Origin of the sequence: Variovorax sp. RTB1 (assembly GCF_035018765.1) — a bacterium.
In the GTDB taxonomy this organism is placed as follows: Bacteria; Pseudomonadota; Gammaproteobacteria; order Burkholderiales; family Burkholderiaceae_C; genus Variovorax.
Genome location: NZ_JASJXG010000002.1, coordinates 167,540 through 266,674, shown reverse-complemented (window position 1 = coordinate 266,674; position 99,135 = coordinate 167,540). Strand labels below are relative to the sequence as shown.

Genomic DNA, 99,135 nt, shown 5'->3' with positions numbered 1-99,135 from the left:
CTTTTATTTCATTTAAATAGAAATTATGGAAACATCGATTTCTAGCAAGCGACTACGATTCTGCTTCTGAATCCACTTTTCAAGGCCTTCCCATGTGCGGCATCGTCGGCGCGGCTTCCCATCGAAACATTGTTCCCATCCTGGTCCAGGGACTGCAGCGGTTGGAGTACCGGGGCTACGACTCCTGCGGCGTCGCGGTGCACGCCAACGGCCTGACGCGGACGCGTACGACATCGCGCGTGGCCGACCTGCTGGTGCAGGTGCATGACGACCATGTCGAGGGCCGAACCGGGATCGCGCACACGCGCTGGGCCACGCATGGCGCGCCGGTCGTGCACAACGCCCATCCGCATTTCAGCCATGGTGCGGGCGAAGGCATCGACAGCCCCAAGCCGGCGCGCGTGGCGCTCGTGCACAACGGCATCATCGAAAACCACGATGCATTGCGCACCGCGTTGCAGGCCCGCGGCTATGTCTTTTCGAGCCAGACCGACACCGAGGTGATCGCGCATCTGATCGACAGCCTCTACGACGGCGATCTGTTCGATGCGGTCAAGTCCGCGGTGTTGCAATTGCAGGGCGCCTATGCCATCGCGGTGATCTGCCGCGACGAGCCGCACCGTGTTGTCGGCGCGCGTGCTGGCTCGCCGCTCATCCTCGGCGTCGGCAAAGACGGAACCGAGAACTTCCTGGCGAGCGATGCGATGGCGCTGGCCGGCGTGACCGATCAAATCGTCTATCTCGAAGAAGGCGACGTGGTCGATCTGCAGCCGGGTAGGTACTGGATAGTCGATCGGGCGCACAAGAGCGTCGGTGCGAGCAAGCGGCCGGTGCGCACGGTGCTTGCGCACAGCGGTGCGGTCGAACTCGGCCCGTATCGGCACTACATGCAAAAAGAAATATTCGAGCAGCCGCGCGCCATCGCCGACACGCTCGAAGGTGTCGAAGGCATCGTGCCGGAGCTGTTCGACGGCATCGGCCACGACGGCAAAACCGGTGCCAGCGCGCACCGCGTTTTCAAGGACATCGACAAGGTGTTGATACTGGCATGCGGAACCAGCTACTACAGCGGCTGCACTGCCAAGTACTGGCTCGAAGGCATCGCCAAAATCCCGACCCAGGTCGAGATCGCCAGCGAGTACCGCTATCGCGACTCGGTGCCCGACCCCAAAACGCTGGTCGTCACCATCACGCAGTCCGGCGAAACCGCCGACACGCTGGCCGCACTCAAGCACGCGCGCGCTCTGGGCATGGCGCAGACATTGACGATCTGCAACGTCGGGACCAGCGCCATGGTGCGCGAGTGCAAGCTGGCGTACATCACGCGGGCTGGCATCGAGATCGGCGTGGCGTCGACCAAGGCGTTTACGACCCAACTGGCTGGCCTGTTCTTGTTGACGCTCGCACTGGCAAAGGCCAAGGGTCGCCTCACGTCCGACGACGAAGCGCGCTACCTGAAAGAGATGCGGCATCTGCCCGTGGCACTTCAGTCGGTGCTGGCGCTCGAACCGCAAATCATCGCGTGGTCCGAAGACTTCGCACGCAAGGAAAACGCCTTGTTTCTAGGCCGCGGGCCGCATTACCCGATCGCGCTCGAGGGCGCGCTAAAGCTGAAAGAGGTGACCTACATCCACGCCGAGGCCTATGCCGCAGGCGAACTCAAGCACGGCCCGCTCGCGCTGGTGACGAGCGAGATGCCGGTCGTGACGGTCGCACCTAACGACGCGCTGCTCGAAAAGCTCAAGAGCAACCTGCAGGAAGTGCGCGCGCGCGGCGGTGTCCTCTATGTGCTGGCCGATGCCGACACGCGCATCGAGAACAGCGAGGGCCTGCACGTGATCCGCATGCCGGAGCACTACGGTGCGCTGTCGCCTTTGCTGCACGTCGTGCCGCTTCAGCTTCTGGCGTATCACACCGCCTGCGCGCGCGGGACCGATGTCGACAAGCCGCGCAACCTGGCCAAAAGCGTGACGGTAGAGTGACGGATGACGGATGACGGATGACGGATGACGGTGGGAGGCGGGATCGAGCGCTGAGAACGATCTGCTGCCGGTGTCGAGTCAAGCCGAGACCGAGACCGCGGCAGGGACGGGCATTGGCGCGAGGCGATATCCGGCTCCGTAGATCGTCTGCAAATGCAGTCCATGGGCCTCGAGTGCGAGTCGACGGCGCATGATGAAGATCTGGTTGTCCAGAATGCGGATGTTCATCGTTCTCAAGTTCTGGTTGCTCGCTTCGAGCAACTCGAATCGCGTCACGATGTGCCCGAGATTTCGAAACAAGGCGAGCGCCAGGCTGAAATGGTGCTCTTTCAGTTCGACGATTTGTTCGGGGGGCCCTGCAAAGACCACGACTGCGCTGTCGTGCAAAAACGTCCACTCGCCAAAGGTTTCTGCTGCGCTCCGCGCGTTGGTCGTCGGCGGCCGAAACCGGTTCACCCGTGCCAGCATCTCGATTGGCCTGAACGGCTTGATGACGTAGTCGTTGGCACCCACTGTCAGTGCTTCGGCCACTTCGCGCTCCGACCCGCGCGCGCTCAGCATGATCACGGGTGACATCGACTGCTGAAAGATGCGTAGCCAGCGAACGATGTTCAGGCTGGTCATTCCTTCGGTCGTCGAATCGAGGATAAGAAGGTCGAACTTCTCGCGGCCCAGTGCGCGACGAAGATCGTCGCCGTTGTAGAAGCGGGAACAGATCGTCTCGGCGTGCGGAGACAGCGCCGAGTTTTCCAAAATCGCGACCAGCGACTCCATTTGGACCGGCTCGTCTTCCAGAATCGCTATTCGCATGTTGACCCCGCCACCAACGAAGTAATAATTTCACGCCACCAGCGTCGATTGAAAACGTCCATGCGCTAGCGCACAGACCAGAGTCAAAGTGACCTAACAGTGCTTTAGTAGGTTTGTGCAGTTGCGCACGGTTTTCCGTCCGCGTCGTTGCGTCCACCGAGCCCTATCCGCAAAGTGCCAACAAGGTCACGCGCAGGCGATGGCGGTTGCAATCCGCTGCGCCGATCATGGGAAGCCACTTCCGGAGCTTCCTATGAACAGCCGCACCCATCGAGTCCGCTACGCACGCCCCGCCACGCGCCAGCCGTCGCGTACGGCTCAGATGCTCGCGCGCTGTATTTCTGCGCTCACCGGCGCGCCGGCCAAGGTCGAAAAGCGGGCGCAAGAGCGCTTTGCTGCGCTGGCTCCCGATCAGCGGGTGCGCGAAATGGGTGAGTGGTAGCCGGATCGCTTTTCGCCGCGCAGAGATTCAGTGAGATTTAGTCAGGCGGTTCGTCAACAATCGTAAAGCGACGAAAGGCGAACATGCGTACAGCGTTGATGAAGGACGACTCCATCCAGATGCAGCTGTTCGTAAGAGCGCTGGACAACATCCCCGGAATGGCTTCCAACCATCGGCGACTGGCAGTTACTCCAAGCATTCGGCCTGACCATTTCACCCTTTCACAATGTGGGTCGCGTGGTCTCGCGGGCCTATCTGCTGGACGCAACCATCCAGGGTTTGCAAGACGGGAACAGCCGCCCTTTGGACAGCAAAATCTTGAAAGTGCGCTGAAAGTTGTCGGTGGCCGAAAAAAGGTATTTAGCGGCAGACTTCTGTGCGAAAAGGGGTGTGGGCTTTCGATGACTCACATCGGCTTATCGACTGGCGATGATGTTCCCAAATAGGTCTTGGGCTGCATTGCTACGCATCGCACGGCGCAATGTGATGCCGCAGTTTTTGCTAGCAGTGCTGTCGCCTCTCCTGATCGTTTCGAATGTCGATCCGGTCTCACCGCTTGCGGCGGATGAGATGGTGTACGACTTGGGGATGGCCGCCTTTCCGCCCCCGGCCGAATCTGCCGTCGAGATCATCTCAATCGATGATGAAAGCCTCAAAAAACTGGGGCCTTGGCCTTGGCGGGAATCGATCCACACAAGATTTCTGCAGCAACTTGCTGAGCAGGCACCCAAGGCGGTTGTGCTCAACTTCCGGCTCGGCGTTCCGGTGCAAGCTGGTGACGATGACGTCGCTCTCGCAAATGCGCTGAGGCTTGCACCCGTCTTTTTGCAGGTTCGCGACGGGCAATCGGCGGCCCTTTTGGACCAGAACGCCAGCCTAAGGTTTCGAACGCGAAGATTTGCGCCCATGGCTCAGGGCATCGGACACGCCAACCTTGCGTCGAGGGGTATGAGCGAGTCGGTGCGCTTCATTCGTCTTTTTTCAGGGAAGCCAGACTCCCTGCTGCCTTACGTGGGTGCGCTGGTCGATCCGTCGCCGGAAGTGCGCCAGGCGGTTGCGAACACCACACAGCTGCGCATTGGGGCTCACTTCAGGGGCGGAATAGCGCATTCATCCACTTCCTACTCTCAAGTGCTCAAAGCAACTTTCGCCCCGACCAGTTCAAGGGACGCACCGTGCTCGTGGGGCCGTCGCCTAACTCGGGGATTGGTCTTCCGATGTACGTCGCGGGTGAGATGGGGGTTGTCTTGGTGTCGTCTACCGAGGTGCACGCCAGCTTCATCGACTCGCTTCAGCAGGGTACACAGGTGGCCGTGGCTGCGCCGTTCGCGATTTACGCGTGTCTCGCACTGTTCATCTGGATTTCTTTTTTCTGGTTCGAAAGAATGTCGAAGGTCGCGCCGTTGGTGGGCATCGTGGGCATCGTTTTCGGCGTCGCAATAAGCATGGGAGCGTTACGCTTCGCGCGCGTTTGGATACCGCCGTCGTTCTTCGGAATCGGGATCGCGGCCGCCTATGTGCTGTGGACCTAGCAACACATGAACAAGGTGCTCGGCTTTCTCAAGGCGCACATCGTCTCGTTGAGCCAGGTTCCGGCGGGAACCTTCGACTCCGACGCGACGCCCAAGTTAGGAAGGAGCGGCACGATCGATCGCTATATCGGTGCGCTCGATCAAGCGATCTTCCGGCTCGTACGACTACAAACGTTCACTCAACAGGGCCTGGAACGACTCCCCATCTCCATTCTCATCTGCAGATTAGACGGGACTATTTCCCAGCTGAATGCAGCGGCCATGGCGCTGCTTCCAGAGTCTCTGGTCGGCCTACTGGTCAACGAAAGTCTTCCGTTGCTCGTCAAACGTCTGACGGTCAAGGCGAATATCCGACAACCCGACACGGATGCGCATTGGTCGCAGGCGCTCGGTGGCGAATACAGCACGCCGCAAGGCAAGATCTTTCAAATCGATGCGGCGCGCCTGGGCGACCCGCTGAATCAGGCGCCGGGCGCCTGGATCGTCGTGCTTCGCGAACTCACGCAACAGCGGCAGGCTGAACGCGAGCGCGCTGACTGGCTCAACTTTCTTTGGCACGACCTGCGCAGTCCGCAGATCAATCTCCTGAGCCTGCTGGAACTGTTCGAGATGACGCCGTCGCGCGTGGGCGTGGCAGACCTGGTGTCGGGCGTCCGGCACGAGGCCGAGCGAACGATGACGCTGGCGCAAAATTTCATCAGCAGCAGCACGTCTGAAGCATGCGACTACCGATTTTCCGTGGCTAGCCTTTCTTCCTTGTTGGCCCAAAGCATCGAGAAACTCGCCTCGTCCGCGACGGCTCGCAATGTGAGCGTGCTGCTAAGACCGGCACTGGACCACCACGATCTGATACGTGCGGACGGCGGAATATTGATGCGGGCCTTCGTCAACCTGCTGGAAAATGCGATTCGGCACAGTCCCCCCGGTGCCATTGTTCGTGTCTGTTGCGGCGCCGAGGGATCGGTGGAGGCGGTCTTCACCATTCAGGATGAAGGCACGGGCATTGAACCTGCTGCGCTCGACGCACTATTGGACCGGGAGTCTGAAATCGGGCACGCCGATGTCCGAAACGTGGCGCCGGAGCCTTCGTCTTTCGCTGCAAACCACGGTGGGCAGGCAGTGGACAGTGCCCCGCCACGCGACCCCAATCACGGGTTCGGATTCGTCATGGTCAGGCAGGTGGTGGCCGCACACGACGGCTGGATCTCGGGGTGGAGCATGGACGGGGTTGGCACGACCTTCGCGATCGGTTTGCCGCTAGTCCACGCTTGACGAATTCCGGCATCTTGCAGCAGTGCGGACTGCATTGCGATTCGGCGTTACTCAAAACAAGAGCCTCGAGTGTTTGTACGCTGCTGAACGTAAAGCCACTGAATATCGCGTGAGTGCGGGACCGCACAGAGCGCCGCGACACACCGATCAATACCTGGGAAAATTATGATCTATTGTTAAAAGGTATCGAGATTTCTTAATGAGAGTTGCCTTGCCAGAGCTTGATCAAAATCTATTGCTTGCGGCGCTTCCCGCTCAAGAACGACAGCGGTGGCTGCCTGAAATGGAGTTTGTCGAGCTCCCGCTCGGCCATGTCCTGTACGAGTCGAATGGAATAATGACACACGTCTACTTTCCAACGACGGCGATCGTGTCTCTGCTCTATGTTCTGGAGAATGGTGCTTCGGCCGAGATCGCTGTGGTGGGCAATGAGGGTGTGGTCGGCGTGTCGTTGTTCATGGGCGGTGGTTCTACCCCCAACCGCGCTGTGGTTCAAAGCGCCGGGTTTGGATTCAAGCTCAATGCCCACGCAATGCGGGAGGAATTCGACAGGGCCGGGCCGGTGCTGCATTTGCTGCTGCGCTACACGATGGCGTTGATCGTTCAGATGTCTCAAACGGCAGTTTGCAATCGCCATCATTCACTGGACCAGCAACTTTGTCGCTGGCTGTTGCTTAGTCTCGACCGGCTCACTGGCAACGAGTTGTCCATGACGCAGGAACTTATCGCGAACATGCTGGGCGTTCGCCGCGAAGGCGTCAGCGAGAGCGCGCTGAGGCTGCAGAAAGACGGGCTCATCCGCTATTCGCGCGGCCGCATCACGGTGCTCGACCGCCCCGGGCTCGAGCTTCGCACGTGCGAGTGCTACGCAGTCGTCAAGGCCGAGTACGACAGGCTGCTGCCGCTCCTGAAAGACGGGTCTTTCGGTGCCGACTCGGCTGTCAAAAAATAACGCTCGATCAACCGAACAGATTGGCGGGCAGGCCTTCGGCGTCGACCTCGACAGCGAACAACCCCCCGGCCAGCGGCTCGGCTTTCTGCTGCGCCAGCGTGAGCCCGGTAGCGGCGCTCGTGATGAACAAGGTGCGCATGTCAGCCCCGCCGAAGGCGCAGTCGGTGATGTGTCGCGTCGGCAACGTGACGCGGCACAGCTCGGCGCCGCTCATGGGCTCGTGGCAGCTGACGCAAGCGCCGCCCCAGTGCGCGATCCAGAGTCGGCCCGCTGCATCGGTGGTCATCCCGTCGGGCAGGCCGTCGCCTTTGGCGAAGCGCAGCCATTGGCGCTTGTTCGACACGCTGCCCGTGGCCATATCGAAGTCGTAGGCGTAGATGCGCCCGGTGACGGTGTCGTTGAAATACATAGTCGTGCCATCGGCGGACCAGGTCGGGCCGTTGGTGACGGCAAAGCCCTGGTCGTGACGTGAGCAGTCTCCGCCGGGGTCTTTTTCGTGGAGCTGATAGCGGTACAACGAACCGGTCGGTGCCTCGCAGGCCGCGTCCATCGTGCCGGCCCAGAAGCGACCGCGTGCGTCGCATTTGCCGTCGTTGAATCGATTGCCGGCTAACTCCGGCTCGGGCTGATGCAGGTATGTCGGGGCGGTATCCGGTAGCGCCGGATCGAACAGCGCAAAGCCCCGGCGCAGCGTGATCATGAGACCCGGCGCATCGGATCGCTCGGCCAGTGCGGAGATCTCTTCCGCGAACGTCCAGGTGCTTTGCGCCGCGTCGGCGGGTCGCCAGCGGTGCAGCCGAAAGCCGAGGATGTCGACCCAATACAGCGCCTGTTCACGCGGCGACCACACCGCTCCCTCACCCAGCGTCGCCGCGGCGGGCCAGATGCATTCGGGCTCGCCGAGCAGCGTCGGCGCCACACGGGATAAAAGTGCATTGCTCATAGTCGTTGTCTCCGTTTGCTCGACGCGGCAAATCCTAACAAGGGAAATTCATATCCAAGCAAGTCACTCCGGATCGAGCCGTTTTCCGTAGACCGTCAGGCTCGCTGCCTTCAGCGCGTTCATCATGATCTTCGCAGCCGGCGACAGCAGCCGGTCGGTGCGGGTGATGATGCCGAAGGCGTCCATGTGGCAAGGCATTGCCAGTGGCAGCACGGCGACGATGCCGTGCGATGCGTAATAGCGCGCCACGTCGGTTGCCAGCACCGCGATCATGTCGCTCTGCTGCAGCATGCGCGTGATGAACAGCAGCGCTGCGCTCTCGATCACGTTGATCGGCGGGGGCAAGCCTTCTTCCTGGTACATCAGTTCGAAGCGGTGGCGCAGCACGCTGCCTGCGGGCGGCACGATCCACCCGGCGGACACCACGTCGCGCAGCGTGAGTCCGGCCATGCCGAGCAGCGGATGGCCGGAGCGCACGATGGCGCACACAGGCTCTTCTGTAAGCGCCTCGTAGCGCAGCTTCGATTTGTCGTGCTCCGCAAAAAGACGTGCGACCAGGATGTCGAGCTTGCCGTGCTCCAGCCGGTCGAGCAGCACCGGGCTGGTTTCGATCTCGAGCGCGATGCGCAGATTGGGCTGGTCGCGCTTGACCATTCCTACAGCGGGAGGCAACAGCACCAGGCCGGGCGCGGTAATCGCACCGACGTTCACTTGCCCGAAGCGCCCCGCTTTGAGCGCCATCACCTCGTCGTGCGCCTGATTCAGGCTCGCAAGCGCAACGCGCGCATGGCGGATCATGGTTTCCCCGTACCAGGTCGGCCGCATGCCGCGTGGCAGCCGATCGAACAGCGAAACCTCCAGCACTTCCTCCAGATCTTTCAGCAACTTGGACGCTGCCGGCTGCGTCATGTTGAGCACCTGCGCTGCGCGATGGATGTTGCCTTCCTCGGCCAGAGCGACAAGCAAGAGAAGCTGCCGCGTCTTGAGTCGCGCACGGATGAACCAGTGCGTGTAATTGGTCATGTTTCGTTGTTCTTGTTTGCGTTGATAAGGGTTTACCTGAATGCGGTTTCCGGTATCGATTGCACCCAATTTTTGATTGGAAAGATATTGGTGAGATTCCCATACTCGCCCCACCTTGAAGCGCACAGATCTTTCGCACGTCACTCATACCGCACGGCAGTACATCAACGGCCGTTGGCAGACCGGCGTGACCACCGGGTCGAGCGAGAACCCGTCCGACACCAGCGAGGTGGTCGCCGAATACGCCCGAGCCGACCGCAGCCAGACCGAGGCGGCCATCCGTGCCGCTGCCGATGCGTTTCCGCACTGGCGCCGCACCACGCCGCAGCGCCGTGCCGACGTGCTCGACCAGATCGGCAGCGAGATCCTGGCGCGCAAAGACCAGCTCGGCCTTTTGCTGGCGCGCGAAGAGGGCAAGACGCTGCCCGAAGCCATTGCGGAGGCCGCACGCGCCGGCCACATCTTCAAGTTCTTCGCCGGCGAGGCATTGCGTGTCGGCGGCGAATCGATGGACTCGGTGCGGCCCGATGTGCTGGTCGACGTTACGCGCGAACCGGTGGGTGTCGTCGGCCTGATCGCGCCCTGGAACTTTCCTTTGGCGATCCCCGCATGGAAGATCGCTCCGGCGCTGGCTTACGGCAACACGGTGGTCTTCAAGCCTTCCGAACTGGTGCCGGCCTGCGGCTGGGCACTGGCTGAAATCATCGCGCGGGCCACATTGCCGGCCGGCACCTTCAATCTGGTGATGGGCAGCGGGCGGGAGGTCGGGCAGACGATCGTCGAAAGCCCGCTGGTCGATGCGCTGAGCTTCACCGGCTCGGTGGCCACCGGTGAGCGCGTGTTGCAGGCGGCTTCGGCACGACGCGCCAAGGTGCAGCTGGAAATGGGCGGCAAGAACCCGCTGGTGGTGCTGGCCGACGCCGATCTCGATCGCGCGGTCGACTGTGCCGTGCAGGGCGCGTACTTCTCGGCTGGGCAACGTTGCACTGCGTCGAGCCGATTGATCGTCGAGGCAGCTGTGCACGACGCCTTCGTGGTGCGGCTGCGTCATCGGCTGGCCGCCTTGCACATCGGCCATGCGTTGGAGCGCGGTGTCGACATCGGCCCGGTGGTCAATAGCGAACAGCTCGCTCAAAACCTCGAATGGATGACCATCGCGCGCGACGAAGGCGCCGAACATGTTTATGGCGGTGAGGCGCTGCAGCGCGCGACGACAGGCCACTTCATGAGCCCGGCGTTGTTCCTCGCCAAACCACAATACCGCGTGGCTCGCGAAGAAATCTTCGGCCCCATTGCCTGCGTGCTGCAGGCCGACGACTACGAGCATGCGCTGCACCTTGCCAACGACACGCCCTTCGGGTTATGCGCCGGCATCTGCACGACGTCCCTCAAGTACGCGATGCATTTCAGGCGTCATGCCGAGGTCGGAATGACGATGGTCAACCTGCCCACGGCGGGGATCGACTTTCATGTTCCTTTCGGCGGACGTAAGGGTTCCAGCTATGGACCGCGCGAGCAGGGCCGCTACGCTGCCGAGTTCTACACGTCGATCAAGACGGGCTACATGATGGCGTGAGTAAGAAAGACTACAAAGCAGCCCGCAACCGACCACGAAAACCGGCAAGAGCCGCGTTCACAAGAGTTTTCGCAGAGCGTTTTTTCACCAAAATCACAGGAGACAAACCATGGCAATCAATCGTCGCACTCTCACCACCGCACTCGGTGCCGCATCGCTCATCGGCATGCTGCCGGTCACCGCGCTGGCACAGAAGAAACTCGTGCTCGGCTTCGCTCAGGTAGGCGCCGAGAGCGAGTGGCGTACCGCCAACACGGAGTCGATCAAGTCATCGGCCAAGGAAGCGGGCATCGACCTGAAGTTCTCCGACGCCCAGCAAAAGCAAGAGAACCAGATCAAGGCCATTCGCTCGTACATCGCACAGAAGGTCGACGTCATTGCCTTTTCTCCAGTGGTCGAAACCGGTTGGGACACTGTGCTGATGGAAGCCAAGGCTGCCAAGATTCCGGTGGTGCTGACCGACCGCTCGGTCAACTCGAAGGACGACTCGCTGTACGTCACCTTCATGGGCTCCGACTTCGTCGAAGAAGGACGCAAGGCCGGACGCTGGCTGACCGAAAAAATGAAGGACGAGAAGGGCGACGTGAACATCGTCGAGCTGCAGGGCACTGTGGGTTCGGCCCCGGCCATCGACCGCAAGAAGGGCTTCGAGGAAATCATCAAGGCCGATCCCAAGTTCAAGATCATTCGCTCGCAGACCGGCGATTTCACGCGCGCCAAGGGCAAGGAAGTCATGGAGGCATTCCTCAAGGCCGACGGCAAGAAGATCAACGTGCTGTACGCGCACAACGACGACATGGCGATCGGCGCGATCCAGGCGATCGAAGAAGCCGGCATGAAGCCGGCCAAGGACATCGTGATCATCTCGATTGACGCAGTGAAGGGCGCCTTCGAAGCCATGATGGCCGGCAAGCTGAATGTGTCGGTCGAGTGCAGTCCGCTGCTGGGCCCGCAGCTCATGAGCGCGGTGAAAGACATCAAGGCCGGCAAGACGCTGCCCAAGCGCATCGTGACGGTCGAGAGCATCTTCCCGATGGAAGTTGCGGCCGCCGAATTCCCGAAACGCAAGTACTGAAAGCCAGCACAACATGAAACGCATCTTCCTTAAAACACTGCTCGCTTCGGCCGTTGTCGCCACGATCGGCATCGCGCCGCTGGCCTATGCGCAGGACAAAGGTCCCATCGCCATCTCGATGCCGACCAAGTCGTCGGCACGCTGGATCGCCGATGGCGCCAACATGGTCAAGTACTTCAAGGAGAAGGGCTACAAGACCGATCTGCAATACGCCGACGACGACATCCCCAACCAGCTCGCGCAGATCGAGAACATGGTGACCAAGGGCGCGAAGGTGCTGGTGATCGCGGCCATCGACGGCACCACGCTGTCCGACGTGCTGCAAAAGGCGGCTGACAAGGGCGTGAAGATCATCGCGTACGACCGGCTGATCAAGGGTTCTAAGAACGTCGACTACTACGCCACCTTCGACAACTTCCAGGTCGGCGTGCTGCAGGCGCAATCGATCGAGAAGTCGCTCGACCTGAAGGACGGCAAAGGGCCCTTCAATGTCGAGTTGTTCGGCGGTTCGCCCGACGACAACAACGCCTTCTTTTTCTACAACGGCGCGATGTCGGTGCTGAAGCCCTACATGGACAGCGGCAAGCTGGTCGTGCGGAGCAAGCAGATGGGCATGGACAAGGTCGGCACGCTGCGTTGGGACGGCGCGGTGGCGCAAGCGCGCATGGACAACCTGCTGTCGGCCTACTACACAAAGGACCGTGTCGATGCGGTGCTGTCGCCATACGACGGTTTGTCGATCGGCATCCTGTCGTCGCTGAAGGGCGTCGGCTACGGTTCACCCAAGCAGCCGATGCCGATCGTCACGGGGCAAGACGCAGAGGTGCCGTCGGTCAAGTCGATGATTCGCAAGGAGCAGACATCGACCGTGTTCAAGGACACGCGCGAACTTGCCAAGGTCACTGTCGCCATGGCCGACGCCATGCTCTCGGGCAAGACGCCGGAAGTGAACGACACCAAGACCTACAACAACGGCGTGAAGGTCGTGCCTTCGTATTTGCTGAAGCCGGTGAGCGTCGATCTGTCGAACTGGAAACCGGTGTTGATCGACAGCGGCTACTACACTGAGAGCCAGGTCAAGTGAGCGTGCGAGCAAGGACGCGACCTGGAGCGCAACAGGTTTGACCAACTCCATTCTGGAGATGCGCGGCATCACGAAAACGTTTCCGGGCGTGAATGCGCTCGACAACGTCAACCTCGCGGTGCGCGCAGGCGAGATCCATGCCGTGGTCGGAGAGAACGGGGCCGGCAAGTCGACGCTCATGAAGGTGCTGAGCGGCGTCTACCCGGCCGATTCGTACACCGGCGAAATCCGTTTCGAAGGCGAGCTGCGTCGCTTCAAGGGCATCGCCGACAGCGAGAAGCTCGGCATCATCATCATTCACCAGGAGCTGGCGCTGGTGCCGTTGCTGTCGATCGCCGAGAACATTTTTCTCGGTAACGAAACCGCGCACGGCGGCGTCATCGACTGGTTCGAAGCCTATGCGCGGACGCAGGCGCTGCTCGCGAAGGTCGGGCTCAAGGAGCCACCGACGGCGCTGATCACCAACCTGGGCGTCGGCAAGCAGCAACTGGTCGAGATCGCCAAGGCGCTGTCGAAAGAGGTCAAGCTGCTGATCCTCGACGAGCCGACCGCCAGCCTCAATGAGAGCGACAGCGACGCATTGCTGGCGCTGCTGCTCGAACTCAAGGCGCAGGGCATCGCGTCGATTTTGATCTCGCACAAGCTCAACGAAATCGCCAAGGTCGCGGACTCGATCACCGTGTTGCGCGACGGCGCTACGGTCGAGACGATGGACTGCCGTACCGAACCGATCAGCGAAGACCGCATCATCCGCGGCATGGTCGGACGCGACATGGCGCACCGCTACCCGCAGCGCAATCCGAAGATCGGCGAGACGATCTTCGAAGTCCGCGACTGGCATGTGAACCATGCGCAGCACGCCGACCGCGAAGTCATCAAAGGCGTCGACCTGCATGTGAAGCGTGGCGAGATCGTCGGTATCGCAGGACTCATGGGCTCGGGTCGCACCGAGTTCACGATGAGCGTGTTCGGTCGCTCCTATGGGCAACGCATTCGCGGCACGGCGTTCATGCATGGCAAGCCGGTCGACCTCGGCACGATCCGCAAGGCGATCGACTGCGGTATCGCCTATGTCACCGAAGACCGCAAGGGACTCGGTCTGGTGCTCGAAGAAGACATCCAGAAGAACGTGAGCCTCGCCAACCTTGCGGCGGTGTCGAGTGCGATGGTGATCGACGACGGGCTGGAGTTCGAAGTCGCGAACAACTACCGCAACGCGCTGAACATCCGCTGCTCGGGCGTCGACCAGCAGGTGGTCAACCTGTCGGGCGGGAACCAGCAAAAAGTGGTGCTGAGCAAATGGCTCTTTGCGAAGCCCGAACTGCTCATCCTCGACGAGCCCACGCGTGGCATCGACGTGGGCGCCAAGTACGAGATTTACACCATCGTCGACCAGCTCGCGAGCGAAGGAAAAGGCATCTTGATGATCTCCTCGGAAATGCCCGAACTCCTCGGCATGTGCGACCGCATCTATGTCATGAACGAAGGTCGCTTCGTGGCCGAGTACACAGCCGCCGAGGCGTCGCAGGAGCGGATCATGCGCGCCATTGTCAACGCCGGGAGTTCCGTTCATGCAGAGTGAAGTGAATACCGTGGAGTCCGCGGTGACTGCCGCGCCCCACGCGCGGCTGCACGTGGGCTTCATCAAGAACAACCTGCGCGAATACGGCATGCTGATCTCGCTGGTCGCGATCATGGTGCTGTTCCAGGTGCTGACCGATGGCACGCTGATGCGGCCGCTCAACATCACCAACCTGCTTCTGCAGAACAGCTACATCGTCATCATGGCGTTGGGCATGTTGCTGGTGATCGTGGCGGGCCACATCGATTTGTCGGTCGGCTCGGTGTGCGGCTTTATCGGCGCGCTGGCGGCCGTGCTGATGGTCGAGTACCACTGGCACTTCGTGCCGACGACCATCGTGTGCCTGGTCGCCGGTGGCGCGATCGGCGCGGCGCAGGGCTGGTTCGTCGCGTTCTTTCGCATCCCGTCGTTCATCGTCACACTGGCGGGCATGCTGGTCTTCAAAGGGCTCTCGCTGGCGCTGCTCGAAGGCCAATCGGTCGGGCCCTTTCCGGTCGAGTTCCAGCGGCTGAGTTCAGGCTTTATTCCCGACGTGTTCGGCGGTGAAGAGTTGCGCACGACATCTGTCGTGCTCGGCGCCATCGCCGCGGCCGCGTTGCTGTTCTTCAAGCTGCGCGGCCGTGCCAAGCTGGCGAAGTACGGAATGGACCAGGAGCCCTACGCCTTCTTCCTCGTCAAGAACGTTTTCTTTGCCGGCGTCATTCTGTTTTTGAGCTACCTGCTGGCGTCGTACCGGGGCCTGCCGAACGTGCTGATCGTGATGGCGGTGCTGATCGTCGCCTACGACTTCGTCACCAACCGCACCACCATCGGCCGGCGCATCTACGCACTGGGCGGCAACGAGAAGGCGGCGCGGCTGTCGGGCATCAAGACGCAGCGGCTGGCGTTTCTCACCTTCGTCAACATGGGCGTGCTGGCCGCGCTGGCCGGGCTGGTGTTCGCGGCGCGGCTCAATACCGCGACGCCCAAGGCTGGACTGGGCTTCGAGCTCGACGTGATCGCCGCGTGCTTCATCGGCGGCGCGTCGGCCTCGGGCGGCGTCGGCAAGGTCATGGGGGCGGTCATCGGTGCCTTCGTCATGGGCGTGATGAACAACGGGATGTCGATTCTCGGTGTCGGCATCGACTACCAGCAGGTGATCAAGGGCCTGGTGCTGCTGGCGGCCGTGTTCATCGACGTCTACAACAAGAACAAGTGAGCCGCAACCCGTGAGTACGACCGCGCCGGTGCTGGAGCTCTCCGGCATCCACAAGGAATTTGCAGGCATCAGCGTGTTGCGCGATGTGCAACTGAAGCTCTATCCCGGCGAGATCCACGCGCTGATGGGCCAGAACGGCGCAGGCAAATCGACGCTCATCAAAGTGCTGACGGGCGTACTCGCGTCCAGCGGCGGCGAGATGCGGCTGGACGGCGAAACCATTCGGCCGGGCTCTCCGCTGGAGGCACAGCAGCTCGGCATCAGCACGGTCTACCAGGAGGTCAACCTTTGCCCGAACCTGTCGGTGGCCGAGAACGTGTTCGCCGGGCGCTATCCGCGTTGCGGTATGGCGCAAGGGTGGCGCATCGACTGGGCCGCGGTGAACCGGGAGGCGCAGCAACTGTTGGCGCGCATCGGGCTCGACATCGACGTCACGCGGCTGCTGTCGAGCTATCCGGTGGCGGTGCAACAGCTCGTCGCGATCGTCCGTGCGCTCGGCGTGTCGGCCAAGGTGCTGATCCTCGACGAGCCGACATCGAGCCTCGACGACGACGAAGTGAATAAGCTGTTCGACGTGTTGCGGCGTCTGCGCGACGAAGGGCTTGCGATTCTTTTTGTCACCCACTTTCTGAACCAGGTGTATGCCGTGTCGGACCGCATCACCGTGCTGCGCAACGGCGGCTGGGTCGGCGAATGGCGCGCGGCCGACCTCGGCCCGCAGGCGCTCATTGCCGCAATGCTCGGCCGCGAACTGGCAGCGCAATCGGCGCGGCCGACGGCGCTGCCGGCCTTCGATGAATCGGCGACAGCGCTGCTGCAGGCCGAGGGCCTGGGACAAGCCGGTCAGTTGCAGGCGACCGACTTGCGCGTGCGGGCCGGCGAGGTGGTGGGCGTGGCCGGGCTGCTCGGTGCCGGCCGGACCGAGCTCGCGCGCCTGCTGTTCGGGCTGGAGACGCCCGACCGTGGCGTGCTGAAGATCGACGGTCGCAGCGTCACGTTTTCAAACCCGGCCGATGCCATTCGCGAAGGACTGGCGCTGTGCCCCGAAGAGCGCAAGACCGACGGCATCGTCGCCGAGCTTTCGCTGCGCGAGAACATCGCGCTCGCGTTGCAGGCGCGACTCGGTGTCCGGCGCTTTCTCTCTCTGGCCGAGCAGACCGCGTTGGCGGAACGCTTCGTCACCTCGCTGGGCATCAAGGCCGCGAGCGTCGAGACGCCCATCGGCTTGCTGTCGGGCGGCAACCAGCAGAAGGCGATGATCGCGCGCTGGCTTGCGACCGAGCCGCGCCTCCTGATCCTCGACGAGCCGACGCGAGGCGTCGACGTCGCCGCCAAGCAGGAGATCATGGAACAGATGCTGCAACTCGCCAAAGCAGGAATGGCTGTGATCTTCATCTCCTCCGAAATGAGCGAGGTGGTGCGCGTGGCGCATCGCATCGTGGTGCTGCGCGACCGCCGCAAGGTCGGTGAGCTGCCGGGCGGCAGCACCGAAGACGAGGTCTACGAAATGATCGCGGCCGAGCATGTCTGACGCACTCCCTTCGGCCGGCAACTTCGCCGTCGTCATGCGGCATCGGCTCGCGTGGCCGGTGATCACGCTGCTTCTCCTGCTCGCGCTCAACACCGCATTCAATGCCAGCTTTCTGCACATCGAAGTGCGTGGAGGCCATCTTTACGGCAGCCTGATCGACATCCTCAACCGCGCGGCGCCGCTGATGCTGGTGTCGCTCGGCATGACGCTGGTGATCGCGACGCGTGGCATCGACATTTCAGTGGGTGCCGTGGTGGCGATCGCCGCGGCGGTGGCGGGCTGGATGATCGGTGGCTCGGTTGCGGGTAACGTTTCGCGCTTTCCGATGTCGCTCGCCATCGTCGCGGCCGTTGCGTTGGCGCTGGTGTGCGGCATATGGAACGGCTTGCTGGTCGCCAAGGTCGGCATGCAGCCGATCATCGCGACACTGATTCTGATGGTGGCGGGGCGCGGCATTGCGCAGCTCATCACCGGTGGGCAGATCATCACCATCTACTACACACCGTATTTCTTTCTGGGCAGTGGCTATCTGCTCGGCCTGCCCTTCTCGCTTTTCATCGCGGCGGCGGTGTTCGTGTTGCTGTACCTGGCGATCACGCGGACGGCGCTCGGGCTCTTCATTCAGGCGGTCGGCATCAACCCCACGGCGGCGCGCGTGGCCGGCATCCAGTCGCGCCGGCTCGTCGTCGGCGCCTATGCGTTCTGCGGCTTGTGCGCGGGCATCGCGGGTCTCCTGATCAGCTCCAACGTCAAGAGCGCCGATGGCAACAACGCCGGGCAGTTGCTGGAGCTCGACGCGATCCTCGCGGTCACGCTCGGCGGCACCGCGCTCACAGGCGGGCGCTTCAGCCTGGTCGGCAGCGTGATCGGCGCGTTGATTATCCAGACGCTGACGTACGCCATCTATTCGCTCGGCGTGCCACCTGAGATCAACCTGGTGGTGAAGGCGGTCGTGGTGTTCTTGGTGATGCTGATGCAGTCACCGGAATTTCGTGGGCAGGTGCGGGCTCTGGCGGTACGCGCGCCGCGCGGGGAGGTACGCGCATGAGTGCTGTCATCGCGCCGCCGGGGAATTCGCCCTCACCCCGACCGACTCCTGCCAGCGGGCGAGGGGGCAAGAAATTGAACCCTAAATACTGGCCCCTCGCTGCGACCGTCTCATTGTTCGTCTTGATGGCGACGCTTGGCTCGGTGCTCTACGACGGCTTCTTCTCGGCGCAGGTCTTCTTCAATCTGCTGATCGACAACGCGTTTTTGATCATCGTCGCGGTCGGCATGACCTTCGTGATCCTGTCGGGCGGCATCGACTTGTCGGTCGGCTCGGTCATCGCGCTCACCACGATGGTGTCGGCCACGCTGGTCGAAAAGCACGGCTGGAGTCCGTGGGTCGTCATCCCGCTGGTGCTGCTCATGGGCACCGCGTTCGGCGCGTTCATGGGCGTCTTGATCGAGCGCTTCAGGCTGCAGCCTTTCATCGTCACGCTGGCTGGGATGTTTCTCGCGCGCGGCCTGTGCTATCTCATCAGCATCGACTCGATCAGCATCACCAATCCGTTCTACGAGGCCGTGTCGCAGGCACGCATCCCGGTATGGGGCGATGCGTCGCTGTCGATCAGCGCGGTGATTGCCATCGTGGTGGTGCTGGTCGCGATATTCGTCGCCCATTGCACGCCGTTCGGTCGCGCCGTATACGCCATTGGTGGCAGCGAGCACTCCGCCATGTTGATGGGCTTACCAGTGCGCTCCACCCTGGTCGGCGTGTACACGCTGTCGGGCTTTTGCTCGGCGCTGGCGGGCGTGGTGTTCACCTTTTACATGTTGTCGGGCTACGGCCTGCATGCGGTCGGCCTGGAGCTGGACGCCATCGCTGCCGTCGTCATCGGTGGCGCGCTGCTCACGGGCGGCGTGGGCTACGTGGCGGGTACGCTCTTCGGCGTGCTGATGCTCGGCATCATCCAGACGCTGATCTCGTTCGACGGAACGTTGAGCTCGTGGTGGACGCGCATCGTCGTTGGTGCGCTGCTGTTTGCCTTCTGCCTGCTGCAGCGCTTCTTCAGCTCGCGCACCCCGCGCCGCTGATCACTGCATCATCAGATCAGCGGATCGGCGTGACCGTTTCTCGGATCACACCGCCGCCCAGCACGCTGCCTTCGATCTCGGTTTGTCCCGTACCGCGCACGCGCGCTTCGCAGGCACTGCGTTCCATGGGCGGTTGCAGGCTGCAGCGTGCCAGCGCGTTTTGTAAATAGTCAGGTGCGCCTGTCAGCTGGCCTTGGGCCGCAGCCTGGCGCGCTGCACCAGCCTCGCGGATGCACGCGGCGCGGTCTTGCTGGATATGACCGCACACAGCGAGTTCTTCCCGGTAAGTGCTGACGCTGCCCGCAGCGTAGCCATCCGACTGATGTCTCGGCCCGGCGGCCGAAGCGACCCCGGCAAAGGCAATGCCCCCGGCGGCGAGCAGGACCGCCAGTGTCGACCGAATAGTTGAGTTTTTCATGGTGATGGCTCCTTCAGAAAACTAAGGGGGTTACCAAGGATCACTTGGCGGGAATGGTCGTCACGGTTTCGCGGATGACGCCGCCGCCCATCACGCTGCCGCTGGTGGAGGTCGAGGTGTCGCCGGCGCCGCCCTGAATGCGCGCCATGCAGTCAGCCTGGTCGGCTGCGGGCTGAAGCTTGCAACGCTCCATCGTGTTCGCGCTGTTGCCGGCAGGGCCGGCGGTCGTGAGCCCGGCACGACCGGCTTCCTGGCGCGCCGCACCGGCTTCGCGCAGGCAGGCGGCTTTGTCCTGCTGAACGCCATCGCATGTGGCCTTCTCGCTCTCCATGCGAGCCGCGGTACCGGGTGCCGCAGCCTGCTGCGCCCAGGCGGCGGGCGCGACGCCCAACGTGACGACTGCGAAGAGTGCGCCGGCGGCCAGATGGTGCGCGAACGGAAGTGCGAGAGATTTGTTGTTCATGAAAGAGGTCCTTATAGTCTCCTTGAACTGTTATGCCGGGAGCGCCCCCTGGATGTGGGACTGCACAGCCTTTACAGGCGCTCCACGAGCCCGCGCGCTGCAGGATTCTTCCTACAAATCTCTCGAATGGAACAGCACGAGCCATCGCTCGCAGCCATGCAGGCCCGATCGGTGGCGCGCGATGTCGGCGGCACTTATCCGGCAGCGATCCGCATCGCAAGGTGTGCCAGCGCCTCTTCGACCTGGTCCACCAAAATCAACGACAAATCGCCCGGCTGCAAACGCGCCAGCGCCGTGTCGATGGCGATGAATTCGCCGCGGATCTCGTCGATAAGTTGCGTCCGCGATGCGCCCTGCAGACCTTGCCGCAGCAGTGCCATGACCTCGCCATCGGCCCGTCCACGCTGCGCCGCGTCCTGGTACAGGATCACTTCATCGAACGCTTGCCCGAGGATGGCGGTCTGGTCGCGGATGTCGCTGTCGCGCCGGTCGCCGGCACCGCTGATGACCACTGAGCGCTTGTTGGCCGGCATGGTGTCGACGGCGGACACCAGTGCGCGCATGGCGTCGGTGTTGTGGCCGTAGTCGGCGATGACGGTGGCACCGCGATAGTCCATCACGTTGAAGCGTCCGGGCACGCCGGCCGCGTCGTTCATGAAGCTCGCGACGCCGCTGCGGATGGTGCCCCAGTCGAGGCCTACGGCCCAGCCTGCGGCCACTGCCGCCATCACGTTGTCGACCTGAAAGCTGATCGTGCCGCCACGGGTGATCGGCACGTCGCGCAGTGGAATGCGCTCGCGCCACGAGCCTTCGGCTGCGATCAGGGTGTCCTGGTCGACGTAGACGGTGCGCTTGCCTTGCGCGCGGTGCGTTGCCATCACCGGGTGCTGCCGGTCGGCGGCAAAGAAGATCACGCTGCCGGGGCAGCCTGCGGCCATGGCGGCGACGTTCGGGTCGGCGGCATTGAGCACCGCATACCCGTCGTAAGCCACGTTGCGGACGATCACGCGCTTGAGCACGGCGAGGTCTTCGACCGTGGTGATGTAGTTGAGGCCCAGGTGATCCCCGCTGCCGATGTTGGTCACCACTGCGACCTGGCAGCGGTCGAAGCCGAGGCCTTCTCGCAGCACGCCACCGCGCGCGACCTCGAACACAGCCGCATCGACCTCGGGGTGCATCAGAACGTTGCGCGCGCTTTTCGGGCCGCTGCAATCGCCGCTGTCGATCTGCCGGCCATCGACCCACACGCCGTCGGTGTTGGTCATGCCGGTGCGCAGTCCGCTCGATGCGAGCAGATGGTTGATGAGGCGCGCCGTCGTCGTCTTGCCGTTGGTGCCGGTGACTGCGACCACCGGGATGCGGCCGGTGTCGCCGGGTGCATAGAGGGTGTCCATGATGGCCTCGCCGACCGCGCGGCCGCGGCCGAACGAGGGGGAGATGTGCATGCGCAGGCCGGGCGCGGCGTTGACTTCGACGACGCCGCCGTGTTGTTCTTCGAGCGGCCGCAGCACGCTCTCGCAGACCATGTCGACGCCGCAGATGTCGAGGCCGACCATTTGCGCCGCATCGACCGCGCGCGCTGCGATTTCGGGGTGCACGGTGTCGGTCACGTCGGTGGCGGTGCCGCCCGTGGAGAGATTCGCGTTGTTACGGAGCACGACCCGCTGACCTCGTTTCGGCACGCTTTCGGGCGTCAGGCCCTGCGATTCGAGACGCCCGATGGCGATGGCGTCGAGCTGGATCTTGGTGAGCGAGGTCGAATGGCCTTCGCCACGGCGCGGGTCGAGGTTGACGGTGTCGACCAGCTGCCGCACGGTGCAGGTGCCGTCGCCGATCACCTGCGGCGGATCGCGTCGCGCCGCAGCGATGAGCTTGTCGCCGACGACCAGCAGGCGGAAGTCGAAGCCGGGCAAGAACTTCTCGACCATGACCTCGCCGTAGACAGCGGCCGAGTCGTAGGCGGCTGTGAGTTGCTCGCGCGTGGTGATGTTGACCGTCACGCCCTTGCCCTGGTTGCCGTCTTGTGGCTTCACCACCACCGGCAGGCCGATGTCCATCGATGCGGCCCAGCCGTCGTCGGCGCTCGTCACCGGCCGACCCAGCGGCACGGGCACGCCAGCAGCGTTGAGCAATTGCTTGGTGAGTTCCTTGTCTTGCGCAATCGACTCGGCCACGCCGCTCGTGCTGTCGATCTCTGCCGCCTGGATGCGTCGCTGCTTGGCGCCCCAGCCGAACTGCACCAGACTGCCGCGCGTGAGGCGTCGATACGGAATGCCGCGCGCGACGGCTGCATCGACGATCGAGCCGGTGCTCGGGCCGAGGCGTTCGGATTCGTCTTCTTCGCGCAATTCAGCGATGGCCGCATCTGCGTCGAAGGCGGTGTCGTGCAACGCCGCGTTGATAAGTTGCTCGGCCAGTTCAATGGCGCGTCGGCCGACCGACTCTTCGCCGTACTGCACCGTCACTTGATAAATGCCCGCTTCCGCCGTCGGCTGGGTGTGACCGAAGTTGACCGCACAGCCGGCCTGCGCCTGCAGTGCCAACGCGGCGTTTTCAAGCACGTGTGCAAGGGCCAGCGGCTGGCCGAGCACGATCGGATGCAGTTCGCCGATGGTCGGAAACAGCGAGCGAAGGCGCGCGTCGAAACCGGAGAGCCGTTCCACGGCGTTCTCGTCGCCGGTGCACGAAACGATCGCCTCGATGGCGGTGTGTCGGCTCCAGAGGTTGGGGCCGCGCAGGGCGCGAATGCGTGTGACTTCCATGCCGGCTCTTCAGGAAAATTGTTGAAAGGACGACGAGGCGTGCGGTGCCGAAGGAGACGGCGCCGTCTGAGAAAGTTGCAGCGATGCGAGCGCCGCCTGCAGGTCGGCTTCGAAGGCTTCGACACCGGCACCGATCAGGTTCAGTGGTATGCCGAGCGCCCAGCCGGCCGCGACCGCCGCCAGCAAGCTGTCGATGCTCACACCCGCATGGGTCGCGCTCCAGATCGTGAGGCGCCCGAGGCCCGGCAAGAACGATTCACTGCTGCCGTTGGCCAGCACCACGCGGTCTTGCCGCACCAGCACGGCTTTGCCGCCGCTGGCCTGGTGCGCCGTCAGTGTCGCTGCGTGCGCGTCGGTCGAATACAGAATGACCACGCCATCGCACAACGGCGCGAGCCCGGCAACGCGGTCATCGGCGGCGTTCAGCACGGCGGTGCCTTCGGGCAGCACCACGTCGACTTGCGTGCGCAGCACCTTCACCAGCTGGTCGCTCTCCGTGATGTCGAACTCGGCGAGCGCGGCAGCGCCTTCCAGGTCGGTCACGATGCCGACTTCGCAGCGGTCGTAGGCCAGGCCGTCGCGCAGGATGGTCTCGGCACCGTTCTCGATGACGACGGCCTGCACCGCACGGTTGACCAGCAGGCGATGGCCTGCGCCCCAATTGGCGCTGTTGCGCGCATCGACGCGGCGGCGTTCCAGAAAGAGGCCGTCGCCGCACGCGAGCCCGGTGTACCGGCCGCCGAGGCCGATGAGCCAGGCCACCAAGCGCGCCAGCACGGCGGTGTCCTGCGAGCCGGCGATGCCGACGATCGGAATCCGGCCTGAGGCTTCATCCGGGAACAGGTGATCGCAAATCGCACGGCCGACCGGTCGTGGCGAACCGACCGCAGGCTTCAGGTGCATCAGCAAGCCCGGGCCTGCATTGACTTCGACAATGGCGCCGCCTTGCGCTGCCAGCGGCCGGCCGATGTCTTGCGCCACCAGGTCGATGCCGGCGATGTCGAGCCCGACGACGCGGGCCGCGAGCACGGCTGCGTGAGCGACTTCAGGGTGGACCTGATCGGTGCAGTCGACACCGAGGTTGCCGTTGCGCTGGATCGTGACCACGCGTCCGGCCTCGGGCACCGAGGTGCCATCGAGCTTCTGGCGTTGCAGCTCCAGCTGCAGCTTGGCGTCGGTCGGCAAGTCAATCAGGTCGAGTGGAAATTCTTCTTCGGCGCCGCGGCGCGGGTCGCTGTTGAGTTGCTTTTCAATGAGGTCGGCGACAGCGGTGTTGCCGTCGCCCGTCACGGTGATGATCTCGCCACGTGCCGCCGCCACGACCTGGCCACCGACCACCAGCAGGCGGTGTTCGCTGCCACGGATGAAGCGCTCGACCATCACGTCGCTGCCCTCGGGCTCGGCGACGGCGTAAGCGCCCATGACTTCTTCGCGCGTGTTGAGTTCGAGCGAGACGCCGCGGCCGTGGTTGGCGTCGGACGGCTTGACGACCACCGGCAGGCCCATGCTCTCGGCAACGTCCCAGGCTTCTTCGGCACTATCGACCACTTCGCCTTCAGGCACCGGCACGCCGCAGCTCGCGAGAAGCGACTTGGTGAGTTCCTTGTCGCTGGCAATCGATTCGCCGATGGCGCTGGTGTAGTCGGTTTCGGCAGTCCAGATGCGGCGCTGGCTGGCGCCGTAGCCGAGCTGTACCAAGTTGCCGCTGTTCAGGCGCATGTGCGGAATGCCGCGGTCGGTGGCGGCGCCGACGATGCACGCGGTGCTCGGGCCGAGGTAGCAGTCTTCGACCTGGCCCTTGACCACGTCGACCGCGCGCTGCACGTCGACCGCACCGAAAGATTCGTCGTTGATCGCGCTCATCAGCAGGCGATGGGCTTCTGCCAAGGCGGCGCGCGCAACTTGCTCGTCGCGTGCCCGGAACACCATGCGGTACACGCCGTGCTCGGAAGTGCTGCGGGTCTGGCCGAACCCGGTCGGCATGCCGGCGAGGTTGAGCAGTTCGATGACGACGTGTTCGAGCACATGGCCCGACCACGTGCCTTCGTTCAGCCGTGAAATAAATCCGCCCCGTTCACCGACGCCGCAGTGGTGCTCGATGAGTGCCGGCAGCAGGGTCGTCAGCCGCCCGGTGAAGCCGTCGATGGTGTTCGACGGAAAATCTTCCAGCCGGCCGAGATCGAGCCAAACTTCCAGCACCGGCCGATAAGTCCAGATGTTGGGGCCGCGCAAATAGTTGATGCGCAGGAGTCGGATGTCGTCGAAACGGGTCATGGGAACGTTCGATTGCTTTTCGAAATGATTTGGCAGGGCACCGCGGCGCGCTCAGGCGTGCTCATGGCGATCGGTCAAAATCGGCGCCCATTGCGCGCCACGGCGGGTCCCACGGGGCTCGGCGGGCCTGCAGCAGGCGAGAGTCAAATAAACACAATGCAACATCACGATCCAGTGGGTACCCGGCAGGGAGAAATAGAGGCGGTCTCAGACGCGCTGAAAAGCCGACTCACCTCCGCGGAAAACGTTCTGGCGACGCTCGCGGTTGACCTCGACAACGAACTTCGGTTCTCGTCCGGGCTCGTCGCGCTGACAGATCATCGCCTGCTGGCGCGAGACGCCGCCGGAGCGTGGCGCGAGTGGCCACTTTCGGAACCCGGAATCGCGCTGCATCTGATCGACCATGCGGGCATCGGCACGCTCGAGTTGCAGGGTGCGCAGGGCCAGCTGGCACGCTGGCATTACACGCTCGAGCAGCAGGCTTCGGCGCTCAGGCTGTTGAAGCTTTTCGGGCAGCGGATGGCTGTTGCTGTTGACCCGAATGCAGGCGCTGTTGCAATCGCCGGGCTGGCCGACGTCGATGAACTTCCCGAGGCAGTCGAGGCGCAGCCGCCGCCGTCGACATGGGGGCTGCTGCGGCTGGGCCGCTTCGCCAAGCCCTATCGCAAACAATTGATCACCGGCTTCCTGCTCACGCTGGCGTCGACCGCTGCCACGCTGGTGCCACCCTATCTGACCATCCCGTTGATGGACGACATCCTGATTCCGTTCCAGAACGGGCAGCAGATAGCCATCGCAAAGGTTGTTCTTTTTCTTGGGGCACTCTTGCTTTCGGCATTGGCTGGATGGGCGTTGGGTTGGGCGCGCACCTACCTGCTGGCACTCGTGTCGGAGCGCATCGGCGCCGACTTGCGCACGACCACGTATGAGCATCTGCTGACATTGCCGCTCGACTACTTCGGTGGCAAACGCACTGGCGACCTGATGTCGCGCATCGGCTCCGAGACCGACCGCATCAATGTTTTTCTTTCGTTGCACGCGCTCGACTTCGTGACCGACGTGCTGATGATCGCCATGACCGCGGTGATCCTGTTTTCGATCAATCCGTTGCTGGCGCTCGTCACGCTGGTACCGCTGCCCTTCATCGCCTGGATGATCCATGTGGTGCGCGATCGTCTGCGCACCGGCTTCGAGAAAATCGACCGCGTGTGGAGCGAAGTGACCAACGTGCTGGCCGACACCATTCCAGGCATTCGCGTGGTCAAGGCCTTCGCGCAGGAAAAGCGCGAGGCCGATCGCTTCCATGCCGCCAATGCGTACAACCTGCAAGTGAACGACAAGCTGAACAAGACGTGGTCGCTCTTCACGCCCAGCGTGTCGCTGCTCACCGAGATCGGCCTGCTCGTGGTCTGGGGCTTCGGCATCTGGCAGGTGGCGCGCGGGCGCATCACGGTCGGTGTGCTGACCGCCTTCATCGCCTATATCGGCCGCTTCTACACGCGGCTCGATTCGATGAGCCGCATCGTCTCGGTCACGCAAAAAGCGGCGGCCGGTGCCAAGCGCATCTTCGACATCCTCGACCATGTGAGCAACGTGCCGGAGCCGGTGAACCCGGTCAAGGTAAAGCGCATTATCGGACGTATCGAGATGAAGGACGTGGGCTTTCGATACGGCTCGCGTGCGGTGATTCGTAACCTCGACCTGGTGATCGAGCCCGGCGAAATGATCGGCCTTGTCGGCCACAGCGGTTCGGGCAAGAGCACGCTGGTCAACCTGATCTGCCGCTTCTACGACGTGACCGACGGCGCCATCCTGGTCGACGGCACCGACATCCGGCGCTTCGCAGTCACCGACTACCGGAGACATGTCGGGCTGGTGCTGCAGGAGCCGTTTCTGTTTTTCGGCACCATCGCGCAGAACATCGCCTACGGCAAGCCCGACGCCACGCGTGAAGAGGTCGTGGCTGCAGCACGCGCGGCCCACGCGCACGACTTCATCCTGCGGCTCGCGCACGGCTACGACTCGCTGGTCGGCGAGCGCGGACAAGGCCTGTCGGGCGGTGAGCGACAGCGCATCAGCATCGCCCGCGCGCTCTTGATCGACCCGCGCATCCTGATCCTCGACGAGGCCACATCGGCGGTCGACACCGAGACGGAGAAAGAGATTCAGCGGGCACTGGACAACCTGGTGAAAGGACGTACGACCATCGCCATCGCGCATCGGTTGTCTACGTTGCGCAAGGCCGACCGGCTGGTCGTGATGGACCGCGGCGAGGTCGTCGAGGTCGGGCCGCACGACGCGTTGATGGAAAAGCAGGGCGCCTATTGGCGGCTCTACCAGGCGCAATTGCGGCAGGCGGACGAAGAGGCGAGCGATGGCGCGGTGAGCGAGCGCGCTGCGGTGCAAGTGGCGCTCGGCACGCACGCGGCACATTCGGCGGGGCTGCAATGAACACGACGACAACGCGAATGAAGATGGACATCGAACGCGACACCTTTGGGCGACTCGTGCTGATCGACGTTGACGGCGTGCGCCACATCGGCATCGTGCCGGTACGCGCCTTTCCGCTCAGTGCGCCGGACGCCGGCGTGTCCCTGGTGGGTAGCGACGGCAAGGAAGTGCTGTGGCTCGACCGGCTGGATGATGTGCCTCCAGAGGCGCTCGCTTTGCTGGCGCAAGACTTGGCGGTGCGCGACTTCGCGCCGACGCTGCAGCAACTGCATGCGGTGTCGAGCTTCGGTGTGCCGAGCACATGGACCGTCAGCACCGACCGCGGCGAGACCAGTTTCGTGCTTAAAGCCGAAGAAGACATTCGCCGGCTCGACGGCGGCGCATTGCTGATCGCCAGCGCGCATGGCGTGCAGTTCCGCATTCCCGATGCGAAGGCGCTGGACCGTACTTCGCGCAAGTTGCTCGAGCGCTTTCTTTAGTTCGCTGTAGTCAGAGACCAGATCAATCTGCGGAGTAAAACCGCGCAGATCGACATTTGCCAAGTAGATACTAGTTGTAATGTAAGTCTTTTGTTGTAACATCGCGCCAACACAAAGCACTGAATTGCAATCCGGATAGAGCGGGGCGCAGTAGGCAGTTCGTTGGCGAAACATCGTTTCGCGCTGCCTTGCTTTCAATCCGGAGGTTTCGATGTCCAACTTCTCCGCCACGTTTCGTTCGCGCGGATCGTACAAAGGGTCATAGGCGTGAATCTCAGCACCTTCGCCATTATTTTTGCGGGTGTGCTGCTGAATTCGGCAGCCCAGCTGATGCTCAAGGCAGGCGCCCGAGCGATCGGTTCAGTGTCCATGGCAAGCATCGGATCGATGGTCGATGCCGCGTGGAGCGCTGCCTTGCAGCCTTGGATACTGGTGGGTCTGACCTGCTATTTCATCAGTGCAGGACTGTGGGTCGTTGCATTGACGCGAGTCGATGTCACAGTCGCATACCCCATGCTCTCGATGGGATACGTCATCGCAGCGGTCCTTGCATGGCATTTTTTCGGTGAGGCATTAACTACGCAACGCTTGCTCGGGATCGCAATCATCCTGGTCGGCGTCGTTGTTCTCGGCAGGGGTTGAGATGGCATCGAGCCTCACTCTCGCGGTCTCGCCCCAGCCGCTCTACGTCGATCTCGACGGTACATTGATCGCCACCGATCTGCTGCACGAATCATTGCTGCAGTTGGTGCGCTCAGCACCGGGTTCGTTGCTCAGCCTCCCATGGTGGCTCGTGCACGGGAAATCCGCTTTCAAGCGAAAAGTCGCACTGCACGTTGACATCGATGTCGTCACGCTGCCATATCGCCCCGCTGTTCTGGAATTGATTCGTAACGCACGTGTGGCCGGACGCCGGGTGGTGCTCGCCACTGCCAGCGACGCCGAATTCGCACGCAAGGTCGCAGACCATTTGGGTCTGTTCGATGCCGTTCTGGCTTCGGACGGCCTTATCAACATGCGCGGCGCGGCCAAGCTGAAGGCCATTCAAGATGATGCCGAAGGTGAGCCGTTTTGCTACGCAGGTGACAGCACCGCGGATCTGGACGTGTGGAGCGGAGCCGCCGCCGCGGTTGTCGTGAGCCGCTCGCGTTCTTTGGTACAGCATGCTGCCCGGTTGACAAAGGTCGATGCAGTCATCGAACCTCCGACAGCCTCCTTGCGGCGCTACCTCTATGGAATGCGGCTGCATCAATGGCTTAAAAACGTGCTGGTGTTTCTGCCGCTGATGCCAGTGCTGCACGCCCTCAGCAGCGCGCTGCTGCTCAACGGCGTCTTTGCCTTTTTTGCTTTTGGGCTGGCTGCATCTGCGGTCTATATCGTCAATGATTTGCTCGATCTACAGTCTGATCGACTGCACCATCGCAAACGGTTACGACCGTTTGCGGCCGGCGAGATCTCGGTGCTCCGCGGACTGGCGCTGGCGACTGGGCTTGCCTTGGCGTCGCTTGCGTTTTCGTTGCTCTTTCTCCCGAAAGTTTTTCTGTGGGTGCTGCTCTTCTATGTCGCACTGACCACCGCTTATTCCCTGTTTTTGAAGCGTCGTGCGGTGGTCGATGTCTTTTCGCTGGCCGGCCTCTACACAGTCCGGGTCGCGGCGGGAACTGCGGCAACCGGGCAGCCACTGTCGTTCTGGATTTTGTCGTTCTCGCTTTTCATATTCCTGAGTCTTGCATTGGCCAAGCGCTACGTCGAACTGACGACCGGTTCGCCGGATGCACTGGAGCGAATGACGCGCGATCGCGGCTATCAACCTGGCGACGTTACTTTCGTGCTCAGCGCAGGCGTCGCCGCAGGGCAAATGTCGGCGCTGTTGCTCAGCTTGTATTTGCAGGACTCGCAGATGTCGGAGAGATACGTCAACCCTGTTTACCTATGGGCATTGATCCCGGTTTTCTTGTTTTGGGTCATGCGCATCTGGCTTAAGGCGATTCGTGGCGCGTTGCACGACGACCCGGTGGTTTTTGCGGCGCGTGACTGGGTCAGCCGACTTGCCGTCGGCATGGCTGCAGTTGTCCTATACCTGGCCGGTTGAGCTTCAAACACAATTTCCTTTTGCAAAGATTCGAATAAGCAATGAACAATATCAATACGGCGCACAGGCGCAGTTCTGCAACGGGCGGGGAAAGCGTCCTGATCGTGCTGGCAGTGGTACTTTTGTTGACGATGCTTCATTTGCACTACCCGTTCAATGAAGACCAGGCGCTTTTCATGTACGCGGCGCGCGAGATGGCCGATGGCGCACAGATGTACCGCGAGTTCTGGGATATGAAGCAGCCTGGGATCTATTGGTGGTACTTGGCGGTCGGATCGATCTTCAGCTTCGATGCAGTCGGCCTGCGCTGGATGGATGTTCTCTGGTCTCTCTGTGTTGCCGGCGTTCTGTGGGCGGCTGTGCGACAGCGAGGCGCACTCGCAGCCGTCCTTGCGCCGTGCTTCGGTTTCGCGAGTTTCTACGGTCGGGCTTCCATCAACCAGTTTTCACAGGTCGAATGGATTGTGGGCGGCCCCATCGCGGTCGTGCTGTGGTGCGTCGGTGTCGAATCGAAGCCAGGCAAAGAACGCGCGACGGCAGGGCGCTACGCGATTGCCGGCGCGATGCTTGCAATCGTTGCGTTGTTCAAAACCATGCTGGTTATTCTGCCCATGGCCGTGATCGTGACGGCAATCGCCCACGCCAAGTGGAAAGACAGGATAGATGGAGGTAGTTTGATCAGGTGGCGAGTGGCACCGATGGTCGCGGGTTGCCTCCTTACGTTGTTGCCGGTGGTGATCTGGATGCAACTCAATGGCACCTTGACCGAGGCGCTCTGGACGGCCTTCGTGTATCCCGGGATCGCAGTGCGAGAGTACGAGCACAACACCATACTCAGGCTCCTGGGTTCGACGCGCTGGTTCCTTATCGGCACGGTTGCGTTGGTTCCCTGGGCCGCATGGGCTGCCTTCAACGGGTTGCGGCATCGGTCGCGCCTGGAGTTGCTCTGTACCGCGTGGTGTGCAGGGGCGATGATTGTCATCCCCATGCAGGTGCTTTCATTCTGGGACTATCACTTCGACCTGCTTTTCCTGCCACTCGGCGTACTCGCAGCACTGGGCTTCGTCGATGCACTGTACCGTCTTGGTTCCACGAAGAATCTGCGCTATCGACAAGCCGCCATTGCGCTGATGATCATCAGCGTACTGACTAACTTCGGATGGCCATTGGGCCGAAAAGTAGTGAAGGTGTTTGCTGCGATGCCCTTTACTGCGGCCAGTCAGAGCGCGTTGGACAATTCGCTCGATGCTCGGTTGTCAGAGTACAAAGAGTCCGTGGAGGCTGTGAGAGGCATTGCCGGCGAGCAGGACCGTATCGTTGTATGGGGTGATGCGAGGATGCATTTCATGCTGCAACGTCGGCCGGTGATTGAAATCAATGGCTCAACGTTTTATCTTGCTCGCCAGTTGGAACAGGTAGTCAGCGAGATTCGCGAGAAAAAGCCGAAGCTCATTTATCTGAGCAAAGAGAGAGACCGTATGACCTATCACGGGGGCGGCATATTACCGATAACGATCAAGGAGATGTACGAGCCGGCATACGACAACCGTTTTGGCACATGGTATCGACTCCGAAGTGGCGCCATTGTCAAAACAACTTCCTGAAGCAGACTAGTCGAAAGCCTGCACTGAGCCGGGTATGCCTATGGAAGACAGAATTTCGCTACCTCGTCGTGTGTGATCGGTGCCAGTGCCAACTGGAAAGCTTTCCAGGATTTCTTGTTCATCAAGGCAAAACGGTTCGACAGTCAGTCGAAACGGCACAACCTGCGTGACTGCGAAAATCAGGCCAGCCGGCCACGAGGCGTGGCGCACAGTCGACGTGCCATGCACGGCGCCGATCGTCCACCATACCTTTCACGAACATGCCGCTCCACACCACCGCACTCGTTCTCTTTTCCGGCGGCCAGGACTCGACGACTTGCCTCGCCGACGCGCTTTCGAAGTACCAGCGGGTCGAGACACTCGGTTTCGATTACGGCCAGCGCCACCGCATCGAGCTCGATATGCGCGGCAGCATTCTGGCGAAACTGCGCGAGTGCTTTCCGCGCTGGGCATCGCGGCTCGGCGAAGACCATTTGCTGACGATCGACGCGCTGGCTCAACTCGGAGGCTCGTCGCTCACCGAAGAGGTCGCTTTCGCGATGCAGGCCGACGGCTTGCCGAACACGTTCGTGCCCGGCCGCAACCTGCTGTTCCTCACGCTCGCCGGTGCGCTGGCCTACCGGCGCGGACTCCAAGTGATCGTCACCGGAGTTTGCGAAACCGACTTTTCCGGCTACCCCGATTGCCGCGACGACACCATGAAGGCGATGCAACTGGCCCTGTCGCTCGGCCTGGAGCGGCGCCTGGTCATCGAGACGCCGTTGATGTGGATCAACAAGGCCGAGACTTGGCAAATGGCCGAGCGCCTCGGCGGCTTGCCGCTGGTCGAACTCATCGTCGAAGAGACGCACACCTGCTACCTCGGCGAGCGCACGCATCGGCACGCCTGGGGTTACGGCTGCGGCACCTGCCCGGCGTGCGTGCTTCGAAAGAACGGGTGGGAGCGCTACGTCGTCCGCGACTGAGCAGTCGACGAACTCACGCGGCAGCGCCGGCTAGGCTTCCTGCATCGGTGCTCAATCGGTAGCGCGCTTTGCCTTCCGATCCAGTGCCCTCAGCTTGCGGCACCAGCGTCCAGCGCTGCTTGTGGTGATCGCCAACCGAAGGTCGATGCGCGATCGAGACCATGGCGCCACCCGCTGCCTGCACCGTGGCCGCTAGCCGCTTGTACAACACGGCCTCTGCCTCGGCATCGAGCGCGCTGGTGGCCTCATCGGCGAACAGCCATGCCGGTTTCTTGAGCAGCACGCGCGCGATGGCGAGGCGTTGTTGCTCGCCGCCGGAGAGCTTCTGGCTCCAGGCGTCGCTGTCGTCCAGCCGCTTTGCGAGCTCGGGCAGCAGCGCGTCATTCAACGCCTGGCGCAATGCGTCGTCGTCGTAGTCCGAGGCGAGGTTCGGGTAGGTCAGCGCATCGCGCAAACTGCCATCCGGCACATACGGCCGCTGCGGAATGAACATCGTGTTGGTTGGCACGTGCACGGTGCCGACGGCAAAGGGCCAGATGCCGGCGAAGGCGCGGAACAGCGTCGACTTTCCGCTGCCCGACGGGCCCTGCAGCAGCACGCTCTCGCCGGGCTGCACGGTCAGCGCGGTGTGATGCAACAGCTTGGTGCCGTCGGGCAATGCCACGTCGAGGTTGTCGGTGTGCAGGCGCGAGCCGGGCTGCCGCGCGACCGGCGCCTGCGTTTCTGCGTGCGCGCGCATGGCGTCGTCGAAGGTGGAGAGCCGGTCGGCGGTGGCGCGCCAAACTGCGACCCGATCGTAGTTGTCGACGAACCACGAGAGCGAGTCCTGCACCGTGCTGAAAGTGCGAGAAATTTGCATCAGCTCGCCGAACTGGATCGCGCCGCTGAAGAACCGCGGCGCCGCCAGAAAGAACGGAAACACCACGGACAACTGGCCGAACGATGCGGTGAACGCCACCAGGTTCTTCTGTTGCTTGATGAGCGAGAGGTAGTTGCGCAGCACACTGGAGAAGCGCGTGTCGAGCTGGCCGTGCTCGACCTTTTCACCACGATCGAGCGCGATGGCTTCGCTGTTCTCGCGCACCCGGATCAGGTGATGCCGGAAGTCGGCTTCGAAGCGCTGCTGACGGAAGTTGAGGCCGATGAGCGGCCGCCCGATGTAATGCGTGATGGTCGTGCCGACGGCGCAGTAGATCGCCGCGACCCAGACCATGTAACCCGGCACCGAGAAGCTCTGCCCGCCCAGCGTGAACGCCAGCGGACCCGACAGGCCCCACAGAATGCCGATGAAGGTGACCAGCGTCACGACCGAGTTCAGGATGCCCATCGACAGCGTCACTGTGTAGTCGGTGAAGAGCTGCATGTCTTCCTGGATACGCTGGTCCGGGTTGTCGGGGTTGTCGGGGTTGGCAGTTTGCGCGCCATCGACCGTGTTCCTAGCCGAATATCGCGCGAGCTCGAGCCGGTAGAAGGTGTGGTTGGCGAGCCAGCGCGTCATGTAGCTGCGCGTCATCCAAGCGCGCCACCGCACCTGCAGGAGTTGGGTCAAATAGAACTTGAGGACAGCGACCAGGATGCCGGCCATCGCGATGTAGGTGAATCGCAGCAGCTGCGTCCAGAACACCGGCTGGTTCTTGGCCTGCAGCGCGTCGTAGAACACGCGGCTCCAGTCGTTGATGAGCACCGTCACGTAGACAGTGCCGAGGTTCAGCGCGACGACACCGATCAACAGGCCCCAGGCCTTCCACTTTTCTTCGGAGCGAAAGTAAGGCGCCGACAGCCGCCCTATGCGCCGCAGCGTCTGCAGGAAAGACCGAGAAGGCTCCGCGAGCGACGTTGCGGGAAGAGTGGAAGAAGCAGAAGACATCGAACCGCCATCATCGTGAAGCGCGTCGGTACGCGCGGTGCGGGCATCCTAGCGCCGTGTCTCGCGCCAAAGTTAAGCGGCCCTGAAGCGCAGTGCTTCAGTCGGGCTTGTCTTCAGCCTTCGGCTTTGGCAGAACGGGCGTCGAGCCCGGCGCCAGCAAGCCGGTGCGCGCGTAAGTCATCAGCTTGTCGCGCGTGTCGATGATGTCGAGGTTGCGCATGGTCAACTGACCGATGCGGTCGCGCGGCGAGAAAGCGCCCTCTACCTTTTCCATGCTCAGGCGCTCGGGCTTGTAGGTGAGGTTCGGCGAATCGGTGTTCAGCAGGGAGTAGTCGTTGCCGCGGCGCAGTTCCAGTGTCACTTCACCTGTGATGGCGCTGGCGATCCAGCGCTGCGCCGTCTCGCGCAGCATGATCGCCTGCGGGTCGAACCAGCGGCCCTGGTAGAGCAGGCGGCCGAGTTTCAGGCCGTTCATGCGGTACTGCTCGATGGTGTCCTCGTTGTGGATGCCCGTCACCAGTCGCTCGTACGCAATGTAGAGCAAGGCCAGGCCGGGTGCCTCGTAGATGCCGCGGCTCTTGGCTTCGATGATGCGGTTTTCGATCTGGTCGCTCATGCCCAAACCGTGGCGGCCGCCGATGCGATTCGCTTCGAGCAGCAACGACACCGGGTCGGCATAGCTCACGCCGTTGAGCGCCACCGGCATGCCTTGTTCGAAGCGCACCGTGACCTCCTCGGTCTTGACCTCGACGGTCTCTTTCCAGAAGGCCACGCCCATGATCGGATTGACGATCTTCATGCCGCTCGACAGGTGCTCCAGGTCTTTGGCCTCGTGCGTCGCACCCAGCATGTTGGAGTCGGTCGAGTAGGCTTTTTCAGCCGACATCTTGTAGCCGAAACCGTGCTGGGTCATGAAGGCCGACATCTCGGCACGGCCGCCCAGTTCGTCGATGAACAATTGGTCGAGCCACGGCTTGTAGATCTTGAGCGACGGGTTGGTGAGCAGGCCGTAGCGGTAGAAACGCTCGATGTCGTTGCCCTTGTAGGTGCTGCCGTCGCCCCAGATGTTGACGTCGTCTTCCCTCATGGCCGCGACCAGCATCGTGCCGGTGACCGCACGGCCGATCGGCGTCGTGTTGAAGTAGGTGACGCCAGCGGTCGAAATGTGGAAGGCACCGGCCTGCAGCGCGGCGATGCCTTCGTTGACCAGCTGCGTGCGGCAGTCGACGAGCCGCGCCTGGATCGCGCCGTACTCCATCGCCTTGCGCGGGATCTCTTCGTAGTCCGGCTCGTCGGGCTGGCCCAGGTTGGCCGTGTACGCATAGGGCAGCGCACCCTTTTGCTTCATCCAGAGCAAGGCAGCGCTGGTGTCGAGTCCGCCGGAGAAGGCGATGCCGACTTTTTGGCCGGCGGGGATGTCTTGGAGGATGGTGGACATGGGCAACGTGGGGCAGAAGGTGGGCTCAGGGTGCCGTAGCACGCGGAAAGAGGAAAACCGAACGCGTTATTTTCGGCGGTTTTTCAGTGCGGATTGCTGATGCCGCTCGACACATGGCCAGACGGCACATGGCGTGCCGCCGCATCGACGTGGCCGGTCTGGTCGTCGAAAAAGAAATCAGGTTCGAACTCGCGCAGGAACTCGCCCTTGGGCAGGCCACCGAGGAACATCGCTTCGTCGACGCGGATGTTCCATTTCATGAGCGTGCGAATGGCGCGCTCGTGCGCCGGCGCGCTGCGCGCCGTCACCAGCGCAGTGCGAATGCGCATGTCGACATTGCCGGCGTGTTGCAACCGGTGCAGCGCGGCCAGCAATGGTTTGAACGGGCCTTCGGGCAGCGGCAGTTCAGCCTTGCTGGATTCGTGCGCCTGGAACGCATCGAGCCCCTGGCTCTGGAACACCCGTTCGGCCTCGTCGCTGAACAGCACCGCGTCGCCGTCGAAAGCGATGCGCACTTCGTCCGGGTAGGCGTCGCTCGCCTTGACCGATTCGACCAGCACGCGCGCCGCAGGAAAGCCGGCGTTGAGCGCTTCACGCACGTCTTCTGCGTTGACCGACAAGAACAGGTGGGCACGCAGCGGCCGCAGATAGCCGAACGGCGGCCGCCCCTGAGTGAACACGCCGCGCTGCAGCTTGATGTCGGCCGCCACGCTCGACTTGAAAATCCGCATGCCCGACACCGGATCGTTGCGCGACAGGATCACGACTTCGACGCGCTGCACGCCGTCGTCGTTGAAGCGCAGCAGCTTGCGCACCAGCGAGTACGCGATGCCGGGTTGGGCCGGCACGTCGAGCCGCTCGAACTGCAGCTTCATGTAGCCCTCGGGATCGCCCGAATCGAACAGCCGGTTTTCTTCCTCGAGATTGAAGAGTGCGCGGGAAGAAATGGCGACGACGAGCTTGTCGTCCAGGGTGACGGCCATGGGTTGTCGCTTGCTACTTGACGAACTGGTTGAGCTGAATGATCGGCATCAGCACCGCCAGCACGATGAGCATGACGACGCCGCCCATCGCCACGATCAGCAGTGGCTCCAGGATGGTCGCCAGATGCATCGCGCGCCGTTGGACCTCGGCGCCGAGCTGGTTGGCGGCGCGCTGCAGCATCAGCGGCAGCGTGCCGGTTTGCTCGCCGAGCCGCGCGAACATCGAGACGATGCCGGGAAAGCGTTTCTTTTGCGCCAGCGCCGAAGCCAGCGGCGCGCCTTCGCGCACCAGCACCAGGGCATCGAGCGCATCGGCGCGCATGGCGGTGTTACTCAGCGTTTCGGAAGCGGCCTGCAGCGCTTTCAGGATCGGCACGCCGGCCGTCGTGAGCATGGCCAGCGTGCTGGCAAAGCGCGCCGCGTTGTACTGACGCGCGAGCTTGCCGATCAATGGAAGGTTGAGCCACGCGGCATCGAACTTTTCGCGGAAGGCCGCGCGGGCCAAAGCGAGCCGTGCGCTGAACACGATGAAGGCGATCGCCACCAGCATGGCCCATCCATAGTTCCGAACGAACGCGCTCAGGCCCAGCATTGCGACGGTCAAAAACGGTAGTGCGCGCTTGGTGCCCGCGAACACGTTTGCGACTTGCGGCACCACGTAGCTGACCAGAAAGATCACGATGGCGATCGCTACGAGCGTGACGATGGCCGGGTACAGCGCCGCGCCGACCAGCTTTTGCCGCAACGCCATGCTTTGTTCAAGGTCGTCGGCAAGTCGCTCCAGCACCATGCCCAGGTTGCCGCTCTGCTCGCCGGCGCTGATCACCGCGGTGTAGATCGGCGAGAACTCGTGAGGATGCTGCGACAGGGCGCGTCCGAAGGGCGAGCCGCCGTTGACTTCGGCCCGCAGCGAGGCCAGCAGATTGCGCTGTCGTTCGCTTTCGGCCTCGTCAGTCAGCGCGGTGAGGGCGCGTTCCAGCGGCAGGCCGGAAGAGATCAATCCTGCAAGTTGCCGCGTCCAGATGGCCAGGGCGGTGGAATTGAAGATGCGCCCGCCTGCCAATGCGCGGCGCCAGCCGCTGGACGATGGTGCATCGGCCCCGCCACTGCCGACGGATGTGACGGTCAGCGGGATGAGCGATTGCGCGCGGAGCAGGCCGCGGGCGCTGCGGGCGGTGTCGGCTTCGAGCACGCCTTTGCGGGCCAGGCCTTGCTGGTCTATGGCTTCGAAGGAATAGGCAGGCATGAGCGGATAGGTGGCGAGAGTTCGCTAGTTCGCATTGTCAGTGTTTGCAGGCGGCATGCGTCGTGCCCGGCGAGACGTCCTCAGTCTCGCGTCACCCGCAACAGTTCTGCCCGCGACGTCACCCCGGCCTGCACCAGTCGCTCCCCGTCCTCGCGCATCGACCTCAAGCCGCCGCGCTCGGCAGCGACGAAGAGCTGGCTCTCGGGCGCGCGGCTGTGGATCAGCGACTGCACCGTTTCGTCGGCGACCAGCAGTTCGAAGATACCGGTGCGGCCCTGGTAGCCGGTTTGGCCGCAAGCTTCGCAGCCGGCGCCGGTGCACACGGTGCAGACCTTTCGCACCAGTCGTTGCGCCAGCACGCCGAGCAACGACGAGCTGAGCAGGAACGGTTCGACGCCCATGTCGGTCAGCCGCGTCACCGCACTCACCGAATCGTTGGTGTGCAAAGTCGCCAGCACCAGGTGTCCTGTCAGCGACGCCTGGATCGCGATCTGCGCAGTCTCGAAATCGCGAATCTCGCCGATCATGATCACGTCGGGGTCCTGCCGGAGGATCGCGCGCAAGGCCTTGGCAAAAGTCAGTTCGATCTTGGCGTTGACCTGCGTTTGCCCGATGCCTGTCAGCTCGTACTCGATGGGGTCTTCGACCGTCATGATGTTGCTGCGGCCGGCGTCGAGTCGGCCGAGTGCGGCGTACAGCGTCGTGGTCTTGCCGGAGCCGGTCGGTCCCGTCACCAGGATGATCCCGTGCGGCTGGCCGATGAGCTGCTCGAAGCGCGCCAGCGTGCCGCCCTGCATGCCGACAGCCTCTAGCGTGAGCTTGCTTTCGGTCTTGTCGAGCAGCCGCAGCACAGCGCGTTCGCCGTGCGCCGAGGGCAGCGTCGACACGCGCACGTCGACTGCACGGGTGCCGATGCGCAGGCTGATGCGGCCATCTTGAGGCAGGCGCTTTTCGGCGATGTCGAGGTCCGCCATGATTTTCAGGCGCGAGATCAGCGCCGCATGCAGCGCGCGATTGGGCTGCACCACTTCGCGCAGCGTGCCATCGATGCGAAAGCGGACCGACGAGGTGCGCTCGTACGGCTCGATGTGGATGTCGCTGGCGCCGTCGCGCGCGGCCTGTGTCAACAGCGCGTTAAGCATGCGAATGATGGGCGCGTCGCCCGCGCTTTCGAGCAAGTCTTCGACCGCCGGGAGCTCCTGCATCATTCTCGACAGGTCGGCGTCGCCCTGCACTTCGCTCACCACTGCGGCGGCGTTCGATTCGCCTTGCGCATAGGCAGCGCTGATGCGTTGCGCCAGCTGGCCGGCCGGCAACGCTTCGAAGGTCTTGACGGCGTACTTGCGCATCACCTCGCCGACCGCACTGCGCGGTGGCGCCTGCGGCATCCACAACGTGTAGGCACCGTCGTCGGCCTCTTCGAGCAGCAGTTGCTGGCCGCGAGCGAACGCGTAGGGCAGGGGGTAGCGCATCAGGAGGCCAATTTATCTCAGGGCAATTCGCGTGTGCTCGTCGGATCCGCGGTCGGCGGCAAGGCACCGCGCAAGGGGCTGGGCGCGACCGGCTTGAAGCTCTCGTTCACCAGCGGTGGAGGTATTAGGCGGGTGCCTTCTATGCGGGTGTTGCCCAGCTTCGACGGTGGCAGTTCGGGAAGCAAAGGCGCCTCGCTTACGCCGCGCAGTGCCAAGTTGCTTTCGGGCTGAACGGCGATTTGCTGCGCCCGGATCGCGTCGTAGCGATCGTAGGCAAAGGCTTCGCTGGCAGCGCCGTCGCGAATCACGACCGGACGCAGAAAGATCATCAGGTTGGTCTTGTTGCGCGAGCGGGTTTCGCTCTTGAAAAGGTTGCCGATGATCGGAATGTCGCCGGCCAGCGGTACCTTTTCGTTCGATCGCGAGTAGTCGTCCTGCAGCAGGCCGCCCAACATGACGATGCTGCCATCTTCGACCAGCACATTCGATTCGATCGAACGCTTGTTGGTGGTCGGGCCATTGATGTCGGTGCGCGTAGCCGGATCGACGTTCGACACTTCCTGGAAGATCGCCAGCTTGACGGTGCCGTTCTCGTTGATCTGCGGCCGCACGCGCAATGTCAGGCCAACGTCCTTGCGCTCGACCGTGGTGAACGGGTTGATGGTCGACGTATTGCCATTAGTACTAGCGTACTGGCCGGTCACGAAGGGCACGTTTTGGCCGATCACGATCTTGGCTTCCTCGTTGTCGAGTGTCAGCAGGTTGGGCGTGGACAGCGTGTTGCCTTCGCCGTTGCTTTCAAGAAAGCGCGCCAGAAAGCCGAGCACGTACTTTCCATTGATCTTGTGGCCGATGCCGAAGTTGATGCCGGTAGAAGGCCGCGTTGCCGCGTTCTTGGTGGCGATGCCTACGGCCAGGTCGATGATGTTCTGACCGCCCAGGCTCGAGTTGGTGCCGAGCACCCCGACGTTTTCTCCGCTGCCGCCCAGCGCGCTCTGCCATTGCACGCCAAACTCCGCCGCCTTGGTGGCGCTCACTTCGATGATCAGGCTTTCGATCATGACCTGTGCACGGCGACTGTCGAGCTTGTCGACGACCGCACGAATCTGTCGGTATTGCGGCTCGGCCGCTGTGATGATCAGCGAATTGGTCGACGGATCGGCCTGGATCTGGCCGCCGGTCGACGGCTGGTTGGTGTTGTTGAGCGGTGTGTTGGCGGCCGACGTGCCGGCCTGGGTAGGTTGCACCTGCGACACCGGTTGAATACCCGTCGCGTTGGGAAACGACGCACCCGCAGCACTGCCACCGCGCGCTTCGGTCGACAGCGCAGCCCGTAGCGTGGCGGCTAACTTCACCGCGTCTGAGTTCTTGAGGTAGATGACGTAGATGTTGCCAGCTGCACCGTTGCCGCTGTCGATGGGCGCGCGGTCGAGCTTGTCGACCAGCGTGCGAACGAGCTGCGCGCGCGCCGGATTCGCGGCCCGCACGATGATGGCATTGCTGCGCGGTTCGGCCAGCAGCGTGGTGCGAAACGACGCGTCGACCGTGCCGGGCGCCGTGCCTTGCGAGCCGGTGCCTTCGAGCAGTCGCGTGACCAGGGGCACCAGGTCGGTGGCGACCGAATGCTTGAGCGGAATGATGTCGACATCTCCGGCGTTCGGCACGTCGAGTGCGGCCACGATGCGCGCCAGGCGGCGCATGTTCTCGGCATAGTCGGTGATGACCAGCGAGTTGTTGCCGGGGTTCACATTGATCGTGTTGTTGGGCGCGATGAGCGGGCGCAGCACCGGCAGCAGGTTGGCCGCCGACTCGTAGTTGAGCTTGAAGACCTGCGTGACGATCTGGTTGCCAGAGAGCGTCGAGGTGGCGCTGGTCGACGTTGTCACCGCGCTGCTTTGCAGTTTGGCGTCGGCTTCGGGAACGATCTTGTAGAGGCCGTCGGCCTGCACGATCGCAAAGCCCTGCAGCCGCAATGCGGCAGCGAACTGGTTGAAGGCGGCGGCCGGCGAGATCGGCCGATCGGTTTGCAGATTGATGGTGCCCTTGACGCGCGGGTCGACCACCACGTCGCGGCCGGTGACGACGGCCAGCGTGCGCGCTACGGACTCGATTTCGGCGTTGTTGAAGTTGAGCGTGATCGGCTCGCCGCGGCGCGGGCCCGCAACGTCTTGCGCGAACGCTGATGGAATGCAAGCCGCCATCAAAATCTGCGCCGCGAGTGCGACCAGACCGATGCGAACGCCATGCGAAGACAAGTGCTTCATGGTCAACCTAAAGTAATGAGCGAACGAGCGCCGGTGCGCCGTCCGATGATGTTCAAAAGATTCGAAAGCGCGTCTTCGCGGCCGGCGGCGGCACTGGCCTCGCCGTCGAAGCGAAACGCCTTGCCGTTCCAGCGGCCGCTGCCGCTCAATTGCAGACTGCCTTCGCGCGTGGTGAGCAGCAACGTCGGTGCCGGACCGCCGTCGAGCAGCAACTGGTAGCTGCCCATCGGCCGCAGTGTCGAGAGGCTGGATGAAATGTCGGTGGCTGCCAGCGTGGCGCGGCCAGCCATCGCGAGTCGAGGGCCGTCCCAGCGCATCGACCAGGCGCGGGTCGACAGGTCGAGCACGCCTTCGGGCTTGAGCGTGTTCCAGGGCGCGCCGAAGCCGCTCAGAAGCGCCGCGGGCCAGCGCGACTGGCCGTCTTGCCAGTCGACCTGCACGCCGTTGGCATGCGGCGCGGCAATGAAGCGCAACGACTGCGCGGCGCAACAAGGAATGTCGAGCGCACCGGCGATGGCGTTCCAACGCGGCCGCAGCGTCCACGCCAGCGTGCCTGGCAGCGAGATCGACTCCGCCCCGCCGCCACCGCTGGAAAACACCACGCCGGCCGTGCCGTTCCACACCGTGCCGCGTGGGTTGACCAGCTCGAGGTGCCCGTTGCTCCACTGCGCGAGGCTGGCGGCCAGCCAGCGGGCCGGTGCGAACAGCGCGAGAGCCATCGCAATGCCCAGCACCGAACCCAGAAGCGCCCAGCGCCAGCCGATGACGGCGGTCTCTGGCGCAAGGGTGGAGCGGGGGCGGGTGGCCATGGTGTTGGACGATGCGATCAAAGACGCAATCAGCGTGCCGGAAGGCTCATGACCAGGGTGCCGTCCCAGCGGACTCTGGCTGCTTCTGCAGCCGCGGCTGCAGAAGCAGCAGCGTTGGACGACCCGGTCTGGCCGAAAGCGCCCGGCGTGGCGCCACCGCCGCCGGGTGCGCGTGTCAGATGTGCTTCTCGCGGCACGGCACGTGCGTTGCTGCGAGCCTGGCCAAACCATTGCGCCAGACCTTCGGCGGGCGCAGCGCGCACCTGCACGGTAACGCCTTCGTTGGAACCGCCAGTCTGCAGTTGTGCGTTAGCACCGAGGCTTTGGCGGACCGAAGTTTCGAGCGCACGCAACGCGTCGTCCCGGTTGGAACGGGGCTGCGACTGGAGCGCTCGCGCTTGCGTTTGCAAGGTCGTCATTTGCTGCAGTTGAGCGTCGAGCTGTGCGTGTTCCGCGGGCGCAGAGGCTAGCGTTCGCAGTGCCGGCGCCAGCGCCACCCACCAAAGCAGCGCCAGCGCAACGACCGTCGCCGCGATGATCACCAGCCGTTGCTCGCGCGGCGGAAGGTCTGGCCACCAGGCTTGCCAGCGTTCGTTGAGGGAATCGAACCACGTCATCGGGTCGCCTCCGCTTGCACCAGCAGCAAGTCGCCTTCGAGCCGGGCGCTGTAGCCTCGTGCCGAGAGCGTGGTGGCCAGGCTGTTTTCGTCGCTCGGCTGCAAGCCCAGGCCGCGCAGCCGGAGTTGTCCGGCGCTGTAGTCGATCGCCGTGGGCACGCGACCCGGCGGCAGGCTGGCTGCCAGTGCTCCCAGCATCGGTTCGAGGTCGGCGCCGGCCACACCGCCGGTTGCCTGCTGCAGTGCGGAGACTTCGCGCGCCATTTGCAGCGGCGCATCGACCACCAGTTGCACCGAGGGAAAGGTTTGAGTCAGCACCGTGCGTACCGCGCTGCGCTTGGCATCCAGTGCGCTGCGTTCTTTCCAGGCCCAGGCGTTGAGGCCGAAGAGCTGCGCCATCACAAGCACGACGGCGCCCCAGCGGGCGGCTCGCCAGCGCGGTGCACGCAGAAGCGCCTGCGTGATCGATGCCAGTTTTTTGCTGGCGCGCGCGCGGCCGGTCGAGGCGAGGTCGAACTGCGCCAAGTCCCACGGCGAGTTGCTGGCCTGCATCCAGCGCTCGGCGGGCTTGACGATCGGCACGCGGCGATTGAAAAGGCCATCGGCCAACTCCGCGACGCCGGGTTCGGCCAGCAACGCGGCGCCCTCCGGCAAGGGCCCGATCAACGCGAGGCTGGCGCTGTCGAGCGGCAGCACCGACACCCCCGCCGTATCGCAGACGGTGAGTTGCGCCGCGCCGGGTTCGCCGGTCGCAACCAGCATGGCTGCTGCGCCGACCGGCTGCGGGGTGAATTCAGGAATGATGCGGGCGATGCGCCGGTTGGCGGCTTCGAGCGCCTGCACCCAGCTGCGCAGCCAGATGCGGTTGCAGGCGGCGACCCATACCGAGCCGCCCGCGCGCGCGCCGGGCTCCAGCGCGAAGTGGAGAAGCTCGGGCTCGTCGAGCAGCCGGTCTTCGAGCAGGCCGTTGAGCACCGAGCGCAGCCGCACTGCGCCGCTCAGGCTGCCCGGTGGCAGGGTGAGCTGGTGCCACGACAACATCGAGGCCGGCACGCACAGCGTCACTTCATCGCTGGACGGCAGCAGCGCGGGGAGTGCGCTGCCCTGCGCACGCAGCCGCCGCCCGTCGTTCGACCACGCCGCCCACGCCAGTTCAGCGCTGGCCGCGGCGGGTGATAGGGGAGCAACAACCAGTAACTGAGGCATGAATCGGCGTTTGAATCAGGGCGTCTATTGTAGGAGTTGACTGATGGATATCGCTACGAATTTGATAGCGCCGCGGGCAACCATGACGGGCGGTCCAGCTTTTTTTAACTGAGAAAGGTGACAGTGGCCGCAGTGTTCATGGTTTGCCGGCCACAGCCGTGGCGCCGGCGCCACGTTCGCGCCATACCAGCTTCACTTCGACGCCGTCTCGCTGGAGCAAGGAATGCTCTTCGACATAGGTGCGGTCGATTCGCAGACGGCCTTCGACTTCGAAAAACCGGGTGCCGACGCTGTGCTGGATGTCGTTGAATTCCGAGGAGCCCTGCTGCACCAGGGCAGCCGCGTCGCTCACGCTTTTGAATGGGTTCCGCGTACGCTGCGCGACCAGCCGCTTGGCGCCGGCCAAGTCGAGTGTGGGCACGCTGGCGAACAGCGCCTCGGCGGTGGCGGTATTGAGGTTGAGCGGCGTACCGACCGGCAGGATCGTCACATAGGGCGAAATCGCAGTCACGGTCGATGGCGACAGGCCAAGCCATACGAGCTGGCCTGTGCGTTGCGGTAACAGCGGGCCGTTGGGATCGCTGGTGCCGGTTGCACCTGTGGTGCTCGCGGTGCCACCGCTTGCTGCGGTCGTTCCGGCGCTCCCCGAACTGCCTGCGACGTTGGCCGTCGCAATGGCTGCCGTCGCGGCCGCCGCGCCTTGCGTCGTATTGGCACTGGCAGCCGTCGCTGAGACCGTGGCGGGCGCCGCACGCTGCAGGTTGGCAGCGAGCACGCCCACCTCCTGCGCCGGCAGTCCGAGCAGTTCGAACAGCTTAGAAAATGTCGCCACCGACGCCGGGACCGGCTTGCCGCCCGACACCAGGTTCATCACGTTGAGCTTCGATTGCGCATCGATGATTCGGCCCGACAAAAAGGCGTCGGGCAGCCCTTCGAGCGCATCGCTTGCAATGTTCTTGTCGTCTGCCAGAAAGCTCGAAAGCCGCGCTTCCTCCAGCGGCACCGCCCACGGTTCGGCGAGCGAGTCGGGGCCACCGGCACGCGCGTCTTCTCGCAGGATGAGGCGCGACCAGTCGAGCGCGCCGATCAGTACCCACGCCGCCTGCACCCGGCTGCGTTCGGCGGCTTCGACTTCGGTGGCGCGCCATTGCTGCCAAAGTGCGGCGGCAGCGAAAGTTGCGACCAGCGTCACGGTGAGCATCGCCGCCAGCAGCGCGGCCCCGCGTTGGCGAACCAGCGAGAACGACGCGTGGCGCAAGGCCAAAGTCGAACGGGTTCTCATGACTTGGGCACGTTCGCGGTCGGACGAACCCAGTCGCGCACCAGCTGGCCCGCCAGTGCCGGGCCGGGCGGCAAGTCGAGCACCAGCCGGACGCCGTCGGGCACCGGGTTCTCGGTGCCCAGCGCTTCGCTGGTCACGGCCGCGGTCCACAGGTTGTCGCGAAAGTAAGCGATCTGCCAGTTCTGCAATGGCATCAGCGCCACATCGGCACCACGGGCATCGCTGCCGCCGCCTTGCGCCCAACTGGCCGCGCGATCCCACGCCAACTGCCACTCCGTGCGCGTCACGAAGGGGGCGGATTGCCAACGGCGCCAGCGCTGGACGCCATCGGTGTCGCTGCGCACCGTCCATGCGACCACGTACACCACGGGCTGTGCCTGATCGGGGCCGCGCCGCGTCAGCCGCAGGGTGCGGCCGTCCCAGTCGATCGGATGCGTTTGCGACAGCGCGATCGTTGCATCGAGATCGGCGCTCCATTGCGACAGCGTGGTCTGCAGTGTGAGCACGGCGTCACCGCGCGCGCGGTTTTGTTCGTGCGCGCGGCTCATGCCGTCGAGGCCGCGCCAGCTCATGATTGCGAGCAACGCCATCACCGCGATGGCGACCATCAGCTCGATGAGCGTGAAGCCTGCGGCGGAAGGTTTGCGCATCAGTACCTCCCGACCACGGTGGACACCCGAAGCACCGTGGCCTCGGTCGCGTCGCGCACCTGCACGTCGACGCGCCTGAAGTTGGGGTTGAGCGTTTGCGTGGTCGAAACCGTCATGCCGAAGCTGGTGTTGGCCTGGGTGCACACGGAGCCGGCCTCCCCGACGGGCGGCATCACGCGGGCGAGCCGTGCCTTGACGAGTTCGTTCTCTACGCAAAGCTGAGCCAGCAACACGTCGGATTGCCGTTGCGCATTGCGAGTCAAGGCCATGGTGGCTTGCGTGCCCGCAGCCAGTGCGATGGCGACGATGGCGAGTGCGACCAGCACTTCGATCAGGGTAAAGCCGCGAGAGCTTCCGTTCGATCGACATGACCTCATGGCGCGCTCACCGAGAAAGGGCGTAGCCCGTCGGTCGCGATGCGCAGCGTGCGCGCCGGTGGACCATCGGCCGTCAACAAAAGCTGTTGCGCCGCAATGATCGGATCAGGCCCCAGCAGCAATGCGACCGCGGCGGTGCCGTCGGTCGCGACCGGTTGCGCGTGCATGCCGGTGCTCATCCAGCTGGTCGGCAAGGCGCCCGGCGGCAACCCGTCGAACACGAATGCTTCCGGGCCATTGGGTGTCGGCCGGAAGCGCACTGCGGTGCCACTGGAACGTGACTGCGCGCGCGCCGATTCGAGCAAGGCCGCAAGCCGCTCGGCTTCGCGGTCGAGCGTGGCCTGGCCCGAATCGCGAAGCGCCAGACCGACACCGGCGGTCGCCAGCGCGATGATCGCGATGACGACGATGAGTTCGAGCAAGGTGAAGCCGGTCGCGCGCAGACCGGATCGCTGGCAGCCGATTTGGCCGCCAGCGCCGCCGGAGCCGCTGTGCAGGTTGCGGCTGTAGCGGCCGCAGCGGCTATTGCCAACTGCCGATGTCGGCATTCTTGCCTTCGCCACCGGGCTGGCCATCGGCGCCGAGCGAGAGCACATCGATTTCGCCCTTGATGCCCGGATTCATGTACTGGTAGGAGCGGCCCCATGGGTCGTTGGGCAGCTTCTCGACATACGGCTTCCAGTTGGGCGCGGCAGGCCCCGCCGTGGGCCTCACCAGCAGCGCCTGCAGCCCTTGTTCGGCCGTCGGGTAGCGCTGGTTGTCCAGGCGATACAGCTTGAGCGCCTGCATCAGGTTATTGACATCGGTCTTGGCCGCCGTGACGCGCGCATCGTCGGCCCGTTCGATCACGTTCGGCACGATCAGCGCCGCCAGCACGCCGATGATGACCAGCACCACCATCAACTCGATCAGCGTGAATGCACGCTGCAAGAACTGCTGCCGACGGCGCTGCAGATGTCGCACGAAGGAACGGGGTGAGCGGGTCAAAAAGGTCATGAGCAATGATAATGCGGCCCCATGGCACTTCCCTACGCTCCCGCCCGTTGGCCCTCCGCGACCGCTACTGTGGTGTTGTGGGGCGCCGCTGCCGCAAGCATCGTTTTCTGGGGCCTGCGACTCACGGCGCCGGCCGATGCAGCGCCGCCGCCAGCGGTCGGTGGGCCGGCCATTGTCGCGGTCGATTCGACGACCTTGTCGCGCTTTTTCGGCGGCGTGTCGACCGACCCGGTGGTTACCGCAACACCCGATGCGGCCAGCCGTTTCGCTCTGCTCGGTGTCGTGGCCGACACCGATGGTCAGGGCGTGGCGCTGATTGCGGTCGATGGCAAGCCGCCTCGGCCGTTCCGCGTCGGTGGCAGCGTGGGTGGCCGCTCAGCCGGGGGTTATGTGCTGCAGTCAGTCGGCCCGCGCGCGGCAACGTTAGGCGCAGCCGGTACCGCTGCGCCGGCCTTCACGCTGCAGATGCCGACGCGCCCGCTCGCCGTGCTGTTGCCGCCGCAAGTGCTCTCGTTGCCAGACGCGAACTGAGCGCGTCCGCGTCCGCTTTCAAGCCTTCAGGAACAACCGATAGACCGGGTTGGTGGTTTCGTCGACATACGGATAGCCGAGCGTCTCGAGAAATTCGTTGAAGGCGCCGTGGTCTGCCGCTGGCACCTGCAGCCCGACCAGGATGCGCCCGTAGTCGGCGCCCTGGTTGCGGTAGTGAAACAGGCTGATGTTCCAGTTCGGCCGCATCAGGCTCAAGAACTTCAACAGAGCGCCCGGCCGCTCCGGGAACACGAAGCGCAGCAGTCGTTCTTCATGCGCGAGCCCTGTCCGGCCGCCGACCATGTGGCGAATGTGCTCCTTGGCCAACTCGTCGTGCGTGAGATCGATCGTGCCGAACCCGTGCGCGACGAAGGTGTCGGCAATCGTCTTCGATTCGCCACGCGTCGAGGTCGTGAGGCCGACGAACACATGCGCCTCGCTGGCGTCGCTGATGCGGTAGTTGAACTCGGTGACGTTGCGTGATGCTCCCGGCACCTCGCCCACCAGTTCGCAGAAACGGCGAAAGCTGCCGCGCTCTTCAGGAATGGTGACGGCAAAAAGTGCTTCGCGTTCTTCGCCGACTTCGGCCCGTTCCGCGACGAAGCGCAACCGGTCGAAGTTCATGTTGGCGCCACACAGGATCACCGCGTAGGTTTCGCCGCGCGTGCCGTGCATCTCCACATATTGTTTGACGGCAGCCACGGCCAATGCGCCAGCTGGCTCGACGATGCTGCGCGTGTCGATGAACACATCCTTGATGCCGGCGCACACGGCGTCGGTGTCGACTGTCATGAACTCGTCGACCAAGTCAGCAGCGATGCGAAAAGTCTCTTCACCGACCAGCTTGACGGCCGTGCCATCGGAGAACAACCCCACGTCGACAAGCGTCACGCGTCGTTTGGCTGCGACCGATTGCATCATCGCGTCGGAGTCGCTCATTTGCACGCCGATGACCTTGATCTCGGGCCGAACGGCCTTGATGTAGTTGGCCACGCCGGAGATCAAGCCGCCGCCGCCGATGGCGACGAACACCGCATCGAGTCGACCCTGATGTTGGCGCAGGATTTCCATGGCGATGGTGCCCTGGCCGGCAATGACATCGGGGTCATCGAACGGATGGACGAAAGTCAGGCCCTGTGACGTTTGCAGTTCGAGCGCATGCGCATAGGCGTCAGAGTAGCTGTCGCCGTACAGATGCACTTCACCGCCCAGCGCGCGCACTGCGTTCACCTTGAGTTCGGGCGTGGTAACCGGCATCACCACCACCGCGCGTGCGCCGAGTTTTTGCGCCCCCAGCGCCACGCCTTGCGCATGGTTGCCGGCCGAAGCGCAGATCACGCCGCTTGCCAATTGCTCGGCGCTCAAGTGCGCCATCTTGTTGTACGCGCCGCGCAGCTTGAAGCTGAACACGGGTTGCTGGTCCTCGCGCTTGAGCAAAACCGTGTTGCCGAGACGAGCGCTCAACGCCCTGGCCGGTTCCAGCGCGGATTCGACCGCCACGTCGTAGACGCGTGCCGTCAGGATCTTCTTCAGGTAGTCGGCGGGAGTGAGCGAGGTGGGCATGGGGCCGCGATCATAGTGCGCCCAAGAAAAAAGCCCCGGGTCTTGCGACTCGGGGCTAAATCCACCAATTGGAAGGGTGGAGGAGACAACCGGTGCGTCCTTGCGGAAGCGATGAAATAAAGTATATCGACAGTTTGTTGCATTGCAACAAGCGACCGACGCTTTTCGCATACACAAACCAACTTGCAGTGTGATTTTTTTGCCTGCGACCCCGACCTTATGGAGCTACGACGATGGAATGCACAGTGAGCTGGACTGGAAATGCCGGCGCGCAATCGGCAATGGGCTTTGTCGCAGAAACCGGCAGCGGCCACGTTTTGACAATGGACGGCGCAGTGGACGAGACGAAACCTGAAAACGGTGGGCGCAATCAGGCGCCGCGTCCGATGGAAACGCTTCTGGCTGGCACCGGTGGTTGTACTGCGTATGACGTGGTACTGATCTTGAAGCGTGGGCGCCACAAGGTCGAGCGTTGCAGCGTCAAGCTGACCAGCACGCGGGCTGAGAAGGATCCCAAAGTGTTCACAACGATTCATATGCACTTCACCGTCGCCGGCAAAGGCATCCCAGCCTCTGCGGTCGAGCGTGCCATCGCGCTAAGCCACGACACTTATTGCTCTGCGACCATCATGCTTGGCAAGACGGCTGAGATCACGACCAGTTTCGACCTGATCGAGACCTGATCGGCCCAGACCTTCTCATATGCGATGCGCGACTGTCGTCATCACCCGTGATACGAGCTTCATCATTCCCTTGGCAGGCGCGGGCAGTTCCTTGGCGCCGGCGCTCCATGCCTCTGCTGCGTGGCGCGCTTCGTCCATCTTCATTTGCACGATCACTGCGCGCGATTCGCGATCAGCTGCCGGTAGACGGTCCAGGTGGCCGTTGAGATGGGCCTCGACCTGCTTTTCCGTCTCTGCAACGAAGCCCAGACTCCAGCGATCGCCAAGGCGGCCCGCCAACAGGCCCAGCCCGAAAGCGCCCGCATACCAGAGCGGATTGAGCAGCGACGGCCGCGCGCCCAATGCTTCCAGCCGTTCGTGCGTCCAGGCCAGGTGGTCGGTTTCCTCGCGAGCGGCGTGCAGGAAGTGATCGCGCAGGCTTTTGTCCTTGGTGACGGCGGCCTGTGCCGTATAAAGCGCCTGAGCGCAGACCTCGCCGACATGGTTCACTCGCATCAGCGCGCCGGCTTCGCGCCGCTCGATGTCGGTTAGTGCGACTGGAGCAGCATCTCTCGCTGCCGCCGACGGGATGGGTCGCGTCGCGTACGGCGTGGCAAAAAGGGTCCGAAGTGCTGCGTCAGCTGCAATTAAAAGAGGGTCAAGGGTCGAACTCATCACCTTATTTGAACCGAAGAGCAATCACCTCGCCGTTGTGCACTTTCTATTTCACATCACGGCATCGAGGAGGCTTTCAGTCCTTTGTTGCACCCGTGCAACGAAACGCGCGGGCCAGCTGACTTTTCGGGCGAATTGTTTTGCCCTGTCGCGGCTGCTCTGGTGCAATAGCAACAACTTCCCAAAAGGAGGTTGGCCCGGGGTCCGGTGGGAGCACAAAAGTGCACAAGCACAGTGAACCCTCCGCACCGGAGCCCTATGTTTAACCTTGGAGAAACTTGCAATGAAAAAATCTCTAGTTGCTTTGGCTGCCCTGGCTGTTGCCGGTATTGCCTCGGCTCAGTCGTCCGTCACGCTGTTCGGTGTGGTCGACGCTTCGGTCAGCCATTACTCGTCCAAAGCCGAGTTGGCCAACCCGTTCGCAGTGGCGCCTTTCGTCACTCCTACCGGCATCAAGCAAAGCCAGACCGTTCTGGGCAACTCCGGCTACAACTCCAGCCGGATCGGCTTCCGTGGTACGGAAGACCTCGGCGGCGGCTTGGCTGCCAGCTTCTGGCTCGAATCGAGCATGTCCAATGACGACGGTGCCAAGGCTCTGAGCAACTTCAACCGTCGTTCGACGGTGAGCTTGTCCGGTGGTTTCGGTGAAGTTCGCCTGGGTCGTGACTACACCGCCACGTTCTGGAATGACACCGTTTTTGATCCGTTCGGCACCAACGGCGTCGGTACTAGCGCAATCTTCGGCTCGAACCTCCGTTTGGCTGTGTTGCGTGGCCCAGGTGCTGCTTCAGGTGGCTCCGTCGGCGATACGTACGTTCGTACCAGCAACTCTATCGGCTACTTCCTGCCGCCAAACCTGGGTGGTTTCTACGGCCAAGTGCAGTACGCACTGCCGGAAACCGTCAAGAACAGCGGTCTCGATCAGTCGCAAAAGGGTCGCTATGTCGGCGGTCGTTTCGGCTACGCCAATGGACCTCTGGACGTGGCAGTTGCCTACGGCCAAAGCACGGCTGCCGACACCCCTTCGGTCGTGACTGGCCTCGTGGTCGGTAACAGCCAACAGCGCAAGATCGACACCCTTAACCTTGGCGCTTCGTATGACTTCGGTCCTGCAAAGTTGTTCGCTGAACTGTCGCAAGCTAAGGACAAGAACAAGCTGGGCACCTCCGCTGCGCTCGCAGGTCTTCCTTACTTCGTGACCACGAGCCAGACCGACAAGTACAACGGTGCCTTGGTGGGTGTGACTGTTCCTGTCGGTGCAGGCCTGATTCGCGCTTCGTACTCGCGTGTCAAGTTCAGCAACGGCGCAACGCCTGTCGTCAACGTTCAAAACTTCTTCAGCACGTCGAACTTCGACTCTACGGCTAACCAGCTGGCGCTTGGCTACGTGCACAACCTTTCGAAGCGCACCGCACTGTACGCTACGATCGCAAAGCTGAAGATCACAGACGGCCAAAACAGCCAAGTCCTCGGCGGCCAGTCCATTACTCAAAGCAATGGCACGAACCCAACCGGTGGCGTGGGCAATTCGCCTGCTGGCTACACCCAGCGCAGCTCGTTGGGCTACGACTTCGGCGTTCGCCACTCGTTCTAATTTGACACTGGCCTTGCCAGTTCAAGTTTGAAAACGATAAAAGCCACTCGACGCAAGTCGAGTGGCTTTTTTTGTGTCTCTAGCCATAGGCCGGCACAGCCCTTGCACGTCATTCCGCAAGGCGCTTTGCCTTTCTCTCCTTCACCCTCGTTGATGCCTTACTGATGCTCGTTTTTGTTCTGCGCCGTTTGTTCCAGGCTGTCATCGTCATGGTGGTCGTGGCTTTCGTGGCCTTCCTGCTGTTCCAGTACGTGGGTGACCCGGTCGTGTTCTTGCTCGGGCAAGACGCCAAGCCCGAGCAGATCCAGCAATTGCGCATCGACCTGGGTTTCGACAAACCCTTCGCGGTGCAGTTCTGGCACTTCCTGATCAACGCGGCGCAAGGTGAATTCGGCCTCAGCCTGCGGCAGGGCGCTAAGGTGTCGCGGCTGATCGCTGAGCGCTTGCCCGCCACGCTGGAACTTTCACTGGTCGCTGCGGTGATGGCACTCGCCATTGGTCTGCCGATGGGCGTCTATGCGGCACTGCGTCGCGGCTCGTGGGGTAGCCAGACGCTGATGGCGCTGTCGCTCTTGGGCGTCTCGTTGCCGACCTTCCTGATCGGTATTTTGTTGATCCTCGTTTTCTCGGTCTGGCTCGGCTGGTTGCCGAGCTTCGGCCGCGGTGAGGTCACGCAGCTCGGCTGGTGGTCGACCGGTCTTTTCTCGCGTGATGGCTGGAGTCATCTGATATTGCCGGCGATCACGCTGGCGGTGTTCCAGCTCACGCTCATCATGCGGCTGGTGCGTGCCGAGATGCTCGAGGTGCTGCGCACCGACTACATCAAGTTCGCGCGGGCACGAGGCCTGTCCGACCGCGCGATTCACTTCGGTCATGCGCTGCGCAACACTATGGTGCCTGTCATCACCATCACGGGTCTGCAACTGGGCTCGCTGATTGCCTTCGCGATCATCACCGAGACGGTATTCCAGTGGCCCGGCATGGGCTTGCTGTTCATCCAGGCCGTGACCTATGCCGACATTCCGGTGATGGCGGCGTACCTTTGCCTCATCGCACTCATCTTCGTCACGATCAACCTGATCGTCGACCTCATGTACTTCGCAGTCGATCCGAGGCTGCGCATCTCGACTCTTGGGGGACATTGATGTCACGCCTGCAAGTTTCCGGGCGTGCCTTCGCCCACATCGCGAACTTCTATCCGGAGATCGCCGCCTTCCGACGCGACCTCCACGTGCATCCGGAACTCGGCTTCGAAGAGGTATACACCGGCGCCCGCGTCCATGAGGCGCTCAAGGCTTGTGGTGTCGACGAGGTGCACACCGGCATCGGCAAGACCGGACTGGTCGCAGTAATCCGCGGTCGCTCGACTGCCAGCAAACGCATGATCGGTCTGCGTGCCGACATGGACGCGCTGCCCATGAAGGAAGACAACGATTTCACCTGGCGTTCGGCCAAGTCGGGCCTGATGCATGGTTGCGGCCACGATGGCCACACCGCAATGCTCGTCGGTGCCGCCCGCTACCTTGCCGAGACGCGCAACTTCGACGGCACCGCCGTACTCATCTTTCAACCCGGCGAAGAAGGCTACGCCGGTGCGCGCGTGATGATCGAGGACGGTTTGTTCGACCGCTTCCCGGTGCAGTCGGTCTATGCCATGCACAACTGGCCGGCCATGCCTGTCGGCACCATCGGCATCAACAGCGGCGCGATGATGGCGGCCGCCGACCGCATCACCATCGAGGTGACAGGCAAGGGTGGTCATGGTGCGCATGCCTACCTCACGGTCGATCCGGTACTGGTATCGGCCCACATCATCACGGCGGTGCAGAGCATCGTCTCGCGCAACGTAAGGCCGATCGACTCTGCGGTCATCAGCATTTGCGCGATGCAGGCAGGCGACATGGGTGCGATGAGCGTGGTGCCTGGCAAGGCTGTGATGGTGGGCACCGTGCGCACCTTCAGCGCGCAGGTTCAGGCCATGATCGAGCAACGGCTTGGCGAGCTGTGTCGTGCGGTGGCAGCAGGCTTTGGCGCCACGGCGACCGTCACCTTCGAGCGCATTTACCCCGCCACCGTCAACACGGTGGCAGAAGCCTTGTTTGCCGGCGACGTGGCGCAGGGCCTCGTCGGCGCGCGCAATGTCGAGCGCCACATGGAGCCCAGCATGGGCGCCGAAGACTTCTCTTTCATGTTGCAGAAAAAGCCCGGTGCGTATCTGCGCATCGGCCAGGACGCCAAGGGTGGCGCATTTCTGCACAACAGCCGCTACGACTTCAACGACGAGATATTGCCGCTCGGCGCCGCGCTTCATGCCGGCTTGGTCGAGCAGGGCATGCCCCTTGCAGAGGTGTCCCATACCAAGGCACCTATCAAGGAAAGCGTGAACTCCGATGTGCACCAAAAAGCTGCATCATCGTCAGCTCACTGACTTGACCTCGTTCATCTCTTTCATCCGTTTCCCAAACCCGAGGAGTTTTCCCCCCATGAGTTTCAAGCGAAATATGCTCGCAGCGGCAGCGCTGTTCACGCTGACCGCCACCAGTTTGCTGGCCAACGCGCAGACCATTCGCATCGCGAACCAGGGCGATGCACTGTCGCTCGATCCGCACTCGCTGAACGAGTCGCTGCAGCTAAGTACCGATGCCAATGTGTACGACACCCTGGTCGGCCGCAACAAAGATCTGACGGTGGCGCCGCTGCTCGCGACGAGCTGGAAGCAGACGTCGCCCACGGTCTGGCGCTTCGAACTGCGCAAGGGCGTCAAATTTCATGACGGCACACCGTTCACGGCCGACGACGTGCTGTTCAGCTTCGCGCGGGCGTCCGGCGAGGGCTCGGACATGAAGTCGAACACCACCGACATCAAGGAAGTGCGCAAGGATGGCGACTTTGCCGTCGAGATTGAAACCAAGGGCCCGTTCCCGATCCTCCCGGACGTCATCACCCAACTCATGATCATGAGCAAGAAGTGGTGCGAGGACAACAAGGCGACAACGCCTGTGGACCGCCGCAAGGGCATCGAGAACACCGCCTCGTTCAAGGCCAACGGCACCGGCCCGTACCGCGTGCGCGAACGCCAGCCGAACGTGCGCACGGTGTTCACCCGGAATCCGACCTACTGGGGAAAGATCGAAGGCAATGTGCAGGAGGTCATCTTCACGCCCATCTCGAATCCCGCCACACGGGTCGCCGCGTTGATTTCGGGTGAAATCGACGTGATGGAGCCGGTGCCAGTACAGGACGTGGCGCGCATCAACGCCAGCCCCAACGCCCGCGTCATTGCCGGCCCCGAGCTGCGCACGATTTTTCTCGGCATGGACCAGAAGCGCGACGAGTTGCTCTACTCGAGCGTCAAGGGCAAGAACCCGTTCAAGGACAAGCGCGTTCGCCAGGCTTTCTATCAAGCCATCGACATCAACGGCATCCAGCGCACGGTGATGCGCGGCGCTTCGCGCCCCACCGCGTTGATGGTCGGTCCCGGCATCAACGGCTGGACCGCCGAGCAAGACAAGCGCTTGCCTTACGACATCGAAGCCGCCAAGAAGCTGTTGGCGGACGCCGGCTATCCCAACGGCTTCGAAGTGACGATGAACTGTCCGAACGACCGCTATGTGAATGACGGACAGATCTGCCAGAGCGTGGCCGCCAACCTGGCGCGCATCGGCGTCAAGGTCAACCTCGCGACCGAAACCAAGGGAACCTACTTCCCGAAGATCCTGCGCCGCGACACCAGCTTCTATTTGCTGGGCTGGACCCCGACCACGTACGACTCGCACAACGCGCTGACCGCGCTGATGGCTTGCCCGGACGACAAGACCGGCGCGGGCCAGTTCAACCTGGGTGCGTACTGCAACGCGAAGGTCGACGAGCTGACCAAGAAGATCCAGTCGGAGACCGACAAGCCAAAGCGCGACGCCATGATCAAGGAAGCCTTTGCGCTACATACCGACGACGTCGGCCATCTGCCGCTGCACCAGCAAGCGCTGGCGTGGGGTGTCAGCAAGAAGGTCGAACTCACGCAGATGGCCGACAACTACATGCCCTTCAAGTGGATGAGCATCAAGCCGTAAACGTCGATTTCCGCATCGCTTAGACAGAAGACAAAAGCAGACATAGGTCGCGCCGGCCGCAGTGGCGGGCGCGATCTTTGCAGCACCTTGCATCGAATACTTGCATTGAATGTTGCCACTCTCCCCACAATGAAAAAAACCTTCGCACGCTGGTACGACAGCGATGTCGGCTACAGCTTCCGCCATTCGCCCGTTGCCATAGCAGCGGCTTTCGTCGCCTTTGTCTGCATTTTTTGCGCGACCTTCGCAGGCTGGATCGCGCCGCACAATCCCTACGACCTCGCCACGCTTCGCAGCGAAGACGCCTTCTTGCCGCCAGCGTGGGTCGAGGCCGGATCTCGCCGTTTCATTCTTGGCACCGACGACCAGGGCCGCGACATCCTGTCGACGCTCATGTACGGTGCCCGCATCTCGCTGGTGGTCGGCATCGCGTCGGTGTTGCTGTCGATGGTGGTGGGTGTCGCACTCGGGCTGCTCGCGGGCTTCCGCGGTGGCTGGATCGATACCTTTCTCATGCGGCTGTGCGATGTGATGCTCTCGTTCCCGACCATCCTCGTAGCGCTGCTCATCGCCGGGGTCGGCCGAGCACTCTTTCCCAACGCACAGAACACGGTCGCTTTCGGCGTGCTCATCCTTGCGATCTCGCTCACCAAGTGGGTCGACTACGCGCGCACCGTGCGCGGCTCCACCATGGTGGAGCGCAACAAGGAATACGTGCAGGCCGCGCGCGTAACCGGCGTCACGCCCCTGCGCATCATGCGCAAGCACGTGCTGCCCAACGTGATGGGTCCGGTCTTCGTGCTGGCGACCATCCAGGTCGCGACGGCCATCATCACCGAGGCCACGCTATCGTTTCTCGGGGTCGGCGTGCCGCCGACTTCACCGTCGCTCGGCACGCTCATCAGCATCGGCAACCAGTTCCTGTTTTCGGGCGAGTGGTGGCTTTCGGTGTTTCCCGGCGCTGCGCTGGTGCTCATCGTGCTGAGCGTCAACCTGCTGGGCGACTGGCTGCGCGATGCGCTGAATCCGAGGCTGCAATGAGAAGCGACACGGTAAAGCTGCTCGACGTCCAGCATCTGGTCGTCGAATTCCCCGGTCGGCGCGGCACGCTGCGCGCGCTGGACGACATCTCGTTCGACATCGCACCCGGAGAAATCCTCGGCGTGGTCGGTGAATCGGGTGCGGGCAAGTCGCTCACCGGCGCATCCATCATCGGCCTGCTCGAACCGCCGGGCCGTGTTGCCAGCGGCCAGATCATGCTCGAAGGCGAACGCATCGATCATCTCAACCACCAGCAGATGCGGCATATCCGGGGCAAGCGCATCGGCGCGATTTTTCAGGATCCGCTGACTTCGCTCAACCCGCTGTACACGGTCGGCCGACAGATCACGGAGACCATTCGCGCGCACTTGCCCGTGAACGAAAGCGAAGCGCGGCGCCGTGCCATTGCGCTGCTCGAAGACACCGGCATTCCGGCCGCGGCGCAGCGCATCGATCACTATCCGCATCAGTTTTCCGGCGGCATGCGGCAACGCGTCGTCATCGCCTTGGCCCTGGCAGCCGAGCCGACCCTGATCGTCGCCGACGAGCCGACCACTGCACTCGACGTGTCGATCCAGGCACAGATCATCCAGCTCCTGAAGCGCTTGTGCCGCGAGCGCGGTGCGGCGGTGATGCTCATCACGCACGACATGGGCGTGATCGCCGAAACATGCGATCGCGTGGCGGTGATGTACGCCGGCCGCATCGTGGAGATCGGCCCGGTGCACGAAGTGATTCACACGCCGGCGCATCCGTACACCGCAGGGCTGATGGCGTCGATCCCGGACATGGCGATCGAGCGCGAGCGCCTGAACCAGATCGACGGCGCAATGCCGCGGCTCAACGCAATTCCGAAAGGTTGCGCCTATCACCCACGCTGCCCGCGTGCCTTCGATCGTTGCACGCAGGAGCGGCCTGAACTGATTCCCGCTGGTGCCACCAGTGCGGCTTGCTGGCTGCACGACGCGCACGGTCACGATGTGCCCCACGGCAAAGAGGCGAAGGTATGAGCGCAGTGCTGCCTTTCACAACCACACCGGCGATCGCGCCGCCACCGCTCGTGCAGGTCGACGACCTCGCACGCACCTTCGACGTCTCTGCGCCCTGGCTCAATCGCGTGATCGAGCGTCAGCCGCGACTGTTGCTGCACGCCGTCGATGGCGTGAGCTTCACGATTCCGCGCGGACAGACGATGGCGCTGGTCGGCGAATCGGGCTGCGGCAAGAGCACCGTGGCGCGGCTGATGGTCGGCCTCTATGGTCCGAGCCGCGGCAGCGTGCGCTTCGATGGGCAAGACGTGCACGCCACCTTTGCGTCGCCGAAAGGGCGTGCGCTGCGGCAACGCATCCAGATGATTTTTCAGGACCCGTACGCCAGCCTGAACCCGCGATGGACGGTCGAGGCGATCGTCGGCGAGCCGCTGCGCGAACACGGCCTCGTGACCGAAAAAGCAGTGCTGAAAGAACGCGTCGGCGAGTTGCTGCGATCGGTCGGGCTGAACCCGCTCGATGGCGTCAAGTACCCGCATCAATTTTCAGGCGGCCAGCGACAGCGCATCTCGATCGCGCGTGCGCTCGCGACTGCGCCCGAGTTCCTGGTGTGCGACGAGCCGACGTCGGCACTCGACGTGAGCGTTCAGGCGCAGGTGCTCAACATCATGAAAGACCTGCAGCGCGAGCGCGGTCTGACCTATCTCTTCATTTCGCACAACCTCGCGGTGGTGCAGCATGTGAGCGATCAGGTGGGCGTGATGTACCTCGGTCGGCTGGTGGAGGTGTCGCCCAAGCGCACGCTGTTCGCGACGCCGCGCCACCCCTACACGCGCATGCTGCTGGACGCCATTCCGCAGATGCACGCGACCGGGCGCGACCGCACGCCGGTGCAGGGTGAGGTGCCCAATCCGCTTGCGCCGCCCTCAGGCTGTGCCTTCAATCCACGCTGCCCGTTTGCTAACGAACGCTGCCGCGTCGAGCGCCCAAAGCTGTTGGCCATCGACAGCGTGCAGGTCGCCTGCCACGCAGTTGAAGAAGGTCGCCTCTAGCGAGCACATTGCCTTTGCTCTATAAACCGGGACGCCTGCGAACTGAAGAACAACGCAACAACATCACGGAGAACAGAGCATGTGGCTACTGCTTTTGCTGCCCTTCATCGGGCTCTTGTGGATCCCCTTCTACAACGCTGAACTGCCGGCTTTGTTCGGCTTTCCCTTCTTCTATTGGTATCAGCTGGTGTGGGTGCCCATCACCGCGCTGCTAATCTGGATCGTCTACCGACACGATCTGGCCAGGGGAGAAAAGTGATGGACGGCCAGATCAACTGGACGGCCCTCTGGGTCTTCGTTTTCTTCTTCGTGCTGGTTACGGCGATGGGCTTCGCAGCTTCGCGCTGGCAAGCGCCCGACAAGAAAAAAGGCGCGCACCTCGACGAGTGGGGCCTGGGCGGCCGCAACTTCGGAACGTGGATCACCTGGTTCCTCGTGGGCGGAGATTTCTACACCGCCTACACCGTGATCGCGGTGCCGGCGCTGGTCTACGCGGTCGGAGCTTATGGCTTCTTCGCGCTGCCGTACACCATCCTCGTTTATCCAATCGTCTTCGTCGTGATGCCCAAGCTCTGGCATGCGGCGCATCGCGCGGGCCATGTGACCGCTGCCGACGTGGTGTACGGGCGCTACGGCTCACGCTCGCTCGAACTGGCCGTGGCCATCACCGGCGTGGTCGCGACCATGCCTTACATCGCGCTGCAACTGGTCGGCATGGAAGTCGTCATCAAGGCGCTCGGCCTTACGGGCGAGCTGCCACTGGCCGCGGCCTTCGTCATCCTCGCGCTCTATACCTACTCGGCTGGACTGCGCGCCCCAGCGCTCATTGCGTTCGTCAAGGACCTGATGATCTATATCGTCGTGCTGGTCGCGGTGGTGCTGGTGCCGATGAAGCTCGGGGGCTATGCCAGCGTGTTTCACGAAGCAGGCGCGGCGTTCGCGGCCAAGGGTGGTGCCACAGGGCTCATCCTCAAGCCGTCGCAAATGTTGCCGTACGCGAGCCTGGCGCTCGGCTCGGCGCTGGCAGCTTTCATGTACCCGCACACGCTCACCGGCATCTTCGCTGCGAAGAGCGCCGACACGATCCGCAAGAACGCGGTGTTCTTGCCGGCCTACACGGTGCTGCTGGGCCTGATCGCGCTGCTCGGCTACATGGCTTATGCGGCCAAGCTCACCGTTAAGACCAACAACGACGTGGTGCCGGCGCTCTTCAACGCGCTCTTTCCATCGTGGTTCGCCGGCTTCGCTTTTGCGGCCATCGCCATCGGCGCGCTGGTGCCGGCGGCGGTCATGTCGATCGGTGCTGCCAATCTGTTCACGCGCAATTTCTGGAAGCCGTACGTGAACCCCAGCGTATCGCCTGCGGGTGAAGCCAAGGTCGCGAAGATCGTCTCGCTCGTCGTCAAGCTCGGCGCGCTGGTGTTCATCCTGTTCCTGCCGACGCAGTTCGCGCTCGACTTGCAGCTGCTTGGTGGGCTGTGGATCCTGCAGACCTTTCCGGCGGTGGTGTTCGGCCTGTTCTTCAACTGGTTCCGCGCGCCGGCGCTGTTGGCCGGATGGCTGGTCGGGTTAGTGGGTGGCAGCTGGCTGGCGTTCTCGGACGGCATCAAGCCGGTCCATGCCTTCCACTTCGGCGACACGAGCTTCACGCTCTACACCGGCCTGACTGCGCTGATCGTCAACATCATCGTGGCGACGATCGTGCAGATGGTGATCCCAGGCAAGGCACTGCGCGAGGCGCGGGTCTAGAACAGTCGGCGCCGCGGCTCAACAGAGCCGGGCGCTGCGCCAGGTTTCGTTCGGCAGCTTGCCGAAGCGCTCGCGGTACGAAGCCGAAAAGCGACTCAGGTGCGAGAAGCCGCAGCCAAGCGCGACGTCGGTCACGCTGTCTGCGCTGCGCCTCGCGAGCTGTGCGTGCGCCGCATCGAGCCGCAGATTGCGCAAGGCTTCCATCGGCGAAGCCTCGCGGTGCCGACGAAACATCAGGCTCAGCGTGCGCCGGCTCACACCGGCGGCATGGGCGATGTCGTCGAGCGACTGGCTTTCCGCGAGCCGGCTTTGCATGAACTCTTCGGCGCGACGCAGCGGCGGCAAGTCGATTCGCTGTGTCGAGCGCCGTGCACCGTCGTGTTGTCGCCGCGCCGAGTTCGGGTGATGGCACAAGAGATAGCGAATGAGGTTGTCTTCGTAGTGCAGCAACCACTGCGGGTCGTAGGTCCCGCCGCCCATGACAGCCGCGGCTGCGGGCAGCAAGGCGACCAGTCCCGCCACGAGCCGCCGCCACTGCATGCCGATGGCATCGTCGAGCCTGAACGGGGTCTCGAATTCGATGTTGCTGTCGTCGATCCGATCTCGACCGTCATCTGCTGCAAAGGCCTGGCGCGCGACCTCGTTCAGGTGCTTGCGCTCGATCTTCAGCATGAGCTGTTCGCAGCCGGCGTGCCACTTCACCTTGACAGGCCGATGCGCCGAAATCACCGCGCCCTGGCCGGCATGGATCTGCACCAGCTCGCTGCCCATGCGGACCTCGGCGCGTCCGCGCAATGGCATCTGCACGAGCACGAAGTCGTCGAGCGAGTCGGGTTCGATGTCGACTTCGCAGCCGTAACGCAGGATGCACAACGACATCGGCCCCAAACCGGCGCGGTAGAAAGCCGAGTCGACCGCGCCGCGGCCCCAGTGGCTGCGATGCGACTTCAGCTCGGCGCTGACGAGCGCATGCGTTTCATCGGCATGACGCGATCGAAAAACCTCATGCCGATACAAAGGCGACAGCTGCTGGCTGGACAAAGCGTTCATGGGCACTCCCTGGCCCGTAAGCGTAGACCTCAATGGTCATAGCAACAAGCGTGCCCTTGGCGTGTTCCTGAGGCCTACAGCTTGGCGGTGCAGAGCGGTGCGCCCGTGTCCACGTAGTTGGTCATGACGGTTCCGATCAGCTTGTTGGTGATGCGGCCAGTGGCGTCTTTGCTAATGACGCGAAGGTAGTAGTTCTGGATCGGGAAGTTGTTGGCGCCGTATTTGAAGTCACCGCGGATCGACTTGTACTTGGCGGCCTTGATCGCCTTGAGCATGGCGGGCTTGTCGTCTACCTTGCCGCCGACATCGCGCACCGCAGCGTCCATTGCCATCAGCACGTCGTAGGCTTGCGCAGCGTAGAGCGAAGGATTGCGGCCACCGTTTTGCGCGCGGTAGTCGGCGACGAAGCGGCGGTTGGCATCGTTGTCGAGGTCGTGCGCCCAATGCGAAGTGTTGAAGATGCCCAGCATCGGCTCACCGACGCCGCCGATCATGTCTTCGTCGGCGGCAAAGGCTGTCGACACCAACGTGACATCTTTCGACAAACCGGCCGCGACGAACTGTTTGACGAAAGCGATGCCCATCGCGCCGGGCAAGAAGTAGTAGAGCGAATCGGCCTTGGCGGCGCGAATCTGCGCGAGCTCCGGCGCGTAGTCGATCTGGCCGAGCTTGGTGAAGATCTCGTCGGCCACAGTCCCCTTGTAGGCGCGCTTGAAACCGTTGGCCGCATCCTTGCCGCCCGGGTAGTTGGGCGCGATCACGATGGTCTTCTTGAAGCCCTTGTCGGAGGCGAACTTGCCGGCCGACTCGTGGTACGCGTCGTTCTGGTACGAGGTGCCGAAGAAGTACGCATTGCACTGCGCGCCGGAGTAGGCGCTCGGACCCGTGTTGTTCGACAGGTACGGCACCTTGGCCGCGAACAGCACCGGGCCGACGGCGAGAGCGACTTGCGAACCGATCGGGCCGGTGAAGAGGTCGATCTTGTCGCGTTGCACCAGGCGGTCGACCGCCTGCCGCGCCGAGTCGGGGTTGCCGCCGGTGTCGGCTTCGACATAGGTGACCGGCACGCCCCCCAGCTTGCCGCCGAGCTGCTTCATGGCGACCGCGAAGCCGGTCTTGGAATCGGCGCCGAGCGCAGCGAAGGGCCCTGACAAGTCGAGCGCGAGGCCGATCTTGACGCCCTGTGCGCCGGTCGCTGTAGACAGCGTCGCAGCCAAGGCGAAAGTCAGGCAGGCAAGGCTGCGGGGAAACTGTGACAGAGCGGGCATGAAGATCCTCGAAGTAACTTGATGTACTCGCGAGTCTGGTGGCCGCCGGCCGCGCGGGCTATCCATTTCGGGCAATGCGGGGCATTCTCGAAGCGGACAGACGCGGTGCAAAACCATTCCCAGAATGGAGCTGTGTTCGTAGCTAGAAAGCGAGCCTCCCATGCAGAACCAAACCGACATTGCAGTCGAACGACAAGTCCAACAAGAAGTGCGCTTCTATCCAACGGCGCATGCCCAGAAAAACGCGGCGCCCCACACGCTCGTGCAGGCCGACCGCGTCCACAAAAGCGTCTACACCGACCCCGAAATTTTCGAGCTCGAGATGGACCGCGTTTTCGGCCAGGCCTGGCTCTACGTCGGTCACGAGAGCCAGGTGCCGAACACTGGCGACTACTTCACCACGCGACTCGGGCGCGAGCCGGTCGTCATGCTGCGGCACTCCGACGGCGCGGTCCATGTGCTCTACAACCGCTGCCCGCACAAGGGCGCGAAGATCGTGCCGGACGGCAGCGGCAGTGCCGGAAAGTTCCTGCGTTGCCTGTACCACGGCTGGACTTTCAAGTGCGACGGCAGCCTGCTGGCGGTGCCTTTGCGCAGCGGCTACGAAGACACTGCGATGGACTTGAAAGACCGCGAGAACGGCGTGCGCAAGGTGGCGCGCGTGGCGACGTATCGCGGCTTCGTCTTTGCCAGCCTGGTGGCCGACGGGCCCGATCTGCCCGAATTTCTTGGCGGCGTGGCGATTTCTCTCGACAACTTCTGCGACCGGGCACCCGATGGCGAAGTCGAGGTGGCCGGCGGCGTGCAGCGCGTCATCCAGCGCAACAACTGGAAGATCTTTTTCGAGAACCTGCACGACACCATCCATGCGGTCGCCACGCACGAATCGTCGTGGCGCGCCGCCAAGGAAGAGTTCGAGTCGATGCCCGAGGGCACGCAAAAGCCTTTCGAGATCGTCATCGTCGACGGCAACGGCGAGCCGCTGGAGTTCTGGGAGAAGCTGGAGCTCAAGGGCTACGACGGCGGCCACGGCTACATGGAAGGCATCTTCACGCCGCCCAAAGATCCGGTGAGCCTGGCGTATGTCGCATCGCTCGAAGCCCGCCAGGGCGCGGCGCGTGCCGCCGAGATTCTGCGGGTGAACCGGCACAACACCATCGTCTATCCGAGCTGTTCGCCGCACACCTCGTTCCAGCAGATTCGCGTGATCCGGCCGCTGTCGGTCGACCGCACGCTGGTCGAGATCTTCACCTTCAGGTTGAAGGGCGCGCCGGATGCCACTTTCCGACGCGCGCTCAAGTACACCAACGTCATCAACTCGCCGTCGTCGACCGTGATGCCCGATGACCTGGAGGCTTACAACCGCGTGCAGGAAGGCCTGGGCTCCGACGGTGGCGACTGGGTCAGCCTGCACCGCGCGGCAGGACGCGAAGAGGCGTTGCCCGGTGGCCGTGCATCCAACGGCAACAGCGAGATGCCGATGCGCAACATGTTCCGCGCGTGGGCCGGCTACATGGCAACCGAGCCGACAAAGCACGGTCTGCTGAAAGATGCCGCATGAACTTCACAGACTGGCAAGAGCAGCAGCACATCACGCAGTTCCTGCACCACGAGGCGCGGCTGCTCGACGAGCACCGCTGGGCCGAATGGATGGACCTCTTCACGCCCGACGGCTTGTACTGGATGCCGCTGGTGCGCGGACAGACCGACCACCTCGACCACGCCTCGCTCTTTTGCGACGACGCCTTGCTGCGCTCGATGCGCGTACGCCGGTTGTCGCAGGTGCGCGCCTATTCACAGCAGCCCGCCACGCGCACCTCGCACGTCATCGGCAACATCGCGCTCGAATTGCGCGCGGCGGATGACTGCATCGTCTACTCGACCTTTCATTTGCTCGAATGGCGCAAGGACGCGCAACGCGCTTTCGGCGGCAGCGTGCTGCACACCCTGCAACGCGAGGGCGACAGCTTTCGCATTCGCATGAAGCGCGTCGATCTGCTCAATTGCGAGGCGCCGCACGAAGCGCTCGAGGTGTTCATGTGAAGGCCGCCTTGCTCGCCATGCACTACCAGAACGACGTGCTCCATCCGGATGGCAAGGTGCGCGTCGGTGTCGCGGCGGACGACCCCAAGCGCACGCTGCTGATCGATGCGGCGGCGCGCCTGATCGCCGGTGCCCGCGCCAACGGCGTGCCAGTGATCTCGGTTCGTATCGCGTTCTCGCCCGGTTATGCCAACTGCCTCACCAACTGCGCGCTGTTTCGCAACGTCGCAAAAAGCGGCGCGGTGCAGGAAGGCCAATGGGGCGCCGACTTCTTCGCGACGCTGGCGCCGCTGTCCGGCGAAGCCATCGTCACGCACCAGCGCGACAACCCGTTCTGGGCCACGGGTCTGGAAGCCGTGGTGCAGCGCACAGGGGCCACGCGGCTCTACATGGCGGGCATCGCGACCAACTACGTGGTCGAGCACGGCGCACGCCATGCGAGTGATCTGGGTTACGACGTGGCGGTGGTCGGCGATGCGTGCAGCACCGCCAAGCCGCATCTGCACGCTGCGAGTCTTGAGACGCTCTCGTTGCTGGCAGACATCGTGACGGTCGATGAGGCAGTGGCACAAATGGCAACGCACCGCGAGGCGGTGCAATGACGCATGACGGCCAGCTCGAAGGCAGATTGGCGATCGTCACCGGCGCGTCGGCCGGCATCGGTGCCGCCATCGCACGCGCCTTCGTCGATGCAGGCGCCTATGTGCTGGCGGCGGATATCGACGAAGCCCGCGGCCGCGCGTTGCATGCGGCGCTGGGCCCGCGTTGCCGCTTCGTGCATGGCGACATCGGCTCCGACGCGGTACTCGATGCGTTGATTCAATCGGCGCTCGACTTCGCCGGCCGCATCGACTTCGTCGTCAACAACGCCGTGTTCTACGGCGACCGTGGCGCCGAGGCGAGTCGCGCCGAATGGCTCCATGCGCTCGACATCAATCTCGTATCTGGCGCGTTGCTGGTCCACAAGGCTAGCGCTGAGCTGGCGAAGCAAGGCGGTGCGGTCATCAACATGGGCAGCGTCGGCGGCAAGTTCGGCACGGCCGGTCGTGCTCTCTATCCGGCAGCCAAGGCGGCCATCCTGCAGCTCACCCGCAACCAGGCCGCGACGCTGGCGCCACAGCGCGTGCGCGTCAACTCGGTGTCGCCGGGCTGGACGTGGTCGGACGCGCTGTCGCGCATGGCCGGTGGCGACAGGGCGCGGGCCGACGCCATGGCCGCGCCCCTGCACCCGCTCGGCCGTGCCGGCGACGCCGACGATGTGGCGCAGGTGGTGCTTTTCCTTTGTTCGGATGCAGCGCGCTTCGTCACCGGTGCCGACATACCGGTAGACGGCGGTTTTTCGATGCTCGGCCCGGACCAGGGCCGTTCGGCACGCGACTGGTTCGAACGCGGTACCTGAGTCGACCAGCCCGAAAACGCTTACTGCTCTTCGCCCCAGGCAAAGCCGTCGCGGGCGATCATCGCGCTCGATGCGCTCGGCCCCCAAGTGCCCGCGGCGTATGGGCGCGGTGCGCCGTCGGCACCCCAACTGTCGATCAGCGGTTCGACCCAGCGCCACGCCTCTTCCTGCTCGTCGCTGCGCACGAAAAGATTCAGCCGGCCGGCGATCACGTCGAGCAGCAGGCGCTCATACGCGCCCACGCGTTCTGCGCCGAATCGCTTGTCGAAGTCGAGGTCGAGCTGCACCGGCGCCAGCGGCACCATGTCGCTGCGCACGCCGCCCTTGATGGTGACGCGCTGGTCTTGCGCCTGGGCGAGCAGATGCAGTTCGAGTCCGTCTTTCGGTTGCAGGTTGATGACCAGCTTGTTCGCGACACCGACCGGCGTGCGAAAGATCGCATGCGGAGCTGGCCGAAAGTTCATCTCGATGCGAGCGTCTCGCGAGCCCAGCCGCTTGCCGGTGCGAATGTAGATCGGCACGCCGGCCCAGCGCCAGTTCTCGATCTCGGTGCGCAGCGCCACGAAGGTCTCGGTGCGGCTGTCGGGCGGCACGCCGGCTTCTTCCTTGTAGCCCGGCACGCGTTCACCGTAGGCCGTGCCCGCGGTGTACTGCCCGCGAATCGCATGCAGGCCCAGCGTCTCGGGCGTCCAGCGCTTCAGCGAGCGCAACACCTTCAGCTTTTCGTCGCGAATGGCATCGGCGTGCGCGTTGATCGGTGGCTCCATGCCGATGGCGCACACCAGCTGCAGCGCATGGTTCTGCACCATGTCGCGCAAGGCGCCGGTCTGGTCGTAGAAGGCCCCGCGCTTCTCGACGCCCAGGTCCTCCGCGATCGTGATCTGGATGTTGGCGATGTGCTCGCGGCGCCAGATCGGCTCGAACAGCGAGTTGCCGAAGCGCAGCGCGAACAGGTTTTGCACCGACGGCTTGCCGAGGTAGTGATCGATGCGGAACACCTGGTTCTCGTGCAGCACCTTGCGCACGGCCGCGTTGATCGCCTGGTTCGATGCGAGGTCGTGGCCCAGCGGCTTCTCGAGCACCACGCGGGTTTGCGGACCGTTGAGGCCGGCCGCGGCGATCTGCTCGACCACCTGCGTGAAGAGCGAAGGCGCGGTAGCGACGTACATCACCACGGTTTCGGCGTTGCGCGTTTTGAGCAGGTCGGCGAGCTGTGCGTAGTCGGACGGCTTGGACAGGTCCATGCGCTGGAACGTCAGCATCTCGGAAAACTTTTTGAACTCCTCTTCGCTCGGCCGCTTGGCGCCTTCGACGGCTTTGAAGCGCGAGCGGATCAGTTCGCGATAAGTGTCTTCTGTGAGGTCTTCACGCGAGACGCCGATGATGCGGCCCTCGGCCGGAAGGCTGCCATGTCGGAATGCCTGGAACAGCGCCGGCATCAGCTTGCGCCATGCCAGGTCGCCGGTGCCGCCGAACAAAACGAGATCGAAACTCATGGGGGTGACTTGTGTGGGTGGTGGAGAAGGGTGGCACGGGTGACCATGCATCACTTTAATGGTAGTTGTACCGATGCTGAAAACGCGCTGACTTTGATAGGCTGACCCGTGGCCCGGGGGGGCCATTTTGTTTGCAGTGCAGGATCAACGTCGGGCGTAAGGTCACATGAAAAAACTTCTTGGTACGGTGGTATTGCTCGTTGCGTCTGGTGCGGCGTCGGCCCAGCAAGTCAACGTGATCTGCTCGGTGCAGGCCGATTGGTGCAACATGATCGCCACGGTCTACGCAAAGACCACTGGCGTCAGGATCAACCTGGCGCTCAAGGGCTCGGGCGAGGCACTGGCCCAACTCGTCGCGGAAAAGGACAACCCGAAGACGGATGTCTGGTTCGGCGGCACCGGCGACCCGCACCTGCAGGCGGCTGAATCGAGCCTCACGCTCGAATACAAATCGCCGTCGTTGCCGCAGCTTTATCCGTGGGCGCAGCAGCAGGCGCAACAGTCGGGCTACAAGACCGTCGGCATCTACTCCGGACCGCTCGGCTTCGGCTACAACACCGAGCTGCTGAAGAAGAAAAAGCTGGCTGCACCGACCAGCTGGGCCGACTTGCTCAAGCCCGAATACAAGGGTGACATCCAGGTCGCCAACCCGGCATCGAGCGGCACGGCCTACACGATGATCGCCACGCTGGTGCAACTTATGGGCGAAGACAAGGCCTTCGACTATCTCAAGGCGCTGCACAAGAACGTCAGCCAGTACACCCGCTCGGGCACCGGGCCGATCAAGGCGGTGGCACGCGGTGAAACGGCGGTGTCGATCAGCTTCGTGCACGACGCGCCGCAAGAAAAGATGCAGGGCTTTCCGGTCGAGACCGCCACGCCGAGCGAAGGCACCGGCGCCGAGATCGGCTCGATGAGCATCGTCAAGGGTGCACGCAATCTGGAGCAGGCCAAGAAGTTCTACGAGTGGGCGCTGACGCCGCAGGCGCAGACCTTCGGCGCTACCGCCAAGCAGTACCAGTTGCCATCGAACAGGGCGACGCCGGTCGATGCCAACGTGCCCGACTTCAAGAAGATCAAGCTCATCAATTACGACTACAAGAAGTACGGTGAGAGCGCGGAGCGTCGCCGCTTGATCGCGCGTTGGGAAAAAGACGTCAACTCGCTTCCGCATTGAGTGACGGCTCGAGTGCGCACCCAGTCAAGCGTGATGAAGCGTGATGTGAAGGGCAAGCGCAACGCCGCGATCTGGCTCTGTCTCGCGGCGGGATTTTGCGGCTACGTGGTCCTGCCGTGGTACGCCATTCAGGACACCAGCTGGTACGAAGCATTGCCCCGAATCTTCAGCGGCGACGAGGCTGCCAATGGCGTGTTGCAGGCAGCAACGCACGGGCGGGTCTGGCTGTTCACGGGCGTCGTCGGGCTCGCGCTGTGCACCATCGGTGCGCTGCTGCCAGCCGGCCGTGCGCAGGGCCGCTGGCTGCTCGTCGGCGGGCTCGTCGGCGCGGTCGGCATTTCGCTCGCCGGCTTCCTGATCGGTGCCCGGGGCTGGAGCGCGGGCTGGCTCAACAGCGCTTTCGGCGAGCTCGCGGTCAATCAGTTCGGCATCGGTGCCGGCGGCTTCGTGGCGTTGCTCGCGCTCATACTGCTGTGCGCCTTCGGGCTGGCGCGGCTCGGCTTCTTCAAGGGCGATCTGTTCGTCTCGGGAGCGGTCATCGGCTGCGGCGTGCTGATGGCGCTCTTCATCGCCTACCCGGTGAGCAAGGCGCTGGCCGGCGCCTTCTTCGACGAAGACGGCCATGCGTCGCTGTCGGCCTTCGTCGGCCGTGTCTTCATGGAGCGTATCTGGGGCCTGAGTTGTCTGGCCGGCGGGCTGCGCTGCGGCGTCGCATGGAACACACTGGCGCTGGCGCTGGTCACCGCCGTTGGCACCACCTTTCTAGGCACGTCGATGGCGCTGATGGCCGAGCGCGGGCACAGGCGCTGGCAAAACCCGTTGCGCGTGCTCGCGGTGTTGCCGATCATCACGCCGCCGTTCGTCGTCGGGCTCGGGCTCATCCTGTTATTCGGTCGCGCCGGGGTCGTCAACCAGTTGCTGGAAAGCGGGTTCGGGATCGAGCCGTCACGCTGGTTCTACGGGCTCAAGGGCCTGATCATCGCGCAGCTCTTTGCCTTCACGCCCATCGCTTTCATGATCATGCGCGGCGTGGTGCAGGGCATCGCGCCGAGCCTCGAAGAAGCCGCGCAAATGTTGCGCGCCGACCGGCGTCGCACCTTCTTCACCATCACGCTGCCGTTACTGAAGCCGGGGCTTGCCAATGCGTTTTTGGTCGGCTTCATCGAGAGCATGGCCGACTTCGGCAATCCGGTGGTGGTGGGTGGCGATTTCTCGGTGCTGGCGACCGATGTGTTCTTCGCCATCGTCGGCGCGCAGAACGATCCGGGGCGGGCGGCTTCTCTGGCCTGGATCCTCACCTTCTTCGCGCTCGGCGTTTTCGCGCTGCAGCGCGGCCTGCTCGGCAAACAAAACTTCACCACGGTCAGCGGCAAGGGCGATGCCGGTATCGCGATGCCGCTGCCCGATGGGGTGCGGCGCACGATCTACGCCATCGCCTTTCCTTGGATCGTGTTCACGTTGGTGGTCTATCTGTTCGCTTTTGCCGGGGGCTTCGTGCAGACCTGGGGCCGAGACTACAGCCCGACGCTCGCCCACTTCAAGACGGCGTTCTCGCTCGAGTGGGCGCAGTTCGGACTGGTGTGGGCTGGGACCGCGTGGAACTCGCTCTTCACCACGCTCAAGCTGGCCGGCATTTCGGCACCGATCACCGCATCGCTCGGCTTGCTGATCGCCTGGCTCCTGGCGCGCAACGAGTTCAAGGGGCAGGGGTTGTTCGAGTTCGCGGCATTGCTGGCATTTGCGATACCGGGCACGGTGCTGGGTGTGAGCTACATCCTGGCTTTCAACGTGCCGCCGCTGGAGCTCACCGGCACCGGACTCATCATCGTGCTGTGCTTCATGTTTCGCAATTTGCCGGTCGGCGTGCGCGCCGGCACCGCGGCTTTCAAGCAGCTCGACCGCTCGCTGGACGAGGCCTCGCTGATGCTGCGCGCGTCGACTTCGCAAACGCTCTTCAAGATCGTGCTGCCGCTGTTGAAGCCCGCGCTGGTGGCTGCGCTGGTCTACAGCTTCGTGCGGGCGATGACGACGGTGAGCGCCGTGATTTTTCTCGTCACGGCCGAGAACGAACTGGCGACGACCTACATCATCGGCCGCGTCGGCAATGGCGACTACGGCGTTGCGCTCGCGTACTGCACGGTGCTGATCGTGCTGATGTCGGCGGTCATCGCGCTGATCCAGTGGGCGGTCGGCGAGCGCAGGCTGGGGCGGCGCGGCGCCGATGGGGCAAGCACGGGGGCGGACACGAAGACCGTGGCCGCATCCGCGTTGCCGGCACACTAAACACGAGGTAGTCATGACGACCCACGGCATCGAATTTCGCAACGTCTCCAAGCGCTACGGCAGCGGCGCCAACGCGCCACTCGTGGTCAAAGGGATCAGCTTCGAAGTGCCGCAAGGCACGCTGACCACCATCCTGGGTCCGTCGGGCTGCGGCAAGACGACCACGCTGCGCATGATCGCGGGGCTCGAATCGCCGACCTCGGGCTCGATCTTCATGGGTGGCCGCGACGTCACGACGCTCGGGCCGGCCGAGCGCAACGTCAGCATGATGTTCCAGAGCTACGCGCTCTTTCCGCACATGGACGTGATCCAGAACGTCGCCTACGGTTTGCGCATGAGCGGCGTCAAGAAAGACGAGGCGACGTCGCGTGCGCGCGAGGCCTTGCGCGGTGTCGGACTTGTCGGCTTCGACACGCGTTTGCCCAGCGAGTTGTCCGGCGGACAGCAGCAACGCGTGGCGCTGGCGCGCGCGCTGGTGCTGGAGCCCGCGGTGCTGTTGTTCGACGAGCCGTTGTCGAACCTCGACGCCCGCCTGCGCCGCGAGATGCGCGAAGAGATCCGCACGCTGCAGCAACGGCTGAAGCTGACGGTCGCCTATGTCACGCACGACCAGAGCGAGGCGCTGGCGGTGAGCGACCAGATCATCGTGATGGACGAAGGCGTCATTGCGCAACGCGGCACGCCCGAGCAGCTCTACGGCAAGCCTGAAAGCGAATTCGTCGCCGGCTTCATGGGCGAGGCGATGGTGTTCCCGGCCATGGCGCAGCCCGATGGCGTGGTCACGCTCGGCCCGCTCACGCTGGGGTCGCGCTACAGCAGCGTGGCGCCGGGTGTCGTCAGGGTGGCCGTGCGGCCGGAGGCTTGGCTCCTCGGCTCGGCCGTCGGCATCGAGGCGACGCTGCGCAAGGCGACCTACCTCGGCAGCTTCTACGAGTACGTCTTCGACACGGCGCTCGGTGCGGTGTTCGTGGTGTCTTACGACCTCGCGCGTCCGTTGGGTGCCGGCGTGAAGACAACGTTGTCGCTCGGCAACCATGGCGTTTCGGTGGTGCCTGCGGCGGCTTGAGCGCGCCGGGTGGCTCCTGCGGTCCAATGGCGGCATGAACATCGTTTTCGATCTGGGCGCCGTGCTGTTGACATGGGAACCCGTGGCGCTGGTGCAGACGCACCTCGGCGCCCATGCACCGACCGCCGAGGCCGCGCACGCGCTGGCACGCGACATGTTTCATCATGAAGACTGGCTGGGTTTCGACCGTGGCACCCATCCGCTGGACGTCGCGATCGGACTGATGGCGACGCGCCTGGGCCTGCCGGCCGACAAGCTCGACGCGTTGCTGGCCCCGATGGGCGAGCGGCTGGCGCCGATCGCGGTCACGGTCGAACTGCTTGACGGGCTTCGCCAGCGCCGTGATGCCGGCGAAGACCTAAAGCTCTATTACCTGTCGAACATGCCGGTGCCGTATGCGCGCGCGCTGGAGCGGCGAATGTCGTTCCTGCAGTGGTTCGACGGCGGCATTTTTTCAGGTGATGTGAAGCTGCTCAAGCCGCAGCGCGAGATCTACGCATTGCTGGCAGATCGTTTTGCGCTGAAACCCCAGGTGACCGTGTTCATCGACGATTCCATGGCGAATGTGGACGCAGCGCGTGTCTTCGGCTGGCACGCCGTGCATTGCGAGTCGCCGACTGCGCTGCCTGAACAGCTGGCCCGTCAGATGACTGCGTTGTCGGGGACCACTGGGGACCGCCGCTACGACGGCAATCGTCGGATCTGAGGCGACCGTCAGGGAGTCGTGGTGTTGAATGCGCGCTTCTGTGGCAACGTCGACCGACTGCCCGACGGCGGCGTGAAAGCAGCCGACCCCACCGGCTCGCCAGTCCGCACCACCTTGTCGACATCGAACCCCAGAGTCCGTGCGAATTCGAGTTCGGCGGCAAGCGTAGCCTCCTCGACCCGGGGCGCGCGTGACAGCACCCAGAGGTAGTCGCGATCCGGCGTGCCGACCAGCGCGACCTGGTAATCGCGGTCGAGCTTCAGGATCCAGTAGTCGCCCCAAACTGCCGGCAGCCAACTTAGCCAGGCAGGTGCGAAGCGCACTTTCAACCTGCCTGCGCCGGGCTGGCCGATCACTGGAACGACGTGTGCAGAGCCCACCGCTTCGTCGAAACTACCGTCGGCCAGCATGCAGCGGTTGCGCACCTCGAATGTGCCGTCGGCCAGCTGCGTGTAGTCGGCCGACACCGGGCCGGTGCACTTCTTTTCGAACCGGTTGGGCAGCCTGGCCTGTTCGTGCCAGACGCCCGAGTAGCGCTTGAGGTCGACAGGTGCCACGACTTGCAGCGGCGCCCGCATCAACGGCGCGCCGTCTGCCGGGCCGCCCATGGCTTGAGCGCGTGCAGTTCGTGCGCTGGTCAACGCGATCAGCGTCAGGAACCCGCCCACGCAGAAGGCTGCCGCAAGGGTTCCGATGGACACATTGCGGGAATGGTCTTCGGATCCCAAACGGGTTCGAGAAGCTGACGACGGGAGCGGCTCGCGGCTGCGACGAAAGGACATTGAATCCTCCTGATGTAACGAGTTCGAGATACTGGACCGCACACGCTCGAGTCGGTGTCGGTGACGAACCACGGGGACTGTCGGCATCGGCGCTATTTGCCGGTGACTTTGAATCCGGCAGGCTGCATCAAAACATGCAGGTCGCTCATCCCGGTACAAGCATTCGTCAACATCGCGCAGGATAATGTTTCGATGAACCAACTCGACGCTCTTCGCCAATGGACCACCGTGGTCGCCGACACCGGTGACTTTCGGCAATTCGTGCAGTACAAACCGCAGGACGCGACGACCAATCCGTCGCTCATCCTGAAGGCCGTGCAAAAGCCGGACTACCGACCGCTGCTCGACGAAGCGGTTTCCAAATTCAAGGGCAAGCCGATCGACGAGGTGATCGACCGGCTGCTGGTGCGCTTCGGCACCGAGATCCTGTCGATCATTCCGGGCCGCGTGTCGACCGAGGTCGATGCACGACTCAGTTTCGATACCGCTGCGACGGTGGCACGGGCCGACCGCATCGTGGCGCTGTATCGCGCAGAAGGCATCGACGTCGAAAAGCGCGTGCTCATCAAGGTCGCGTCGACGTGGGAAGGCATCGAGGCCGCCCGGCAGCTCCAGCTGAAGGGCATCAACTGCAACCTCACGCTGTTGTTTTCGTACGCGCAAGCGGTGGCCTGCGGCGCGGCCAAGGTCAAGCTGATCTCGCCCTTCGTCGGGCGCATCTACGACTGGTACAAAAAGACAGGTGGCGCCAAGTGGGAGGAGGCCGCCAACGCGGGCGCCAACGACCCGGGCGTGAAGTCGGTCCAGCAGATTTTCGATTACTACAAGAGCCAGGGCATCAAGACCGAAGTCATGGGCGCGAGCTTTCGCAACGTTGGCCAGATCGCCGCGCTGGCCGGCTGCGACCTGTTGACCATCAGCCCCGAACTGCTGGGCGAACTGGCGGCGAGCGAAGCGCCGTTGCCGCATGCACTCGATGCGTCGGCTGCGGCCAAGCTCGATATCCAGCCGGCTTCCTACGACGAGCCAGGGTTCCGCTTTGCGATGAACGAGGATGCGATGGCCACCGAGAAACTGGCCGAGGGTATTCGTGCCTTCGCCGCCGATGCGATCAAGCTTGAAAAGTTGATGGAGGCCAATTGAGCGCCGCGGGCGTGCCCCTGGCATCTGGCTACTTGCGGGCCGACAACGCGCCGACCTGGGCCGCGTTGCAGGCGCACTTCGAAGCGTCCGGCAAGTCGCTCGATTTGCGCGAAGCTTTTGCATCGGACTCGCAGCGCGTCGCCTCGCTGAGCCAGTCGGCGCCTCATGTCTTCGCCGACATGTCAAAGAACCTGACCGACGTGGCAACTGAAAAGTTGTTGCTGGCCCTGGCACGCGAATGCGGTCTCGAAGCGCACCGAGACGCGATGTTCGCCGGTGACCACATCAACACCACCGAGGACCGCGCCGTGCTGCACACGCTGCTGCGCGCGCCGGCCACCAAAGGCATGACCGGCAAGCTGGCCGAGGTGCACGCTACGCTCGATGCGATGCTGGCATACGCCGAAAAGGTACGCGCCGATCACACGATCACCGACGTGGTCAACATCGGCATCGGTGGCTCCGACCTCGGTCCGCAGATGGCGGTGCTGGCAATGGCCGAGTACGTTGCGCCGGGCAAGCGTTTTCACTTCGTCTCAAACGTCGACGGCCATGAACTGGCCGGCGTGCTCAAGGGTCTGGCCCCGGAACACACGCTGTTCCTGATCGCGTCGAAGACCTTCACCACCGCCGAGACGATGACCAACGCACAGTCGGCCAAGCGCTGGTTCGAGCAGGCCGGCGGCGTCGACATCGCGCAGCATTTCGCGGCGCTCACGACCAATGTCGAAGCGGCCAAAGCCTTCGGCATCGACACGACTTTCGGCTTTTGGGATTGGGTCGGCGGGCGCTACTCGTTGTGGTCCGCCATCGGGTTGCCGATCGCGCTGGCCATCGGTGCCGACGGCTTTCATGCGCTGCTGGCCGGCGCACACGCGATGGACGAGCACTTTCGCACCGCGCCGCTGGCGCAGAACTTGCCGGTGCGGCTCGGGCTGCTCGATGTCTGGTATCGCAACTTCCATCGCTTCACGACGCGCAGCATCGCGCCGTATCACAGCGCGTTGAAGCGCTTGCCGGCGTACCTGCAGCAGCTCGAGATGGAGAGCAACGGCAAGCAGGTCGACCTCGACGGCAAGCTGCTGCCTTTCGGTACGTCGCCGGTGTTGTGGGGCGAGCCGGGCACCAACGGGCAGCACGCGTACTTTCAAATGTTGCACCAAGGCACCGACGTGACGCCGCTCGAGTTCATCGGCGTGCGCGATGCATCGCACGATCTCGATGGGCATCACCCGAAGCTGCTGGCCAACTGCATCGCGCAGGCGCAGGCGCTGATGGTCGGCAAGCAGGACGCTGGCGGCCACAAGAACTTTCCGGGCAATCGGCCCAGCACTTTCTTCGTGTTCGAGAAGCTCACGCCGGAAACGCTTGGCGCGTTCCTGGCGATGTACGAGCATCGCGTGTTCACCAGCGGTGCGCTGTGGGGCATCAACAGCTTCGACCAGTGGGGCGTGGAACTCGGCAAGGTACTGGCGCGGGACATCGAGCCGCGGCTGGCTTCGGGGGACACGTCCGGGCTCGACGCTTCGACGGCCGGTTTGCTGGAGCGCCTGCGTCCGCCAGCTTAAGTGGCTTGCACGGCCACTCCGCCTTTATGATCCTTTTGGGGTTTTCCCATGGGACTACAAAGAGGAGTTAGCCGAATGAATATCCAGGAATCTGTTCGCACGTGCTTCACCAAGTTCGCCGATTTCACGGGTCGTGCTTCGCGATCCGAGTATTGGTGGTTCGTACTCGTGTATCTGATCGCCTTGTTTGTCGGCGCGCTGATTCACCGCTTCGTGCAGGGCTTGGTGGTGCTGGTGTTCATCGTCCCGATCATTGCAGTCGGCGCGCGCCGCCTCCACGACATCGGCAAGACCGGCTGGCTGATGCTGCTCGGGCTGATTCCGCTCGTCAATTTCGTCCTCCTGTATTTCACGGTGCAGCCGTCGCAGCCTGAGACCAACCAGTGGGGCGCTCCGCCCACCACGGTACCGGTCGTTTAGGCGCTCGAAACTTGCATCCTCCAAAGGCCGCCTTGCGCGGCCTTTTTCACGTCGCCAGGGTCAAACTACATCCTGTATTGCTCGAATCAGGGAATCCACTAGCCAATCAATGCATGAAAGTACCGGATGTGGCGATCGAAGTACCAAAGCCGCAATCCGCAATCTACAGAATCCTTCCCACAGCGATCGGTGGTCGCTGATCACAACAGGAGACTATTCATGAAGCGTTTTGCCAAAGCGGGCCTCGTCCTCGCACTCACCGCTGCCGGGTTCGCCCATGCCGCCACGGAATTGGTCATTGCCACCGTGAACAACGGCCACATGATCGAAATGCAGAAGCTCACGCCGTTCTTCGAGAAGGCAAACCCCGACATCAAGCTCAAGTGGGTGACGCTCGAAGAAGGCACCCTGCGCCAGCGCGTGACCACCGACATCGCCACCAAGGGCGGCCAGTTCGACGTGATGACCATCGGCCTCTATGAAACACCGATCTGGTCGAAGAAGGGCTGGCTCAAGCCCATCGCCACCGACGCGGCATACGACGTCGACGACCTGCTGCCCGCGATTCGCAGCGGCCTCTCGACCGACGGCAAGCTGTACGCCGCACCGTTCTACGGCGAGAGCTCGATGCTGATGTACCGCAAGGACCTGGCAGACAAGCTCGGCATCAAGATCTCCGACAACCCAACGTGGACCGAAGTCAGGGCGTTCGCCGACAAGGCCAACGACCCGAAGGCGGGTGTGTACGGCATGTGCCTGCGCGGCAAGCCGGGTTGGGGCGACAACATGGCCTTCCTGACCACGCTGGTGAACACCAACGGTGGCCAGTGGTTCGACATGAAGTGGAAGCCGCAGATCGACACCAAGCCCTGGCATGACGCCGTCACTTTCTACGTCGACATGATGAAGAAGGACGGCCCTCCTGGCGCGTCGGCCAACAGCTTCAACGAGAACCTGGCGCTGTTCAACGAAGGCAAGTGCGCTGCATGGGTCGACGCGACCATCGCGGCATCCTTCATCAGCGACCCGAAGCAGTCGAAGGTGGCCGACAAGGTCGCCTTCGCGCAGGCACCGACCGCCACGACGCCCAAGGGCGCCAACTGGCTCTGGTCGTGGAACCTCGCCATCCCCGCCAGCTCGAGCAAGGATGAAGCTGCGCAGAAGTTCATCAAGTGGGCAACGTCGAAGGACTACATCAACCTGGTCGCCAAGGAAACGGGCTGGGCTTCGGTGCCGACCGGCACGCGCAAGTCGACCTATGCCAACCCTGAATTCCAGAAGGTGGCCAAGTTCGCAGAAGCCGAGAAGAAGGCCATCGACACCGCCAACCTGACCGACAGCACGCTGCCGAAGTCACCGTACGTCGGTGTGCAGTACGCGGCGATTCCGGAGTTCCAGGCGATCGGCGTGGCTGTGGGCCAGCAGATGAGCGCGGCACTGTCGGGCAAGGTCACTGTCGACCAGGCGTTGAAGACATCGCAGACCGCGGCCGAGCGTGAGATGAAAAAGGGCGGCTACTACAAGTAGTCCGTTTTCATCCCCTCTCCTCGCGGGGAGAGGGCCAGGGTGAGGGGGCATCGGCGCATCCACATTAACAGTGGTCTATGTCGCTCTCCCTCACCCCAACCCTCTCCCGCAACGGGAGAGGGGGCAATCGCCAGCGAGGAATACAAAAATGAAAAGAATACTGCCGCGCGCCCTCATGGCGCCCGCCGTGCTCACGCTCTTCCTCTGGATGATCGTGCCGCTGTTGATGACGTTGTACTTCTCGTTCGTCAACTACAACCTCATGCAGCCGGGCGAGCGCACCTTCGCCGGCATCGAGAACTTTCACTACTTCGTGACCGACCCCGACTTCTGGCCGGCGGTGTGGAACACGCTGATGCTGATCGGCAGCGTGATCATCATCACGGTGGTGGGCGGGGTGCTGCTGGCCATGCTGGTCAACGAGCCGTTTCCCGGCCGCGGCATCGTGCGCGTGCTGCTCATCTCGCCGTTCTTCGTCATGCCCGCGGTCAACGCGCTGCTGTGGAAGCACATGATGATGAACCCGATCTACGGGGTCCTGGCCGATCTGTGGCGCTTCTTCGGTGCGACGCCGGTCGACTGGCTGACGGACGTGCCGCTGTTCTCGATCATCATCATGGTGGCATGGCAATGGCTGCCTTTTGCCTGCCTGATTTTCATCACATCGCTGCAGTCGCTCGACCGTGAACAGATGGAAGCCGCGCGCATGGACGGCGCGACCGGGCCGCAGCGATTCTTCTATCTGACCATCCCGCATCTCGGCCGCCCGATGGCGGTGGTGATCATGATCGAGATGATCTTTTTGCTCGGCATCTTTGCCGAAATCGCCATCACCACCAATGGCGGCCCGGGCAATGCGAGCACGAACATGACTTACATGATCTTCAAGCAGTCGCTGATGAATTTCGACGTGGGTGTGGCCTCCGCCGGTGCGCTGTTCGCGGTGGTGTTCGCCAACATCGTGGCCGTGTTTTTGATTCGCATCATCGGCAAGAACCTGGACTGAGAGGCAAGCATGCAAGCCACCAAACCCCCCAGCAATTTTCTGCCATTGACGTTGCGTACCGTCGGTGCGTGGGCCGTCACGCTGATCCTGTTCTTTCCGCTCGGTTGGCTGTTTCTCACGGCCTTCAAGACGGAATTGCAGGCGATCCATGTGCCGCCGCTGTTCGTCTTCGAGCCGACGATGGACAACTTCTCCGAAGTGCAGCGTCGCAGCGACTACCTGCTGTATGCGCGCAATTCGCTCATCACCAGCCTCGGTTCGACCCTGCTCGGCCTGTTGATCGCGGCGCCGGCCGCGTATTCGATGGCGTTCTTCCGCACCAAGCGCACGCGCGACATCCTCATGTGGATGCTGTCGACCAAGATGATGCCGGCGGTTGGCGCGCTGATGCCGATCTATGTGCTGGCGCAAGCCTCCGGTTTGCTGGATTCGCTGACCGCGCTGACCGTCGTGTTCACGCTGTCCAACCTGCCGATCATGGTCTGGATGCTCTACACGAACTATAAGGACATCCCGCCCGAGATCCTCGAAGCCGCCCGCATGGACGGCGCCGGCATCTGGAAAGAATTCCGCTACGTGGTGCTGCCGCTGTCGGTCGGTGGGCTTGCATCAACGGGCCTGCTGTGCCTGGTGCTGAGCTGGAACGAGGCCTTCTGGGCCCTCAACCTGGTGTCGGCCAAGGCCGGCACGCTGGCCACGCTGATCTCGCAGTACTCCAGCCCCGAAGGCCTGTTCTGGGCCAAGCTGTCTGCCGCCTCGTTGATGGCCATCGCGCCGATCGTGGTGTTTGGCTGGTTCAGCCAGAAACAACTCGTCCAAGGCCTGACCTTTGGCGCGGTGAAGTAATCAAGGAGACAAATCAATGGCCTACCTCGAACTCAAGAACATCAAGAAAAGCTTCGACGATGCGCACATCATCAAGGGCGTCGATCTCGAAATCGCCAAGGGCGAATTCATCGTTTTCGTCGGGCCCTCGGGCTGCGGCAAGTCGACGCTGCTGCGGCTCATCGCAGGGCTCGAACCCATCACCAGCGGCAGCCTGATGCTCGATGGCAAGGACATCACCTACACCGCGTCGGGCAAGCGCGATCTGGCGATGGTGTTCCAGAGCTACGCGCTCTATCCGCACATGAGCGTGTACGACAACATGTCGTTCGCGCTCAAGCTGGCGGGTGTGTCGAAAGACGTGATCAAGAGCAAGGTCGAGCACGCGGCGAACACGCTCAACCTTACCCAGTACCTGCAACGTACGCCCAAGGACCTGTCGGGCGGGCAGCGTCAGCGTGTCGCCATCGGGCGCGCGATCGTGCGGGCACCCAAGGTCTTTTTGTTCGACGAGCCGCTGTCCAATCTCGATGCAGCGCTGCGCGGCAACACGCGTGTCGAGATCCACAAGCTGCACGTGGCGCTCGGCGCGACCACGATCTACGTCACGCACGACCAGGTCGAGGCGATGACGCTGGCCGACCGCGTGGTGGTGCTGCGCGACGGGCTGATCGAACAGGTCGGCTCGCCGCTCGACCTGTACGACCGGCCGGCCAACCAGTTCGTCGCGCAGTTCATCGGCATGCCGTCGATGAACATGGTGGCGGCCGCCGCGATCCCGAGCTTCTCGTCGCAGACCGGTGGACGTTTGCCGCAGGACGGTTTCCTCGGCGTGCGCCCCGAAGGCTTGCGTGTGCATCCGGGCCGTGGCGCGGCACCGGGCGGCGTGTCCGGCCGCGTCGACCTGATCGAAGCGCTCGGTGCCGACACGTTGATTCACGTCGACGTGGGTGGCGTACCGCTGATCGCTCGCCAGAACGAACGCACGCCGCTGCGCGTGGGCGACGAGGTCGGCGTCGAGCTCGATCCGTCGGTGCTGCATCTGTTCAACAAAGAAGGCCGAACGGTTGCCGCATGAGGCACCAAACGCAAAGGACATCGTGACCACCAGTGAACCCGATCGGGTAATTCTTCATCTCGGGCTCGGCTCGTTTCATCGGGCGCATCAGGCTGTGTACCTGCAACGCCTCATAGAGGTCGGCGACACGCAATGGTCGATCACCGGCGCCAACCTGCGCGGCGACTTGGCCCCGGTGCTCGATGCACTGCAGGCGCAGGGCGGCAGCTACACGCTGGAGACGGTGTCGCCCGCGGGCGAGTATCGCTACGAGCGCATCGAATCGATTCGCAAGGTGTTGCCGTGGGAGCCGACGCTCGCTGCGGTGATCGCCTGCGGCGCTGCACCGGCCACGCGCATCGTCTCTTTCACGGTGACCGAGGCGGGCTACTACCTGGACCCGAAGGACAAGCTCGACCTGTCGTTCACCGACTTGTCGGGCGATGTCGAGCGGGCACGCAAGGGCGAAGCGGGGCAAACCATCTACGGCGCGCTCTGCGCCATCCTGCGGGCGCGCAAGGCCGCCAATGCAGGGCCTGTCACGCTGCTCAACTGCGACAACCTTCGCCACAACGGCGAGCGCTTTCGGGCTGGCCTGCTGGAATTCATCGGCATGACCGGCGACGACGCGTTGCTGCAATGGGTGCGAACGAACACGACTTCGCCCAACGCGATGGTCGACCGCATCACGCCGCGCCCGCCGCCAGAGTTGCGCGACCGGGTGAAAGCGGCGACCGGCTGGGACGACGCCGTGCCTGTCACCGGAGAGAGCTTTATCCAGTGGGTGGTCGAAGACGACTTCATTGCGGAGCGGCCCGACTGGGGTCGCGTCGGCGTGCAACTGGTCGATTCGGTGGCGCCTTATGAAGAGGCCAAGATCCGCATCCTCAACGCGACGCACAGTTGCATCGCCTGGGCCGGCACGCTCATCGGGCTCGACTTCATCCACGAAGGCACGCACGACGCGGCGATCCGCAAGATGGCATTCGACTACGTGACCGACGACGTGATTCCGTGCCTAAGTTCGCCGACGTCACCGGGGCCGATCGATCTGCCGGCGTACCGCGATGTGGTGCTCGACCGCTTCGGCAACCCTGCCATCCGCGACACCAACCAGCGCGTCGCGATGGACGGCTTCTCAAAGATACCCGGCTTCATCGCGCCGACGGTGCGTGAGCGGCTGGCGGCGAGCGAATCAATCGACAGCGTGGCCATGTTGCCGGCGCTGTTCCTCGCTTTCTTGCAGCGTTGGCATCGCGGCGTGCTGCCGTACGAGTACCACGACCAGAGCATGGATGTGGCGGCGGCGCATGCTTTGTGCGACGCGGTCGACCCGGTCGAGACGATGTGTGCCGATGTAGCGCTGTGGGGCTCGGCGGCGAGCGACGCGCGGCTGGTGGATGCGGTGCGCGGTGCCAGCGAAAAAGTGACGCGCTTCGTCGAAGGCGCACCGGCATGACCGCAGTCACAGGCGCCATCGACGCCATCGCTTCGACGGCTGCTACGACCGCCGCGAGGAGCGGCAGCTTCGTGGGTCGGCATATCGTTTTAACGGGCGCAGGCGGCGGCATCGGCCTCGCCGTGGCACAAGCATTCGCGGCCGAAGGCGCTCTCTGCAGCGTGGTCGACCGATCGCCGACCGCCTCCGACGAGGCCGCCGCGTTGCAACAGTCGCATCCCGCACAGATTCACTATGTCGGCGCCGACGTGACCGATTCGCGCGCCATCGCCGACATGCTGGCCTCCGCCACGCAGTGCTTCGGCCCGGTGCACACGCTCTTCAACAACGCGGCGCTGTTCGACCTGGCACCGCTGCTCGACAGCGACGAGGCCTCGTTCGACCGCCTGTTCGCAGTCAACGTCAAAGGCATGTTCTTCGTCATGCAGGCCGTGCTGCGGCAGATGGTCGAAGGCGCTACGCCGGGCGCGTCGATCATCAACCTGGCGTCGCAGGCCGGCCGCCGTGGCGAGGCGCTGGTGTCGCACTACTGCGCCACCAAGGCGGCCGTCATCAGCTACACGCAGAGCGCCGCACTGGCGATGGCGCCGCACGGCATTCGCGTCAACGCGATTTCGCCGGGTGTGGTCGACACGCCGATGTGGGCGCATGTCGACAGCCTGTTCGCCAAGGCCGAAGGCTTGCCGCTCGGTGAAAAGAAGCGACGCGTCGGGCTCGAAGTGCCGCTCGGCCGCATGGGCAAGCCGGGCGATATCGCCGGCGCTGCGCTGTTCCTGGCGGGCGAGGCGGCGAGCTACATCACGGCGCAAACCTTGAATGTCGACGGTGGTAACGTCATGAGCTGAACGGTTTTTCCGTTCTGCTCCAGCCTTCGCTCGTCACTGCTTCATGCCCGCTTTCCCGACTGCTCGATGACCGCCGCACGCCAACGCCACTTGCCTCGCCACCGCGAGCCGGAGATGGAGCGCGACTTCGCGCGCTCACCGGCGCTCGGCTACGAGGCGCCTGACGAAAGCGGGTTGGTGCGCTGCCTTGCGCACGGCTTTCCGAGCCCGCTGGTGCGATGGCATTTTCATGAAGAGTACGAGCTGCATCTGATCACCGAGACGTCGGGCAAGGCCTTCGTGGGCGACTGGATCGGACCATTCCAGCCCGGCCATCTGGTGCTGTGCGGGCCCAAGCTGCCGCACAACTGGATCTCGCTCGATGCGCCGGAAGGTGGTGCGGCCGGGCGCGATCGCGTCATCCAGTTTCGGCACGAGCCGATCGAACGTGCGGCGGTTGAAATTCCTGAATTGCGCGAGGTCATGCACCTGCTTGACCGCGCGCGCAACGGCATCGAATTTTTCGGCATGTCGGAGCGTGCGCGGTTGCATTGGGATCACATCAAGGCGTCGCGCGGTGTGCGGCGCTTCGGCGTGTTTTGCGACTTCATGGCCGACCTGTCGCAGTGCACCGACTACCGCTTGCTGTCGAGCGTTCAGATGCAGGGCGTCGAGGGCGATGCCGAGGTCGACCAGATCAACGGCATCGTCAACCGGATCACCGCCAACCTGGCCGAGCCGATTGCGATGTCGGATGTGGCGGCTGAACTGGGCATGAGCGAGAGCAAGTTCAGCCGGTTTTTCCGGCGCTCGACCGGCAACAGCTTCACCGATTTCGTGAACCGCGTGCGCATCAACAGCGCGTGCCACCTGCTGATGCAGACCGACCACTACGTGACCGACATCTGCTACCAGGTCGGCTTCAACAATGTGGCCAACTTCAACCGGCGCTTTCTGGAAATCAAGGGCATGACGCCCAGCGAATTCCGGCGGCAGGCCGATCACCGCTTCGGCGGATCGACGGTGCCGTTGAATGCTCTGGCACCACCGAGTCTTCAGGCGCCCACGCCGACCAGCACCGGCGTCGCGCGGTAGCGGTCCGGAAACACCTTCCTCAGGTTCTCGATTTTCGGTAGGTCGTTGAAGACGATGTACGGCTGATTCGGATTGCGCGTCAGGTAGTCCTGGTGATAGCCCTCCGCCGGAAAGAAGGCTTTTTGCGTTTCGATGGTCGTGGCGATCGGACCGCCGAAGGTCTTGGCCGCGTCGAGTTGGGCGATATAGGCCTTGGCGACGCGCGCCTGCTCGGGCGATTGCGCGAACACGGTCGAGCGGTATTGCGTGCCCCGGTCCGGCCCCTGGCGATTGAGTTCGGTCGGGTTGTGCGCGACCGAAAAGTAGATCTGCAGGATGCGGCCGTAGCTGATTTGCTTGGGGTCGTAGGTGATGCGAACGGCTTCGGCATGGCCGGTGCTGCCCGAGCCGACCGACTCGTACCTGGCCGTCTTCTCGTCCCCGCCGGCATAGCCCGACACTGCGCTCGTCACGCCCTTGACGTGCTGAAACACGCCCTGCACACCCCAGAAGCAGCCACCGGCGACAACGGCCGTTTCGGTGCCGGTAGCAGACGCTGCGGCGGCACTCGCAGCACTCGCAGTACTCGCCGCATCGTCGGTCGGTGCTGGAATGACGACCGCATTCTCGGCAGCGAACGAAGGCACTGCCTTCCAGAGTGCTGCGCCACCGAGCAATGCCACCGCGGAAAGCAGCGTGCGGCGTGCCAGCACCGAGCGTGTTGCCGATGCGGATGTGGCGGCGGAGACGGCGGAGACGGTTGCTCTGGCCTGATGGTTCGATTGTTTGTTGTTCATACGGGTTTCGCGTCCTTTCGTGCTTCTTCCAGCAATTGCTGAATAACCTGTTCCGACTTTTCGTATTCGCCTTCGCCGAAGTGGTGAAAGCGAATGCGGCCTTTGGCATCGACGAAGTAATGCGCCGGCCAATAATTGTTGTTGAAGGCGCGCCAGATGGCAAAGCTGTTGTCGATCGCAACCGGGAAAGTCACGTCGAGCTCGCTCACCGCACGCTTCACATTGTTGATGTTTTTCTCGAATGCGAACTCGGGTGCATGCACGCCGACCACAACGAGCCCTTGGTCTTTGTACTTGCGATTCCATTCGCGCACATAGGGCAGGGCGTTGCGGCAGTTGATGCAGCCGAAAGTCCAGAAGTCGACCAGCACCACCTTGCCGCGCAATTGCTCGGCCGTGAGCGGTGGCGAGTTGAGCCATTCGACGGCGCCTGAGAAGCTCGGTAACGCGCCTTCGTCAGGCAGCGAGAGCGGGGCGAACCGCGGCACGGCGGGCGCCTGCACCTTGATGAAGGCAGCGCGGTCGTTTGCAGTGGGGGGACGGGCAGCATCCGATGTCTGGTCGAGCGCCGCGTGCGGCCGCAGGCGCTCCAGCAAGCCACGCTCGATCGACGCACCGCCGCTGCCCGACGAGAGCTGCGCGAGCACGCCGGTGTCGAGGCCGAGCGACACCGCTGCAACGCCGGCCAGCACCGCGACGCCCAGGCCTTTGCGCAACCATTCGCCAGCGCCGATCGTCCGCTTGAGGAAGGCGAACACGCGGCCACCGAGCAGCAATGCGGCGGCAAGCGACGTCATGGCGCCGGCTGCGTAAGCCAGCAACAAAAGCGAGGTGTGAACGGTGGGCCCTTGCAGCGCTGCACCGGTGAGGATGAGCCCGAGCACCGGTCCGGCGCAGGGCGCCCACAGGAGGCCGGTTGCCACGCCGAGCAGCAGCGAGGGCACGACGGGGCTGCGTACGCCGCCGTCAGAAGCGACGCGCTGGTTTTGGCTGCGCGTCGCCGAATTCAATAGTCCGGAGCCGAGCGCGACCAGCGGCCGCGTGACGCGCTCCGCAAGGCGAGGCGCGATCAGCATCACACCCATGACCCCGAGCAGCACGATGGCCGCCATGCGTCCGTATTCATTGGCCTCGACGGCCCAAGCGCCGGCTACCGCACCGAGCGACGCGACGCCTGCGAAAGTCAGTGCCATGCCGACGAGCAGCGGCAACCCGCTCTTGACGAAAGGCTGGTCGACCCGCGCGAAGACGAAGGGCACCACGGGCAGGATGCAGGGCGCCAGGATGGTCAGCGCTCCGCCCAGATAGGACAGGATGAAATAGATCATGGGATCCTCAGGTTGGCGAAGCGCTGTCGGGAAAGGCTGGAACGCTTACTTCTTCATCTCATCCTTGCCCATCGAGTCTTTCTTCATGCCGTCTTTGGCCATGCCGTCCTTCGCCATCGAATCCTTCTTCATGCCGTCCTTTGACATCGAGTCCTTCGTCATGCCGTCCTTGGCCATGGAGTCTTTGCTCATCGAGCCCTTGGCCATGCCGTCGTCCTTTTTCATTTCGTCGGCGGCAAAGGCCGAGACGGAACCGATGGCCATGCAGGTGGCGATGAGTGCTGCGGAGAATTTGTTCATTTAAGTTGTCCTTCGAGTGAGTGGTTTGAAAAATAGAGAAGATAAAAATGGCGCGGTTCGAAATGAACTCGGCCTTGCGTTTCAGTAGCGCTGAGCCCTTCCGGGGGCTCAACTGCCGCCGAACCAGTTGTAGCCCTGGTCTTCCCAATAGCCGCCAGGGTAGGTGTTGGTAACGAAAATCGCCTTGATGTGTTTTGGGTTTTTGTAGCCCAGCTTGGTGGGCATCCGCAGCTTCATCGGGAAGCCGTATTTGGGGGGCAGTCGTTGGCCGTCGTAGGTCAACGTGAGCAGCGTCTGCGGATGCAGCGCGGTCGGCATGTCGATGCTGGTGTAGTAGTCGTCGGCGCACTTGAAGCCGACGTACTTGGCGCTCGTGTCGGCGCCGATGCGCTTGAGGAAATCGGCGAAGTGCACGCCGCCCCACTTGCCGATCGCGCTCCAGCCTTCGACGCAGATGTGCCGCGTGATCTGGTCTTGCTGCTGCATGGCGCGCAACTCGGGCAGCGTCCACTGGCGCTTGTCGGCGACCATGCCGGTGACCTCGAGCTTGTAGCTGGCCTCGTCGACTTCGCGGATCTCGTCTTCGCCGTAGTAGGCGTTGAAGGGAAACGGCCGCGTGATCATCGAGTCCGGATAGGTCGGCGCCAGTTGCGTCGGGTCGAAGATGAGGCCTTGCACCCTGTCGTTGAAGCGCGAGATGGTGGTGAGCGCAGCGTCGACGCCGGCGTTGTCGGTGATGCTGCAGCCTGTGAGCAGCGACAGGCCACCGAGCGTGAGCGTGCGTTGCAAAAAGGCGCGGCGCGCAGGCTGCTCGATGCGGCGGCCAATGAGCTTGCGGGCTTCGGCGAGGGCAGCGTCGGCATCGACGTTGTGCAGGGCTGGGCGTTTGAGAATGTTCATGCGGCTTCTCCGTTGTTGGCGGCTTCGCTTGTTGTCTTGCCTGCCGAGTTACCGGCATCTCCGCCGGCCCCGGCACGGCCGCTCAGCATCGTGAGCAAGGTCTTCGGCACCAGCGCGACCATCACCAGATGCACCGCGATAAAGCCCACCAGCAACGCCATCGCGACGAAGTGAATGCGGCGGGCCAAGTCATAGCCGCCCAGCAGATCGCGCAACACCGCGAATTGCACCGACTTCCAGAGCACCAGGCCCGACAGCACCAGCACGGTGATGTCGAGCATCACGAAGAGGTAGGCGAAACGCTGCACGCTGTTGTAGTGGCGCGGGTCGGCGTGCGACAGCTTGCCGTGCAGCGCGGCAAGCCCATCGCGCACGATGCCTCCGACTGAGAGTGGAAAGAACTTGCGGAACAGCCGACGGCTCACGATGTTGAGCGAGAGGTAGACGAGGCCGTTGGCGGCCAGCAACCACATCGCCGCGAAGTGCCACTGCAAAGCGCCGCCGAGCCAACCGCCGAGCGTGATCGCGCCGGGAATCTCGAACGGAAAGAACGGCGCCGCGTTGTAGATGCGCCAGCCGCTGGTCACCAGCATCAGCACGGCCAGCGCATTGAGCCAATGCGTGATGCGCATCCAGACCGGATGAATCGGCTTGAACTTCGGGGTGACTGAATCGCTTTGCATGGCTGGCATTCTTGGCCGTACCCGGTGGCCGATTCATCACGAAGAGTTCAATGAATCGTGATAACTCCCGCGGCCATATCGCGGGACAATCCGGCGACATGGAAACTGCCAAACGCGTGCTGATCGTCGAGGACGATGCCCACATCGCCGAGCTGCTGCGCATGCATCTGCACGACGAGGGCTATGCCGTGACGCACGCCGCCGACGGCCATGCCGGCATCCGCGAACTGGAGCGCGGCAGCTGGGACGCATTGATCCTCGATCTGATGCTGCCCGGCGTCGACGGCCTCGAGATCTGCCGCCGCGCCCGCGCCATGACGCGCTACACGCCGATCATCATCACCAGTGCGCGGTCCAGCGAAGTGCATCGCATCCTCGGCTTGGAGCTGGGCGCCGACGACTACCTCGCCAAGCCTTTCTCGGTGCTGGAGCTGGTGGCGCGGGTGCGGGCGCTGTTGCGGCGCACCGAGGCGCTGGCGCGCAATGCACGCATGGAGTCGGGCCGGCTCGATCTCGGCAACCTCGGCATCGACCCGGTGGCGCGCGAGGTGCAGGTCGACGGCAAGCCGATCGAGCTCACGCCACGCGAGTTCGATCTGCTCTATTTCTTCGCGCGCCACCCCGGTCGCGTGTTCTCGCGGCTCGATCTGCTGAACCAGGTGTGGGGCTACCAGCACGATGGCTACGAGCACACCGTCAACACGCACATCAACCGGCTGCGCATGAAGGTCGAGGCCGACCCCGCGGCGCCGCGGCGCATCCTGACCGTGTGGGGCCGCGGCTACAAGCTGGCGGCGGATGTCGAGGAGGCCGCCGCATGACGCGCTCGACGCCCTCCGGGTGGTCGATGCCGTCGAGCCTGTCGACGCGTCTGTCGATCGTCTTTGCGGTGCTGCTGCTGGCGTGCTTCGGCGTGTCGGCCTGGCTGCAGATGGCGGGCAGCGAACGACACGAGCAGGAAGTGACGCAGCGCCTGTCGATCGGCCTGGCCGCGCACATCGCCGGCAATGCCGAGCTGATGAAGCGCGACGGCCTCAACCCGTCGGCCGTGCACGAGCTGTTCGACCAGCTGATGGCGGTCAACCCGAGCGTCGAGGTCTATTTGCTGGACGCCGAGGGGCGCATCGTCGGACAAGCCGCGCCGCCGGGGCATCTGAAGCACGACCGCGTCAACCTCGGCCCGGTAAAGCGCTTGCTGGCGGGCGCCGCATTGCCGATTCTGGGCGACGACCCACGGGGCGGACTGGAAGGACAGGGTGTGTCTGGGGCACAAGGCGTGCAACCCTCGCGGGGCGGCCGCAAAGTCTTCAGCGCGGCACCGTTGAAGGTCGATGGCCGCGATGCAGGCTATGTGTACGTCGTGCTGTCCGGCGAAGACCGCGAAGCCCTGGTCGCGAACCTGGGCGCCGGCAACGTGCTGCGAACGACGCTGTGGTCGATGGCATGGGTCGCTTTGCTCGGCCTCATCGCGGGGCTGGTCGCCTTCCGGCTCATCACGCGGCCGTTGCGCCAGCTGACCGGCGCCGTGCAACGCTTCGAGCGCGATGGCGTCGCAGCCATCGATCCGGCAACGCCGGCCTTCGCACAGGTCGCACGCGGCGACGACGAGATCGCCACGCTCGGCAAAGCCTTTCAGAAGATGACGCTGCGCATCGCCGAGCAATGGCGCGAACTCACCGCGCTGGACCAGCAGCGCCGCGAACTCTTCGCCAACATCTCGCATGACCTCCGCACGCCCCTGACCTCGCTGCACGGCTATCTCGAAACCCTGCTGATGAAGGCCGATACGCTGGCGCTGGCCGACCGGCGCCGCTATCTCGAGATCGCGCTCGGCCAAAGCCGCAAGGTCGGCCGCCTGGCGCAGGAATTGTTCGAACTGGCGCGGCTCGAGTCCGGCGTGGTCAAGCCCGACAAGGAGAGCTTCGCGCTGGCCGATCTGGTGCAGGACGTGTTCCAGAAGTTCGAGCTCGCCGCGGAAGCACGCCGTCAGCGCCTGGTGCCGCAGATTGCGTCCGGCCTGCCGGTGGTCACGGCCGATCTGGGAATGATCGAACGCGTGCTGACCAACCTGCTCGACAACGCGATCCGCCACACGCCAGAGGGCGGCGAGATCGTCGTGCAATTGCGGCCCGCCGAAGCGGGGGAGGATGGTGTGGCCGGCGTACAGGTCGAGATCAGCGACACCGGCCCCGGTATCCCCAAAGAGCTGCAGCCCGTCCTTTTCACCCGCCCTGCCTTCTCGTCGTCCGGCGGCCGCAGTGGCGGCCTCGGCCTGATGATCGTCCGCCGCATCCTGCAACTGCACGGCAGCGAAATCCGCCTGCTCCCCCAACCCGGCAAAGGCGCAGTCTTCGCCTTTCAGCTCAGCTAAAAAACGAACGAAAAAAGGCCCGCACGAAGCGGGCCTTTTAGTTGGTGAGGTGCCGCAGCGGACACGAAGTGCCGCCAGCCTCCGGGGGGATCACATGCCCATGCCGCCCATGCCGCCCATGCCGCCCATGTCAGGCATGCCGCCGGCGCCGGCTTCGTCCTTCGGTGCATCGGCGACCATGGCTTCGGTCGTCAACAGCAGCGAAGAAACCGACGCTGCGTTTTGCAGTGCAGTGCGGGTGACCTTCGTCGGGTCCAGGATGCCCAGCTCGAGCATGTCGCCGTACGTGTCGTTTTGTGCGTTGAAGCCGAAGTTGCCCTTGCCGGCCAACACAGCATTCACGACCACGCTGGCTTCGCCGCCGGCGTTGTTGACGATTTCGCGCAGGGGCGCTTCGACGGCCTTCAACACCAGCTTGATGCCGGCGTCCTGGTCGGCGTTGTCGCCCTTGATCTTGTCGCCGACAGCTTGCTTGGCGCGCAGCAGAGCCACGCCGCCGCCAGCCACGATGCCTTCTTCGACTGCAGCGCGGGTGGCGTGCAGTGCGTCTTCGACGCGAGCCTTCTTTTCCTTCATTTCGACTTCGGTGGCAGCGCCGACCTTGATCACTGCAACACCGCCGGCCAGCTTGGCCACGCGCTCTTGCAACTTTTCACGGTCGTAGTCGCTGGTCGCTTCTTCGATCTGAACGCGAACTTGCTTCACGCGAGCTTCGATGTCTGCAGCAGCGCCGGCACCGTCGATCAGGATGGTGTTTTCCTTGCCGACTTCGATGCGGGCAGCCGAGCCGAGGTCGGCCAGGGTCACCTTTTCGAGCGTCAGGCCGACTTCTTCAGCGATGACCTTGCCACCCGTCAGGATGGCGATGTCTTCGAGCATGGCCTTGCGGCGATCGCCGAAGCCAGGTGCCTTGACAGCCACGACTTTCAGGATGCCGCGGATCGTGTTCACGACCAGAGTAGCCAGGGCTTCGCCTTCGACTTCTTCGGCAATGATCAACAGCGGACGGCCCGACTTCGCGACTTGTTCCAGCGTAGGGAGCAGGTCACGGATGTTGCTGATCTTCTTGTCGTAGAGCAGAACGAACGGGTTTTCCAGAATCGCGGATTGCTTTTCAGGGTTGTTGATGAAGTAAGGCGACAGGTAGCCGCGGTCGAACTGCATGCCCTCGACGACGTCGAGTTCGCTGTCCAGGCTCTTGCCGTCTTCGACGGTGATGACGCCTTCTTTGCCGACCTTGTCCATCGCGTCAGCGATGAGCTTGCCGATGGTTTCGTCGCTGTTGGCCGAGATCGAGCCGACTTGTGCGATTTCTTTGGACGTGGTGGTGGGCTTCGATGCCTTTTTCAGCTCGGCGACCAGGGCCGTGACAGCCTTGTCGATGCCGCGCTTCAGGTCCATCGGGTTCATGCCGGCCGCGACCAGCTTGAAGCCTTCGCGAACGATGGCTTGAGCCAGAACCGTAGCGGTCGTGGTGCCGTCACCCGCGTTGTCCGAAGTCTTGGAAGCCACTTCCTTCACGAGCTGGGCGCCCATGTTCTGGAGCTTGTCCTTGAGTTCGATTTCCTTGGCGACGGACACGCCGTCCTTGGTCACCGTGGGGGCGCCGAACGAACGCTCGAGCACGACATTGCGGCCCTTGGGGCCCAGGGTCACTTTGACTGCGTTGGCCAGGATGTTGACACCCTCGACCATGCGCGCGCGGGCTTCACCGCCGAAGACTACGTCTTTTGCTGCCATGTTTATTTACTCCGATGAGATGGGGTTGATTACTTCTCGACGACTGCGAACAGGTCGTCTTCCTTCATGACAAGCAGCTCGTCGCCATCGACCTTGACGGTCTGGCCGCTGTACTTGCCGAACAGAACGCGGTCGCCGACCTTGACGCTCATGGCGAGCAGTTCGCCCTTGTCGGTCTTCTTGCCCGGGCCAACGGCCAGCACTTCACCCTGATCGGGCTTTTCGGCAGCGTTGTCGGGGATCACGATGCCCGAGGCAGTCTTGGTTTCGCTTTCAATGCGCTTGACGATCACACGATCGGCCAAAGGACGAAGTTTCATAGCATCTCCTGAATAGAAACGGGTTTGGTTTGAGGGTGCCGGACCGAACGGCTGGCTGCCCAATCGACTGGAGGTGAGCGCTGTTAGCACTCGTCCTCAGCGAGTGCTAATGATAAGGGCATTCGTTCAGGTTTCAAGGGCGGATGTAAGCCGATGTAGGCGGCTTCTGGCGTGGGCTCGCGCTGTTGACCACGCCATATTTGTGCGTCGCCTGCACGAAAGTCGTGCGTCATCGAACAATAGACAGGAGACGACAAATGGACTTCGAAGGCATTTATTGCTTCGACACGGCCTCGGTGCGCTTTGCGTTCTATCCGGACGGCGACGACGGCGCCCGTATCCTCGGGCTGGTTTCAGAACAGACTTTACGGGACGTTTGCGGTGCTCGTGATGGCAGCAGCGAAAGCTTGCTAGCAACTTGCCGCAGTCACTTCAGCCTGATCCGGGACAAGGCGATCGAACTGTATTTCGCCGATCCCTCACGTGCAGTGGTGCTGACGACGGGCGACTTCGCTCTCCCGGCAATCCCGGCAATGCAGGCGTCGATGGTTTCATCACAAGCAGCCGGCGCTGCAGCCGGGGCCTGAACAAACAGCGCGCGCCGCATACGCGCTTCTCTCTGACACGCGAAGGCGCCCGGTGCCCTTCGCGGCGCTCGCCTTTGACCCAACAATGGCCTTGAACTTGCGGTCGTTGTCGTCGAGTCTCGGCCATCGATCATCGATTGAACGCAGCGAAAGTGTCCCTCGTGATTCCAGAAATCCGATCTCTCCATACCCAACCCGTCGATTCCCAATCCTCTGGTACCCAGTCTCGCCAGGCTCAGGACGCTTATCTCTTTCGCGAGGGCACCCATGCTCGGCTCTACGATCTGTTGGGCTGCCATGTGAATCCTCAAGGCGGCGCGTCGTTCGCGGTCTGGGCGCCCAACGCTGAGTCCGTCTCGGTTATCGGCGACTGGAACTACTGGTCCGGCGATGCCGATCCGCTGCAACTGCGCGACGACGGCACCGGCATCTGGCAAGGCTCGGTAGCAGACGCGCAGCCGGGCCAGACATACAAGTACCGCATTCGCTCGCGTGTCAACGGCTATGTCGTCGACAAGGCCGATCCGGTCGCGTTCTATGCAGAGCACGCGCCCGCTACCGCATCACGCATCTGGTCGATGGACTACGAATGGAACGACGACGCGTGGATGACATCGCGCGGCGCTCGCAATGCGCTTGACGCGCCGATGTCGACGTATGAGTTGCACCTGGGCTCATGGCGCCGCCACGATGGCGAGTTCCTCGGCTACCGCGAAATCGCGCGTCAGCTCGCTGAATACATGTTGAAGATGGGCTTCACCCATGTGGAATTGATGCCGGTCACCGAGCACCCGTTCTATGGTTCATGGGGCTACCAGACCACCGGCTACTTCGCGCCGACCTCGCGCTTCGGTACGCCGCAAGACTTCATGTACCTGGTCGACCATCTGCACCAGAACAACATCGGTGTGCTGCTCGACTGGGTGCCTTCGCACTTTCCGACCGACGAGCACGGGCTGCAGTATTTCGACGGCACGCATCTGTTCGAACATGCGGATCCGCGCCAGGGCTTTCACCCGGAGTGGAGTTCGAGCATCTTCAACTACGGGCGCAACGAGGTCCGCAGCTTTCTGACGTCGTCCGGCCTGTTTTGGCTCGACAAGTACCACCTTGATGGATTGCGCGTGGACGCGGTCGCGTCGATGCTCTACCTCGACTATGCGCGGAAAGACGGGGAGTGGATTCCCAACAAGTTTGGTGGTCGCGAGAACCTCGAGGCCATCGAGTTCTTGCAAACCCTGAACCGCGCGGTGTACCGCGAATTCCCCGATACGGTGACCATCGCGGAGGAGTCGACTGCCTGGCCCAACGTCTCGCGCCCCACCGACATGGACGGCCTCGGCTTCGGCATGAAGTGGAACATGGGCTGGATGCACGACGACCTAGCCTACATGAAGGAAGACCCGGTCTACCGCAAGTACCACCACGGCCAGATGACGTTTTCGCTGGTGTATGCCTTCAATGAAAACTTCGTGCTGCCGCTCTCGCACGACGAGGTGGTCTATGGCAAGGGCTCGCTCATCAACAAGATGCCGGGCGACCCTTGGCAGCAGTTCGCCAATCTGCGCGCGCTGTTCGGGTTCATGTGGGGACACCCTGGCAAGAAGCTGCTTTTCATGGGCGGTGAATTCGGCCAGCGCCGCGAATGGACGCACGACGGTGAGCTCGAATGGTGGTCGACGTCGCTAGAGGGCCACTCAGGCCTGCAACATTTCGTGGCCGAGCTCAACCGGGTGTACCGTGGCACGCCTGCGCTGTACCAACTCGACTTCAGCGCCAACGGTTTCGAGTGGATCGCGGCCGACGATGCGGATGCCAGCGTGTTCGCCTTCTTGCGCAAGGCGCACGATGGCACCGCTCCGGTGCTGGTGGTGAGCAACATGACGCCACTGCCCCGGACCAACTATCTGCTCGGCGTGCCGTTGGGTGGGGAGTGGCGCGAAGTGATCAACAGCGATGCCGGCGAATTCGGCGGCGCAGGATGGGGCAACCTGGGTGGTGTGGAGTCGTCGCCGGTGCGCTCTCATGGCCGGCCGCATTCTGTTTGCCTGACCTTGCCACCCCTTTCGACCCTTATTTTCCAATACGTGCCCCATGCAAAAAAAGCCAGCACCGCCCACTGAGGTCGCCGCAGTTTCCGAGACCGCCAAAGCGGCGCAGTCGACACCCGCAGCCCATCTTTCCTTGCCTTCAGACAGCGGCGGCGAGGGCCGCGTCCGTGCGGTCATCGATGCTGTGTTGCCCGCCGTCGATGCCGGCCGCTTCGCCATCAAGTGCGTTGCGGGCGACCTGGTGAAGATCACCGCGCATTGCTTCACCGACGGGCACGACGTGGTGCGCGCGATGCTGCGCTGGAGCGCGGATGCCGGTGATGGTGCGCGTGATTGGCACGAGGTACCGATGAAGGCGCTGGTGAACGATGTGTGGGAGGCCAGCTTCGCGCCGCCGTCGATAGGGCGCTTCGTCTACACGGTGGCGGCATGGGTCGACCCGTTCGAATCGTGGCATCACGAGATGACGCGTCGCATCGAGCCCGAAGACATCCGCATCGCGTCGCAGGTCGGCGCCATGGACATCATCGCCGCAGCGGCGCGGGCGCAGGTTGCGGACCGCGACACGCTCTTGCGCTGGGCCAAGGCGCTGCAGACCGCGGCGCTCGACGCTGACCACGACGCCAACGCACTCAAGGCCCTGGCGCTCGACGAAACGCTGGGCGAGTTGGCCGGCCGCTATCCGGACCGTCGCTTCGAGACGCGCTACGCCACCGAGCTGCCGCTCTTCGCGGATCGCAAACGCGCCCGCTTCAGCAGCTGGTACGAGCTGTTTCCGCGCTCTGCCTCGCCGGAGCCCGGTCGCCACGGTACCTTCAAGGATGTCGAGGCGCGGTTGCCAGCCATCGCCGAGATGGGTTTCGACGTCTTGTACTTTCCGCCGATCCATCCGATCGGGCGCACGCAACGCAAGGGCAAGAACAACGCTCTCGTCGCGGGTAAAGACGATGTCGGCAGCCCGTGGGCCATCGGTGCCGCGGAAGGCGGTCACAAGTCGATCCTGGCGGAACTGGGCACGCCGGACGAATTCAGGCAACTGGTGCATAAGGCGGCAGGCCTCGGCCTGGACATCGCGCTCGACATCGCCTTTCAATGCGCCCCCGACCATCCGTACGTGAAGTCGCATCCGGCCTGGTTTCGCTGGCGTCCGGACGGCACGGTGCAGTACGCCGAGAACCCACCCAAGAAGTACCAGGACATCTACCCGTTCAACTTCGAGAGCGACGACTGGCGCGCGATGTGGGTCGAGTTGAAGAGCGTATTCGATCACTGGATCGGCGAGGGCGTGAAGATCTTTCGCGTCGACAACCCGCACACCAAGGCGTTTCCGTTTTGGGAGTGGGCCATCGGCGAGGTCAAGAAGGAACATCCTGAAGTACTGTTCCTTGCCGAGGCTTTCACGCGGCCCAAGGTCATGCATCGACTGGCCAAGCTGGGCTTCTCGCAGTCATACACCTACTTCACCTGGCGCAACAGCAAGCAGGAGCTGACCGAGTACTTCATCGAACTGTCGACGGGCCCGGGCAGCGATTATTTCCGCCCCAACGTGTGGCCCAACACGCCCGACATCCTGCACGAGCAATTGCAGGGCGGCGAGGCGTCGCTCTACATGATGCGGCTGGTGCTGGCGGCCACCTTGTCTGCCAACTACGGCATCTACGGACCGGCCTACGAACTGCGCGACCACTTGCCCCGCAATTCTGGAAGCGAGGAATACCTCGACTCCGAGAAGTACCAGTTGCGTACCTGGAACCACGACGATGCGCAGAGCCTCGCGCCCTTCATCGCGCGGGTGAACCGCATCCGGCATGACAACCCAGCCCTTCAAGCCGACCGCAGTCTGCGCTTCTTGCCGGTCGAAAACGATCAGCTCATCGCCTATGCCAAAGAGTCCGAAGACGGGAGCAATGTGATCGTGACCGTGGTCAACCTCGACCGTTACAACGTGCAGTCGGGCTGGATCGGTCTGGACGCGGCGTCGATTGGCGTGGAGCCCGGCGAGTCGTTCCAGATGCACGACCTGCTGAGCAACCAGCGCTTCATCTGGCAGGGTGAATTTCACTTCGTCCAGCTCGACCCGCACGCAGTTCCCGCACATATTTTCGTGGTCCGTCGGCGCAGTCGCACCGAGCGTGATTTCGACTATTTTCTCTAGACTCCAAAA

86 protein-coding genes and 2 pseudogenes are annotated in these 99,135 nt (G+C 63.4%); 54 read left to right on the top strand and 34 right to left on the bottom strand.

Going from position 1 to position 99,135, the window contains the following annotated elements:
* The first annotated feature begins 92 nt into the window (after positions 1–92).
* Positions 93–1,982, top strand: coding sequence for a glutamine--fructose-6-phosphate transaminase (isomerizing) (glmS, locus tag QN397_RS02660; RefSeq protein ID WP_323499991.1), 1,890 nt, complete (start codon positions 93–95; stop codon positions 1,980–1,982).
* Between the two features lie 78 nt (positions 1,983–2,060).
* On the opposite strand, the gene QN397_RS02655 is transcribed toward glmS, so the two are convergent.
* On the bottom strand, positions 2,061–2,792 hold the full coding sequence (locus tag QN397_RS02655) for a response regulator transcription factor (RefSeq protein ID WP_323499990.1): 732 nt from the start codon (positions 2,790–2,792) through the stop codon (positions 2,061–2,063).
* Between the two features lie 253 nt (positions 2,793–3,045).
* Here QN397_RS02655 and QN397_RS02650 point away from each other — a divergent pair, with 253 nt between their 5' ends.
* The 5 genes and pseudogenes from QN397_RS02650 (at position 3,046) to QN397_RS02635 (ending at position 6,990) form a co-directional block, all read left to right on the top strand.
* Positions 3,046–3,234, top strand: a complete 189-nt coding sequence (locus QN397_RS02650) for a hypothetical protein (protein WP_323499989.1) — start codon at positions 3,046–3,048, stop codon at positions 3,232–3,234.
* Between the two features lie 429 nt (positions 3,235–3,663).
* Positions 3,664–4,371, top strand: a pseudogene (locus tag QN397_RS26730) (CHASE2 domain-containing protein); the annotation flags it as partial.
* Between the two features lie 80 nt (positions 4,372–4,451).
* A complete protein-coding gene (locus QN397_RS02645) occupies positions 4,452–4,766 on the top strand; it encodes a hypothetical protein (protein ID WP_323499988.1) in 315 nt (104 codons plus the stop codon).
* Between the two features lie 6 nt (positions 4,767–4,772).
* Entirely contained in the window at positions 4,773–6,038 is a 1,266-nt protein-coding gene (locus tag QN397_RS02640) for an ATP-binding protein (RefSeq protein WP_323499987.1), read from the top strand.
* A 199-nt stretch (positions 6,039–6,237) separates the two neighbouring features.
* Positions 6,238–6,990, top strand: a complete 753-nt coding sequence (locus tag QN397_RS02635; protein WP_323499986.1) for a Crp/Fnr family transcriptional regulator — start codon at positions 6,238–6,240, stop codon at positions 6,988–6,990.
* Positions 6,991–6,997: 7 nt separating this feature from the next.
* Here QN397_RS02635 and QN397_RS02630 read toward each other — a convergent pair whose 3' ends face one another.
* Together QN397_RS02630 and QN397_RS02625 are read right to left on the bottom strand one after the other, a co-directional pair.
* The gene (locus QN397_RS02630; protein WP_323499985.1) at positions 6,998–7,933 is read right to left on the bottom strand and encodes an SMP-30/gluconolactonase/LRE family protein; all 936 of its coding nucleotides are present in this window, start codon (positions 7,931–7,933) and stop codon (positions 6,998–7,000) included.
* 63 nt (positions 7,934–7,996) lie between these two features.
* Entirely contained in the window at positions 7,997–8,956 is a 960-nt protein-coding gene (locus QN397_RS02625) for a LysR family transcriptional regulator (protein WP_323499984.1), read from the bottom strand.
* Between the two features lie 115 nt (positions 8,957–9,071).
* Here QN397_RS02625 and QN397_RS02620 point away from each other — a divergent pair, with 115 nt between their 5' ends.
* The 8 genes from QN397_RS02620 to yjfF all read left to right on the top strand — a co-directional run bounded on the left by QN397_RS02620 (position 9,072) and on the right by yjfF (position 19,081).
* Positions 9,072–10,532 carry an aldehyde dehydrogenase family protein gene (locus tag QN397_RS02620; RefSeq protein ID WP_323499983.1) on the top strand — a complete coding sequence of 487 codons (1,461 nt, stop codon included), beginning with the start codon at positions 9,072–9,074 and terminating at the stop codon, positions 10,530–10,532.
* A gap of 109 nt (positions 10,533–10,641) precedes the next feature.
* On the top strand, positions 10,642–11,607 hold the full coding sequence (locus QN397_RS02615; RefSeq protein WP_323499982.1) for an ABC transporter substrate-binding protein: 966 nt from the start codon (positions 10,642–10,644) through the stop codon (positions 11,605–11,607).
* A gap of 13 nt (positions 11,608–11,620) precedes the next feature.
* Entirely contained in the window at positions 11,621–12,691 is a 1,071-nt protein-coding gene (gene chvE / locus QN397_RS02610) for a multiple monosaccharide ABC transporter substrate-binding protein (protein WP_323499981.1), read from the top strand.
* Between the two features lie 58 nt (positions 12,692–12,749).
* Positions 12,750–14,273, top strand: coding sequence for a multiple monosaccharide ABC transporter ATP-binding protein (gene mmsA, locus QN397_RS02605; RefSeq protein ID WP_323499993.1), 1,524 nt, complete (start codon positions 12,750–12,752; stop codon positions 14,271–14,273).
* Entirely contained in the window at positions 14,263–15,471 is a 1,209-nt protein-coding gene (mmsB, locus tag QN397_RS02600; RefSeq protein WP_323499980.1) for a multiple monosaccharide ABC transporter permease, read from the top strand. Before mmsA ends, mmsB begins: the two co-directional genes overlap by 11 nt.
* 10 nt (positions 15,472–15,481) lie before the next feature.
* Positions 15,482–17,002: a sugar ABC transporter ATP-binding protein gene (locus QN397_RS02595; protein ID WP_323499979.1), complete on the top strand. Its 1,521-nt coding sequence runs from the start codon at positions 15,482–15,484 to the stop codon at positions 17,000–17,002.
* A complete protein-coding gene (locus QN397_RS02590; RefSeq protein WP_323499978.1) occupies positions 16,995–18,050 on the top strand; it encodes an ABC transporter permease in 1,056 nt (351 codons plus the stop codon). Before QN397_RS02595 ends, QN397_RS02590 begins: the two co-directional genes overlap by 8 nt.
* A complete protein-coding gene (gene yjfF / locus QN397_RS02585; RefSeq protein ID WP_323499977.1) occupies positions 18,047–19,081 on the top strand; it encodes a galactofuranose ABC transporter, permease protein YjfF in 1,035 nt (344 codons plus the stop codon). The genes QN397_RS02590 and yjfF overlap by 4 nt, the downstream gene beginning before the upstream one ends.
* Before the next feature lie 16 nt (positions 19,082–19,097).
* Here the strand turns inward: yjfF and QN397_RS02580 are convergent, their stop codons facing one another.
* The 4 genes from QN397_RS02580 to cphA (QN397_RS02565) form a co-directional block, all read right to left on the bottom strand.
* The gene (locus QN397_RS02580; RefSeq protein WP_323499976.1) at positions 19,098–19,499 is read right to left on the bottom strand and encodes a hypothetical protein; all 402 of its coding nucleotides are present in this window, start codon (positions 19,497–19,499) and stop codon (positions 19,098–19,100) included.
* A 40-nt stretch (positions 19,500–19,539) separates the two neighbouring features.
* On the bottom strand, positions 19,540–19,962 hold the full coding sequence (locus tag QN397_RS02575; RefSeq protein ID WP_323499975.1) for a hypothetical protein: 423 nt from the start codon (positions 19,960–19,962) through the stop codon (positions 19,540–19,542).
* Positions 19,963–20,156: 194 nt separating this feature from the next.
* Positions 20,157–22,724 carry a cyanophycin synthetase gene (cphA, locus tag QN397_RS02570; RefSeq protein ID WP_323499974.1) on the bottom strand — a complete coding sequence of 856 codons (2,568 nt, stop codon included), beginning with the start codon at positions 22,722–22,724 and terminating at the stop codon, positions 20,157–20,159.
* 9 nt (positions 22,725–22,733) lie between these two features.
* Positions 22,734–24,998 (bottom strand): cyanophycin synthetase, encoded by a 2,265-nt coding sequence (cphA, locus tag QN397_RS02565; protein WP_323499973.1) that lies wholly within the window; start codon positions 24,996–24,998, stop codon positions 22,734–22,736.
* 156 nt (positions 24,999–25,154) lie between these two features.
* On the opposite strand from cphA (QN397_RS02565), the gene QN397_RS02560 reads away from it, so the two are divergent.
* From QN397_RS02560 to queC, 6 genes are all read left to right on the top strand, one after another.
* Positions 25,155–27,449 carry an ABC transporter ATP-binding protein gene (locus tag QN397_RS02560; RefSeq protein WP_323499972.1) on the top strand — a complete coding sequence of 765 codons (2,295 nt, stop codon included), beginning with the start codon at positions 25,155–25,157 and terminating at the stop codon, positions 27,447–27,449.
* Positions 27,446–27,928 carry a DUF1854 domain-containing protein gene (locus QN397_RS02555; protein WP_323499971.1) on the top strand — a complete coding sequence of 161 codons (483 nt, stop codon included), beginning with the start codon at positions 27,446–27,448 and terminating at the stop codon, positions 27,926–27,928. The genes QN397_RS02560 and QN397_RS02555 overlap by 4 nt, the downstream gene beginning before the upstream one ends.
* Before the next feature lie 267 nt (positions 27,929–28,195).
* Entirely contained in the window at positions 28,196–28,570 is a 375-nt protein-coding gene (locus QN397_RS02550) for an SMR family transporter (RefSeq protein WP_323499970.1), read from the top strand.
* Position 28,571: 1 nt separating this feature from the next.
* Complete coding sequence (locus QN397_RS02545; RefSeq protein WP_323499969.1) at positions 28,572–30,020, top strand: UbiA family prenyltransferase; 1,449 nt, start codon at positions 28,572–28,574, stop codon at positions 30,018–30,020.
* A gap of 41 nt (positions 30,021–30,061) precedes the next feature.
* A complete protein-coding gene (locus QN397_RS02540) occupies positions 30,062–31,624 on the top strand; it encodes a hypothetical protein (RefSeq protein WP_323499968.1) in 1,563 nt (520 codons plus the stop codon).
* 260 nt (positions 31,625–31,884) lie between these two features.
* Complete coding sequence (queC, locus tag QN397_RS02535; RefSeq protein WP_323499967.1) at positions 31,885–32,589, top strand: 7-cyano-7-deazaguanine synthase QueC; 705 nt, start codon at positions 31,885–31,887, stop codon at positions 32,587–32,589.
* 13 nt (positions 32,590–32,602) lie between these two features.
* Here queC and QN397_RS02530 read toward each other — a convergent pair whose 3' ends face one another.
* The 14 genes from QN397_RS02530 to gspG form a co-directional block, all read right to left on the bottom strand.
* Positions 32,603–34,456: an ABC transporter ATP-binding protein/permease gene (locus tag QN397_RS02530; protein WP_323499966.1), complete on the bottom strand. Its 1,854-nt coding sequence runs from the start codon at positions 34,454–34,456 to the stop codon at positions 32,603–32,605.
* A 97-nt stretch (positions 34,457–34,553) separates the two neighbouring features.
* The gene (argG, locus tag QN397_RS02525; RefSeq protein ID WP_323499965.1) at positions 34,554–35,894 is read right to left on the bottom strand and encodes an argininosuccinate synthase; all 1,341 of its coding nucleotides are present in this window, start codon (positions 35,892–35,894) and stop codon (positions 34,554–34,556) included.
* 83 nt (positions 35,895–35,977) lie between these two features.
* A complete protein-coding gene (locus QN397_RS02520) occupies positions 35,978–36,877 on the bottom strand; it encodes a 5'-nucleotidase (RefSeq protein WP_323494775.1) in 900 nt (299 codons plus the stop codon).
* A gap of 13 nt (positions 36,878–36,890) precedes the next feature.
* Positions 36,891–38,123 (bottom strand): type II secretion system inner membrane protein GspF, encoded by a 1,233-nt coding sequence (gspF, locus tag QN397_RS02515; protein WP_323499964.1) that lies wholly within the window; start codon positions 38,121–38,123, stop codon positions 36,891–36,893.
* Between the two features lie 80 nt (positions 38,124–38,203).
* Positions 38,204–39,595 (bottom strand): GspE/PulE family protein, encoded by a 1,392-nt coding sequence (locus QN397_RS02510; protein ID WP_323499963.1) that lies wholly within the window; start codon positions 39,593–39,595, stop codon positions 38,204–38,206.
* Between the two features lie 17 nt (positions 39,596–39,612).
* Entirely contained in the window at positions 39,613–41,859 is a 2,247-nt protein-coding gene (gene gspD / locus QN397_RS02505) for a type II secretion system secretin GspD (RefSeq protein WP_323499962.1), read from the bottom strand.
* 2 nt (positions 41,860–41,861) lie between these two features.
* Entirely contained in the window at positions 41,862–42,668 is an 807-nt protein-coding gene (gene gspN, locus QN397_RS02500) for a type II secretion system protein N (protein ID WP_323499961.1), read from the bottom strand.
* A 29-nt stretch (positions 42,669–42,697) separates the two neighbouring features.
* On the bottom strand, positions 42,698–43,285 hold the full coding sequence (gspM, locus tag QN397_RS02495; protein WP_323499960.1) for a type II secretion system protein GspM: 588 nt from the start codon (positions 43,283–43,285) through the stop codon (positions 42,698–42,700).
* A complete protein-coding gene (gene gspL, locus QN397_RS02490) occupies positions 43,282–44,490 on the bottom strand; it encodes a type II secretion system protein GspL (protein WP_323499959.1) in 1,209 nt (402 codons plus the stop codon). Before gspL ends, gspM begins: the two co-directional genes overlap by 4 nt.
* Before the next feature lie 136 nt (positions 44,491–44,626).
* On the bottom strand, positions 44,627–45,772 hold the full coding sequence (gene gspK, locus QN397_RS02485; protein WP_323499958.1) for a type II secretion system minor pseudopilin GspK: 1,146 nt from the start codon (positions 45,770–45,772) through the stop codon (positions 44,627–44,629).
* Positions 45,769–46,422, bottom strand: a complete 654-nt coding sequence (locus QN397_RS02480) for a PulJ/GspJ family protein (protein ID WP_323499957.1) — start codon at positions 46,420–46,422, stop codon at positions 45,769–45,771. The genes gspK and QN397_RS02480 overlap by 4 nt, the downstream gene beginning before the upstream one ends.
* Entirely contained in the window at positions 46,422–46,799 is a 378-nt protein-coding gene (gene gspI, locus QN397_RS02475; RefSeq protein WP_187054453.1) for a type II secretion system minor pseudopilin GspI, read from the bottom strand. The genes QN397_RS02480 and gspI overlap by 1 nt, the downstream gene beginning before the upstream one ends.
* Positions 46,796–47,347 carry a pilus assembly FimT family protein gene (locus QN397_RS02470; RefSeq protein WP_323499956.1) on the bottom strand — a complete coding sequence of 184 codons (552 nt, stop codon included), beginning with the start codon at positions 47,345–47,347 and terminating at the stop codon, positions 46,796–46,798. Before QN397_RS02470 ends, gspI begins: the two co-directional genes overlap by 4 nt.
* Positions 47,322–47,795, bottom strand: coding sequence for a type II secretion system major pseudopilin GspG (gene gspG / locus QN397_RS02465; protein ID WP_323499955.1), 474 nt, complete (start codon positions 47,793–47,795; stop codon positions 47,322–47,324). The genes QN397_RS02470 and gspG overlap by 26 nt, the downstream gene beginning before the upstream one ends.
* A gap of 21 nt (positions 47,796–47,816) precedes the next feature.
* Between gspG and QN397_RS02460 the strand changes: the two genes are divergently transcribed.
* The gene (locus QN397_RS02460) at positions 47,817–48,326 is read left to right on the top strand and encodes a hypothetical protein (RefSeq protein WP_323499954.1); all 510 of its coding nucleotides are present in this window, start codon (positions 47,817–47,819) and stop codon (positions 48,324–48,326) included.
* Positions 48,327–48,344: 18 nt separating this feature from the next.
* Here the strand turns inward: QN397_RS02460 and ilvA are convergent, their stop codons facing one another.
* On the bottom strand, positions 48,345–49,889 hold the full coding sequence (gene ilvA / locus QN397_RS02455) for a threonine ammonia-lyase, biosynthetic (protein WP_323499953.1): 1,545 nt from the start codon (positions 49,887–49,889) through the stop codon (positions 48,345–48,347).
* 233 nt (positions 49,890–50,122) lie between these two features.
* Here ilvA and QN397_RS02450 point away from each other — a divergent pair, with 233 nt between their 5' ends.
* Positions 50,123–50,572, top strand: a complete 450-nt coding sequence (locus QN397_RS02450; protein WP_323499952.1) for an OsmC family protein — start codon at positions 50,123–50,125, stop codon at positions 50,570–50,572.
* A gap of 15 nt (positions 50,573–50,587) precedes the next feature.
* Here the strand turns inward: QN397_RS02450 and coq7 are convergent, their stop codons facing one another.
* Positions 50,588–51,226, bottom strand: coding sequence for a 2-polyprenyl-3-methyl-6-methoxy-1,4-benzoquinone monooxygenase (gene coq7, locus QN397_RS02445; protein ID WP_323499951.1), 639 nt, complete (start codon positions 51,224–51,226; stop codon positions 50,588–50,590).
* A 283-nt stretch (positions 51,227–51,509) separates the two neighbouring features.
* Here coq7 and QN397_RS02440 point away from each other — a divergent pair, with 283 nt between their 5' ends.
* The 9 genes from QN397_RS02440 to mctP all read left to right on the top strand — a co-directional run bounded on the left by QN397_RS02440 (position 51,510) and on the right by mctP (position 61,721).
* Positions 51,510–52,820 carry a porin gene (locus QN397_RS02440; RefSeq protein ID WP_323499950.1) on the top strand — a complete coding sequence of 437 codons (1,311 nt, stop codon included), beginning with the start codon at positions 51,510–51,512 and terminating at the stop codon, positions 52,818–52,820.
* A 164-nt stretch (positions 52,821–52,984) separates the two neighbouring features.
* Positions 52,985–53,965: an ABC transporter permease gene (locus QN397_RS02435; RefSeq protein WP_323499949.1), complete on the top strand. Its 981-nt coding sequence runs from the start codon at positions 52,985–52,987 to the stop codon at positions 53,963–53,965.
* Positions 53,965–55,248 (top strand): M20 aminoacylase family protein, encoded by a 1,284-nt coding sequence (locus tag QN397_RS02430; RefSeq protein WP_323499948.1) that lies wholly within the window; start codon positions 53,965–53,967, stop codon positions 55,246–55,248. Before QN397_RS02435 ends, QN397_RS02430 begins: the two co-directional genes overlap by 1 nt.
* Before the next feature lie 55 nt (positions 55,249–55,303).
* On the top strand, positions 55,304–56,890 hold the full coding sequence (locus QN397_RS02425; protein ID WP_187054462.1) for an ABC transporter substrate-binding protein: 1,587 nt from the start codon (positions 55,304–55,306) through the stop codon (positions 56,888–56,890).
* Between the two features lie 129 nt (positions 56,891–57,019).
* Positions 57,020–57,931, top strand: coding sequence for an ABC transporter permease (locus QN397_RS02420; protein ID WP_323499947.1), 912 nt, complete (start codon positions 57,020–57,022; stop codon positions 57,929–57,931).
* Positions 57,928–58,941 carry an ABC transporter ATP-binding protein gene (locus QN397_RS02415; protein ID WP_323499946.1) on the top strand — a complete coding sequence of 338 codons (1,014 nt, stop codon included), beginning with the start codon at positions 57,928–57,930 and terminating at the stop codon, positions 58,939–58,941. Before QN397_RS02420 ends, QN397_RS02415 begins: the two co-directional genes overlap by 4 nt.
* Positions 58,938–59,972 carry an ABC transporter ATP-binding protein gene (locus tag QN397_RS02410; RefSeq protein ID WP_187054465.1) on the top strand — a complete coding sequence of 345 codons (1,035 nt, stop codon included), beginning with the start codon at positions 58,938–58,940 and terminating at the stop codon, positions 59,970–59,972. Before QN397_RS02415 ends, QN397_RS02410 begins: the two co-directional genes overlap by 4 nt.
* A gap of 79 nt (positions 59,973–60,051) precedes the next feature.
* On the top strand, positions 60,052–60,231 hold the full coding sequence (locus QN397_RS02405) for a DUF3311 domain-containing protein (protein ID WP_323499945.1): 180 nt from the start codon (positions 60,052–60,054) through the stop codon (positions 60,229–60,231).
* Positions 60,231–61,721, top strand: a complete 1,491-nt coding sequence (mctP, locus tag QN397_RS02400; RefSeq protein WP_323499944.1) for a monocarboxylate uptake permease MctP — start codon at positions 60,231–60,233, stop codon at positions 61,719–61,721. The genes QN397_RS02405 and mctP overlap by 1 nt, the downstream gene beginning before the upstream one ends.
* Positions 61,722–61,739: 18 nt before the next feature.
* Here mctP and QN397_RS02395 read toward each other — a convergent pair whose 3' ends face one another.
* Both QN397_RS02395 and QN397_RS02390 read right to left on the bottom strand, forming a co-directional pair.
* Positions 61,740–62,771 (bottom strand): helix-turn-helix domain-containing protein, encoded by a 1,032-nt coding sequence (locus QN397_RS02395; protein WP_323499943.1) that lies wholly within the window; start codon positions 62,769–62,771, stop codon positions 61,740–61,742.
* Between the two features lie 74 nt (positions 62,772–62,845).
* Positions 62,846–64,039, bottom strand: coding sequence for an ABC transporter substrate-binding protein (locus QN397_RS02390; protein WP_323499942.1), 1,194 nt, complete (start codon positions 64,037–64,039; stop codon positions 62,846–62,848).
* Between the two features lie 160 nt (positions 64,040–64,199).
* Between QN397_RS02390 and QN397_RS02385 the strand changes: the two genes are divergently transcribed.
* From QN397_RS02385 to QN397_RS02370, 4 genes are read left to right on the top strand one after another with little or no spacing between them, the layout of a single operon-like run.
* Complete coding sequence (locus QN397_RS02385) at positions 64,200–65,600, top strand: aromatic ring-hydroxylating dioxygenase subunit alpha (protein ID WP_323499941.1); 1,401 nt, start codon at positions 64,200–64,202, stop codon at positions 65,598–65,600.
* The gene (locus tag QN397_RS02380) at positions 65,597–66,082 is read left to right on the top strand and encodes an aromatic-ring-hydroxylating dioxygenase subunit beta (RefSeq protein WP_323499940.1); all 486 of its coding nucleotides are present in this window, start codon (positions 65,597–65,599) and stop codon (positions 66,080–66,082) included. Before QN397_RS02385 ends, QN397_RS02380 begins: the two co-directional genes overlap by 4 nt.
* Positions 66,079–66,684 carry an isochorismatase family cysteine hydrolase gene (locus QN397_RS02375; protein ID WP_323499939.1) on the top strand — a complete coding sequence of 202 codons (606 nt, stop codon included), beginning with the start codon at positions 66,079–66,081 and terminating at the stop codon, positions 66,682–66,684. The genes QN397_RS02380 and QN397_RS02375 overlap by 4 nt, the downstream gene beginning before the upstream one ends.
* The gene (locus QN397_RS02370) at positions 66,681–67,481 is read left to right on the top strand and encodes an SDR family oxidoreductase (RefSeq protein ID WP_323499938.1); all 801 of its coding nucleotides are present in this window, start codon (positions 66,681–66,683) and stop codon (positions 67,479–67,481) included. The genes QN397_RS02375 and QN397_RS02370 overlap by 4 nt, the downstream gene beginning before the upstream one ends.
* Before the next feature lie 20 nt (positions 67,482–67,501).
* Here the strand turns inward: QN397_RS02370 and zwf are convergent, their stop codons facing one another.
* Positions 67,502–68,977: a glucose-6-phosphate dehydrogenase gene (gene zwf / locus QN397_RS02365; protein ID WP_323499937.1), complete on the bottom strand. Its 1,476-nt coding sequence runs from the start codon at positions 68,975–68,977 to the stop codon at positions 67,502–67,504.
* Positions 68,978–69,143: 166 nt separating this feature from the next.
* Between zwf and QN397_RS02360 the strand changes: the two genes are divergently transcribed.
* From QN397_RS02360 to QN397_RS02345, 4 genes are read left to right on the top strand one after another with little or no spacing between them, the layout of a single operon-like run.
* Positions 69,144–70,154 carry an ABC transporter substrate-binding protein gene (locus tag QN397_RS02360; RefSeq protein WP_323499936.1) on the top strand — a complete coding sequence of 337 codons (1,011 nt, stop codon included), beginning with the start codon at positions 69,144–69,146 and terminating at the stop codon, positions 70,152–70,154.
* Between the two features lie 33 nt (positions 70,155–70,187).
* Complete coding sequence (locus tag QN397_RS02355; protein WP_323499935.1) at positions 70,188–72,437, top strand: iron ABC transporter permease; 2,250 nt, start codon at positions 70,188–70,190, stop codon at positions 72,435–72,437.
* A gap of 13 nt (positions 72,438–72,450) precedes the next feature.
* Positions 72,451–73,503 (top strand): ABC transporter ATP-binding protein, encoded by a 1,053-nt coding sequence (locus tag QN397_RS02350; RefSeq protein ID WP_323499934.1) that lies wholly within the window; start codon positions 72,451–72,453, stop codon positions 73,501–73,503.
* Positions 73,504–73,537: 34 nt separating this feature from the next.
* Positions 73,538–74,209, top strand: coding sequence for an HAD family phosphatase (locus QN397_RS02345; protein ID WP_323499933.1), 672 nt, complete (start codon positions 73,538–73,540; stop codon positions 74,207–74,209).
* 8 nt (positions 74,210–74,217) lie between these two features.
* Here QN397_RS02345 and QN397_RS02340 read toward each other — a convergent pair whose 3' ends face one another.
* The gene (locus tag QN397_RS02340) at positions 74,218–74,910 is read right to left on the bottom strand and encodes a lipocalin family protein (protein ID WP_323499932.1); all 693 of its coding nucleotides are present in this window, start codon (positions 74,908–74,910) and stop codon (positions 74,218–74,220) included.
* 273 nt (positions 74,911–75,183) lie between these two features.
* Between QN397_RS02340 and tal the strand changes: the two genes are divergently transcribed.
* The 10 genes from tal (at position 75,184) to QN397_RS02290 (ending at position 85,915) form a co-directional block, all read left to right on the top strand.
* Positions 75,184–76,134: a transaldolase gene (gene tal / locus QN397_RS02335; RefSeq protein WP_323499931.1), complete on the top strand. Its 951-nt coding sequence runs from the start codon at positions 75,184–75,186 to the stop codon at positions 76,132–76,134.
* Positions 76,131–77,702: a glucose-6-phosphate isomerase gene (pgi, locus tag QN397_RS02330; RefSeq protein ID WP_323499930.1), complete on the top strand. Its 1,572-nt coding sequence runs from the start codon at positions 76,131–76,133 to the stop codon at positions 77,700–77,702. Before tal ends, pgi begins: the two co-directional genes overlap by 4 nt.
* 75 nt (positions 77,703–77,777) lie before the next feature.
* The gene (locus tag QN397_RS02325) at positions 77,778–78,122 is read left to right on the top strand and encodes a DUF805 domain-containing protein (protein ID WP_323494737.1); all 345 of its coding nucleotides are present in this window, start codon (positions 77,778–77,780) and stop codon (positions 78,120–78,122) included.
* A 219-nt stretch (positions 78,123–78,341) separates the two neighbouring features.
* A complete protein-coding gene (locus QN397_RS02320; RefSeq protein ID WP_187054479.1) occupies positions 78,342–79,649 on the top strand; it encodes an ABC transporter substrate-binding protein in 1,308 nt (435 codons plus the stop codon).
* Positions 79,650–79,797: 148 nt separating this feature from the next.
* The gene (locus QN397_RS02315; RefSeq protein WP_323494736.1) at positions 79,798–80,655 is read left to right on the top strand and encodes a sugar ABC transporter permease; all 858 of its coding nucleotides are present in this window, start codon (positions 79,798–79,800) and stop codon (positions 80,653–80,655) included.
* A 9-nt stretch (positions 80,656–80,664) separates the two neighbouring features.
* A complete protein-coding gene (locus QN397_RS02310) occupies positions 80,665–81,501 on the top strand; it encodes a carbohydrate ABC transporter permease (RefSeq protein WP_323499929.1) in 837 nt (278 codons plus the stop codon).
* A gap of 16 nt (positions 81,502–81,517) precedes the next feature.
* Complete coding sequence (locus QN397_RS02305) at positions 81,518–82,558, top strand: sn-glycerol-3-phosphate ABC transporter ATP-binding protein UgpC (RefSeq protein WP_323494734.1); 1,041 nt, start codon at positions 81,518–81,520, stop codon at positions 82,556–82,558.
* A 49-nt stretch (positions 82,559–82,607) separates the two neighbouring features.
* Positions 82,608–83,996 (top strand): D-arabinitol 4-dehydrogenase, encoded by a 1,389-nt coding sequence (gene dalD / locus QN397_RS02300; protein WP_323495008.1) that lies wholly within the window; start codon positions 82,608–82,610, stop codon positions 83,994–83,996.
* Positions 83,993–84,841, top strand: coding sequence for an L-iditol 2-dehydrogenase (locus QN397_RS02295; RefSeq protein WP_323494733.1), 849 nt, complete (start codon positions 83,993–83,995; stop codon positions 84,839–84,841). Before dalD ends, QN397_RS02295 begins: the two co-directional genes overlap by 4 nt.
* 66 nt (positions 84,842–84,907) lie before the next feature.
* Positions 84,908–85,915, top strand: a complete 1,008-nt coding sequence (locus QN397_RS02290; RefSeq protein ID WP_323494732.1) for an AraC family transcriptional regulator — start codon at positions 84,908–84,910, stop codon at positions 85,913–85,915.
* Here QN397_RS02290 and msrA read toward each other — a convergent pair.
* The 5 genes and pseudogenes from msrA to QN397_RS02265 form a co-directional block, all read right to left on the bottom strand.
* Entirely contained in the window at positions 85,876–86,691 is an 816-nt protein-coding gene (gene msrA, locus QN397_RS02285; protein WP_323494731.1) for a peptide-methionine (S)-S-oxide reductase MsrA, read from the bottom strand. The genes QN397_RS02290 and msrA overlap by 40 nt on opposite strands.
* Positions 86,691–88,019 (bottom strand): annotated as a pseudogene (locus tag QN397_RS02280) (cytochrome c biogenesis protein DipZ); the annotation flags it as partial. The pseudogene QN397_RS02280 and the gene msrA, both read right to left, overlap by 1 nt.
* Before the next feature lie 45 nt (positions 88,020–88,064).
* Positions 88,065–88,319: a pentapeptide MXKDX repeat protein gene (locus tag QN397_RS02275; protein ID WP_323499928.1), complete on the bottom strand. Its 255-nt coding sequence runs from the start codon at positions 88,317–88,319 to the stop codon at positions 88,065–88,067.
* Positions 88,320–88,427: 108 nt separating this feature from the next.
* Complete coding sequence (locus QN397_RS02270; RefSeq protein ID WP_323499927.1) at positions 88,428–89,219, bottom strand: molybdopterin-binding protein; 792 nt, start codon at positions 89,217–89,219, stop codon at positions 88,428–88,430.
* The gene (locus tag QN397_RS02265) at positions 89,216–89,902 is read right to left on the bottom strand and encodes a cytochrome b/b6 domain-containing protein (protein ID WP_416352299.1); all 687 of its coding nucleotides are present in this window, start codon (positions 89,900–89,902) and stop codon (positions 89,216–89,218) included. Before QN397_RS02265 ends, QN397_RS02270 begins: the two co-directional genes overlap by 4 nt.
* Before the next feature lie 98 nt (positions 89,903–90,000).
* On the opposite strand from QN397_RS02265, the gene QN397_RS02260 reads away from it, so the two are divergent.
* Both QN397_RS02260 and QN397_RS02255 read left to right on the top strand, forming a co-directional pair.
* On the top strand, positions 90,001–90,723 hold the full coding sequence (locus tag QN397_RS02260) for a response regulator transcription factor (RefSeq protein ID WP_323494726.1): 723 nt from the start codon (positions 90,001–90,003) through the stop codon (positions 90,721–90,723).
* Positions 90,720–92,273, top strand: a complete 1,554-nt coding sequence (locus QN397_RS02255) for a HAMP domain-containing sensor histidine kinase (RefSeq protein ID WP_323499925.1) — start codon at positions 90,720–90,722, stop codon at positions 92,271–92,273. Before QN397_RS02260 ends, QN397_RS02255 begins: the two co-directional genes overlap by 4 nt.
* Positions 92,274–92,363: 90 nt before the next feature.
* Here the strand turns inward: QN397_RS02255 and groL are convergent, their stop codons facing one another.
* Positions 92,364–94,013, bottom strand: a complete 1,650-nt coding sequence (groL, locus tag QN397_RS02250; RefSeq protein WP_187054492.1) for a chaperonin GroEL — start codon at positions 94,011–94,013, stop codon at positions 92,364–92,366.
* A gap of 29 nt (positions 94,014–94,042) precedes the next feature.
* The gene (gene groES / locus QN397_RS02245) at positions 94,043–94,333 is read right to left on the bottom strand and encodes a co-chaperone GroES (protein WP_187054493.1); all 291 of its coding nucleotides are present in this window, start codon (positions 94,331–94,333) and stop codon (positions 94,043–94,045) included.
* 257 nt (positions 94,334–94,590) lie between these two features.
* Between groES and QN397_RS02240 the strand changes: the two genes are divergently transcribed.
* The 3 genes from QN397_RS02240 (at position 94,591) to QN397_RS02230 (ending at position 99,126) form a co-directional block, all read left to right on the top strand.
* Positions 94,591–94,920, top strand: a complete 330-nt coding sequence (locus QN397_RS02240; protein WP_323494723.1) for a hypothetical protein — start codon at positions 94,591–94,593, stop codon at positions 94,918–94,920.
* 173 nt (positions 94,921–95,093) lie between these two features.
* Positions 95,094–97,043 carry a 1,4-alpha-glucan branching protein GlgB gene (gene glgB / locus QN397_RS02235; protein ID WP_323499992.1) on the top strand — a complete coding sequence of 650 codons (1,950 nt, stop codon included), beginning with the start codon at positions 95,094–95,096 and terminating at the stop codon, positions 97,041–97,043.
* Positions 97,015–99,126 (top strand): alpha-1,4-glucan--maltose-1-phosphate maltosyltransferase, encoded by a 2,112-nt coding sequence (locus tag QN397_RS02230; RefSeq protein ID WP_323494722.1) that lies wholly within the window; start codon positions 97,015–97,017, stop codon positions 99,124–99,126. Before glgB ends, QN397_RS02230 begins: the two co-directional genes overlap by 29 nt.
* Positions 99,127–99,135 lie beyond the last annotated feature (9 nt).

Coding starts and splice junctions, on each gene's coding strand:
- glmS (WP_323499991.1), top strand. CDS start 93: ATGTGCGGCATCGTCGGCGCGGCTTCCCATCGAAACATTGTTCCCATC.
- QN397_RS02655 (WP_323499990.1), bottom strand. CDS start 2,792: ATGCGAATAGCGATTCTGGAAGACGAGCCGGTCCAAATGGAGTCGCTG.
- QN397_RS02650 (WP_323499989.1), top strand. CDS start 3,046: ATGAACAGCCGCACCCATCGAGTCCGCTACGCACGCCCCGCCACGCGC.
- QN397_RS02645 (WP_323499988.1), top strand. CDS start 4,452: ATGTACGTCGCGGGTGAGATGGGGGTTGTCTTGGTGTCGTCTACCGAG.
- QN397_RS02640 (WP_323499987.1), top strand. CDS start 4,773: ATGAACAAGGTGCTCGGCTTTCTCAAGGCGCACATCGTCTCGTTGAGC.
- QN397_RS02635 (WP_323499986.1), top strand. CDS start 6,238: ATGAGAGTTGCCTTGCCAGAGCTTGATCAAAATCTATTGCTTGCGGCG.
- QN397_RS02630 (WP_323499985.1), bottom strand. CDS start 7,933: ATGAGCAATGCACTTTTATCCCGTGTGGCGCCGACGCTGCTCGGCGAG.
- QN397_RS02625 (WP_323499984.1), bottom strand. CDS start 8,956: ATGACCAATTACACGCACTGGTTCATCCGTGCGCGACTCAAGACGCGG.
- QN397_RS02615 (WP_323499982.1), top strand. CDS start 10,642: ATGGCAATCAATCGTCGCACTCTCACCACCGCACTCGGTGCCGCATCG.
- chvE (WP_323499981.1), top strand. CDS start 11,621: ATGAAACGCATCTTCCTTAAAACACTGCTCGCTTCGGCCGTTGTCGCC.
- mmsA (WP_323499993.1), top strand. CDS start 12,750: ATGCGCGGCATCACGAAAACGTTTCCGGGCGTGAATGCGCTCGACAAC.
- mmsB (WP_323499980.1), top strand. CDS start 14,263: ATGCAGAGTGAAGTGAATACCGTGGAGTCCGCGGTGACTGCCGCGCCC.
- QN397_RS02590 (WP_323499978.1), top strand. CDS start 16,995: ATGTCTGACGCACTCCCTTCGGCCGGCAACTTCGCCGTCGTCATGCGG.
- yjfF (WP_323499977.1), top strand. CDS start 18,047: ATGAGTGCTGTCATCGCGCCGCCGGGGAATTCGCCCTCACCCCGACCG.
- QN397_RS02580 (WP_323499976.1), bottom strand. CDS start 19,499: ATGAAAAACTCAACTATTCGGTCGACACTGGCGGTCCTGCTCGCCGCC.
- QN397_RS02575 (WP_323499975.1), bottom strand. CDS start 19,962: ATGAACAACAAATCTCTCGCACTTCCGTTCGCGCACCATCTGGCCGCC.
- cphA (WP_323499974.1), bottom strand. CDS start 22,724: ATGGAAGTCACACGCATTCGCGCCCTGCGCGGCCCCAACCTCTGGAGC.
- cphA (WP_323499973.1), bottom strand. CDS start 24,998: ATGACCCGTTTCGACGACATCCGACTCCTGCGCATCAACTATTTGCGC.
- QN397_RS02560 (WP_323499972.1), top strand. CDS start 25,155: ATGCAACATCACGATCCAGTGGGTACCCGGCAGGGAGAAATAGAGGCG.
- QN397_RS02555 (WP_323499971.1), top strand. CDS start 27,446: ATGAACACGACGACAACGCGAATGAAGATGGACATCGAACGCGACACC.
- QN397_RS02545 (WP_323499969.1), top strand. CDS start 28,572: ATGGCATCGAGCCTCACTCTCGCGGTCTCGCCCCAGCCGCTCTACGTC.
- QN397_RS02540 (WP_323499968.1), top strand. CDS start 30,062: ATGAACAATATCAATACGGCGCACAGGCGCAGTTCTGCAACGGGCGGG.
- queC (WP_323499967.1), top strand. CDS start 31,885: ATGCCGCTCCACACCACCGCACTCGTTCTCTTTTCCGGCGGCCAGGAC.
- QN397_RS02530 (WP_323499966.1), bottom strand. CDS start 34,456: ATGTCTTCTGCTTCTTCCACTCTTCCCGCAACGTCGCTCGCGGAGCCT.
- argG (WP_323499965.1), bottom strand. CDS start 35,894: ATGTCCACCATCCTCCAAGACATCCCCGCCGGCCAAAAAGTCGGCATC.
- QN397_RS02520 (WP_323494775.1), bottom strand. CDS start 36,877: ATGGCCGTCACCCTGGACGACAAGCTCGTCGTCGCCATTTCTTCCCGC.
- gspF (WP_323499964.1), bottom strand. CDS start 38,123: ATGCCTGCCTATTCCTTCGAAGCCATAGACCAGCAAGGCCTGGCCCGC.
- QN397_RS02510 (WP_323499963.1), bottom strand. CDS start 39,595: ATGCGCTACCCCCTGCCCTACGCGTTCGCTCGCGGCCAGCAACTGCTG.
- gspD (WP_323499962.1), bottom strand. CDS start 41,859: ATGAAGCACTTGTCTTCGCATGGCGTTCGCATCGGTCTGGTCGCACTC.
- gspN (WP_323499961.1), bottom strand. CDS start 42,668: ATGGCCACCCGCCCCCGCTCCACCCTTGCGCCAGAGACCGCCGTCATC.
- gspM (WP_323499960.1), bottom strand. CDS start 43,285: ATGACGTGGTTCGATTCCCTCAACGAACGCTGGCAAGCCTGGTGGCCA.
- gspL (WP_323499959.1), bottom strand. CDS start 44,490: ATGCCTCAGTTACTGGTTGTTGCTCCCCTATCACCCGCCGCGGCCAGC.
- gspK (WP_323499958.1), bottom strand. CDS start 45,772: ATGAGAACCCGTTCGACTTTGGCCTTGCGCCACGCGTCGTTCTCGCTG.
- QN397_RS02480 (WP_323499957.1), bottom strand. CDS start 46,422: ATGCGCAAACCTTCCGCCGCAGGCTTCACGCTCATCGAGCTGATGGTC.
- gspI (WP_187054453.1), bottom strand. CDS start 46,799: ATGAGGTCATGTCGATCGAACGGAAGCTCTCGCGGCTTTACCCTGATC.
- QN397_RS02470 (WP_323499956.1), bottom strand. CDS start 47,347: ATGCCGACATCGGCAGTTGGCAATAGCCGCTGCGGCCGCTACAGCCGC.
- gspG (WP_323499955.1), bottom strand. CDS start 47,795: ATGACCTTTTTGACCCGCTCACCCCGTTCCTTCGTGCGACATCTGCAG.
- QN397_RS02460 (WP_323499954.1), top strand. CDS start 47,817: ATGGCACTTCCCTACGCTCCCGCCCGTTGGCCCTCCGCGACCGCTACT.
- ilvA (WP_323499953.1), bottom strand. CDS start 49,889: ATGCCCACCTCGCTCACTCCCGCCGACTACCTGAAGAAGATCCTGACG.
- QN397_RS02450 (WP_323499952.1), top strand. CDS start 50,123: ATGGAATGCACAGTGAGCTGGACTGGAAATGCCGGCGCGCAATCGGCA.
- coq7 (WP_323499951.1), bottom strand. CDS start 51,226: ATGAGTTCGACCCTTGACCCTCTTTTAATTGCAGCTGACGCAGCACTT.
- QN397_RS02440 (WP_323499950.1), top strand. CDS start 51,510: ATGAAAAAATCTCTAGTTGCTTTGGCTGCCCTGGCTGTTGCCGGTATT.
- QN397_RS02435 (WP_323499949.1), top strand. CDS start 52,985: ATGCTCGTTTTTGTTCTGCGCCGTTTGTTCCAGGCTGTCATCGTCATG.
- QN397_RS02430 (WP_323499948.1), top strand. CDS start 53,965: ATGTCACGCCTGCAAGTTTCCGGGCGTGCCTTCGCCCACATCGCGAAC.
- QN397_RS02425 (WP_187054462.1), top strand. CDS start 55,304: ATGAGTTTCAAGCGAAATATGCTCGCAGCGGCAGCGCTGTTCACGCTG.
- QN397_RS02420 (WP_323499947.1), top strand. CDS start 57,020: ATGAAAAAAACCTTCGCACGCTGGTACGACAGCGATGTCGGCTACAGC.
- QN397_RS02415 (WP_323499946.1), top strand. CDS start 57,928: ATGAGAAGCGACACGGTAAAGCTGCTCGACGTCCAGCATCTGGTCGTC.
- QN397_RS02410 (WP_187054465.1), top strand. CDS start 58,938: ATGAGCGCAGTGCTGCCTTTCACAACCACACCGGCGATCGCGCCGCCA.
- QN397_RS02405 (WP_323499945.1), top strand. CDS start 60,052: ATGTGGCTACTGCTTTTGCTGCCCTTCATCGGGCTCTTGTGGATCCCC.
- mctP (WP_323499944.1), top strand. CDS start 60,231: ATGGACGGCCAGATCAACTGGACGGCCCTCTGGGTCTTCGTTTTCTTC.
- QN397_RS02395 (WP_323499943.1), bottom strand. CDS start 62,771: ATGAACGCTTTGTCCAGCCAGCAGCTGTCGCCTTTGTATCGGCATGAG.
- QN397_RS02390 (WP_323499942.1), bottom strand. CDS start 64,039: ATGCCCGCTCTGTCACAGTTTCCCCGCAGCCTTGCCTGCCTGACTTTC.
- QN397_RS02385 (WP_323499941.1), top strand. CDS start 64,200: ATGCAGAACCAAACCGACATTGCAGTCGAACGACAAGTCCAACAAGAA.
- QN397_RS02380 (WP_323499940.1), top strand. CDS start 65,597: ATGAACTTCACAGACTGGCAAGAGCAGCAGCACATCACGCAGTTCCTG.
- QN397_RS02370 (WP_323499938.1), top strand. CDS start 66,681: ATGACGCATGACGGCCAGCTCGAAGGCAGATTGGCGATCGTCACCGGC.
- zwf (WP_323499937.1), bottom strand. CDS start 68,977: ATGAGTTTCGATCTCGTTTTGTTCGGCGGCACCGGCGACCTGGCATGG.
- QN397_RS02360 (WP_323499936.1), top strand. CDS start 69,144: ATGAAAAAACTTCTTGGTACGGTGGTATTGCTCGTTGCGTCTGGTGCG.
- QN397_RS02355 (WP_323499935.1), top strand. CDS start 70,188: ATGAAGCGTGATGTGAAGGGCAAGCGCAACGCCGCGATCTGGCTCTGT.
- QN397_RS02350 (WP_323499934.1), top strand. CDS start 72,451: ATGACGACCCACGGCATCGAATTTCGCAACGTCTCCAAGCGCTACGGC.
- QN397_RS02345 (WP_323499933.1), top strand. CDS start 73,538: ATGAACATCGTTTTCGATCTGGGCGCCGTGCTGTTGACATGGGAACCC.
- tal (WP_323499931.1), top strand. CDS start 75,184: ATGAACCAACTCGACGCTCTTCGCCAATGGACCACCGTGGTCGCCGAC.
- QN397_RS02325 (WP_323494737.1), top strand. CDS start 77,778: ATGAATATCCAGGAATCTGTTCGCACGTGCTTCACCAAGTTCGCCGAT.
- QN397_RS02320 (WP_187054479.1), top strand. CDS start 78,342: ATGAAGCGTTTTGCCAAAGCGGGCCTCGTCCTCGCACTCACCGCTGCC.
- QN397_RS02315 (WP_323494736.1), top strand. CDS start 79,798: ATGAAAAGAATACTGCCGCGCGCCCTCATGGCGCCCGCCGTGCTCACG.
- QN397_RS02310 (WP_323499929.1), top strand. CDS start 80,665: ATGCAAGCCACCAAACCCCCCAGCAATTTTCTGCCATTGACGTTGCGT.
- QN397_RS02305 (WP_323494734.1), top strand. CDS start 81,518: ATGGCCTACCTCGAACTCAAGAACATCAAGAAAAGCTTCGACGATGCG.
- QN397_RS02295 (WP_323494733.1), top strand. CDS start 83,993: ATGACCGCAGTCACAGGCGCCATCGACGCCATCGCTTCGACGGCTGCT.
- QN397_RS02290 (WP_323494732.1), top strand. CDS start 84,908: ATGACCGCCGCACGCCAACGCCACTTGCCTCGCCACCGCGAGCCGGAG.
- msrA (WP_323494731.1), bottom strand. CDS start 86,691: ATGAACAACAAACAATCGAACCATCAGGCCAGAGCAACCGTCTCCGCC.
- QN397_RS02275 (WP_323499928.1), bottom strand. CDS start 88,319: ATGAACAAATTCTCCGCAGCACTCATCGCCACCTGCATGGCCATCGGT.
- QN397_RS02270 (WP_323499927.1), bottom strand. CDS start 89,219: ATGAACATTCTCAAACGCCCAGCCCTGCACAACGTCGATGCCGACGCT.
- QN397_RS02265 (WP_416352299.1), bottom strand. CDS start 89,902: ATGCAAAGCGATTCAGTCACCCCGAAGTTCAAGCCGATTCATCCGGTC.
- QN397_RS02260 (WP_323494726.1), top strand. CDS start 90,001: ATGGAAACTGCCAAACGCGTGCTGATCGTCGAGGACGATGCCCACATC.
- QN397_RS02255 (WP_323499925.1), top strand. CDS start 90,720: ATGACGCGCTCGACGCCCTCCGGGTGGTCGATGCCGTCGAGCCTGTCG.
- groL (WP_187054492.1), bottom strand. CDS start 94,013: ATGGCAGCAAAAGACGTAGTCTTCGGCGGTGAAGCCCGCGCGCGCATG.
- groES (WP_187054493.1), bottom strand. CDS start 94,333: ATGAAACTTCGTCCTTTGGCCGATCGTGTGATCGTCAAGCGCATTGAA.
- QN397_RS02240 (WP_323494723.1), top strand. CDS start 94,591: ATGGACTTCGAAGGCATTTATTGCTTCGACACGGCCTCGGTGCGCTTT.
- QN397_RS02230 (WP_323494722.1), top strand. CDS start 97,015: ATGCAAAAAAAGCCAGCACCGCCCACTGAGGTCGCCGCAGTTTCCGAG.